This window comes from Nocardioides lijunqiniae, assembly GCF_015024225.1.
Taxonomy (GTDB): domain Bacteria; phylum Actinomycetota; class Actinomycetes; order Propionibacteriales; family Nocardioidaceae; genus Nocardioides; species Nocardioides lijunqiniae.
Genome location: NZ_JACJGM010000003.1, coordinates 1 through 112,150 on the forward strand (window position 1 = coordinate 1; position 112,150 = coordinate 112,150).

General features: G+C 71.9%; 106 protein-coding genes and 1 pseudogene (1 of these 107 cut by a window edge). 57 read left to right on the forward strand and 50 right to left on the reverse strand.

Annotated elements, in window-relative coordinates; translation table 11 throughout:
• A pseudogene (locus tag IRQ30_RS02325) lies at positions 1 to 132 on the forward strand (IS481 family transposase); the annotation flags it as partial.
• A gap of 19 nt (positions 133 to 151) precedes the next feature.
• On the opposite strand, the gene IRQ30_RS02330 reads toward IRQ30_RS02325, so the two are convergent.
• Positions 152 to 697 (reverse strand): maleylpyruvate isomerase family mycothiol-dependent enzyme, encoded by a 546-nt coding sequence (locus IRQ30_RS02330; protein WP_193611454.1) that lies wholly within the window; start codon positions 695 to 697, stop codon positions 152 to 154.
• A 38-nt stretch (positions 698 to 735) separates the two neighbouring features.
• On the opposite strand from IRQ30_RS02330, the gene IRQ30_RS02335 reads away from it, so the two are divergent.
• The 4 genes from IRQ30_RS02335 to IRQ30_RS02350 all read left to right on the forward strand — a co-directional run bounded on the left by IRQ30_RS02335 (position 736) and on the right by IRQ30_RS02350 (position 4,613).
• Positions 736 to 1,608 (forward strand): helix-turn-helix domain-containing protein, encoded by an 873-nt coding sequence (locus tag IRQ30_RS02335; protein WP_193611455.1) that lies wholly within the window; start codon positions 736 to 738, stop codon positions 1,606 to 1,608.
• A 96-nt stretch (positions 1,609 to 1,704) separates the two neighbouring features.
• Complete coding sequence (locus IRQ30_RS02340; RefSeq protein WP_193611456.1) at positions 1,705 to 2,655, forward strand: class II glutamine amidotransferase; 951 nt, start codon at positions 1,705 to 1,707, stop codon at positions 2,653 to 2,655.
• A 36-nt stretch (positions 2,656 to 2,691) separates the two neighbouring features.
• Entirely contained in the window at positions 2,692 to 3,132 is a 441-nt protein-coding gene (locus tag IRQ30_RS02345) for an HIT family protein (RefSeq protein ID WP_338089534.1), read from the forward strand.
• Between the two features lie 248 nt (positions 3,133 to 3,380).
• Positions 3,381 to 4,613 (forward strand): DUF222 domain-containing protein, encoded by a 1,233-nt coding sequence (locus IRQ30_RS02350; protein WP_193611457.1) that lies wholly within the window; start codon positions 3,381 to 3,383, stop codon positions 4,611 to 4,613.
• 17 nt (positions 4,614 to 4,630) lie between these two features.
• Here IRQ30_RS02350 and IRQ30_RS02355 read toward each other — a convergent pair whose 3' ends face one another.
• A complete protein-coding gene (locus IRQ30_RS02355) occupies positions 4,631 to 4,921 on the reverse strand; it encodes a hypothetical protein (protein ID WP_193611458.1) in 291 nt (96 codons plus the stop codon).
• A 418-nt stretch (positions 4,922 to 5,339) separates the two neighbouring features.
• Between IRQ30_RS02355 and hsaA the strand changes: the two genes are divergently transcribed.
• From hsaA to IRQ30_RS02375, 4 genes are read left to right on the forward strand one after another with little or no spacing between them, the layout of a single operon-like run.
• Positions 5,340 to 6,506, forward strand: a complete 1,167-nt coding sequence (hsaA, locus tag IRQ30_RS02360; RefSeq protein ID WP_193611459.1) for a 3-hydroxy-9,10-secoandrosta-1,3,5(10)-triene-9,17-dione monooxygenase oxygenase subunit — start codon at positions 5,340 to 5,342, stop codon at positions 6,504 to 6,506.
• Positions 6,507 to 6,509: 3 nt separating this feature from the next.
• Positions 6,510 to 7,397 carry a 4,5:9,10-diseco-3-hydroxy-5,9,17-trioxoandrosta-1(10),2-diene-4-oate hydrolase gene (hsaD, locus tag IRQ30_RS02365; protein WP_193611460.1) on the forward strand — a complete coding sequence of 296 codons (888 nt, stop codon included), beginning with the start codon at positions 6,510 to 6,512 and terminating at the stop codon, positions 7,395 to 7,397.
• Complete coding sequence (gene hsaC / locus IRQ30_RS02370; protein ID WP_227466881.1) at positions 7,394 to 8,296, forward strand: iron-dependent extradiol dioxygenase HsaC; 903 nt, start codon at positions 7,394 to 7,396, stop codon at positions 8,294 to 8,296. The genes hsaD and hsaC overlap by 4 nt, the downstream gene beginning before the upstream one ends.
• 28 nt (positions 8,297 to 8,324) lie before the next feature.
• A complete protein-coding gene (locus IRQ30_RS02375) occupies positions 8,325 to 8,957 on the forward strand; it encodes a flavin reductase family protein (RefSeq protein ID WP_227466882.1) in 633 nt (210 codons plus the stop codon).
• A gap of 245 nt (positions 8,958 to 9,202) precedes the next feature.
• Here the strand turns inward: IRQ30_RS02375 and IRQ30_RS02380 are convergent, their stop codons facing one another.
• The 11 genes from IRQ30_RS02380 to IRQ30_RS02430 form a co-directional block, all read right to left on the reverse strand.
• Positions 9,203 to 10,258, reverse strand: coding sequence for a WD40 domain-containing protein (locus IRQ30_RS02380; RefSeq protein WP_193611461.1), 1,056 nt, complete (start codon positions 10,256 to 10,258; stop codon positions 9,203 to 9,205).
• Positions 10,251 to 10,763 (reverse strand): DUF4919 domain-containing protein, encoded by a 513-nt coding sequence (locus tag IRQ30_RS02385; protein WP_193611462.1) that lies wholly within the window; start codon positions 10,761 to 10,763, stop codon positions 10,251 to 10,253. The genes IRQ30_RS02380 and IRQ30_RS02385 overlap by 8 nt, the downstream gene beginning before the upstream one ends.
• Positions 10,760 to 11,809 carry a hypothetical protein gene (locus IRQ30_RS02390; protein ID WP_193611463.1) on the reverse strand — a complete coding sequence of 350 codons (1,050 nt, stop codon included), beginning with the start codon at positions 11,807 to 11,809 and terminating at the stop codon, positions 10,760 to 10,762. The genes IRQ30_RS02385 and IRQ30_RS02390 overlap by 4 nt, the downstream gene beginning before the upstream one ends.
• On the reverse strand, positions 11,809 to 12,120 hold the full coding sequence (locus IRQ30_RS02395; RefSeq protein ID WP_193611464.1) for a hypothetical protein: 312 nt from the start codon (positions 12,118 to 12,120) through the stop codon (positions 11,809 to 11,811). Before IRQ30_RS02395 ends, IRQ30_RS02390 begins: the two co-directional genes overlap by 1 nt.
• Positions 12,121 to 12,217: 97 nt before the next feature.
• The gene (locus tag IRQ30_RS02400) at positions 12,218 to 12,568 is read right to left on the reverse strand and encodes a hypothetical protein (protein WP_193611465.1); all 351 of its coding nucleotides are present in this window, start codon (positions 12,566 to 12,568) and stop codon (positions 12,218 to 12,220) included.
• 69 nt (positions 12,569 to 12,637) lie between these two features.
• Complete coding sequence (locus tag IRQ30_RS02405) at positions 12,638 to 13,522, reverse strand: hypothetical protein (protein WP_193611466.1); 885 nt, start codon at positions 13,520 to 13,522, stop codon at positions 12,638 to 12,640.
• 73 nt (positions 13,523 to 13,595) lie between these two features.
• The gene (locus tag IRQ30_RS02410; RefSeq protein ID WP_193611467.1) at positions 13,596 to 14,333 is read right to left on the reverse strand and encodes a class I SAM-dependent DNA methyltransferase; all 738 of its coding nucleotides are present in this window, start codon (positions 14,331 to 14,333) and stop codon (positions 13,596 to 13,598) included.
• 52 nt (positions 14,334 to 14,385) lie between these two features.
• Positions 14,386 to 15,453, reverse strand: coding sequence for a nitronate monooxygenase (locus IRQ30_RS02415; protein WP_193611468.1), 1,068 nt, complete (start codon positions 15,451 to 15,453; stop codon positions 14,386 to 14,388).
• The gene (locus tag IRQ30_RS02420) at positions 15,450 to 16,232 is read right to left on the reverse strand and encodes a CoA-transferase subunit beta (protein ID WP_193611469.1); all 783 of its coding nucleotides are present in this window, start codon (positions 16,230 to 16,232) and stop codon (positions 15,450 to 15,452) included. Before IRQ30_RS02420 ends, IRQ30_RS02415 begins: the two co-directional genes overlap by 4 nt.
• Complete coding sequence (locus IRQ30_RS02425; protein WP_338089535.1) at positions 16,229 to 17,110, reverse strand: CoA transferase subunit A; 882 nt, start codon at positions 17,108 to 17,110, stop codon at positions 16,229 to 16,231. The genes IRQ30_RS02420 and IRQ30_RS02425 overlap by 4 nt, the downstream gene beginning before the upstream one ends.
• Positions 17,107 to 17,904 (reverse strand): enoyl-CoA hydratase family protein, encoded by a 798-nt coding sequence (locus tag IRQ30_RS02430; RefSeq protein ID WP_193611470.1) that lies wholly within the window; start codon positions 17,902 to 17,904, stop codon positions 17,107 to 17,109. The genes IRQ30_RS02425 and IRQ30_RS02430 overlap by 4 nt, the downstream gene beginning before the upstream one ends.
• Before the next feature lie 64 nt (positions 17,905 to 17,968).
• Here IRQ30_RS02430 and IRQ30_RS02435 point away from each other — a divergent pair, with 64 nt between their 5' ends.
• The 3 genes from IRQ30_RS02435 (at position 17,969) to IRQ30_RS02445 (ending at position 20,873) form a co-directional block, all read left to right on the forward strand.
• Positions 17,969 to 18,730 (forward strand): SDR family oxidoreductase, encoded by a 762-nt coding sequence (locus IRQ30_RS02435; RefSeq protein ID WP_193611471.1) that lies wholly within the window; start codon positions 17,969 to 17,971, stop codon positions 18,728 to 18,730.
• Between the two features lie 10 nt (positions 18,731 to 18,740).
• The gene (locus tag IRQ30_RS02440; RefSeq protein ID WP_193611472.1) at positions 18,741 to 19,631 is read left to right on the forward strand and encodes an SDR family oxidoreductase; all 891 of its coding nucleotides are present in this window, start codon (positions 18,741 to 18,743) and stop codon (positions 19,629 to 19,631) included.
• A 72-nt stretch (positions 19,632 to 19,703) separates the two neighbouring features.
• On the forward strand, positions 19,704 to 20,873 hold the full coding sequence (locus IRQ30_RS02445) for a phospholipase D-like domain-containing protein (protein ID WP_193611473.1): 1,170 nt from the start codon (positions 19,704 to 19,706) through the stop codon (positions 20,871 to 20,873).
• 104 nt (positions 20,874 to 20,977) lie between these two features.
• On the opposite strand, the gene IRQ30_RS02450 is transcribed toward IRQ30_RS02445, so the two are convergent.
• Complete coding sequence (locus tag IRQ30_RS02450) at positions 20,978 to 21,919, reverse strand: type IV toxin-antitoxin system AbiEi family antitoxin domain-containing protein (RefSeq protein ID WP_193611474.1); 942 nt, start codon at positions 21,917 to 21,919, stop codon at positions 20,978 to 20,980.
• A 217-nt stretch (positions 21,920 to 22,136) separates the two neighbouring features.
• Positions 22,137 to 23,300 (reverse strand): steroid 3-ketoacyl-CoA thiolase, encoded by a 1,164-nt coding sequence (locus IRQ30_RS02455; protein ID WP_193611475.1) that lies wholly within the window; start codon positions 23,298 to 23,300, stop codon positions 22,137 to 22,139.
• Positions 23,301 to 23,474: 174 nt separating this feature from the next.
• Between IRQ30_RS02455 and IRQ30_RS24040 the strand changes: the two genes are divergently transcribed.
• Positions 23,475 to 24,716 carry a cytochrome P450 gene (locus IRQ30_RS24040; protein ID WP_193611476.1) on the forward strand — a complete coding sequence of 414 codons (1,242 nt, stop codon included), beginning with the start codon at positions 23,475 to 23,477 and terminating at the stop codon, positions 24,714 to 24,716.
• Between the two features lie 73 nt (positions 24,717 to 24,789).
• Positions 24,790 to 26,613, forward strand: coding sequence for a DNA helicase RecQ (gene recQ / locus IRQ30_RS02465; protein WP_193611477.1), 1,824 nt, complete (start codon positions 24,790 to 24,792; stop codon positions 26,611 to 26,613).
• On the opposite strand, the gene map is transcribed toward recQ, so the two are convergent.
• Positions 26,597 to 27,364: a type I methionyl aminopeptidase gene (gene map, locus IRQ30_RS02470; RefSeq protein ID WP_193611478.1), complete on the reverse strand. Its 768-nt coding sequence runs from the start codon at positions 27,362 to 27,364 to the stop codon at positions 26,597 to 26,599. The two genes, recQ and map, sit on opposite strands and share 17 nt — an antisense overlap.
• 92 nt (positions 27,365 to 27,456) lie before the next feature.
• On the opposite strand from map, the gene IRQ30_RS02475 reads away from it, so the two are divergent.
• From IRQ30_RS02475 to IRQ30_RS02485, 3 genes are read left to right on the forward strand one after another with little or no spacing between them, the layout of a single operon-like run.
• Positions 27,457 to 28,077, forward strand: a complete 621-nt coding sequence (locus IRQ30_RS02475) for a ClpP family protease (protein WP_193611479.1) — start codon at positions 27,457 to 27,459, stop codon at positions 28,075 to 28,077.
• A complete protein-coding gene (locus tag IRQ30_RS02480; RefSeq protein ID WP_193611480.1) occupies positions 28,074 to 28,682 on the forward strand; it encodes a ClpP family protease in 609 nt (202 codons plus the stop codon). The genes IRQ30_RS02475 and IRQ30_RS02480 overlap by 4 nt, the downstream gene beginning before the upstream one ends.
• The gene (locus tag IRQ30_RS02485; RefSeq protein WP_193611481.1) at positions 28,679 to 29,452 is read left to right on the forward strand and encodes a maleylpyruvate isomerase family mycothiol-dependent enzyme; all 774 of its coding nucleotides are present in this window, start codon (positions 28,679 to 28,681) and stop codon (positions 29,450 to 29,452) included. The genes IRQ30_RS02480 and IRQ30_RS02485 overlap by 4 nt, the downstream gene beginning before the upstream one ends.
• Here IRQ30_RS02485 and IRQ30_RS02490 read toward each other — a convergent pair.
• The 4 genes from IRQ30_RS02490 to IRQ30_RS02505 are packed head-to-tail and all read right to left on the reverse strand — an operon-like array spanning position 29,449 to position 33,114.
• The gene (locus tag IRQ30_RS02490; protein WP_193611482.1) at positions 29,449 to 29,772 is read right to left on the reverse strand and encodes a helix-turn-helix domain-containing protein; all 324 of its coding nucleotides are present in this window, start codon (positions 29,770 to 29,772) and stop codon (positions 29,449 to 29,451) included. The two genes, IRQ30_RS02485 and IRQ30_RS02490, sit on opposite strands and share 4 nt — an antisense overlap.
• Before the next feature lie 60 nt (positions 29,773 to 29,832).
• Positions 29,833 to 30,996 (reverse strand): thiolase domain-containing protein, encoded by a 1,164-nt coding sequence (locus IRQ30_RS02495; RefSeq protein ID WP_193611483.1) that lies wholly within the window; start codon positions 30,994 to 30,996, stop codon positions 29,833 to 29,835.
• Complete coding sequence (locus IRQ30_RS02500; protein ID WP_193611484.1) at positions 30,996 to 32,063, reverse strand: thiolase domain-containing protein; 1,068 nt, start codon at positions 32,061 to 32,063, stop codon at positions 30,996 to 30,998. The genes IRQ30_RS02495 and IRQ30_RS02500 overlap by 1 nt, the downstream gene beginning before the upstream one ends.
• Positions 32,064 to 32,073: 10 nt before the next feature.
• Positions 32,074 to 33,114, reverse strand: coding sequence for a Zn-ribbon domain-containing OB-fold protein (locus tag IRQ30_RS02505; protein WP_193611485.1), 1,041 nt, complete (start codon positions 33,112 to 33,114; stop codon positions 32,074 to 32,076).
• A gap of 58 nt (positions 33,115 to 33,172) precedes the next feature.
• Between IRQ30_RS02505 and IRQ30_RS02510 the strand changes: the two genes are divergently transcribed.
• From IRQ30_RS02510 to IRQ30_RS02545, 8 genes are all read left to right on the forward strand, one after another.
• On the forward strand, positions 33,173 to 34,216 hold the full coding sequence (locus IRQ30_RS02510) for an LLM class F420-dependent oxidoreductase (protein WP_193611486.1): 1,044 nt from the start codon (positions 33,173 to 33,175) through the stop codon (positions 34,214 to 34,216).
• A 4-nt stretch (positions 34,217 to 34,220) separates the two neighbouring features.
• Entirely contained in the window at positions 34,221 to 34,613 is a 393-nt protein-coding gene (locus IRQ30_RS02515; RefSeq protein ID WP_193608993.1) for a DUF2237 family protein, read from the forward strand.
• A gap of 84 nt (positions 34,614 to 34,697) precedes the next feature.
• Positions 34,698 to 35,726: an Atu2307/SP_0267 family LLM class monooxygenase gene (locus tag IRQ30_RS02520; RefSeq protein WP_193608992.1), complete on the forward strand. Its 1,029-nt coding sequence runs from the start codon at positions 34,698 to 34,700 to the stop codon at positions 35,724 to 35,726.
• Between the two features lie 27 nt (positions 35,727 to 35,753).
• The gene (locus IRQ30_RS02525) at positions 35,754 to 36,779 is read left to right on the forward strand and encodes a hypothetical protein (protein ID WP_193611487.1); all 1,026 of its coding nucleotides are present in this window, start codon (positions 35,754 to 35,756) and stop codon (positions 36,777 to 36,779) included.
• Positions 36,780 to 36,861: 82 nt separating this feature from the next.
• Positions 36,862 to 37,239: a hypothetical protein gene (locus tag IRQ30_RS02530; RefSeq protein WP_193611488.1), complete on the forward strand. Its 378-nt coding sequence runs from the start codon at positions 36,862 to 36,864 to the stop codon at positions 37,237 to 37,239.
• A 35-nt stretch (positions 37,240 to 37,274) separates the two neighbouring features.
• Complete coding sequence (locus IRQ30_RS02535; RefSeq protein WP_193611489.1) at positions 37,275 to 38,150, forward strand: alpha/beta fold hydrolase; 876 nt, start codon at positions 37,275 to 37,277, stop codon at positions 38,148 to 38,150.
• 50 nt (positions 38,151 to 38,200) lie between these two features.
• The gene (locus tag IRQ30_RS02540) at positions 38,201 to 39,583 is read left to right on the forward strand and encodes an NAD(P)-binding protein (protein ID WP_193611490.1); all 1,383 of its coding nucleotides are present in this window, start codon (positions 38,201 to 38,203) and stop codon (positions 39,581 to 39,583) included.
• A 35-nt stretch (positions 39,584 to 39,618) separates the two neighbouring features.
• Positions 39,619 to 40,419 carry a hypothetical protein gene (locus tag IRQ30_RS02545; RefSeq protein ID WP_193611491.1) on the forward strand — a complete coding sequence of 267 codons (801 nt, stop codon included), beginning with the start codon at positions 39,619 to 39,621 and terminating at the stop codon, positions 40,417 to 40,419.
• On the opposite strand, the gene IRQ30_RS02550 is transcribed toward IRQ30_RS02545, so the two are convergent.
• Positions 40,416 to 41,468 (reverse strand): LLM class flavin-dependent oxidoreductase, encoded by a 1,053-nt coding sequence (locus IRQ30_RS02550; RefSeq protein ID WP_193611492.1) that lies wholly within the window; start codon positions 41,466 to 41,468, stop codon positions 40,416 to 40,418. The genes IRQ30_RS02545 and IRQ30_RS02550 overlap by 4 nt on opposite strands.
• Before the next feature lie 47 nt (positions 41,469 to 41,515).
• Positions 41,516 to 41,842, reverse strand: coding sequence for a YciI family protein (locus tag IRQ30_RS02555; protein WP_193611493.1), 327 nt, complete (start codon positions 41,840 to 41,842; stop codon positions 41,516 to 41,518).
• A 147-nt stretch (positions 41,843 to 41,989) separates the two neighbouring features.
• On the opposite strand from IRQ30_RS02555, the gene IRQ30_RS02560 reads away from it, so the two are divergent.
• From IRQ30_RS02560 to IRQ30_RS02575, 4 genes are all read left to right on the forward strand, one after another.
• The gene (locus IRQ30_RS02560; RefSeq protein ID WP_193611494.1) at positions 41,990 to 43,390 is read left to right on the forward strand and encodes a serine hydrolase domain-containing protein; all 1,401 of its coding nucleotides are present in this window, start codon (positions 41,990 to 41,992) and stop codon (positions 43,388 to 43,390) included.
• 55 nt (positions 43,391 to 43,445) lie between these two features.
• Positions 43,446 to 44,672, forward strand: a complete 1,227-nt coding sequence (locus IRQ30_RS02565) for an MFS transporter (RefSeq protein ID WP_193611495.1) — start codon at positions 43,446 to 43,448, stop codon at positions 44,670 to 44,672.
• Between the two features lie 71 nt (positions 44,673 to 44,743).
• Entirely contained in the window at positions 44,744 to 46,348 is a 1,605-nt protein-coding gene (gene fadD8 / locus IRQ30_RS02570) for a fatty-acid--CoA ligase FadD8 (protein ID WP_338089536.1), read from the forward strand.
• Positions 46,341 to 47,564 carry a hypothetical protein gene (locus IRQ30_RS02575; RefSeq protein WP_193611496.1) on the forward strand — a complete coding sequence of 408 codons (1,224 nt, stop codon included), beginning with the start codon at positions 46,341 to 46,343 and terminating at the stop codon, positions 47,562 to 47,564. Before fadD8 ends, IRQ30_RS02575 begins: the two co-directional genes overlap by 8 nt.
• Positions 47,565 to 47,568: 4 nt before the next feature.
• Here the strand turns inward: IRQ30_RS02575 and IRQ30_RS02580 are convergent, their stop codons facing one another.
• Both IRQ30_RS02580 and IRQ30_RS24045 read right to left on the reverse strand, forming a co-directional pair.
• Positions 47,569 to 48,126 carry a LemA family protein gene (locus IRQ30_RS02580; protein ID WP_193611497.1) on the reverse strand — a complete coding sequence of 186 codons (558 nt, stop codon included), beginning with the start codon at positions 48,124 to 48,126 and terminating at the stop codon, positions 47,569 to 47,571.
• Entirely contained in the window at positions 48,126 to 48,821 is a 696-nt protein-coding gene (locus IRQ30_RS24045; protein ID WP_193611498.1) for a DUF3137 domain-containing protein, read from the reverse strand. Before IRQ30_RS24045 ends, IRQ30_RS02580 begins: the two co-directional genes overlap by 1 nt.
• 158 nt (positions 48,822 to 48,979) lie before the next feature.
• Here IRQ30_RS24045 and IRQ30_RS02590 point away from each other — a divergent pair, with 158 nt between their 5' ends.
• The 5 genes from IRQ30_RS02590 to IRQ30_RS02610 are packed head-to-tail and all read left to right on the forward strand — an operon-like array spanning position 48,980 to position 55,376.
• Entirely contained in the window at positions 48,980 to 50,266 is a 1,287-nt protein-coding gene (locus IRQ30_RS02590) for an ABC transporter substrate-binding protein (protein ID WP_193611499.1), read from the forward strand.
• 52 nt (positions 50,267 to 50,318) lie between these two features.
• Positions 50,319 to 51,167, forward strand: coding sequence for a carbohydrate ABC transporter permease (locus tag IRQ30_RS02595; RefSeq protein WP_338089537.1), 849 nt, complete (start codon positions 50,319 to 50,321; stop codon positions 51,165 to 51,167).
• An 11-nt stretch (positions 51,168 to 51,178) separates the two neighbouring features.
• On the forward strand, positions 51,179 to 52,036 hold the full coding sequence (locus IRQ30_RS02600; RefSeq protein ID WP_193611500.1) for a carbohydrate ABC transporter permease: 858 nt from the start codon (positions 51,179 to 51,181) through the stop codon (positions 52,034 to 52,036).
• 29 nt (positions 52,037 to 52,065) lie between these two features.
• Positions 52,066 to 53,091 (forward strand): LacI family DNA-binding transcriptional regulator, encoded by a 1,026-nt coding sequence (locus IRQ30_RS02605; protein WP_193611501.1) that lies wholly within the window; start codon positions 52,066 to 52,068, stop codon positions 53,089 to 53,091.
• On the forward strand, positions 53,088 to 55,376 hold the full coding sequence (locus IRQ30_RS02610) for a beta-glucosidase family protein (RefSeq protein ID WP_193611502.1): 2,289 nt from the start codon (positions 53,088 to 53,090) through the stop codon (positions 55,374 to 55,376). Before IRQ30_RS02605 ends, IRQ30_RS02610 begins: the two co-directional genes overlap by 4 nt.
• Here IRQ30_RS02610 and IRQ30_RS02615 read toward each other — a convergent pair.
• Positions 55,363 to 56,184, reverse strand: a complete 822-nt coding sequence (locus tag IRQ30_RS02615; RefSeq protein ID WP_193611503.1) for a crotonase/enoyl-CoA hydratase family protein — start codon at positions 56,182 to 56,184, stop codon at positions 55,363 to 55,365. The genes IRQ30_RS02610 and IRQ30_RS02615 overlap by 14 nt on opposite strands.
• Before the next feature lie 46 nt (positions 56,185 to 56,230).
• On the opposite strand from IRQ30_RS02615, the gene IRQ30_RS02620 reads away from it, so the two are divergent.
• A complete protein-coding gene (locus tag IRQ30_RS02620; protein ID WP_193611504.1) occupies positions 56,231 to 57,874 on the forward strand; it encodes an AMP-binding protein in 1,644 nt (547 codons plus the stop codon).
• The gene (locus IRQ30_RS02625; protein ID WP_193608972.1) at positions 57,874 to 58,983 is read left to right on the forward strand and encodes an NAD(P)H-dependent flavin oxidoreductase; all 1,110 of its coding nucleotides are present in this window, start codon (positions 57,874 to 57,876) and stop codon (positions 58,981 to 58,983) included. Before IRQ30_RS02620 ends, IRQ30_RS02625 begins: the two co-directional genes overlap by 1 nt.
• On the opposite strand, the gene IRQ30_RS02630 is transcribed toward IRQ30_RS02625, so the two are convergent.
• Positions 58,984 to 60,057: a glycoside hydrolase family 6 protein gene (locus tag IRQ30_RS02630; RefSeq protein ID WP_193611505.1), complete on the reverse strand. Its 1,074-nt coding sequence runs from the start codon at positions 60,055 to 60,057 to the stop codon at positions 58,984 to 58,986.
• An 86-nt stretch (positions 60,058 to 60,143) separates the two neighbouring features.
• On the opposite strand from IRQ30_RS02630, the gene IRQ30_RS02635 reads away from it, so the two are divergent.
• A complete protein-coding gene (locus IRQ30_RS02635) occupies positions 60,144 to 60,458 on the forward strand; it encodes a Dabb family protein (protein WP_193611506.1) in 315 nt (104 codons plus the stop codon).
• Positions 60,459 to 60,558: 100 nt separating this feature from the next.
• Here IRQ30_RS02635 and IRQ30_RS23685 read toward each other — a convergent pair whose 3' ends face one another.
• From IRQ30_RS23685 to IRQ30_RS02670, 7 genes are all read right to left on the reverse strand, one after another.
• Complete coding sequence (locus IRQ30_RS23685; RefSeq protein WP_193611507.1) at positions 60,559 to 61,839, reverse strand: HNH endonuclease signature motif containing protein; 1,281 nt, start codon at positions 61,837 to 61,839, stop codon at positions 60,559 to 60,561.
• Between the two features lie 206 nt (positions 61,840 to 62,045).
• Positions 62,046 to 63,611, reverse strand: a complete 1,566-nt coding sequence (locus IRQ30_RS02645) for a long-chain-fatty-acid--CoA ligase (protein WP_193611508.1) — start codon at positions 63,609 to 63,611, stop codon at positions 62,046 to 62,048.
• Positions 63,612 to 64,715: an acyl-CoA dehydrogenase family protein gene (locus IRQ30_RS02650; RefSeq protein ID WP_193611509.1), complete on the reverse strand. Its 1,104-nt coding sequence runs from the start codon at positions 64,713 to 64,715 to the stop codon at positions 63,612 to 63,614.
• Positions 64,716 to 64,783: 68 nt separating this feature from the next.
• Complete coding sequence (locus IRQ30_RS02655) at positions 64,784 to 65,971, reverse strand: acyl-CoA dehydrogenase family protein (protein ID WP_193611510.1); 1,188 nt, start codon at positions 65,969 to 65,971, stop codon at positions 64,784 to 64,786.
• A gap of 10 nt (positions 65,972 to 65,981) precedes the next feature.
• Complete coding sequence (locus tag IRQ30_RS02660; protein WP_193611511.1) at positions 65,982 to 66,914, reverse strand: alpha/beta fold hydrolase; 933 nt, start codon at positions 66,912 to 66,914, stop codon at positions 65,982 to 65,984.
• Complete coding sequence (locus tag IRQ30_RS02665; RefSeq protein ID WP_193608963.1) at positions 66,911 to 67,525, reverse strand: TetR/AcrR family transcriptional regulator; 615 nt, start codon at positions 67,523 to 67,525, stop codon at positions 66,911 to 66,913. The genes IRQ30_RS02660 and IRQ30_RS02665 overlap by 4 nt, the downstream gene beginning before the upstream one ends.
• A complete protein-coding gene (locus IRQ30_RS02670) occupies positions 67,522 to 68,883 on the reverse strand; it encodes a flavin-containing monooxygenase (RefSeq protein WP_193611512.1) in 1,362 nt (453 codons plus the stop codon). The genes IRQ30_RS02665 and IRQ30_RS02670 overlap by 4 nt, the downstream gene beginning before the upstream one ends.
• 90 nt (positions 68,884 to 68,973) lie before the next feature.
• On the opposite strand from IRQ30_RS02670, the gene IRQ30_RS02675 reads away from it, so the two are divergent.
• From IRQ30_RS02675 to IRQ30_RS02695, 5 genes are read left to right on the forward strand one after another with little or no spacing between them, the layout of a single operon-like run.
• Positions 68,974 to 69,720 (forward strand): SDR family NAD(P)-dependent oxidoreductase, encoded by a 747-nt coding sequence (locus IRQ30_RS02675; RefSeq protein WP_193611513.1) that lies wholly within the window; start codon positions 68,974 to 68,976, stop codon positions 69,718 to 69,720.
• Positions 69,717 to 70,580, forward strand: coding sequence for an SDR family NAD(P)-dependent oxidoreductase (locus tag IRQ30_RS02680; RefSeq protein WP_193611514.1), 864 nt, complete (start codon positions 69,717 to 69,719; stop codon positions 70,578 to 70,580). The genes IRQ30_RS02675 and IRQ30_RS02680 overlap by 4 nt, the downstream gene beginning before the upstream one ends.
• 54 nt (positions 70,581 to 70,634) lie before the next feature.
• A complete protein-coding gene (locus tag IRQ30_RS02685) occupies positions 70,635 to 71,816 on the forward strand; it encodes a 3-ketosteroid-9-alpha-monooxygenase, oxygenase component (protein WP_193611515.1) in 1,182 nt (393 codons plus the stop codon).
• Positions 71,816 to 72,112 carry a hypothetical protein gene (locus IRQ30_RS02690; protein ID WP_193611516.1) on the forward strand — a complete coding sequence of 99 codons (297 nt, stop codon included), beginning with the start codon at positions 71,816 to 71,818 and terminating at the stop codon, positions 72,110 to 72,112. The genes IRQ30_RS02685 and IRQ30_RS02690 overlap by 1 nt, the downstream gene beginning before the upstream one ends.
• 7 nt (positions 72,113 to 72,119) lie before the next feature.
• Complete coding sequence (locus IRQ30_RS02695) at positions 72,120 to 73,223, forward strand: 2Fe-2S iron-sulfur cluster-binding protein (protein WP_193611517.1); 1,104 nt, start codon at positions 72,120 to 72,122, stop codon at positions 73,221 to 73,223.
• Positions 73,224 to 73,467: 244 nt separating this feature from the next.
• Here the strand turns inward: IRQ30_RS02695 and IRQ30_RS02700 are convergent, their stop codons facing one another.
• Positions 73,468 to 74,151 (reverse strand): MBL fold metallo-hydrolase, encoded by a 684-nt coding sequence (locus IRQ30_RS02700; protein ID WP_193611518.1) that lies wholly within the window; start codon positions 74,149 to 74,151, stop codon positions 73,468 to 73,470.
• On the reverse strand, positions 74,145 to 74,852 hold the full coding sequence (locus IRQ30_RS02705) for a maleylpyruvate isomerase family mycothiol-dependent enzyme (protein ID WP_193611519.1): 708 nt from the start codon (positions 74,850 to 74,852) through the stop codon (positions 74,145 to 74,147). The genes IRQ30_RS02700 and IRQ30_RS02705 overlap by 7 nt, the downstream gene beginning before the upstream one ends.
• 158 nt (positions 74,853 to 75,010) lie before the next feature.
• On the opposite strand from IRQ30_RS02705, the gene uvrA reads away from it, so the two are divergent.
• A complete protein-coding gene (gene uvrA, locus IRQ30_RS02710) occupies positions 75,011 to 78,001 on the forward strand; it encodes an excinuclease ABC subunit UvrA (RefSeq protein WP_193611520.1) in 2,991 nt (996 codons plus the stop codon).
• Here the strand turns inward: uvrA and IRQ30_RS02715 are convergent.
• The 3 genes from IRQ30_RS02715 to IRQ30_RS02725 are packed head-to-tail and all read right to left on the reverse strand — an operon-like array spanning position 77,998 to position 81,103.
• Positions 77,998 to 79,212 carry a hypothetical protein gene (locus IRQ30_RS02715; protein WP_193611521.1) on the reverse strand — a complete coding sequence of 405 codons (1,215 nt, stop codon included), beginning with the start codon at positions 79,210 to 79,212 and terminating at the stop codon, positions 77,998 to 78,000. The two genes, uvrA and IRQ30_RS02715, sit on opposite strands and share 4 nt — an antisense overlap.
• Entirely contained in the window at positions 79,209 to 79,859 is a 651-nt protein-coding gene (locus tag IRQ30_RS02720) for a hypothetical protein (RefSeq protein ID WP_193611522.1), read from the reverse strand. Before IRQ30_RS02720 ends, IRQ30_RS02715 begins: the two co-directional genes overlap by 4 nt.
• Positions 79,856 to 81,103 carry a hypothetical protein gene (locus tag IRQ30_RS02725; protein WP_193611523.1) on the reverse strand — a complete coding sequence of 416 codons (1,248 nt, stop codon included), beginning with the start codon at positions 81,101 to 81,103 and terminating at the stop codon, positions 79,856 to 79,858. The genes IRQ30_RS02720 and IRQ30_RS02725 overlap by 4 nt, the downstream gene beginning before the upstream one ends.
• 116 nt (positions 81,104 to 81,219) lie before the next feature.
• Between IRQ30_RS02725 and IRQ30_RS02730 the strand changes: the two genes are divergently transcribed.
• The gene (locus tag IRQ30_RS02730) at positions 81,220 to 81,699 is read left to right on the forward strand and encodes a Rieske (2Fe-2S) protein (RefSeq protein WP_193611524.1); all 480 of its coding nucleotides are present in this window, start codon (positions 81,220 to 81,222) and stop codon (positions 81,697 to 81,699) included.
• Between the two features lie 23 nt (positions 81,700 to 81,722).
• The gene (locus IRQ30_RS02735; protein WP_193611525.1) at positions 81,723 to 82,163 is read left to right on the forward strand and encodes a Rieske (2Fe-2S) protein; all 441 of its coding nucleotides are present in this window, start codon (positions 81,723 to 81,725) and stop codon (positions 82,161 to 82,163) included.
• A gap of 23 nt (positions 82,164 to 82,186) precedes the next feature.
• On the opposite strand, the gene IRQ30_RS02740 is transcribed toward IRQ30_RS02735, so the two are convergent.
• Positions 82,187 to 83,473 (reverse strand): tetratricopeptide repeat protein, encoded by a 1,287-nt coding sequence (locus IRQ30_RS02740; protein ID WP_193611526.1) that lies wholly within the window; start codon positions 83,471 to 83,473, stop codon positions 82,187 to 82,189.
• 98 nt (positions 83,474 to 83,571) lie between these two features.
• Between IRQ30_RS02740 and uvrC the strand changes: the two genes are divergently transcribed.
• The 9 genes from uvrC to IRQ30_RS02785 all read left to right on the forward strand — a co-directional run bounded on the left by uvrC (position 83,572) and on the right by IRQ30_RS02785 (position 92,291).
• Positions 83,572 to 85,569 (forward strand): excinuclease ABC subunit UvrC, encoded by a 1,998-nt coding sequence (gene uvrC, locus IRQ30_RS02745; protein ID WP_193607041.1) that lies wholly within the window; start codon positions 83,572 to 83,574, stop codon positions 85,567 to 85,569.
• Positions 85,569 to 86,456, forward strand: coding sequence for an RNase adapter RapZ (gene rapZ, locus IRQ30_RS02750; RefSeq protein WP_193611527.1), 888 nt, complete (start codon positions 85,569 to 85,571; stop codon positions 86,454 to 86,456). The genes uvrC and rapZ overlap by 1 nt, the downstream gene beginning before the upstream one ends.
• Positions 86,457 to 86,472: 16 nt before the next feature.
• A complete protein-coding gene (locus IRQ30_RS02755) occupies positions 86,473 to 87,426 on the forward strand; it encodes a gluconeogenesis factor YvcK family protein (RefSeq protein WP_193611642.1) in 954 nt (317 codons plus the stop codon).
• A gap of 71 nt (positions 87,427 to 87,497) precedes the next feature.
• Complete coding sequence (gene whiA / locus IRQ30_RS02760) at positions 87,498 to 88,484, forward strand: DNA-binding protein WhiA (protein ID WP_134739104.1); 987 nt, start codon at positions 87,498 to 87,500, stop codon at positions 88,482 to 88,484.
• Positions 88,485 to 88,629: 145 nt separating this feature from the next.
• A complete protein-coding gene (gene gap, locus IRQ30_RS02765; RefSeq protein ID WP_193607039.1) occupies positions 88,630 to 89,625 on the forward strand; it encodes a type I glyceraldehyde-3-phosphate dehydrogenase in 996 nt (331 codons plus the stop codon).
• A gap of 1 nt (position 89,626) precedes the next feature.
• On the forward strand, positions 89,627 to 90,826 hold the full coding sequence (locus tag IRQ30_RS02770; protein WP_193611528.1) for a phosphoglycerate kinase: 1,200 nt from the start codon (positions 89,627 to 89,629) through the stop codon (positions 90,824 to 90,826).
• A gap of 3 nt (positions 90,827 to 90,829) precedes the next feature.
• Complete coding sequence (gene tpiA, locus IRQ30_RS02775; protein WP_227466884.1) at positions 90,830 to 91,648, forward strand: triose-phosphate isomerase; 819 nt, start codon at positions 90,830 to 90,832, stop codon at positions 91,646 to 91,648.
• A 31-nt stretch (positions 91,649 to 91,679) separates the two neighbouring features.
• Entirely contained in the window at positions 91,680 to 91,916 is a 237-nt protein-coding gene (secG, locus tag IRQ30_RS02780; protein WP_193607037.1) for a preprotein translocase subunit SecG, read from the forward strand.
• 15 nt (positions 91,917 to 91,931) lie between these two features.
• Positions 91,932 to 92,291, forward strand: coding sequence for an RNA polymerase-binding protein RbpA (locus IRQ30_RS02785; protein WP_193607036.1), 360 nt, complete (start codon positions 91,932 to 91,934; stop codon positions 92,289 to 92,291).
• Positions 92,292 to 92,758: 467 nt separating this feature from the next.
• On the opposite strand, the gene pgl is transcribed toward IRQ30_RS02785, so the two are convergent.
• From pgl to tkt, 6 genes are read right to left on the reverse strand one after another with little or no spacing between them, the layout of a single operon-like run.
• Entirely contained in the window at positions 92,759 to 93,481 is a 723-nt protein-coding gene (gene pgl / locus IRQ30_RS02790) for a 6-phosphogluconolactonase (RefSeq protein WP_193611529.1), read from the reverse strand.
• Positions 93,478 to 94,386, reverse strand: coding sequence for a glucose-6-phosphate dehydrogenase assembly protein OpcA (locus IRQ30_RS02795; protein WP_193607034.1), 909 nt, complete (start codon positions 94,384 to 94,386; stop codon positions 93,478 to 93,480). Before IRQ30_RS02795 ends, pgl begins: the two co-directional genes overlap by 4 nt.
• Before the next feature lie 2 nt (positions 94,387 to 94,388).
• Positions 94,389 to 95,912, reverse strand: a complete 1,524-nt coding sequence (gene zwf, locus IRQ30_RS02800) for a glucose-6-phosphate dehydrogenase (RefSeq protein WP_193607033.1) — start codon at positions 95,910 to 95,912, stop codon at positions 94,389 to 94,391.
• Positions 95,909 to 97,555: a glucose-6-phosphate isomerase gene (locus IRQ30_RS02805; RefSeq protein ID WP_193611530.1), complete on the reverse strand. Its 1,647-nt coding sequence runs from the start codon at positions 97,553 to 97,555 to the stop codon at positions 95,909 to 95,911. Before IRQ30_RS02805 ends, zwf begins: the two co-directional genes overlap by 4 nt.
• The gene (gene tal / locus IRQ30_RS02810; RefSeq protein WP_193611531.1) at positions 97,552 to 98,658 is read right to left on the reverse strand and encodes a transaldolase; all 1,107 of its coding nucleotides are present in this window, start codon (positions 98,656 to 98,658) and stop codon (positions 97,552 to 97,554) included. The genes IRQ30_RS02805 and tal overlap by 4 nt, the downstream gene beginning before the upstream one ends.
• Positions 98,659 to 98,699: 41 nt before the next feature.
• Positions 98,700 to 100,742 (reverse strand): transketolase, encoded by a 2,043-nt coding sequence (tkt, locus tag IRQ30_RS02815; protein ID WP_420827593.1) that lies wholly within the window; start codon positions 100,740 to 100,742, stop codon positions 98,700 to 98,702.
• A gap of 181 nt (positions 100,743 to 100,923) precedes the next feature.
• Here tkt and IRQ30_RS02820 point away from each other — a divergent pair, with 181 nt between their 5' ends.
• Both IRQ30_RS02820 and IRQ30_RS02825 read left to right on the forward strand, forming a co-directional pair.
• Positions 100,924 to 101,880, forward strand: coding sequence for a heme o synthase (locus IRQ30_RS02820; protein ID WP_193607029.1), 957 nt, complete (start codon positions 100,924 to 100,926; stop codon positions 101,878 to 101,880).
• 49 nt (positions 101,881 to 101,929) lie between these two features.
• Complete coding sequence (locus IRQ30_RS02825; protein WP_193611533.1) at positions 101,930 to 103,438, forward strand: amino acid permease; 1,509 nt, start codon at positions 101,930 to 101,932, stop codon at positions 103,436 to 103,438.
• On the opposite strand, the gene IRQ30_RS02830 is transcribed toward IRQ30_RS02825, so the two are convergent.
• Positions 103,431 to 104,075, reverse strand: a complete 645-nt coding sequence (locus tag IRQ30_RS02830; RefSeq protein ID WP_193611534.1) for a GNAT family N-acetyltransferase — start codon at positions 104,073 to 104,075, stop codon at positions 103,431 to 103,433. The two genes, IRQ30_RS02825 and IRQ30_RS02830, sit on opposite strands and share 8 nt — an antisense overlap.
• Positions 104,076 to 104,503: 428 nt before the next feature.
• Here IRQ30_RS02830 and IRQ30_RS02835 point away from each other — a divergent pair, with 428 nt between their 5' ends.
• On the forward strand, positions 104,504 to 105,802 hold the full coding sequence (locus IRQ30_RS02835; protein WP_193611535.1) for an HNH endonuclease: 1,299 nt from the start codon (positions 104,504 to 104,506) through the stop codon (positions 105,800 to 105,802).
• A gap of 526 nt (positions 105,803 to 106,328) precedes the next feature.
• On the opposite strand, the gene IRQ30_RS02840 is transcribed toward IRQ30_RS02835, so the two are convergent.
• The 4 genes from IRQ30_RS02840 to IRQ30_RS02855 all read right to left on the reverse strand — a co-directional run.
• Positions 106,329 to 106,868 (reverse strand): YaeQ family protein, encoded by a 540-nt coding sequence (locus tag IRQ30_RS02840; protein WP_193611536.1) that lies wholly within the window; start codon positions 106,866 to 106,868, stop codon positions 106,329 to 106,331.
• 128 nt (positions 106,869 to 106,996) lie between these two features.
• Positions 106,997 to 107,590: a GNAT family N-acetyltransferase gene (locus IRQ30_RS02845; RefSeq protein ID WP_193611537.1), complete on the reverse strand. Its 594-nt coding sequence runs from the start codon at positions 107,588 to 107,590 to the stop codon at positions 106,997 to 106,999.
• A gap of 69 nt (positions 107,591 to 107,659) precedes the next feature.
• Entirely contained in the window at positions 107,660 to 110,455 is a 2,796-nt protein-coding gene (locus IRQ30_RS24050; RefSeq protein ID WP_193611538.1) for an InlB B-repeat-containing protein, read from the reverse strand.
• A gap of 39 nt (positions 110,456 to 110,494) precedes the next feature.
• Positions 110,495 to 112,150 carry the 3' portion of a choice-of-anchor D domain-containing protein gene (locus IRQ30_RS02855; RefSeq protein ID WP_193611539.1) on the reverse strand. 474 nt of this gene lie beyond the right edge of the window, so the window shows 1,656 of its 2,130 coding nt (coding positions 475–2,130); its start codon lies off the right edge, out of view; its stop codon occupies positions 110,495 to 110,497.

Genomic DNA, 112,150 nt, shown 5'->3' on the forward strand with positions numbered 1-112,150 from the left:
CGCTCAGACGCTGAACGCGCAGCCAGCTACCCGGACTGGCTCCACACCTACAATCACCACCGCGGCCACACCGCACTCGGCGGCAAGTCACCAGCCGACGTCGTGACCAACCTGCGTGGACAGAACATCTAGGGGCGCGTGGAGCCGAGGCTCAGGCGAGCCGCCCGAGACGGGCCAGCACCCGGGCGGTGCGGTCGTCGCGGGCGGCGGCGACCGGCGTACGGCACATCCCGTCCAGGTGCAGGGCCTCTCCGAGGGCGTCGGCACCCCGCTCGACGAGATCCAGCTCGCGGTCGGTGAGTCCCGCGTCGAGCCCGGCAGCCTGAGCCAGGTCCCAGCGGTGGACGTACATGTCCCACACGTAGAACCGCTCGATGGTGGCCCCGATCGTCGTGGGCCCGAAGAACCACTCGATGGGCCGGTCGACCTGGTCGGGGTCGCGCAGCGCGTCGAGGACCCGCTGCGAGTGCCGGTTCCAGGCGCCGACGGGATCGGCCGTCCAGTCGGGCGCCTCGCCCAGGTCCACGCCGTTCCCGGTCAGCGTCTCGCGCTGCGTCTCGACAAGGTGCCTCACGACGTCGCGCGCGCTCCATCCCTCGCACGGTGAGGACGCGTCCCAGGCGTGCGGCGGCAGCGTCTCGACGACGGCGGTCAGGGGGCGGAGGGCGGTCTCGTACTGCGTGGCGGTGTCGGTCATGCGTGGGACCCTAGGAGCATGGCCGGCGGTGCGACTTGATGAAATCCGACACCGACGCGCAGCCGGGAGACGTCGTCAGCACGGTCCGCCGGAGCCCCGACGAGCTGGTGTGCCTGGTAGGGCCCGGCGACGCCCACCAGCGGACGTACCGGTACCTCCCGAGCGCCGAGCTCGCGGCACTCGTGCGCCGGTGCTGGATCCCGGTCTGGTCCGTGCCGCCGGGCGCGGAGGCACCGCAGCGGACTCTGCAGGACCCGGTGTCCCTGCTGGTGATCAGCGGCGACTACGCGCGCCTGCACGGGGTGGCCCCCGAGCTGTCCACGACGACGCTCACGGGCGAGGGCTGGGCCGTCGGTCTGGTGCTGGCGCCGGCAACGGGCTACCCGCTCGCCGGCCCCGCCGAAGGCTTCAACGACCGCTACGTCGAGCTCGAGGAGGTCCTCGGCGACGACGGACGGATCCTCGCCGACCGCGTCCGAAGCGTGATAGCGACCGATCCGCATCGCCCTGAGGCACACCGCGACGCCCTGAAGGCCTGCGAGGACACCCTGCGCCGGCTCCTGCCCCTGGACGCCGAGGGGCAGCTCGTCAACGCCCTGGTCGCCGCGGTCGAGAGCGACGTGGAGCTCCTCCAGGTGACCCAGATCTGCTCCCGGTTCGACATCGGCGAGCGGGCGCTGCAGCAGCTCCTGCGTCGGCGCCTGGGCCTCACGCCGAAGTGCCTCATCCAGCGCAGACGGCTCCAGGAGGCGGCCGAGCGGCTGCTGCACGAGAGCGCCACCCAGGCCGACCTCGCGGCCGCCGTCGGCTACGCCGACGAGCCGCACATGATCCGCGACTTCCTGCACGTGACCGGGACGACCCCCAGCCGGTTCACGGCGGCTCAGCGAGACGCCTGGTCCGGCACGTAGCGAGGCCTCGCCCGGAGCGACCGGACGCTGGCCCGTAGGGTGGCGGCGCTCGTGGATGCCGACCGCGGCACGTCCTCTCGTCAGTGAAGGAAACCTATGTGCCGAGTGCTCGCCTACATCGGGCCCGAGACCCCGCTCGAGAGCCTGCTGCTCACGCCGTCGAACAGCCTGGTCAACCAGGCCCTCGACCCTGAGCACTACCCGGACCTGCAGCTGGCGGGCTGGGGATTCGGCGCCTGGGGCGAGCACCTGCTCAAGCCGGAGGATCCGCTCATCTATCGCCGGCCCATGCCGGCCTTCTACGACGACAACGCGCAGCACATCGTCCCCAGCCTGCAGGCGAGCACGGTGCTCGCCCACGTGCGCGCGGCCGTCTACAACTCGAAGACCGTGATGGTCGACGAGAACTGCCACCCCTTCTCCTTCGAGGAGACCCCGTGGATCCTGGCCCAGAACGGCGACCTGCCGAACTGGATGCTCCTGCAGCGGGAGCTGCTGCAGCACTGCGAGGACCGGTACCTCAAGCAGATGCGGGGCTCGACGGACACGGAGTTCCTCTACGTGCTCCTGCTCTCCCTGCTCGACGGCGACAGCGACGAGGACGTCCGACGCGCGATCGAGACGATGGTGCGCCTCGTCGCCCAGGCGATGAAGACCCTCGATCTCCCTGCCCTGGCCAAGATGAAGATGGCCCTGGTGTCGCCGAACCGGATCATCGGGGTCAACGTCGGCCTCGGGCACCAGGGCGAGACCGACCCGGCGGGGGACTGGAAGGAGCTGCGGAAGTCCGAGCCGGGCACGAAGGACTTCGCCCTCTCGATGCTCCTGGAGCCGATGTACATGCTGATGGGCCGCCACGTCCCCAGCGACGACACCTCCTACGACTTCGAGGCGTGCGACGAGAGCGAGGCAACGGCTGCCGTGTTCGCCTCCGAGGCCCTCACCGACGACGCCGAAGGCTGGTCGCACGTCGAGTTCGGGGAGATCGTGTTCCTCGAGAAGACGGGTGACCACGTCTCCCGGACCGTCAGCAGGCTCTCGGTCTAGGCGCGCCGTGACGCGGGCGGTGCGTAGCCTGCGGACGTGACCAGCCCGGGATGCCCCATCTGCGCAGGTCATCGCGGAGAGGGAGATCTCGTCGCTCCTGTGGTGTGGCGGGACGACCTGGTCTGGGTGAAGCATCTGGTGAACAGGCCGATGCCCGTCGCGTTGGGCCATCTCCTGGTCGAGACCGACCGGCACGCGCCGTTCGTCGACTCCCTCACGGACGAGGAGTCAGCGGCGGTGGGACGAGCGGTGAGGGACGCGGCGCGGGCCTTGCGCGCGGAGCTCGATGTCGATGCGGTGCACGCCATGGTGATCAACACACGGCTCGAGCACTTCCACGAGCACGTGATCGTGAGGCACACGGGAACCCCGACGGAGATCCCGTGGCATCGCGTCGATGACTGGTCGGATGCTCCCCGGGGTGGACCCGCCGAGGTCGCCGACTTGTGCGCCCGTCTGGCCCGCCACTTCCCCTAGGTCGCCACCGCTGCCGCGCCGACCTGCGGCGACGGGGGAGCTGCCGGCGGGGACGGTCGAGGCTCGGACGAGCGGCCCACAGAACCCATCGAGCATGGTTGACACTGCGTCGAACATGTGTTCTAATAGGTTGAGATGCAGTAGTCCTCCGGTCCGCCCGGAGCTCGTCATGCGACGCGCTGGCATCGACGTTCGTGCAAGTCCCGGTGGGTCGGTTCCCGGGCGACCGTCGACCTCCAGGTGTCCGCATGTCCGAGTCGTTCGCTCCGCAGCATCCGGTGCTGTTCGCGGTGTCGACGATGGAGGACGCCCTGGCGGGGGCGGCCGACGTCGACCCGATCTACATGTCGACGGACGACAAGGCCGCGGCCCTCCTTCGTCTCAGCGCCGTGGGCGACCGGACGGAGGAGCTGCGGCTGCGCGTGATGGCGTCGGCCGGCGACGTCGCCGAGCGGGACGGCGCGCGCGACGTCGCCGCCTGGCTGGCGCACCACGCTCGGCATGACCGTGCGCAGAGCCGCCGCCGGCTGCGGCTGGCGGGAGGCCTGGACAAGCACCCGGTCGTGGCGCGAGCGCTGCGGCAGGGTGCGGTCAACGTGGCTCAGGCCGAGGCCATCGTGCGCGCCGTGGACGAGCTTCCCGCCGAGGTGGGCGAGGAGGTCCGCTCCAGGGCGGACGAGCAGCTCGTGGTCGAGGCCCGGACGTTCGGCCCGCACGACCTGCGAAACCTCGGCCGCCGGGTCCTGGAGGTGGTGGCGCCGGAGGCGAGCGACGACCTCGAGGCCCGCCTGCTCGAGCAGGCGGAGGCCCGCGCGCGCAGGCGCACGTTCCTCAGGACGCGACGCAACGGCGACGGCACGACCGACCTCCATTTCCGGGTCTCCGACGCCATCTCCGACCGCCTGCTCACCTACCTCCATGCCTTCGCGGCCCCACGGCGCGAGCGCGAGAGTGCGCCGGACGACCGCCGGCCTCACGACCAGCGGATGGGTGAGGCGTTCGGCGCGTTCCTCGAGTCGGTCGACCCCGACCGGACGCCGCTGCACGGCGGCGACGCGACCACCGTGATGGTCCACATCGACCTCGAGACACTTCAGCGCGAGCACGGGGTGGCCTTCATCGGCGAGGAGCCGATCTCGGCGGGCGAGGCCCGCCGGCTCGCGTGCACCGCCGGCATCGTCCCAGTGGTCCTCGGCGGCGAGAGCCAGGTGCTGGACCTCGGACGGGCCCGCCGGCTCTACTCACCCGCGCAGCGCAAGGCGCTCGCCGTACGGCAACGGACCTGTCGCGCCGAGGGTTGCGACATCCCCGCTCCCTGGTGCGAGGCGCACCATGGCGGCGACCCCTGGTCCCGGGGCGGGAAGACCGACCTGGCCGACGCGGACCTGCTCTGCTCGTTCCACCACCACGTCGCCCACGACCACCGATACCGCGTCGACCGACTGCCGGACGGAGGAGTCCGCTTCCACCGGCGGACGTAGGCCTGTCCTGAGGTCGGTCATTTCCAGCTGAAGCAGTAGGCGTTGACGACCGCGCTGACGGCGGCCTGGGACAACTCAGGGTGACGTTCGTGCAGGAACCGCCGGGCCGCGGCCGCGACCTCGGTGATGTCGCCGCGCCGCCACGGGGCCGGCTCCGCCGCGTTGAGGTCAGCGACCACGCGCCGGGCGTCCGGCACCAGACTCAGGGCGTCCTCCCCGAGCTGAGCCCGCACGCGCTCGGTCGAGAGCGACTCGTGCGTGCGACCGACGCATGCGATCAGCACGGCGCTCAGCGCCTCGTCGACCATACGGGGACCCTATCGCCGCGGCGGACCGATGAGTCCCGTCGTGCCGGGTGGTCGCCACGACTGACGCGCGCCCACCGGGCCCGAGGGGGTACCGGTCACCCATGACCACCGACCCGACGCCCGAGCACGACCAGGACTCGGAGCCGCCCACGCCGGACGGCGAAGAGCCCAACACCGACCAGCCCGGTCCGCACCCGGACCCGCCGCCGGGGGAGTAGGCGCCGGTCGCGCCGGCCGGGCGACCTCCACAGCGACGCCGGCTACGACTGGCCGGGGTACGTCGAGCGGGTCGAGCGGGCCGCCCGCCAGGCCGGCGAGAGCCGCGCCGACAGTGCATAAGTTGCGACCGCCCACGGATGTCGACCAAAACAAGAACGTGTTCTAGTATTGACCTGTCCCACCACGACAGGAGTTCTCGATGTCCCAGGCTGTGCTCGACGGCGTCCGCGACCTGCTCCCCACCTTCCGGGAGCGTGCCGACGAGACCGAGCGACTCCGCGTCGTCCCGGACTCCTCGGTCAAGGAGCTGGAGGAGACCGGCTTCTTCCGGCTGCTGCAACCCCAGCGCTTCGACGGCTTCGAGTCCGACCCGGTCGACTTCTACACCGCGGTCCGCGACATCGCGAGCGCCTGCGGCTCCACGGGCTGGGTCTCCAGCGTGGTGGGGGTGCACCCTTGGCAGGTCGCGCTGTTCTCCGACGAGGCGCAGCAGGCCGTGTGGGGCGAGGACACCAGCACCCGCCTGAGCTCGTCGTACGCCCCCACCGGCAAGGCCACCGTCACCGACGGCGGCTACACGCTCTCGGGCAAGTGGAGCTTCTCCTCCGGGTGCGACCACTGCTCGTGGGTGCTCCTCGGCGGCCTCGTGTTCAACGAAGAGGGCAGCGTCATCGACTTCAAGACGTTCATGGTGCCCCGTGAGAAGTACACGATCATCGACGTCTGGCACATGGTCGGCCTCAGCGGCACCGGCTCCAACGACATCCTCGTCGAGGACCAGTTCATCCCCGAGGCGTTCACGCTGAGCATGGGCGAGACCGGGCAGTGCAAGGGCCCCGGCCAGGAGGTCAACACCTCCGACCTCTACAAGCTCCCCTTCCACTCGATCTTCACGGGCACCATCACCACCCCGATCATCGGCATGGCGATGGGCGCCTACGCCGAGCACGTCGAGATGCAGCAGGCCCGCAGCCGCGCGGCGTACCTCGGCGAGAAGGCGTCCAAGGACCCCTTCGCCATGGTGCGCATCGCGCGGGCCTCCTCCGAGATCGACGCCGCCTGGGCGCTGCTGACCAACAACATCCGCGAGGAGATGGCCTACGTCCAGCGCGGCGAGCGGATCCCGCTCGGCCTGCGCCTGAAGGTGCGCCGCGACCAGGTCATCGGCAGCGAGCGCGCGATCGAGGCCATCGACGCGCTGTTCGAGGCCTCGGGCGGCCGCGCGCTGGCGCAGGGCACCTACCTCCAGCGCGCCTGGCGCGACGCGCACGCCGGCCGCGTGCACGCCGCCAACGACCCCGAGCGGGCGCTGCAGATGTTCGGCGCGCACGAGTTCGGCCACAAGGTCGACCCCGGGATGTACTGAGGCATGAGCGACTTCTCCCAGGAGGCGACCCGTCGGTCCGCGAAGGCTCGTGAGATCACGCTGAACTACTACGAGGCCGGGCAGCCCACCGACGTCGGTGGCGGACTGCCGCTCGTGATGCTCCACGGTGGCGGCCCCGGCGCCAGCGCCTGGTCCAACTTCGGTCGCGCGCTGCCGGGCTTCGCGACGTCGTTCCGCACCCTGCTGGTCGACCAACCCGGCTTCGGCGGCTCCGACAAGCCTCCGGTGGTCGGCAACTTCTACCGCCACGCCGCCGACCACGTCGTCGCGCTGCTCGACGAGCTCGGGATCGACCGGGTCCACCTGCTCGGCAACAGCCTCGGCGGCGGTACGGCGATGCGGCTGGCGCTGACCTACCCCGACCGGGTCGGCCGGCTGGTGCTGATGGGCCCCGGCGGGCTGTCGCTCAACCTCTTCCACGCCGACCCCACCGAGGGCGTCCAGCGGCTCATGGACTTCGGCGCGAACCCCACCCGCGAGGCGCTGCGCGCCTTCATCTCCACCATGGTCGTCGACCAGTCGCTGGTGACCGACGAGCTGGTCGAGGAGCGCTTCGCCGACGCCACGGCGCCGGGCGCGCAGGAGGCCATGCGCTCGATGGGCATGTCGTTCTGGAACCCCGAGACCGCCGAGGACGGCATGCTCTGGCGCGAGGCGCACCGACTGCGCAAGCACACGCTGCTCACCTGGGGTCGCGAGGACCGCGTCAACCCGCTCGACGGCGCCATGGTCGCGCTCAAGCTGATCCCGAAGGCCTCCCTGCATGTCTTCCCGAACTGCGGGCACTGGGCGCAGATCGAGGCGGCCGACGAGTTCCGCGAGGTCGCTACGTCCTTCTACGCGCGCCACACCGAGAGGCCACGCCCATGACCATCGAGATCCGGTCGATGGGCTACGTCCGCGTCGCCAGCACCGACCTCGACCAGTGGACGACGTTCGCCGGCAAGGTCCTCGGCCTCGCCGCCGGCCGCGGCCCCAACCCCGACCACCAGTACTGGCGCATCGACCAGGTCTCGGCGCGCCTCGTGGTCTTCCCCTCCGACGTCGACGAGCTCGCCGCCACCGGCTGGGAGGTCGCCGACCACCGCGCCCTGCAGGAGGCCCGCGAGCACCTGCAGAAGGCCGGCGTGGCCTTCGAGGAGGGCACCCGCGAGGAGCTCGACGAGCGCCGCGTGCAGGAGCTGGTGCGGTTCTGCGACCCGTGGGACAACGTATTCGAGCTCTTCCACGGCATCACCTACGAGTCGCGCCCGGTCGTGACGCCGTACGCCGCCCGCTTCGTCACCGGCGACCAGGGGATGGGTCACATCGTGCTGCCCGTGCTCGACGACGTCGAGGCGCTGCGCTTCTACACCGACGTCCTCGGCTTCCGGCTCCGTGACTCGATGAGCATGCCCGGCGAGTTCGTCGGCAAGGAGCCGGGCTCCAAGGTCTGGCTGCGGTTCCTGGGCGTCAACCCCCGCCACCACTCGCTCGCGTTCCTGCCGATGCCCAACTCCGCCAAGTGCGTCCACATCATGCTCGAGGTCGACGAGCTCGACGACGTGGGTCGTGCGCTGGAGCGGGTGCGCAAGCACAAGGCGCCGCTGTCGGCAACGCTCGGGCGCCACATGAACGACGAGATGGTGTCCTTCTACGTGCGCTCGCCGGGCGGCTTCGACATCGAGTTCGGGACCGACGGCCTGCAGGTCGACGACGCCCGGTGGGTCGCCCGCGAGTCGACCGCGGTGTCCTACTGGGGCCACGACTTCGGTGGCGGCGGTTCGTGATGCCACGGGCAGTGGAACCATGGGGTCCATGAGCTCGCGTCCCGAGATCCCCGAGGGGATGAGCCCTGATGCCCGGGAGTCCTGGCCTAGCCCGGAGCTGATCAGCTCGTGGCTGGGCGACGTCGACTTCGACGTCGAGTGGCGCCCCGGCGAGGTGTCGGGGGTGCACGCCGAGGACGACGAGGCCGTCGCCCGCGCGCGCACGTTCCGCGACGTGCTGGGCAGCTTCGCCTCCGGGGTCACCGTCGTGACCGCGGTGAGCGGTGGCGAGCCGGTGGGCATGACCTGCCAGTCGTTCTCCAGCGTCTCGCTGGACCCGCCGCTGGTGCTCTTCATCCCGGCCAAGACCTCGCGCGCCTGGCCGTTGATGCAGCGAGCGGGGCGCTTCTGCGTCAACTTCCTGGCCCACGACCAGGCCGAGCTGTCCAACACGATGGCCAGCCGCGGCACCGACAAGTTCGCCGGCGTCGGCTGGGAGCCCACGGCGCAGACGGGGTCGCCGCTGCTGCACGGCGCGCTCGGGTACGTCGACTGCGCGATCCACGCCGTCCACGAGGCCGGCGACCACTACGTCGTCATCGGCCGGGTCCTGGACCTGGCGCTGCGGGGGCCCGAGCAGCCGTTGCTGTTCTACCGCGGCAAGTACGCCACGACCGACTGAGCGGCCGCCGTACGCACGCGGGTGATGCAGATGGTGGTGCTGATGGTGCTGGTACCGGTGCTGCTACTGGTGTCGTCCGGGTGCGTCAGAGCTATGTGCGGCGCGGGTTCGCGGTCATGCCGACGTTGACGTCGGAGGTGTCGTAGGAGGGCTTGGGGGCGGTGGTCCTCGAGGTCATGACAGGAGTCTGGCGTGCCCGCCTCAGCGCTTCCTCAAGACGACCTCAAGGCTCTCGCAGCGCTCCCTCAGGTCTCGGGCAGCTCCAGCTCCCGGCGCAGCTCTCCCGTGCGGACGTCCCAGGCGAGGACCCCGTCGCGGCCAGCGACGGAGTAGAGCGTCGCGCCGTCGGGCGCGAACACCACCGCCTCCGGGGCGTCGGTGTGGCCCAGGAGCTCGCGTACGGCGCGCCTCTCGCCGCCCAGCGCCGGCGGGCTCCACAGCCTCACCGTGGCGTCCTCGGTGTCGGTGAGGGCGAGGGTGCGGGAGTCGGGGGAGAAGGCGGCCTGCTCGAGGTGGTTGCCCGCCAGCTGCTCCACGAGGGTGAAGTCCGGGGTCCGCCACAGCGCGGGCGCCCCGTCGGGCCCGGACGCGGCCAGCCAGCGGCCGTCGGGGCTCCAGACCAGGCCGGAGGAGTCCGCCGACCGGGGGAGTGCGGCGACCTCGTCGCCCGTCGCGACGTCGAGGACCCGGGTGGGCGCGCCGCCCGCGGTCGCCAGGCGGGAGCCGTCGGGGCTGAACGCCAGCGCGAAGACGTCGCCGTCGGTCTCGACGGAGGAGACCTCGGCGCCGTCCTCGACCGACCACACCGCGACGCGACCCTCGAGGTCGGCGCCGGCCACCAGCGAGCCGTCGGGGCTGAAGGCGACGTCGGTGACCGGGGACCCGTCGGTGACCTCTTGGTCGCGGAGGCCGGGCAGCTCCTGCACGACCTCGCGGGAGGCGGTGTCGAGCAGCAGGACCGACGCGTCGTCTCCGACGCCGGCGATCAGGGACCAGTCGGGGCTGATCGCGACATGGCTGCCGTCGCCCACCTCGGCGAGCGTGCCGTCGGCGGTGTCCCACCGGCAGATGCCCCGCCAGCAGTCGGCGAGCACCTGGCTGCCGTCCTGGCTCACCGACAGGTCGTCCGGCAGGACCGGGGATCCCGGCACGGACCCGGCGACCGGGCTCTCCGACCCGGTCCCCGTGCCACCGCGCTCGTCGTCGGCCTCGTCGGCGCAACCCGCGAGGGCCGCCGCGACGACCAGGCCCAGCAGCGACGCGGTGGCCCGCCGCGGTGCCCTCGCGCGAGCCTCAGTCACGGGGGAACAGGCCGGTCACGTCGAACACGAGCTCGCTGCCGTCCTCGCACTCGTGGCGGTCCAGGTGACGACTGCCGACCCGGTCGACCGACTGGCGCCGCGAGCGCTTGCCGAGCGCGCTCAGGACGTCGTACTCGTCGCTCACCCGCAGCACCGACCACGGTCGGGCGGCCGTGCCGTCACCGGTGGACAGGATGCTGCTGAGCGCCGCGCGGGCGAGCGACTCCTCGCGCCGCGCCGCGTCGGTGCGGCCGGCGCCGGTCAGCGCCTCGGCGAGCACCGTGTGCGCGGAGGGGCTGAGCATGGCCCCGGGCATGAGGGCGCTCAGGGCGGTGACCGCCTCGCCGTAGGCCCCGCGCTCGAGGAGGGGACGGGCCAGCGCGTCGGCGGCGAGGTCGGGGGTGAAGCCGGGCGCCGAGCGCACGGCGCTGCGCAGCGCGGCGAGGGTCGCGGGCGTGGGCTCCGCGAGATAGGTGGCGACCAGGTCGCCGTACGTCGTCGTCATCGTGACTCCTCCAGCAGCCGCTCGAGCTCGGCGGTGGTGAGGCCGTCGAGGTACTCGCGACCGCCGTCGCGAGCATCCTCCTCCACGGGCTGCTCGAAGTAGTCCTCGAAGGTGACGCCGGGCTCGCCGGTGCTCTGGTAGTCGTTGAAGTTCTCCTCCCACTCGCGGGCCTGCTCCTCGGTGATCCCGTCCTCCTCGTGCTCGGCGAAGGGGTCGGTCTCCCACGGCCAGTGGAACGCGCCCTCGTCCTCGGCCGCCTCGTGCTGGCGGGCGTGGCGCATCTCGTGGGCGACCGTGTGCAGGAGCCGGGGGTCGTCCAGCAGGCCCTCGTTCAGGGAGACCGTGCCCGAGCCCTCGTTCCAGCTGCCGTTGGACTCCCAGCTCTCGGGCTGCCACTCGATCGTCGGCATGTCGATGCCGTACTCCTCGGCCATCTCCTGGATCTGCTGCTCGATGATCGCGCGACGCTCCGCGTCGGTCAGCCCGGCCCAGTGCTCGGCCACCTCGGGACTGGCGGTGCCGTACTCGTCGATGTCCTGCACCGTCCCGGACGGGATCGCGTTCGCGATCGTCATGTCGGCGGCCGCGGCCTTCCCGAGGATCGTCGTGATGTCGTCGGCGATCGCCTGCGCCTGCGCCGTCCGCGACCTGCGGTACTCGTCGGCCTCGTAGCGGTTGTCGAACGTCGGCGGCGTCCGCGAGTCGGTGACCGTCCCGTCGCTGCCGATCGTGAGCTCCTGGGCGGCCGCCTGGCCCTGGACGTCCTGGACCAGGCTCTCGATCACCGTGACCTGGGACTCCGCGTCGTACATCGCCCGCTGGAGCCGGGTCTTGCCCTCGATGTGGGTGGTCATCGAGGCCACCAGCCCGTCGCGACGGGCCTCGGCCACCAGCCGGGCGATGCCGGTCCAGGAGTCGGGCACGCCCTGGGCCTCGACGACGTCCCGGCTCCTCTCGAGAGCCTGGACGTCGGTCTTGAGGCCGTCGCCGGCCGCACCCAGGGGAGCGGCCTGCCACTGGACGACCTCGCTGTAGGTGATGGGCATCAGCCCTCACCCAGCCCGCGGAACAGCCCGCCGAAGCGCCAGCCCGTGTCGTCGTCGGCGCCCTGCGCCTCCCTGCTCGCGGACTCGATCTGGTCACCGAAGTCGCGCACGGAGTCGGCCCAGGCCTCCACGTCCTCGTCCCAGCTGATGCCGAGGTCGGCGAGGTAGCGGGCGGAGTCGGCACCCGGGATCGCCGCGCCGGCGGTGTCCAGGTGCTCCGACGACCCGTGGCCCTGCGCGCCGTCCGCCGCGTCGCCGACGTCGCCGGACGCGCTGGCCATGTCGGCGGGGTTGACCTGGAATACCGTCATGGCTCCTGCCGGGAGGTCGGGGGTGGGTGCTCCTCAGGCTCCCCGACGGGGCCCGGCGTGAAACCTCCGCGGCTCGCTCGTGGGCGGAGTCGGTGGCTCAGCGCAGGACGAGGTAGGCGGACACGATCCCGGGGACGACGCCCAGCAGCAGCCAGGGCGAGGCGATGGCGCGCTTGTGGATCGCGAGCCCGGCGGCCACCGCGATGACGCCGAACGCGCCGGCCAGCACGCTCAGCCCGACGCCGGCGGACAGGGCGTCCTCGTCGACGTGCTGCGCCGCGATGGCGAGTCCGGCCGAGAGGTGCAGGATCGTGGTCACGATCAGGATCGACAGCACCCACTTCTGGACGCGCTCGAGGCGCTGGACGTCCTCCTGGCGCACCGCGGGGCGCGGTCGGGAGGGGTCCATCAGGTGCCGGGCTCGGCGGACGGGCGGCTCCTCGGTCATGCCCCGAAACTACTCGCCGCGCCGTGCCTACGGGCCGCCGGGCGTCGGATGGCCACCGTCTGCTGCGGCTCAGATCACGCCGTGCAGGCGCCAGTCGGCACGCCCGCGCACCTCGCCCTTCGCTCGTGCCACGGCGCGACCCGAGGTCAGGCGCGACACGACGGTCCAGGTCGCCGTGCCGGCGACCGGGTCGAGCGCGACGACGGCGCCGCGGTCGTCACCGGTGCAGAAGCCGCTGGCGAGCTCGGTGACGCCGGCGTACCCGCGTCGTTTCAGGGTCTTCGCGCGCATCGTGCGCGGCTTGGCGTGGGGGACCGTCAGCAGCCTGAGCGCGCCTCGGGCCGTGACGGCGTAGAGGAGGTCGGCGCGCGGCGCCGCGCGGAGGGCTGCGGTCGTGAGGGCGGTCAGGCCCTGCAGGCCACCGGCCACCCGGAGGCGCCGCGCGTAGGCCAGCGAGCCGTCGCGCCGCTGGGTGAGCGTCCACCGGTGCAGGACGCCGGCGTCGTCGACGGTGTAGGCGTAGTAGCCGTAGGCGTCGGTGAACAGGGCGGGGGAGAGGCGCTGGGGCGCGAGCCGCCGTGCGGTGACCCTCAGCACCGGGCGCCGCCGGGGCTCGGTGAACCGGATCATCCGCGTCCCGTCGGTGGTGGTCGCCGACACCCGGGCCATCCCGTCGCGGACGTCGACGTAGCCCAGGGCGGTGATCGTGAACGGCAGCGGTGCCGTGGTCCGGCGAGTGCCGATCATGCGGCCGTTGCGGACGACGTGCTGGGTGAGGTGACCCGCGGTGTCCTGCCCCAGGACGCCGCTCTTGCAGACCTGGCCGGCCCTGGCCGAGGCGGCGCCGCCGCGCAGCGACTGCTCCGCGGAGGCCGGGGTTGCCGCGGCGAGGGTGCCGGCGAGGGCGGACGTCAGGGCGAGCGAGAGCAGGGTCGAGCGGGCGCGAGAGCGCATGGGGAGGCTCCTCGGAGGGGGAAGACGACGACCGTAGCCGCGGGGCGGAGCCCTCTCCGGGCCGACACGCGGCCTACTGCGGGGTGCGCCAGACGGAGACGTGACTCTCGCTGTCGGCGGTGAACGCGCTGCCGTCCCAGTCGGCGACCCGCTGCTCGAGCTCCATCCCGGCGAACCGCGCCATCAGGTCGAGCTCGGAGGGCCAGACGTAGCGGTAGTGGTGGGCGCCGTAGGCGTCGGCGCCGGCCTCGGCCGGCCGGTAGTGGTGCGACACCCCCTGCTGGGTCACGAGGTCGAAGGTGTCGAACCCCAGGTGCTCATCGCCGACGTCGAACGGCACCGCCACCGCCCCCGGCGGCAGCCGCCGCAGCGGCGGCACCCCGACCTCGACCACGAAGCGGCCGCCGGGTCTCAGGTGGGCGGCGGCGTTGCGGAAGCAGGCGACCTGCTCGTCCTGGGTGCGCAGGTTGCCGATCGTGTTGAACACCAGGTAGACGAGCGAGAACTCGCCGGGCACCCTCGTGGTCGCCATGTCACCGACGGCCACCGGGACGGCGCTCGCGTCGACCTTGCGGCGCAGCTCGCCGACCATCGGCGCGGACAGCTCGATGCCGCTGACGGGCACCCCGCGGGCGGCCAGTGGGACCGCCACGCGGCCGGTGCCGATGGCCAGCTCGAGCGCGGGGCCGTCACCCGCGAGGCGCGCCAGGAACGCCACCGCCGGGTCCAGCACCGCCGGCTCGAACATCGAGGCCACGCCGGCGTCGTACCGCTCCGCGGTCCGCTCGTCCCAGAGGTCGCTGCTCACCATGGTCAGGAGCCTGCCCGGGCGAGCCGCCCTCTGTCGACCGGTTTCGTCGCCGTCAGAGGACGTACGACGAGCCGCGGCGCAGCTCCTCGACGGCGCGCAGCACGATCCGGTCGACGAGCTCCTCGCAGGTCGGCAGGTCGTCGATGACGCCGACGACCTGCCCCGAGGCGAGCACCCCGGCGCCGGTGTCGCCCTCGACCAGGCCGGCCTTGAGCATCACGGGGGTGTTGGCCGCCAGGGTCATCTGGGCGAGCGTGCGGCCCTGCGCCCTCTTCATGGCCCGACCGTCCTTGGCGAGCTCGAGCCACGACAGGCCGCTGGTGCGCTTGAACTCCAGCGTCCGCCGCACGGTGGGGCCGAGCCGCTTGACCGCGCCGGTCTCCTCGAGCTCCTGGACCAGGTCCGTGCGCAGCATCCGGTGCGGCATGCCGTCGACCTTGGCGGTGACGACGGTGCCGGTGAGGTCGTGGCGCAGGTAGAGGTCCTTGACCGCCTGGGGCACGGCGCTGTCCTGGGTGAGCAGGAAGCGCGTGCCCATGCCCACGCCGGCGGCGCCGTAGGACAGGGCGGCCGCGAGCCCGCGCCCGTCGAAGAACCCGCCGGCCGCGACGACCGGGATGTCCACGGCGTCGAGCACGGTGGGCAGCAGCAGGGTGGTCGGGACCGGTCCCGTGTGGCCGCCGCCCTCGCCACCCTGGACCATCACCGCGTCGGCGCCCCACGCCGCCACCTTCTCGGCGTGCCGGGCAGCGCCCACCGACGGCATCACGACGACGCCGTGGTCCTTGAGCTTGGCGATCAGGTCCGGCTTGGGGGCGAGCGCGAACGACGCGACCCGGACCCCGTGCTGGATCAGCAGGTCGCAGCGCTCGCCCGCGTCGCCGGCGTCGGCGCGCAGGTTGACCCCGAACGGTTGGTCGGTGCGTCCCTTGACCTCCAGGATCGCGTGCTCGAGCTCCTCGTAGGTCATGGTGGCGCTGGCCAGGATGCCCAGCCCGCCGGCGTTCGCCGTACCGCTCACGAGACGGGGGCCCGACACCCAGCCCATGCCCGTCTGGACGACCGGGTGGCGCACGCCGGTCAGCTCGGTGAACGGCGTCCGCAGCAGCTGCTCGATCACGGGACGGGCACCTCGCGGTGGCGCAGCGCCCTGGGGTCGAGCACCTCGCGGATCAGCACGAGCTCCTCGGTCGTGGGCAGCCGCGTCTCGGGCACGTCGTCGCCGGCCGCGAGCTCGAAGCCGGTGGCCTCGCGGACCTCGTCGACCGTGACGCCCGGGTGCACGCTCAGCAGGCGCAGGGTGTCGCCGTCGCCGCGCACGTCGAACACCGCGAGGTTGCTGACGATGCGGTGGATGTCGTGGAAGCGGGAGGCTGCGGGGCCGGCCTGTCGCGCGAGTGCGGGCCCCACCCCGGAGACCACGTCGACCCGCTCGACGAAGACGCGCGGCGAGTGCTTGGGGACCCAGTAGGACGTGCGGTTGTTGACGGTGTTGCCCGGCGCGCCGCGCGAGCCGAGCAGCTGCCGCTTCGGCCGGGCGAAGTCGCCGATCGCCGAGATGTTCTGGTTGCCGTGGCGGTCGACCTGGGTCGCGCCCATCATCACGTGCCGCTTGCCGTAGGCCACCACGTCGAAGACCTTGCGGAAGGGGATCCAGCCCTCGACGACGTCGGCCTGGGCGAAGAGCGGGGGAGTCCCGGCCAGGAAGAGCGACTCGCCGTCGGAGATGACCAGGTCGGGGTTGGACGTGAGCCGCGCGAGCCGGACGCCCAGCATCGGCAGCATGCCCATCGGGCTCGCGAAGATCTCACCGTCGTCCTTGAAGGCGTCGGCGATGGCGGCGGCGCAGACGTCCGCGCGGGTGGCTGCGTCGGTGCCAGTATCGGGGGCGGTGCTCATGCCTGCTCCTCGGTGAAGGCGCGGACGGCCGCCTGGTAGGCGGCCTCGTCGCCGGACAGGAAGCGCTCCTCGAAGGCGGCCCAGTCGTCGTCGGACCCACCGGCCGCGGCGGCGTACGCCTTCTGGAAGCGCTCGTCGCGCTCGTAGTCGGGGGTGCAGGTCGTGAAGTGGGCGCCGTGCGGCGTCTCCACGACGCCGCTGACCATCATCCGGCTGAGCAGCAGGCGCTGGACGGGCGTGTCGACGGTGAGACCGGCGGTGTCCACGACCTGCTCCACGCTGACGTAGGCGCGGTCGGCGGCCATGCAGAAGAGGTCGTCGAAGTAGGGGTCCGGGCCGAGGTAGGTGGCGTTGCCGTGCCGGTCGGCCCGGTTGAGGTGGACCAGCGCGGCGTCGAGGGGCAAGGCCGGTACGGCGACCAGCTCCTCCGCGTCGTCGTAGGGGCTCGTGACGGTGCGGATGCCGGGGTTGTTGACCAGGACGTCGGAGCCGAGTCCCGCGCGCATCGGCAGGAACGGCAGCCGCTGCGCCGCGGCGCGCAACCCGGTCTGGAACATGCCCTCGTCGAGCTCGACGACCTCGGGGATGCTGCCGCTCTGCCGCGCGCGCTGGAAGTTGGGCTCGAGCGGCACGGAGTCGAGTGACACGAACGCGTAGACCAGCTTGCGCACCTTGCCCGCGCGCAGCAGCAGGCCGACGTCGGCGCCGCCCCAGCTGACGATCGTCAGGTCCCGGAGGTCGGAGCGCAGGATCGCGCGGACCAGCGCCATCGGCTTGCGCCGCGGGCCCCAGCCCCCGATGCCGATGGTCATGCCGTCCCTCAGCTCGGCGACGACCTCGTCGATCGTCATGCGCTTGTCGCGGGGTGCCTTGCTCACGTGACCTTCTCCGTTCCGGCGCTCTGCTTGTCCACGCTCTGCTTGTCTACGCTCTGCCTGTCTACAAACGTGTCGCGGAGCTCGTCGCTGACGCCCGCGAGGTTGAGCTCCATGGTGAAGCCCTGCTCGAAGCGGTAGCTCTTGTTGACGTCGATCGGGTCGATCCCGTTGAGCGCCTCCTTGGCGGCGCGGATGACCCGGGTGTCCTTGGCGGCGATCTCGCCGGCCACCGCGAGCGCGGCGTCGTCCAGGCGCTCGCGCGGGACCACCTCCAGGACGCTGCCGTGCTGCACCAGGTCGGCGGCGCTGATCGTGCGCGCGGTGAAGTAGAGGGTGCGCATCAGGTGCTGGGGGACGAGGCGGGCCATGTGGGTGGCGGCGCCCAGCGCCCCCTGGTCGACCTCCGGGACGCCGAAGTAGGCGTCGTCGCTGGCGACGACGCAGTCGGCGTTGCCCACCAGGCCCACGCCGCCCCCGAGGCAGAACCCGTGGACGGCGGCGACGACCGGCACGGCGCACTCGTAGACGGCCTTGAACGCCGCGAAGCAGCCCTTGTTGGCGCCGAGGAGCGCCTCGAACCCGGAGGTGCGCTGCATCTCCTTGATGTCGACGCCGGCGTTGAAGCCGCGTCCCTCGGCGCGCAGCACCACGACGTGGGTGTCGAGGTCGGCGCTCGCCTCGTCCATCGCGGCGGCGACGTCGAACCAGCCTTGGACCGTGAGCGCGTTGACGGGCGGGTGGCTCATCGTGACGACGCGGACGCCGTCGTCGCGGAGCTCGGAGGTGATCGCCATGGCGCTTCTCTCGTGGGGAGCGGGCCTGAATACAAACCTAACGTTTGCTTGGTACCCTAGCAGCATGGCGCTGGCGTTGGACCTCTCCGGACGGGTCGTGCTCGTCACCGGAGGGACCCAGGGGATCGGCCTCGGGATCACCCGGCGGTTCCTCGAGGCCGGGGCGATCGTGGCCACCTGCTCGCGCTCCGACGTGCCTGCGACCGCGGGCACGACGCACCACGTCTGCGACGTGCGCGACCCCGCTGCGGTCACCGCGATGGTGGGCGAGGTCGTCGCCGCCCACGGGCGGCTCGACGTCCTGGTCAACAACGCCGGCGGGGCGCCGTACGCGCTGGCGGCGCAGGCCTCGCCGCGCTTCCACGACAAGGTCGTGGGCCTGAACCTGCTGGCGCCGCTGGTCTGCGCGCAGGCCGCCAACGCGGTGATGCAGGAGCAGCCCGCAGGCGGCGTGATCGTCAACATCTCGTCCGTCTCGGCCGTGCGCCCCTCGCCCGGCACGGCCGCCTACGGCGCCGCCAAGGCCGGCCTCGACTCGCTCACCACGTCGCTGGCGATCGAGTGGGCGCCGCGGGTGCGGGTCAACGCCATCGACGTCGGCCTGTGCCGCACCGACCACACCGACGACCACTACGGCGGCGACGCCGGGGTCGCCGCGATCGAGGCGACCATCCCGCTCGGCCGCATGGGGCGACCCGACGAGGTCGGCAACGTCGCGGTCTTCCTCGCCAGCGACCTGGCGTCGTACGTGTCGGGCGCCCGGGTCGAGTGCCACGGCGGGGGCGAGCCGCCCGTCTTCCTGTCCGCAGTCCACCACCAGTCCTGAAGGAGCACCCGTGAGCCGACTTCTCGAGGGCCGCGTCGCGATCGTGACGGGGGCGGGGCGCGGCATCGGCCGTGCGCACGCCCTCGAGCTGGCCTCGCACGGCGCCGCCGTCGTCGTCAACGACTACGGCGTCTCCCTGGCCGGCCAGCGGGGCCCGGGGGAGGGCGGGTCGCCGGCCGACCAGGTGGTCGCCGAGATCGAGGCGGCCGGCGGCCGGGCGGTCGCCAACGGCGCCGACGTGGCCGACTTCGCGGACGCCGAGGCCATGGTGCGCCAGGCCGTCGACACCTTCGGCGGGCTGGACGTGCTGGTCAACAACGCCGGGTTCGTGCGCGACCGGATGCTCGTCAACACCTCCGAGGAGGAGTGGGACGCGGTCGTCCGCGTGCACCTCAAGGGACACTTCGCGCCGCTGCGCCACGCGGGCGCCTACTGGCGCGCCGAGGCCAAGGAGGGCCGGCAGCGGGCCGCCCGGGTCGTCAACACCTCTTCGGGCGCGGGGCTCCAGGGCTCGGTCGGCCAGGCGACGTACTCCGCGGCCAAGGCGGGCATCGCCGGCCTCACGCTCGTGGCCGCCCAGGAGATGGGCCGCTACGGCGTGACGGTCAACGCGATCGCGCCCGTGGCCCGCACCCGGATGACCGAGGGCGCCTTCGACACCTCCGCGATGGCGCTGCCGGAGGACAACTCCCCGGTCGTCGCCTGGCTGGCCTCGGTCGAGTCCTCCGACGTCACCGGCCGCGTCATCGAGATCGACGGTGGCCGGATCACCGTCGAGAACGGCTGGTCGCACGGACCCACCCGCGACCTCGGCCGGCGCTGGGACGCCGTCGAGGTCGGCCCGGCGCTGCGCGACCTGCTCTCCGAGGCCCCGGCGCCGGAGCCGGTCTACGGCGCCTGACTGCGCCTCGTCGGCCCGCCGGATGCGGGCCCGCGGGGTTTGACCGGGTCCCCCTCGGGGCACACCGGCAGCATGTCCCGACACCTCGCGCGCCGTGCCGCCGCCGTCACCGCCCTGTCCGTCGCGCTGGGGCTGAGCTCCGCGGCGACCTCGCCCGCGCCGGCCGCCCCCGGCGCGTCGACCGTCACCGCCTCGGCCGCGGCGGCGTACTCGCCCACGGCGCGATCGCTCTTCGGGCGCCCCGGCGCCAACGGGATCCGCTCGGCGGTGCTGACCAACATCGCCAACGCCCCTCGTGGGTCGGTGATCCTCGGCAACACCTGGACGTTCACCGACGTGTCGATCGCGCAGGCGCTCGCCTCCGCCCACGCGCGCGGCGTGCGGGTGCGGGTGCTGGTCGCGGCCAAGACCTGGGACAGCGAGGCGGTGGAGTACCTCCGCGAGCGCCTCGGCAGCGGGTCCTACGTGAAGAAGAGCCTCGGTGCGGCCCGCAAGGCGACGGCCTCCACCTCGGCGGGTGCGATGCACCAGAAGTCGTGGCTGTTCAGCCGGACCGGCTCCCAGAGGTTCGTGTCGATCGTGACCTCGGCCAACGCGACCGACAGCGCCAACGAGACGCAGTTCAACGACGGCTACCAGTTCGTCGACTACCCCGAGGTCTACTCGGCGATCCAGTCGAAGTTCTACGAGCAGGTCAAGCGCGACAAGCACGCCTCGCCGTTCGACCACGTCCGGATCGGCAAGATCACCGCACTCACGTTCAGCCCGTGGGACAAGCCGACGATGCGCGATCCCGTCGTCCGCCGGATCCGCCAGATCCCCGCCGCCGGCGCCGAGATCCGCGTCGCCAACGCCGCGTTCTACGGACGTCGCGGCGAGGCGATCGCCCAGGCCCTCGCGGCCAAGAAGGCCAAGGGCGCCAAGGTGTGGGTGCTGCACGGCCGGCCGTTCGGCGCGGGCGTCAAGCGCATCCTGCGGGCCGCGCGCATCCCGATGGAGAACGCCTACTGGACCCAGGGCACCTCGACCACCGACGACGACCACTACCTGCACAGCAAGATGATGACCGCCAAGTACCGCGCCAACGGCAAGCCGCAGTGGCGCGTCTGGACCGGCTCCGAGAACTGGAGCGCCGACGCCACCGCCGCCGACGAGCTCGTCGCCCAGGTCGGCGCCGGCAAGGCCTACAGCGCGCACGTCGCCTACTTCACCTCCGTCTGGAAGCTGAAGAGCAGCAGCTGACGCCTGCGTGAGATTCGCCGGTCGACCGGCGAAACTGGACCTTGACCGCTGAAACTCACGGGGTCAGGGTCCAGTTTCGTCGGTCAAGGTGCGGCGTGCTGGTGTCAGCGCGCACCCCGGGCGAGCGCCTGGCGGAGTCTGTGGGCCGTCTCCTCAGGCCGCTCGAGGTCCTGCCAGGTGATCCTGATCATCCGGAAGCCGGTCAGCTCGCGGAGCAGGTCCTCGCGCTCCTTCTCGCGCAGCACGGCGTCGGCCACGGACTCTCCGGGCCGCCGGTGCTGCGCGTACTTCGCTCGGCCGTCGAACTCCAGGAGCAGGCCGTACTCCGGCCACGCCATGTCCACCCGGCCGGCCACCCGTCCGTTCGGGTAGAACACCTCCCACTGCAGCTCGGGGGTGGGGAGCCCGAGGTCCCGGATCAGCAGGCGGAGCAGGGTCTCGCCCACGGACTCGGAGCGTCCGTCGCTCAGGTGCAGGGTCCGGTAGAGGCCCAAGGTGTCGGGCCACTCCTTCATCGCGTGAAACGTGGTCACCAGCTCCGACCAGGTGGTGAGCCCCTCGTGCAGGTACCAGTCGAGCACACACACCCCGGCCTCCCGGCCGGCGAGGCAGGCCGTGTCCAGCGCCGTGCGGGCGGCGGTCGTCATCCAGTGCCCGTCGCGTCGGGTTACGTCACCGACGAGGCACACCCCTCGGTGGTGCACCACCTTGGCCTGGTTGCGCTCGCTGATCCCGTGCAGGCTCGTGAGGTGGACCCGGCTCAGGTCCAAGCCCCACGCGGGCCCGCCCTGCATCACGCACGCCGTCACGTGGGACGCCGCCACTGGACGGTCGTCGTACTGACGCAGCACCGCCGACGCCAGCATGAGATGACGCTCGACCTTGGCAGCGTCCGTCCAACGCTGGTGCAGCGCGTAGGCGCCCTGGCGCACGCGGACGAGCTCCTTCGCCCTGACCATGCGGGCGAGCCAGTTGTCGTTCAGCCCCAGCGCGATGACGTCCCTGCGCAGGACGACGCCGCGGGGGTCCGCGAGATTTTCGAGCATGGTGGGGAGCCTGCCCGTTTCACGCGCTGCCCGCCGGTGTCGGGCGAGTGCCTGTGGACAGCGGGCCGCAGCCTCGCCTAGTGGGGCCGCTGAGCACCGGAGCGCCGTCGACGAACGGTCGATCCTGACCGCCGAAACTGGCGCGCACCGCTCAAGTTTCGGCGGTCAAGGTGGAGTTTCGCCGGTCGACCGGCGAATCTCCACCGGGCGCAAGCCCTCAGACGCGCTCGATCACGGTGCCGGTGGCCATGGCTCCGCCGGCGCACATGGAGATGAGGGCGGTGGTCTGGTCGCGGCGCTCGAGCTCGTGGAGGGCGGTGGTGATGAGGCGGGTGCCGGTCGAGCCGACGGGGTGACCGATCGCGATCGCGCCGCCGTTGACGTTGACGCGGTCGAGGTCGACCTGGTGCTGGCCGGCCCAGGAGAGGACGACGGAGGCGAAGGCCTCGTTGACCTCGAACAGGTCCACGTCCGAGATGGCCATGCCGGTGCGGTCGAGCACCCGCTGGGTGGCGTCGATCGGGCCGTCGAGGTGGAAGTAGGGGTCCGAGCCGACGAGGCAGTGCGTCACGATCCGCGCCCGCGGGGTGAGGCCGAGCGACCGTGCCCGCTCCTCGTCCATGATCAGGACCGCCGAGGCGCCGTCGGAGATCTGGGACGACGTGCCGGCGGTGTGCAGCCCGTCGGGGAGTACGGCGCGCAGCTGGGCGAGGCCCTCGAGCGTCGTGTCGCGCAGCCCCTGGTCGGTGTCGACCAGGCGGGTCTCACCGGTGGCGGCGCCCTCGGCGTCGAGCACGGGAGCCTCGAACGGCGCGATCTCCCGCTTGAACCGGCCCTCGTCGGTGGCCGCGCGGGCCTTCTGCTGCGAGGCCAGGCCGAACGCCTCCAGGTCCTCGCGCGTGAGACCGCGGTGGCGGGCGATCCGGTCCGCCGCCTCGAACTGGTTGGGCAGGTCGATGGTCCAGTCGTCGGGCCGCGGGTCGCCCATGCCGGCCGGGACGTTGGCGCCCAGCGGGATCCGCGACATCGACTCCACGCCGCACGCGATCCCGACGTCGATGGTGCCCGCGGCGATCATGTCGTGCACCAGGTGCGCCGACTGCTGCCCCGAGCCGCACTGCGCGTCGATGGCCGTGGCGCCGGTGCGCTGGGCCAGGCCGGCGTGCAGCCAGGCGCGCCGGACCATGTCGTTGGACTGCTCGCCGGCCTGCGTCACGCAGCCGCCCACCACCTGGTCGACGAGCTCGGAGTCGATGCCGGCACGACGCAGGACCTCGGCCTGGGCGAAGCCGAGTAGCACCGCGGGGTGGACACCGGCCAGCCAGCCCCTCCGCTTGCCGAGGGGGGTGCGGACGGCGTCGACGATCACAGGGATGCCCATGGGACAAAACTAGAACACGTTCTTGTTGCCCGACAAGGGTCGGTCCCGGCGGATCGGACCTGGACGCGGGCACAGACGCGAGCACGGACACGGCACGAAAGGCTTTCCGGATATACCGAGAGTATGTAGTCTCGCCGGGGTAGAACGTGTTCCAGATCTGAGAGGCGACCAACCGTGACCGCAACCGACGTGATCCCCGAGGGCTTCGACTTCACCGATCCCGACGTCAACCTCCGGGGCGTCCCGCACGACGAGTTCCGCCTCGCGCGCCAGAGCTCGCCGGTGAGGTGGGTCGAGCAGGACGCCGAGATGACCAGCGGGTTCGCCGAGGAGGCCGGCTCCGGCTACTTCGCCGTCACCCGGCACGAGGACGTCACCGCGATCTCCAAGGACAGCAAGAACTGGTCGACCGCCGAGAACGGCGCGATCATCCGCTTCCCCGGCGCGATGCTGCGCGAGCAGATCGAGCTGCAGCGCGTGATCCTGATCAACCAGGACCCGCCCGAGCACACCGCCACCCGCGCGATCATCTCCCGCGGCTTCACGCCGCGCTCGATCAACGAGCTCGAGGAGACGATGATCGCCCGCGGGGAGGGCATCGTGAAGGCCGCCGTCGAGCGCGGCACCGGCAACTTCGTCGAGGAGATCGCCGCCGAGCTGCCGCTCCAGGCCATCGCCGACCTGATCGGCGTCCCGCAGGAGGACCGGCACAAGCTCTTCGACTGGTCCAACCAGATGCTCGCGGGGGAGGACCCGGACTTCGCCGGCAACCAGGACGTCGCCGCCGCGGAGATCCTCGGCTACGCGATGATGCTCGCGGCCGACCGCAAGGAGAACCCCCGCGACGACCTGATCACCAAGCTGATCAACGCCCACAAGGGCGAGCGCGGCCTGAACGACGACGAGTTCGGCTACTTCGTCATCCTGCTGGCCGTCGCCGGCAACGAGACCACGCGCAACGCCATCTCGCACGGCATGAACGCCTTCCTCGACAACCCCGAGCAGTGGGAGACCTGGAAGCGTGACCGCCCGGCCACGATGGTCGACGAGGTCGTGCGCTGGGCGACGCCGGTCAACGTCTTCCAGCGCACCGCGCTCGACGACGTCGAGGTCAACGGCGTGACGATCCGCAAGGGTCAGCGCGCGGCGCTCTTCTACGCCTCCGCCAACTTCGACGAGACGGTCTTCGAGGACCCGTTCCGCTTCGACATCACCCGCGAGAACAACGTGCAGGTCGCCTTCGGCGGCCACGGCGCGCACTACTGCCTGGGCGCCAACCTCGCGCGCCAGGAGATCCGGGTAATCTTCAACGCGCTGGCCGACCACGCCCCCGACATCGCCAAGCTGGCCGACCCGGTGCGACTGCGTCACTCCTGGGTCAACGGCCTCAAGGAGCTGCAGGTCAGGTACGCCTAGACACACAGGGGCACACCTGCGCCCACCTGGGCCCGGGACCGCCCCTGACGGTGGTCCACGGCACGATGGGGGCATGACCACCGCGACCACACCGAGCCAGGTGCTGAGCACGGTCTTCGGCTACGAGTCCTTCCGGGGCGAGCAGGCCGAGATCATCGACACCCTCGTCGGCGGGGGTGACGCCCTCGTCCTGATGCCGACCGGCGGCGGCAAGTCCCTGTGCTACCAGATCCCGGCGCTCGTCCGCGAGGGCACCGGCGTCGTCATCTCCCCGCTGATCGCGCTCATGGCCGACCAGGTCGACGCGCTGGACGCGCTCGGCGTGCGCGCGGCGTTCCTGAACTCCACCCAGACGCTGCCCGAGCGGCGCGCGGTGGAGGCGGCGTACGTCGCCGGCGAGCTCGACCTGCTCTACCTCGCCCCCGAGCGGCTCTCGGTCCCCGACACCCTGTCGCTGCTCGACCGCGGCACGGTCTCGCTGTTCGCGATCGACGAGGCCCACTGCGTCTCCTCGTGGGGCCACGACTTCCGCCCCGACTACCTCATGCTCGACGTGCTCGGGAGGCACTGGCCGAGCGTCCCGCGCGTCGCGCTCACGGCCACCGCCACCGACGCGACCCGCCGCGAGATGGTCGCCCGGCTCGGCCTCACCGAGGCGCGGCAGTTCGTGTCCAGCTTCGACCGACCCAACATCGAGTACCGCATCGTCGGCAAGGACAACCCGCGCGCCCAGCTGCTCCACCTGCTCCGCACCGAGCACGCCGGCGACTCCGGGATCGTCTACTGCCTCTCGCGCAAGTCCGTCGAGCAGGCGGCGACCTACCTCACGGCCAACGGCATCCCGGCCCTGCCCTACCACGCCGGCCTCGACGCGCGGGTGCGCGCCGAGCACCAGCGCCGCTTCCTGCGCGAGCCGGGCCTGGTCATCACCGCGACCATCGCGTTCGGCATGGGGATCGACAAGCCCGACGTGCGCTTCGTGGCCCACCTCGACCTCCCCAAGTCGGTCGAGGGCTACTACCAGGAGACCGGCCGCGCGGGCCGCGACGGGCAGCCCGCGACCGCCTGGCTGGCCTACGGGCTCGCCGACGTCGTCCAGCAGCGCAAGATGATCGACACCTCCGAGGGCGACGCGGCCCACCGCCGGCGCCTGGGCCAGCACCTCGACGCGATGCTCGCGCTGTGCGAGACCGCGGAGTGCCGCCGCGTGCAGCTGCTCGCCTACTTCGGCCAGGACGGCGATCCGTGCGGCAACTGTGACACGTGCCTCACCCCGCCCGAGACCTTCGACGGGACCGTGCCCGCGCAGAAGCTGCTCTCCGCCGTCGTGCGTCTCGCCCAGCGCCGCCAGCGCTACGGCGCGGGGCACGTCATCGACATCCTGCTCGGCAAGGACACGCCCCGCGTCTCGTCGCTGGAGCACCACACGCTGACGGTCTTCGGCATCGGGACCGAGCTCGACGAGGCCGGCTGGCGCGGCGTGGTGCGTCAGCTCCTCGCCCAGCGCCTGCTCGCGGTCGGCACCGACGGCTACGGCACGCTCGAGCTCACCGAGGAGTCCGACGCCGTGCTGCGCGGGCAGCGGACGGTCGCCCTCCGCACCGAGACCCGGGCCCCCGCCCGGGAGCGGCGGGCCAAGCGCTCGAAGGCCGCCGACACCGTGCCGCTCGACGCCCCCGGCGAGGAGCTGTTCGAGCGGCTGCGCGCGTGGCGGGCCTCGACGGCCAAGGAGGCGGGCCTGCCGGCGTACGTCGTCTTCCACGACGCCACGCTGCGCAGCGTCGCGGCCGCCACTCCCGGATCGCTCGACGAGCTCGCCACGATCTCGGGGATCGGCGCGGGCAAGCTGGACAAGTGGGGCGAGCAGCTCCTCGAGGTGGTCAGCCCCGGGCGGTGAGGACCAATGGGCCGTCGTCGGTGACGGCGATCGTGTGCTCCATGTGGGCGCCGCGCGAGCCGTCGGAGCTCTTGATCGTCCAGCCGTCCTTGTCGATGTAGATCTCGTCGGTCGTGTGCAGGAACCACGGCTCGATCGCGATGACCAACCCGGGCCGCAGCTTGAGGCCGCGGCCGGCGCGGCCGTCGTTGGCGATGTGCGGGTCGCCGTGCATGGTGCGTCCGACGCCGTGACCGCCGAACTGCAGGTTGACGCCCAGCCCCGCCGAGCGGGCGACGTCCCCGATGGCCGCGGAGATGTCGCCGACGCGGTTGCCCACGGTCGCCGCGGCGATGCCGGTGGCGAGCGCGCGGTCCGTGGTGGCGATCAGGTCCAGGTCCTCCTGTCGCGGGGTCCCGACGACCACCGACAGCGCCGAGTCGGCCACCCAGCCGTCGACGCTCGCGGCGAAGTCGACCGAGAGCAGGTCACCCTCCTGCAGGACGTAGTCGAAGGGGAGGCCGTGCAGGACGGCCTCGTTGACCGAGGTGCAGAGCACCTTGCCGAACGGCATGGCGCCGAACGACGGGTGGTAGTCGATGTAGCAGGACTCGGCGCCCTCGGCGCGGATCATGTCGTGCGCCATCGCGTCGAGCTCGAGCAGGTTGACCCCCACGTCCGCCTTCTCGGCCAGCGCGCTGATCACCGAGGCCACGAAGCGCCCGGCGGGTCGCATCTGCTCGATCTGGGTCGGGGTACGGAGCTCGATCACCCTTGCAGCCTACGGAGTCCTGCCGCTCCGGGCAGAACCGCCCTGAGCAGAATCCCTGGGCCCGCGGCCGTGCGCGGCGCAGGCTGGGACGCATGACCTCCTCCCTCATCGGCCCCATGACCGGCTCCTACGACGACCAGCTGACCGGCCGGCTGCTCCAGCAGCGGATCATCGTGCTCGGCCAGGAGGTGGACGACGCGATCGCCCACCGGCTGTGCGCCGAGCTGCTGCTGCTCTCCGCCGAGGACCCGCACCGCGACATCAGCCTCCACATCAACTCCCCGGGCGGCTCGGTGTCGGCCGGCCTCGCGATCTACGACACGATGTGCCTCATCCCCAACGACGTCAGCACCCTGGCGATGGGCCTCGCCGCGAGCATGGGCCAGTTCCTGCTGTCGGCCGGGACCCCGGGCAAGCGCTACGCGCTGCCCCACTCGCGGGTGCTGATGCACCAGGGCTCCGCCGGCATCGGCGGCACCGCCATCGACATCGAGATCCAGGCCGACAACCTCGAGCACACCAAGAACGTGATGATGGGCCTGATCGCCGAGCACACCGGCCAGCCCGTGGAGAAGGTCGAGCGCGACGCGCTGCGCGACCGGTGGTTCACCGCCGAGCAGGCGCGCGAGTACGGCTTCGTCGACCGGCTCCTGACCGACCTGGAGCCCGTGATGCCGGCCCGGGGCACGGCGAGCTTCGGGATCGCGCGATGAGCAGCTACACGATCCCCAGCGTCGTCGAGCGGACCCCGCGCGGCGAGCGGGCCGTCGACATCTACAGCCGTCTGCTCGGCGACCGCATCGTCTACGTCGGCACCGAGATCGACGACGGCGTCGCCAACGTCGTGATCGCCCAGCTGCTGCACCTGGAGTCGGACCGGCCCGACACCCAGATCGACCTCTACCTCAACTCCCCGGGCGGCTCGGTCACGGCCACGCTCGCGATCTACGACACCATGCAGTTCATCCGCTCGCAGGTGGCCACCACCTGCGTCGGACAGGCCGCGTCGTCGGCCGCCCTGCTGCTCGCGGGGGGTGCCGCCGGCCGGCGTACGGTCCTCCCGCGCTCGCGGGTCGTGCTGCACCAGCCGTCCGGCGGGGGACAGGGCACGCTGCCGGACCTCGCCCTGCAGGCCAAGGAGATCGTGCGGCTCCGCTCGGAGATGGAGCAGGTGCTGGCCCGGCACACCGGCCAGAGCGTCGAGCGCCTGCGCGAGGACACCGAGCGCGACCTGGTCCTGACGGCCGAGGCCGCGGTCGCCTACGGCCTCGCCGACGCGGTCCTCGGCAGCCGCAAGCCCACTAGTCTCGAGGCATGACCGACCACGTCCCCCGCATCGTCACGTCCCTGCGCCACCAGCACGACCAGCTGGCCGCCGCCGTGCCCCAGCTCGGCGAGGACCAGCTGACGGGGCCGAGCGGCGCCTCGGAGTGGAGCGTCGCCGACGTGCTCTCGCACCTCGGCAGCGGCGCGGAGATCACCCGCGCCACGATCCTGGCCTCGGTCGACGACAGCGCCGAGGCCCCCGACAACCAGGCGATCTGGGACCGCTGGAATGCCGCCTCGCCGCGCGACCAGGCCGCCGACTTCCTCGACCACGACGCCCGGCTGGTGGAGCTGCTCGAGGGCTTCTCCGACGCCGAGCGCGAGACGATGCGCATCGACATGGGCTTCCTTCCCGAGCCGGTCCCGCTGGAGGTCGCGGCCGGCATGCGGCTCAACGAGGTCAGCGCCCACCAGTGGGACGTCGCCGCCGGGCTCGACCCCGCCGCGGGCATGGACCCCGAGGCCGCCGAGCTGCTGCTCGACCTCTACGCCGGCCCGCTCGCGTTCCTGCTCGGCTTCTCGAGCCAGCCGGACCAGCTGTCGGAGCGGGTCGAGCTCGGCGTCGACGAGCGGGCGGTGGTCATCGACGACGCGGTGGCGGTCCGGCCGGCCGGCTCGCCGACCGCGACGTTCACCGGGGACCCCGAGGCGGCCGTGCGGCTGCTGTCGGGGCGGCTGCGTCCGCCGTACACCCCGGAGGGGCTCGAGGTCAGCGGCAACGTCACGCTCGACCAGCTGCGGGCGGTCTTCCCCGGCTACTAGGCCGCGAGGCAGACCGGGCCGGTGGGTCGGGCGGCGATCTGGCGGGTCACCCGCGCGGTGAGGTCGACCAGCCGCAGGCCGAGCGCCCCGGCGACGGCGGAGAGGACCTCCGAGCTCGGCTCCTTGCGCCCGCGCTCGACCTCGGAGAGGTACTGCGTCGAGACGCCGGCCTCGCCCGCGACGTCGGCCAGGGTGCGGCCGTCGGCCGCGCGCTGCCCGCGCAGCTCGCGGCCGACCGCCTCGCGCCACAGCGGCTCGGCCGGTTGGGGCTCGAGGGCACGCGCCGGGGACGACGGACGGAACGCGATCAGCTCACCCATGACCCGAGGGTAGGACCGACCGGCCCCTCCCGTCCGCGCTGTTCGCGGCGGGCGAACGGCTCAGCTGGTCGGCTTCTCGGACCCGACGACCCACATCGCGAAGAACTGCGAGCCGCCGCCGTAGGCGTGACCCAAGGCGCGGCGCGCGCCGTCGACCTGGTGCTCGCCGGCCGCTCCGCGCACCTGCAGCGCGGCCTCGCCGAAGCGCAGCATCCCCGAGGCGCCGATCGGGTTGGACGACAGCACGCCGCCGGAGCAGTTGACCGGCAGCCGTCCCGTCATCGCGGTCTCGCCCGACTCGGTGAGCTGCCAGCCCTCTCCCTCGCCGGCGAAGCCGAGGCTCTCCAGCCACATCGGCTCGAACCACGAGAACGGCACGTAGATCTCCGCCGCGTCGATCTCCTCGAACGGGTCGGTGATCCCCGCCTGCTTCCACAGGTACGCCGCGGCGTCGCGGGAGGCCTGCGGGTTCACCTGGTCGCGCTCGGCGGCCGAGGTCGACTCCGAGCGCATGACGGTGCCGTGGATCCAGGCCGGGTTGGGGGAGGCCTTGGCGGTGTCCTCGTCGACGATCACCAGCGCGCAGGCGCCGTCGGAGGACGGGCAGGTCTCGTCGTAGCGGATCGGGTCCCACAGCATCGTCGAGGCCAGCACGGACTCGACGGTCGTGCCCTCGTTGTGCAGGTGCGCGTAGGGGTTCTTGAGCGCGTTGTTGCGGTCCTTGGCGGCGACGATGGCGCCGACGTGCGTGGGCGCGCCGGAGCGGCGGATGTAGGAGCGCACGTGCGGCGCGAAGTAGCCGCCGGCGCCGGCGTGCACCGGCATGTTGAACGGCAGGGGCACCGACAGCGCCCACATCGCGTTGGACTCCGACTGCTTCTCGTAGGCCACGGTCAGCACGCGCTTGTGGACCCCCGACTGCACGAGCGACGCGGCGACGATCGCGGTCGAGCCGCCCACCGAGCCGGCGGTGTGCACGCGCAGCAGCGGCTTGCCCGCCGCGCCGAGCGACTCCGCGAGGAAGAGCTCGGGCATCATCACGCCCTCGAAGAGGTCCGGCGCCTTGCCGACGACGATCGCGTCGATGTCGTGGAGCGTCAGGTTCGCGTCGAGCAGCGCCCGGTCGATGGCCTCGCGGCAGAGGCCGGCCATCGAGACGTCCTGGCGCTTGGCGCGGTGGTGGGTCTGGCCGATGCCGACCACGGCCGCAGGCTGCTTGCCCATCAGAGGCCGTCCTTTCCGGTGCTGGAGTCCAGGACACACAGGAGGTTCTGCTGGAGCGCGGCCCCGGAGGTCGCGTGACCGACCCCCTTGGAGATCTCGCCCGACCAGATGCGCCGGGCGGTCTCACCGATGCGGATGCCGCCGCCCGAGAACATCGGGTTGCTGGTCAGCGCGCCACCGGAGGGGTTGATGCGCACGTCGTCGGCCAGGCCGAGCTCGCGTCGCAGGATCAGCTCCTGGTGGCTGAACGGCGCGTGCAGCTCGGCCACCTCGACGCCGGCGAGGTCGACCGCGGCGGCGGCGTTGGCCGCGCTGGGGGAGCGCGTCAGGTCGCGGTTGGCGATGCTGGAGGCGTCGACGAAGTGCGACAGCCCGCCGATCCACGCTGGCCGGTCACGCACCGCGCGGGCCCTGTCGCCGGCCGCGAGCACCAGTGCCGCCACCCCGTCGGTGACCGGCGCGCAGTCGTGCTTGCGCAGCGGGTCGGCGTACATCGGACGGGCGAGGAGCTCCTCGACCGACGAGCCGCCCTTGCGGATGGAGTGCTCGTTCTGCTCGGCGTCGGTGAGGGAGCGCTGGGCCACCTCGGCCATCGCGCGCTCGTCCCAGGCCCCGGCGTCGATGCCGGCACGGGCCTGGAGACCTGCGAGCGACACGGTGTCGGGCCACAGCGGAGTCATCGTGTACGGGTCGAGCTGCAGCGCGAGGGTGCGGCGCAGCACGCCGGCCGAGCTCTTCCCGAACGCGTAGACCAGTGCCGTGTCGACCTCGCCGGTCTGGATCTTGATCCAGGCCTCGTACATCGCCCAGGCCAGGTCCATCTCGACGTGCGACTCGTTGACGGGCGGCGTCACGCCGATCGCGTCGACGGCCTGCACGAACGAGAAGGAGCGGCCCGCGAGGTAGTCGGAGGAGCCGGAGCACCAGAAGCCCACGTCGCGGCGGGTCCAGCCGGTCTGCTCGTAGCACTCGGCCAGGATCGGGACCAGCATCTCCACACAGGTCGGTGACCCGTCGAAGTCCGGCAGCTGCTGCTGGGCGAACCCGACGACGGCAACGTCTCTCATCTTCTCGTCCTCAGAGGTGGCGCTTGTAGGTGTCGTAGTCCGCGTCCGGGTCGCCGGTCGGCGCGAAGTGGTCGATGTTCTCCAGGGAGTAGGCCCACTCCTCGCGCGGCTTCCACACGGCCTTGACGCGCATCCCCATCCGCACCTCGTCGGCGGGCACGCCGAGGATCAGGTGGAGCAGGGCGATGTCGGCGCCGTCGAGCAGCACGTACGCCGACACGTACGGCGGCTCGATCTTCTGGCCCAGGAACGGCACGTTGACGATGCAGAACGTCGTGATCGTGCCGAGCCCGCTGAGCTCGATCTCGCCCTCGGTGGGCGTCCCGTCGGTCGGGCAGGCGCTGCGGGGCGGCACGTAGACCTTCTGGCACGAGGGGCAGCGCTGGCCGAGGATCCGCCCCTCGTCGAGGCCGCGGTAGAACGTCGACTCCTCCGGCGAGGCGGCGTAGACGTAGTCGAGCGACACCGGCGTCACCACCCCGGTGACCGGTTCCGGACCGTCCCCACCGTCTGCGTCCGACTCACCGGGTCTCGACAGCTCCGTCGCGGCTTCGTCCCTCAGCCGCGGTCGCGCTCGACCTTCGCCCGCGACGCCGTCCGCTGCTTCGTCGCGGTCGGCTGCTGGCTCGAGGCACAGGAGGTCGTTGATGTGGCCCACGCGCTCCTCGGCCCAGCGCACCCGCACCCGCATGCCGGTGCTGATCTGGTCGGGGGAGGCGACGTCGACCGCGTGGAAGAGCGGCTTCGTCGCGCCGTCGAGGGTGACGAGCGCGAACGCGAAGGGCCGGTCGAAGGGCTGGCCGGCGACCGGCTCGGGCACCCAGGTCCACGACGTGACCGTCCCGGTGTCCGCGACCTCCACGAAGTCGGTGGTCTGCTCGTGGGTCACCGGGTCGTACTCCAGGGGCGGCACCACCACCTCGCCGTCGGAGGTGCGCCCGGCGACGACGACCCCGTCGCGCAGGCCGGTGAGGAAGCGACCGAGCACCGGCCCGGTCGACCTCGTGTAGTCGAAGGCGACGGTGACGGGCGCTGACAGAGTGCGTGTCATGGTGCGAAAGTGAAACACGTTCTAGATTTGGGAGCAAGCGTTCTGCGAGGGTGTGTCCATGAAACTTGGTCTGCAGCTGGGCTACTGGGGCGCGCAGCCCCCGACGGGCACCGCCGAGCTGGTCGCGGCCGCGGAGGGCGCCGGGTTCGACGCGATCTTCACCGCGGAGGCCTGGGGCTCGGACGCCTTCACGCCGCTGGCCTGGTGGGGTCGCGAGACCTCGCGCGTGCGGCTCGGGACCTCGATCGTGCAGATGTCCGGCAGGTCGCCGACGTCGATCGCGATGCACGCGCTGACGCTCGACCACCTCAGCGGCGGCCGGGTCGTGCTGGGGATGGGCGTGAGCGGTCCCCAGGTCGTGGAGGGCTGGTACGGCCAGCCGTTCTCCAAGCCGCTGGCGCGCACCCGTGAGGTCGTCGACATCATCCGCCAGGTCCTGGCCCGCGAGGAGAAGGTGACCAACGACGGCCCGCACTACCCGCTGCCGTTCACCGGCCCCGGCTCGGTCGGGCTGGGCAAGCCGCTCAAGCCGATCGTGCACCCGCTGCGCGCCGACATCCCCATCTGGCTGGGGGCCGAGGGGCCCAAGAACGTCGCCCAGACGGCCGAGATCGCCGACGGCTGGATCCCGATCTTCTACACCCCGCGCTCGGCCGGCATGTACCAGCCGTGGCTCGACGAGGGCTTCGCGCGGCCCGGCGCCCGACGTACCCGCGCGGACTTCGAGATCGCCGCCACCTGCCACGTCCAGGTCGTCTCCGGCGCCGAGGAGAAGGCGGCCGTCATCGACGCGATGAAGCCGGTCGTCGCCCTCTACATGGGCGGCATGGGCGCCAAGGACCAGAACTTCCACAAGCAGGTCTTCGAGCGGATGGGCCACGAGGAGCTGGCCGACGAGGTGCAGCGGCTCTACCTCGAGGGGGAGAAGGACCGCGCGGTCGCGCTGATCCCCGACGAGCTGGTCGACGACATGCACATCATCGGCACCGCGCCGGAGGTCAAGGAGCGCGCGGCGCAGTGGGAGGAGACCGGCGTGACCACGCTGCTCCTCAGCTGCCGCGACGCCGACGAGGTCCGCACCATCGCGGAGGTACTAGCCTGATCCCGTGGCCGATCGCAACGTCCTCGGCGAGGAGCTCCAGGAGTGCGGCACCGACCCGCTCACGGGCTTCTACCGCGACGGGTTCTGCAGCACCGGCCCCGAGGACCTCGGGAGCCACACCATCTGCGCCGTCGTGACCGCGGACTTCCTCGAGCACCAGCGCAGCATCGGCAACGACCTCTCCACCCCCATGCCGGTCTACGGCTTCCCCGGCCTGACGCCGGGGGACCGGTGGTGCGTCACCGCCGCCAACTGGGCGCGCGCCTACGACGCCGGCCACGCCTCGCACGTCGTGCTGGCCGCCACCCACGAGGCGGTCCTGGCGATCGTGCCGCTCGACGTCCTCCAGCGCCACGCCGTGGACGTCCCCGGGGACCTCAGCGGACTCGACGGCTGAGCGCCCAGGAATTCTCGCCCACCCCTGGTGGTTGAAGCGTCAACAAGGTCCGGCACCGGTCCGGCCACGAGCGGAAGGCCTTCCATGCACATCGGCGTCGACAGCTTCGTCTCCACGGTCACCGACCCGCGCACCGGCCAGGTGATCGGGGCGGCCGAGCGCATGGAGCACCTCCTGGAGGAGATCGCGCTCGCGGACCGCTCCGGCCTCTACTCCTTCGGGATCGGCGAGCACCACCGCAGCGAGTACTACGACTCCGCCCCGCCGGTGATCCTCGCCGCCGCCGCCGCGCGCACCGAGCGGATCCGCCTCGGCAGCGCGGTCGCCGTCCTGAGCGCGACCGACCCGGTACGGCTGTTCCAGCAGTTCGCGACGCTCGACCTGATCTCGAAGGGACGTATCGACCTGGTCGTCGGCCGCGGGTCGTTCACCGAGGCCTTCCCGCTCTTCGGCCTGGACCTGGCCGACTACGACTCGCTCTTCACCGAGAAGCTCGAGCTGCTCCTGCAGATCCGCGACCAGGAGGAGGTCACCTGGTCCGGGAAGCACCGCCCGCCGCTGGTGCGCCAGCGCGTCTACCCGCGTCCGGTCCAGGACCCGCTCCCGATCTGGGTCGGCGTCGGTGGCACGCCGGAGTCGTTCGCCCGCGCCGGCTTCCTCGGGCTGCCGCTCATGGTCGCGATCATCGGCGGTGAGCCGCGCCAGTTCGCGCCGCTCGTCGACCTCTACCGCCGCGCCGGCGCCCAGGCGGGCCACGCCCCCGAGAAGCTGCAGGTCGGGCTGCACGTCTTCGGCTTCGTCGCCGAGAGCACCAAGGCCGCGAGCGACACGATCTACCCGGGCTGGGAGGAGATGTTCCGCAAGGTCTCGCGCGAGCGCGGCTTCGCCCCGCCCACCCGGGCCCAGTTCAACGCGACCTCGGGCCCCGACGGCGCCTTCTTCATGGGTGACCCGGACACCGTGGCGACCAAGATCCGCCGGGTGGCCGACCAGCTGGGCGGGGTCGACCGGCTCTCGCTGCAGATGACGAACCCGCGGCTCGCGCACGAGGACCTGCTGCGCGGCATCGAGCTCCTCGGCACCGAGGTCGCCCCGCTGGTCGCGGACATCTAGCCCGCGGCGGTCCCGTACCGTCGTGCCGTGTCCACCAGTGCCGTGCCCGGCCCCCTCGCGCAGCAGCTCCTCGACGCCCAGGTCGCGTTCCACCTGCGCCGCCTGAGCGGCGAGCGGCTCGCGGCGACGGTCACCGAGCTGGCGGAGGGCGCCCTCGAGGCCTCCGGCCACCACCCGATCGGCGACCTCGTCGACCCGGGGGCCGTGCGCGAGATCGTGGCGCGCGCGCTGGCCACGGTGCCGGGCAGCGCCGCGGTGGGCGGGTTCGTCGAGCTGGCGAGCGAGGTCCTCGCCGAGGGGCCTGCCGAGCCGTACCCGCTGGGCGACGTCGTCGACCGCGACCAGGTCGCCGCCGTCCTCGACGAGCTGCTGGCGCTCAGCCCCGCCCTGGAGCGCGCGCTGGAGCGGCTCACGGCCAGCCCGCTGGTCGGCACCATGGCATCGCGCTTCATGGGCCGCATCGTGGGCGAGGTGCTGCAGGCCAACAAGGCCGTCGCCGACAAGGTGCCCGGCCTCGGCTCGCTGATGTCCTTCGGCACCACCGCCGCCTCCCGGATGATGGGCGCGGCCGACAAGCAGTTCGAGGGCCTCCTCGGCGACACCGTGGGCAAGGGCGGCACCTTCGCCGTACGCCGCCTGAACCGGATCGTCATCGAGACCCTGCGCGACCCGACGACCCGCGAGGCGGTGCTGCAGGTCTGGGACCTCGCCGCCGCGCAGCAGGTCTCCGGCATGGGCGACGAGGCCCGCGAGGAGCTGTCCGGCGTTGTCGGCGCCGTGCACGAGCTCGTCGCCAGCACGCTCGCCCACGAACACGTCGCGCGGCTGGGAGACGCGGTCGTGGACGCCTTCTTCGAGCGCTTCGGCGGCTACACGCCCACCGAGCTGCTCGACGAGCTCGACCTGCGCCGCGAGGACCTGGTCGCCGACGTGGTCCGGATCGCGCCCGGGGTCGTCGACGCGCTCCGCGAGAGCGGCGACCTCGAGCGCCTGCTGCGCGAGCAGCTCGAGCCGTTCTACGCCTCGTCGGAGGTCCGGGACCTGCTGTCGTGATCACGACGATCCCGGGCGATCTGCACCGAACCTCCACACGTCCTCCCCGCAACCCGACCGGGAGCCCGCCTAGCGTGGGGTCATGAGCACGGTCCAGCAGCCCTCCGTCACCTCCCGCCGCCCCCTCGGCCTCGCCCTCGCCGCCCTGACCGCGCTGTTCCTGGTGCTCGGGGTCGGCGCCCTGGGCATCCTGGGCCCGGGCGGCCGGCCCGACCGGGTGTACGTCGTGGTGCTGGCCGTCCTCCTGGTCGGCGCCGCGGTGTCGCGGCTGCGACCGTCCGGACTGGCGCAGGCCCTGGCCGCCACCGCGGCCGCCCAGGTGCTCGTCACGGCGGTCGCCCTGCTGGGTGGCCTGCCTCCCGAGGGGTCGTCGACCCTGGACATCGTCGGCGTCAACCTCATGTACACCGCTCTGTGGGCCGTGTCCGCCTGGCTGGTGCACCCCGTCCGGCGCCGGTAGCGATGAATCGAACGCCCGGCCGGGGTCCACAGGACATGACCACCACGACCCACGTGCTCGAGACCCCCGAGGTCGACCTCGCCTACGACGTCCGCGGCCCGCTTCCGCCCGCCGACGGACGCCGTGCGCTGCTCCTCGTCGGCCAGCCCATGGACGCGAGCGGCTTCGCCAGCCTGGCCCCGCTCCTGCCCGAGCGGACCGTCGTCACCTACGACCCCCGCGGTCTGGGCCGCAGCACGCGCAAGGACGGGCGCTCCGACCACGACCCCGAGACCCTGGCGGAGGACCTCCACGCGCTCATCACGGCCCTCGGCGGCGGACCCGTGGACCTGTTCGGGAGCAGCGGCGGGGCGATCATCGGCCTCGCACTGGTGACGGCCCACCCGGACGACGTGGCGACCCTGGTCGCGCACGAGCCGCCGCTCCTCGGCGTGCTCCCCGACGCAGCCGCCGTCGAGCGGGCACGCGCGGAGGTGCGCGACGCCTACGAGGCGCGAGGCTTCGGCGCCGGGATGGCCGCCTTCATCACGATGACCGACTGGCAGGGGGAGTACACCGACGACTACTTCACCCATCCCGCCCCCGACCCCGCGACCTTCGGCCTCCCCACGGATGACGACGGCACCCGCGGCGACCCGCTGCTCTCGGACGCCTCGTGGGCCGTCAGCAGCTATCGTCCCGACGCCGCGGCGCTGGCCGCCGCACCGACCAGCGTCGTCGTCGCCGTGGGCGAGGAGTCCGCGGGGCTGTTCACCGGCCGCACGTCGGTCGCCACCGCCGCGCTGCTCGGCCAGGAGGCCACCGTCTTCCCCAGTCACCACGGCGGCTTCCTCGGAGGCGAGCACGGCTACGCCGGGCAGCCCGAGGCCTTCGCGGCCCGGCTCCGGGCCGTGCTCGACGGCGACGGCTGACGCGGCGGGCGGTCGCGCGCGGCGCCGGCCGCGCGTGGTTGGGTGGACCCATGACGCGCCGCATCGACGCCGACTACCTCGTGGTCGGGGCCGGGGCCAGCGGGATGGCCTTCGCCGACGCCCTGGTCGACCACGCCGACGTCCGCGTCGCGCTCGTCGACCGCCGCCCGCAGGTGGGCGGTCACTGGCGCGGCGCCTACCCGTTCGTGCGGCTGCACCAGGCGTCGTCGTTCTACGGCGTGGCGTCCACGCTCCTGGGAGGTGGCCGGATACAGCGCGACGGTCCCGAGGCCGGCCTGCACGAGCGGGCCGACCAGCCGACGATCTGCGCCTACTACGACGAGGTGCTCGAGCGGCTCACCGCCACCGGGCGCGTGGAGCTCTTCGCCGGACACGACCACCTCGCCGACGGCGGTGTCGTCTCGCTCGAGACGGGGGAGCGCTACGAGGTGCCCGAGCACTGCCGCGTCGTCGACGCCCGCTACCTCGCTCCCGAGATCCCCGCCGAGACCCCGCCGCGCTTCGGGGTGGGCGAGGGCGCCCGGGTCGTGCCGGTCAACGACCTCGTGGGCCTGGAGGAGCCGCCGAGCCGCTACGTCGTCGTCGGCTCCGGCAAGACCGCCACCGACGCCTGCGTCTGGCTGCTGGGCCGCGGCGTCGATCCCGACGCCATCTGCTGGGTCCGGCCGCGGGAGCCCTGGATGCTGAACCGCGCGAAGGTGCAGCCCGACCCGGCGGTCTACCTCGGCATGGTCGCCGACATGATGCGCGCCGCGGCCGGTGCCCGGTCGCTGCCGGAGCTCTTCCTCGAGCTCGAGGCGTCCGGCACGATGCTCCGCATCGACCGCGCGGTGACGCCCACCATGGCCAAGGCGCCGACGCTCGGCACGTGGGAGCTCGACCTGCTGCGCACGGTCGAGGACGTCGTGCGTCGCGGGCACCTCGTCTCGGTGTCGCGGGGGCGCCTGGACTTCGAGGACGGCTCGGTCGCCGTCGCGGACGACGCCGTCGTCGTCAACTGCGCGGCCGACGGGCTCCGGCACCGCCCCCGGGTGCCGATCTGGGGGCCGGAGGCGATCACGCTCCAGCCGATCCGCGCCGGCTTCCCCTGCTTCGGCGCGGCGCTGGCCGGCTACGTCGAGGCCACCCGCGACGACGACGCCGACAAGAACCGGCTCTGCCCACCCTCGTCGTTCGGCAACTCGCTGGCCGACTGGGCCCGGATGAACGTGCACGGCACGCGGGCCTCCGCCGCCTTCGGAGCCGAGCCGGACATCAAGGCCTGGGCCGACCGGGTCCCGCTGAACCCGGCCCGGATCCCGCCCGGGCACCCGGGGTCGCCGAGCCTCGACGACGCGCTGGAGCGGCTGCAGCGCCACGCCGGCCCGGGGGTGGCGCGCCTGGCCGCGCTCGGCGGCCTGCCTCCGGGCTGAGCCGGCACCTTCCGGGTGCCCCGTAGGATCCGAGGATGGACCTGGTCGTGCTGCTGCTCGTCGTCGCCGTGATCGGCGCGGTCGTGCTCGTCTCGAGTCGCCGCAGCAAGCAGCAGGAGCTCGAGCGGCAGGATCGCGAGCTCGCGCCGGTCAAGAAGCTCGCCGACGAGGACGTCACCGCGCTGGGCGAGGACCTCCAGCACCTCGACCTGGAGATGACCGGTCACGAGCTCGACGAGGGTGCCCGGGCCGACTACCAGCGGGCCCTCGACGCCTACGAGGCGGCCAAGACCGCCGGCGACGCCCTGTCCCGCCCCGAGGACGTCCGGCACGTCACCGAGATCATCGAGGACGGGCGCTACGCCATCGCCTGCGTGCGCGCTCGGGTGAACGCCGAGCCGCTGCCCACGCGTCGAGCCCCCTGCTTCTTCGACCCGCGCCACGGTCCCTCGGTCACCGACGTGGCCTACGTGCCGCCGGACGGCGTGGAGCGCGACGTCCCGGCCTGCGCACTCGACGCCGAGCGGGTCCGCGCCGGCGCCGACCCCGACGTGCGCAAGGTGATGGTCGGCGCCCAGCGCGTGCCGTACTACCAGGGCGGTCGGGCCTACGAGCCCTACGCCATGGGCTACTTCGGCGCCTTCGGCCCCATGACCTGGATGTTCATGGGCGGGATGATGTTCGGCGGCTTCGGCGACGGCTTCGGCGGTGACGGCGGGGGCGACGGCGGGGGCGACTCCGGTGGTGACGGTGGGGGAGACGGCGGCGGCTACGACGCCGGCGGCGGCGACGGCGGCGGGTTCGACGGTGGCGGCTTCGACATGGGCGGCTTCTAGCCGCTCGCGGGGCGCCAGCCCAGCGCCGGACCGAGGCGGGTCGCGATGTCGGTGAGGATCTGCGCGTAGTCGTCGTGCTCGAAGGAGAACGGCAGCGCGAAGGCGACCTCGTCGACCTCGCGGAAGGCGGCGTGGGCGTGGAGGCGCTCCGCGACCTGCTCCGACGTCCCGACCAGGTCGGGCGCGAAGAGCAGCCGACCCGGGCCCTGCGGCGTGGCGGTGCGTGGCAGCCGGGAGGCGGCGTACGCCTCGTAGCGCGCCCGCTGCTCGCGCGAGGCGGTGTCGGTCGGGACGACGACCAGGCCCTGGGAGACCCGCGCCGCGGCGCCGTCGGGATGGTGCTCACGGAAGCGGCGCACGTGGGAGCGCTGGATCTCGGCGAAGTCCCAGGCCCCGTCCTCACCCTCGCCCCCGGCGGGCGGCTCCTCGGCCTTCACGACGCTGCTCACGAGCAGGTTCATCCGGTGCTCCCCAGCCCACTGGGCCGAGCGGAGGCTGGCGCCGCCGTACCAGAGCCGGTCGGCGAGCCCCGCCGCGTGTGGCTGGACCCGGTCGGAGAACTCCTCGATGCCCACGGTGCCGCGGAACGGGCTGACCGGCTCGCCCCGGACCATGGCGAGCAGCCGCTCGACCCGGCCGTAGGTGAAGTCCTCGAGGTCGGCGGAGTCGGGGTAGAGGGCCTCGCGCACCTCGTCGTAGCGCATCGGCGGCCCCACGCTCAGGCCCGGGTTGAGCCGTCCGCCCGACAGCAGGTCGACGGTGGCGAGATCCTCGGCCAGGCGCAGCGGGTTCTCCCACCCGAGGGGGATGACCGCCGTGCCGAGCTCGATGCGGCGGGTGCGCTGCGAGGCGGCCGCCAGCACGGCGACGGGGGAGGAGATGCCGTACTGCAGGTGGCGGTGGCGCACCCAGGCGCTGTCGAAGCCCAGCTGCTCGCCCAGCTCGATGACCCGCAGGGTGGACTCGTGACCGGGCGCCGGGTCGGCGCCGTCGAACAGCCCGATGGTCAGGAAGCCCAGGCGGCGCAGGGGGGTCGACGGATCGGGCACGGTGGTCCTCTCGGGCGGGTGGTGCCACCGAGCCTAGCCAGCCGCGCTCAGCCGAGGAGCGGTCGCAGCTCCACCCTGCGGTGACAGCTGCGCGATCCCTGCGCCGCCAGCCTCATGGCCACGTCGAGGTCGGGCGCCTCGAGGATCCAGAGGCCCGCGCAGTACTCCTTGGACTCCACGAACGGCCCGTCCGTGACGATCCCGCGGCCGTCGCGGTCGTCGATCACGGTGGCGCTGCTGGGCGCCGCCAGGCCACCGGCGAAGACCCAGTGGCCCTCCTCCCGCAGCCGGTCGTTGAACGCTCGGACCGCCGTCATCTCCTCGGAGGTGGCGGAGCCGGACTCGTCGTCGATCACGGACACCAGGTACTGCATCGCTCATCGTCTCCTCGTGCTGGGGGCGCCCCTGCGGGCACCCGCTCACCCCTGCCACGAACGCCGGTGCGTGGATACGACATCCGGCCCGCGGGGCTGTCCGATCGGACGAACCCGTGGTGCCCGCGCCTTCCTACGCTGACGGCCATGACGACCTACGAGCACGCCGTCGAGTGGCTGGACGCGAACTTCGCCAGGCTGGTGACCGAGCACGGGGTGCCCGGGGCGTCGGTCGGCGTCCTGGTGGGCGACCGGGTCGCCACCGCCGCGGCCGGCGTCACCAGCCTCGAGACCGGTGTCGAGGTCGACACCCGCACGGTCTTCCAGATCGGGTCGATCACCAAGATCTGGACGACCACGCTGGTCATGCAGCTCGTCGACGACGGCCTGCTGGACCTCGACGTGCCGGTCGTCCACTACCTGCCCGAGCTCGTCATCGGCGACGCGGCGGCGGCCGAGGTCATCACCACGCGCCACCTGCTGACGCACACCGCCGGCTTCGAGGGTGACGTCTTCACCGACACCGGCCGCGGCTCCGACGCCGTCGAGAGGTACGTCGCCACGCTCGGCGACCTGCCGCAGCTCTTCGCTCCCGGCGCGACGTTCTCCTACAACAACACCGGCTTCGTGGTGCTGGGCAGGCTGGTGGAGGTGCTGCGCGGCCAGCCGTTCGACGAGGCGCTGGTCGAGCGGATCGCCACCCCGCTCGCGCTGGAGCGGGTCTCGCCCAGCCCCTACGAGGCGATCCGCCACCGGGCGGCGCTGGGCCACGTCGCCAGCCACGTCGCCGGCGACGGCGGCACGATGACCCCGGCCCCCACCTGGGCGCTGGCGCGGTCCAACGCGCCCGCGGGGGCGATGCTCGCGATGACCCCCACCGACCTGCTCGGCTTCGTCCGGATGCACCTGTCCGGAGGCGCGGGCCGGGACGGCATCCGCGTCCTGAGCGCCGCCTCGGTCGCTGCCATGCAGACCCGCGAGGTCGACCTGCCCCTGCTCTCCGGCATGGCCGAGTCCTGGGGGCTCGGCTGGCACCTCGACGGCTCCGGTGAGGACGCCGTCGTCGCCCACGACGGCGGCACGATCGGCCAGGCGGCGTTCCTGCGGGCGGTCCCGGCCCAGGGCGTCGCCGTCACGGTGCTCACCAACGGCGGCGACTTCTTCGGGCTCTTCGAGGACGTCGTCGCGCGGCTGGTGCGCGACCTCACCGGCGTCGTGCTGCCCACCCGCCCCGTCCCGCCGGCCGACCCCGAGCAGGTCGACGTGACCCGCTTCCTGGGGCGCTACTCCGACACGATCTACGACGTCACGGTGACCCAGGACGACGAGGGCCGCCTCTGGCTGGACCGGGTCCCGAAGGACATCATCGCCGAGATCGGCGAGCAGCCGGTGCGCTTCCCGCTCGTGCACCTCGAGGACGACTCGTTCATCTCCGAGGAGCCCTTCCACAGCATCCACCCGGTCTTCACGTTCCTCGCCCACCCCGACGACCCGACCGCACCGGCGGCCTACGTGCACTACGGGCGGGTCGTGGCTCGCGCGGACTGAGCGAAGCTGAGCGAAAAGGGTGTCCCTGGGCTGAGCACCCCGCTTTACTGTCCTGGTGAGCAGCCGACTGTCGCCGCTCGCCGCCCCCGCGTTCCGGTACTTCTTCGTCGGTCAGGTCGTCAACCGGGCGGGGTCGTCGATGGCGGGCGTGGCGCTCGCCTTCGCCGTCCTCGACATCGACGACTCCGCCGCGTCCCTGGGGGCGGTGCTGGCCGCGTCGAGCGTGCCGACGGTGGTGTTCATGCTGCTCGGCGGCGCGATCGCGGACCGGCTGCCCCGGGCGGTCGTGCTGCGCGGGTGCAACCTGATCCAGGGCGTGCTCCAGGCGGCGACGGCCGGTCTCGTGCTCAGCGGGCACGCCGAGATCTGGCACCTGGTCCTGCTGCAGCTGGCCGCCGGCACGGTCTTCGCGGTCAGCTACCCCGCGTTCCTCGGCATGGTGCCGATCCTGCTGCCGGTCGAGGAGCGGAAGGCGGCGTTCCTGCTCATCGGTCAGGCGCAGAGCGCCGTCAGCATCCTGGGCCCCTCGCTCTCCGGGGTCCTGGTGGCCACGGTGGGACCGGGGTGGGCGCTGGCGGCCGACGCGGCGACGTACCTCGTCGCGGCGGGGCTGCTCGCGCTGGTGAGACTTCCCCCGGGAGACAGGAGCAACGCGAGCTCGACCGTCATCGGCGACTTCCTCGCGGGCTGGGCGTTCGCCCGCCAGCTCGGCTGGGTGATCCCGGCGGCCTCGGCGGCGCTCGTCTTCAACGCGCTCGTCAGCGGGGCGATCGGGGTGCTCGGCCCGACGATCGCCGCCGACACGATCGGGAGCCAGGGCTGGGGCGTGGCTCAGTCGGGTCAGGCGGTCGGGGTCTTCGTGGCGGCGTTCTTCCTGGCCAAGGTGACGCTGCGGGTGCCGCTGCGCGCGATCATGATCGCCTTCGCGGTCTGGTGCGTGCCGATGCTCGTGCTCGGCACCCACGTGAGCGTCTGGCTCCTCACCGGCGCCTTCGTCGTCGCGGGGGCGGCCCTCAGCCTGCTCGACCTGGCCTGGAACCTGACGGTGCAGGAGAAGGTGCCCGAGGAGATGCTCTCGCGGATCATGGCGATCGACGGCTTCTTCTCCTTCGTCGCCACCCCCATCGGCCAGCTCGTCGTCGGGCCGCTCGCCCTGGCGTTCGGCGCCGGCCGGGTCGAGCTGGGCTGCTTCGCGCTCGCCGTCGCGGTGGCCGCGTTCGCCGCCACCCGACGTCGGATCACCGACGTCCGGCTCGCCCCGCCCGTCACCGCGAGCGGGTGAGCGCTGTCGGCGACCTGGATCCGGCCTTGCCCACCGTTGCCCCAACTTAGAACACGTTCTAGTCTGCTCCGGTGAGCGACGACATGCGGACCGGCACCCACAACGGCAACCTGATGGTGGCGGCCCTGAAGCGGCATCGCGACAAGGACGTGATGTACCTCGGCGACACCACGCTGAAGGGCGGCGAGGTCGCCGAGCAGATGTCGCGCTACGTCCAGGCGTTCGAGGCGCTGGGCGCCGGCACCGGCACGGCTGCGGCTCTGCTGGCGCTGAACCGGCCGGAGGTCCTGTTCATCCTCGGCGCGGGCCAGACCCAGGGCTACCGGCGCACGTCGCTTCACCCGCTGGGGTCGGCCGACGACCACGCCTACGTGATCAACGACGCGGGCATCACCGCGCTGATCATCGACCCCTACTTCACCGAGCGGGCGCTGGCGCTGCTGGACAAGTGCCCCGGACTGACCACGGTGCTCACGATCGGGCCGGTGCCCGACGAGCTGAAGGACGTCGGCGAGGACCTCGTGGCCACGGCGGCGACCTTCGACGCGCAGCCGCTGACGGCGGCGGTGCTGCCGCCGGACCACGTCGTCTCGATCACCTACACCGGCGGCACGACGGGCAAGCCGAAGGGCGTCATCGGGACGTCGGGGGCGATGGCCACCATGGCGCAGATCCAGCTCGCCGAGTGGGAGTGGCCGGAGGACCCCCGCTTCCTGATGTGCACCCCGCTCTCCCACGCGGGCGCCGCGTTCTTCGTGCCGACGGTGATCAAGGGCGGCTCCCTCTACGTCCTGCCGCGCTTCGACCCGGCCGAGGTCCTGCGCACGATCGAGGAGCAGCGCATCACCGCCACGATGCTGGTCCCCTCGATGCTCTACGCGCTGATGGACCACCCCGACTCGCACACCCGCGACCTGTCGTCGCTCGAGACCGTCTACTACGGCGCCTCGGCCATCAACCCGGTGCGGCTCCAGGAGGCCTTGAGGCGGTTCGGCCCGATCTTCGCCCAGTACTACGGGCAGTCCGAGGCACCGATGGTCATCACCTACCTCGCCAAGGCCGACCACGTCGTCCCGACCTCCTCTCCCGACGAGGTGCCGGCCCGACTGTCGTCGTGCGGCCGCCCGTCGGCGTTCATCCGCACCGCGCTCCTCGGCGAGGACGGCCGGCCGGTCCCGGTCGGCGAGCCCGGCGAGATCTGCGTGGCCGGCTCGCTGCTGTCGGCCGGCTACTGGAACCTCCCGGAGGAGACCGCCGAGACCTTCCGCGACGGCTGGATGCACACCGGGGACGTGGCGCGCGAGGACGAGGACGGCTTCTGGTACATCGTCGACCGCACCAAGGACATGATTGTCACGGGCGGCTTCAACGTCTTCCCCCGCGAGGTCGAGGACGTCGTCGCGGAGCACCCGGCCATCGCCCAGGTCGGCGTCATCGGAACGCCCGACGAGAAGTGGGGTGAGGCCGTCACGGCCATCGTCGTGCTGCGCCCCGGTGCCGAGCTGACCCCCGAGGTCGAGGCCGAGATCAAGCAGATGGTCAAGGACCGCAAGGGCGCGGTGATGTCGCCCAAGCAGGTCATCGCCACCGAGGCCCTGCCGCTCACCGGGCTGGGCAAGCCCGACAAGAAGGCGCTGCGGTCGCAGTACTGGACCGGCGAGCGCTCCGTTGGCTAGCCGCTACGCCTCGCTGAGCCGTGAGGACCTGGCGACGCTGGTCCCGGAGCTGCTGCTCATCGGCCAGCTGATCGACCGCTCCGGCATGGCGTGGTGCATCTCGGCGTGGGGGCGCGAGGAGATGGCCCAGGTCGCGATCGAGGAGTGGTCGGGCGCCTCACCCATCTACACCCGGCGCATGCAGGACGCGCTCGGCTACCGCGGCACCGACGTCGTCACGATCTTCAAGGGGCTGCAGCTCGACATCGGCGCCCCGCCGCAGTTCATGGACTTCCGCTACACCGTGCACGACCCGTGGCACGGCGAGTTCCACCTCGACCACTGCGGCGCCCTCATGGACGTCGAGCCGATGGGGGAGTCCTACGTCGTCTCCATGTGCCACGACATCGAGGACCCGACCTTCGACGCCACGGCGGTGGCCACCAACGCCAAGGCGCAGGTCCGCCCCGTGCACCGGCCCCCGCGCTCGTCGGCACAGCAGCACCCGCACTGCCGCTGGACGGTGACGATCGGCGAGTCGTTCCCTCCGGTGCAGCCGCTGCCGGCCTACCACCACGTGGCGGCGACGCGCGCCGCCACCGTCGAGCTCGACCCGATCGACCCGTCCGAGGAGGGCATGGGCGACTACTCCGGCGCCCTGCTCGCCGACCTCGACTTCGGCGCGTTCTCCCACTCCGCGCTGGTGCGGATCGCCGACGAGGTCTGCCTGCAGATGCAGCTGCTCAACCTCTCCTTCGAGCACGCCGTGCGGACGCGGTCGACCGGCGAGCAGCAGGCGCGTGAGATCTGCACCCAGCAGCTCGTCGGGATCGCCGGGATCGCCGCCGAGCGCCTGCACCGAGCCCTCGGTCTCCCCGACGGCGTCGCGGGTGCCGTGCGGCTCCTGGAGCTGCACCCGCTGCTCAACCCCGCGGCCTACCACCGGGCGGAGGTGGGGGAGTCGCGCGTGACCGTCGGCCCCTCGCCGGCGTCGAGCGACGGCGGCTGGGCCGCGCTCGTGGGCCCGGGGCGTCCCGAGCCGCTGCAGGCCCTCGTCCGCGCCGTCGACCCGCACCTCGACGTGGAGATCTCCGGGACCGAGGAGACCTGGACCGCCCACGTCGTACGGCGTGAGGTCGCCGCCCCCGAGGCCGGCGAGGTCGCGGTGACCCGGTTCAGCACCGGCGCGGCGTTCGAGTTCGAGCCGCGGCGCTCCCTGCCGATCACGCCGGTCTGAGCGGTCAGAAGCGGGGGACTGCCCGCGCGGCCGGGTCGAGCAGCTCGAAGAAGTCGCGCGCCTCGAAGCCGAACACGCCGGCCACGACGTTGGAGGGGAACGTCCGCACCCGGGTGTTGTAGGCGCGGACGTTGCCGTTGTAGAACCGCCGGGCGGCCGCGATCCGGTCCTCGGTGTTGGTCAGCTCGTGCTGCAGCTCGAGGAAGCCCTGGTTGGCCCTGAGGTCGGGGTAGGCCTCGGCCCGCACCAGCACCGACGCCAGGGCGCCGCCCAGGCTGTCCTCGTAGCCCTGTCTCCGCGCCGGCTGGTCGCGCGCGTGGGAGGTCGCGACCTCACGGGCGGTGACGAGCTGCTGGAGCACCGCCTGCTCGTGGGCGGCGTACCCGCGGACGGTCTCGACCAGGCGGGGGATCAGGTCGTGGCGGCGGGTCAGCTCGACGTCGATGCCGCCCCACGACTCGTCGACCAGGGTGCGCTGGCGCACGAACCGGTTGTACATCACGACCAGGCTCAGCAGGAGCACCAGGACCAGGACCATCGCGACGACGATGATCGTCGCCATCACTGGGCCCGCAGCGTGCGCCACACGTGCTCGGGGATGCGGTCCAGGATCGCGTCCATCACCGCCAGCGTCGCGTCGACCTCGTGGGGCGCGTGGTGGCCGGAGCGGACCACGAGCATCGAGTCGCCCTCGAGGCGCCAGCCGAGCGCCGGCCACTGCAGGAGCATCTGCATCATCTGCGGGTGCAGCACGTCGGAGGCGAAGCGCCGGTCGTGGGCGGTGACCGTGAACGCGCGGTTGAAGTCCTCCGACTCCAGCTCGATGTCGCGGTTGGTGAGCCGGCCGAAGAAGCGACCCACGGCACCCTCGGGCGAGACCGCGAGCGGGGGGACGACCAGCCCGAGGTTCATCGCCACGACGGAGTAGCGGTGCGTGGTGGTGGTGCGGTTGTCGCCGGAGCCGCTGCTGGTCGTGTACGAGTAGTCGAAGGCCACCATCGGCCGCTCGCCGTGCGCGCCGTAGAGGCAGTTGGTCGCGCTCCGGCTGCTGCCCGTGCCGAACGGCGACCCCGTGAAGCGTCCGACCAGGCTCGGGTCGGCCGGGCGGTAGACCCAGCCGCGCGCGGCCGCGAACGCCGCGAGGCCCTCACGCCGCTTCTTGGCCTGCTGGTACCCGACGACGACCAGCACGACGATCAGGGCGAGGAACGCGAGGAAGAGCAGCAGGAAGCCGCCACCGAGGAGGGTCCGGGACACCGCAGCAGGGTAGAGGAGCCCGCGAGCGGTCTCCGGCACCCGTGGTGGGCCGCCGATGGAAAACGTTATCGACAACGATTGACAAGGCCCGGGAGCGGTGGCACCTTTCCGTGTGACGAACGTCTCAACACGCGTTGGGGCGGGACGGAGGAACCCCCATGAGGTCGAAGACCCGACGCGCGGCCCTCGCCGCGCTCAGCGCCGGAACGCTGCTCCTCGCAGCGGCCTGCGGCGGCGACGACTCGTCCGAGGCGGACGACAACACCATCACCTGGTGGCACAACTCGAACAACGAGCCCGGCAAGGGCTACTACGAGCAGGTGGCCAAGGACTTTGAGGCCGAGAACCCCGGCGTCGACGTCCAGGTCAGCGCCATGGCCCACGAGGACATGGTCGACAAGCTGGCCGCCGCGTTCCAGAGCGGCGACCTGCCCGACGTCTACATGGAGCGCGGCGGCGGCGAGCTCGCCGACCACGTCGAGGCCGGCCTCGTGCGCGACCTCTCCGACGACGCCGCCGAGGAGATCGAGAAGATCGGCGGCTCGGTCGCCGGCTGGCAGGTCGACGACGCGACGTACGCCCTGCCGTTCTCCCTCGGCGTGGTGGGCTTCTGGTACAACACCGACCTCTTCGAGCAGGCGGGCATCAGCGAGCCGCCGACGACGATGGAGGAGCTCTACGACGTCATCGAGAAGCTGAAGGCCGCGGACCTCACGCCGCTCTCGGTGGGTGCCGGGGACAAGTGGCCGGCCGCGCACTACTGGTACCAGGCCGCGCTGCGCTCGTGCCCCCAGGAGGTCCTCACCGACGCCGTGGGCAGCCTGGACTTCTCCGACGACTGCTTCTCGCGGGCCGGCGAGGTCGTCGAGGAGCTGCTCGAGACCGAGCCGTTCAACGCCGGCTTCCTCAGCACGCCCGCCCAGGAGGGCGCCACCTCCGCCTCGGGACTGCTGGCCACGGGCAAGGTCGCGATGGAGATGCAGGGCCACTGGGAGCCGGGGGTCATGCAGGGCCTGACCGACGACGGCAAGGGGCTCGGCGAGAAGACCGGCTGGTTCCCGTTCCCCGAGGTCGACGGCGGCGAGGGCGACCCCACCGCGCAGCTCGGCGGCGGTGACGCGTGGGCGGTGCCGGAGGGCTCCCCGGACGTCGCGGTCGACCTGGTGACGTACCTGCTCTCCGACGAGGTGCAGACCGGGTTCGCCGAGAACGACATGGGCCTGCCGACCAACCCCGCCGCCACCGGCGCGGTGTCCGACCCGGCCCTCGCGCAGCTGCTCGAGGTGCGCGACGCGGCGCCGTACGTCCAGCTCTACTTCGACACCGCCTTCGGCGAGTCGGTCGGTGGCGCGATGAACGACGAGATCGCGCTCATGTTCGCCGGCAAGGCGTCGGCGGACGACGTGGTCACGGCCACGCAGCAGGCCGCCGACGAGGAGAAGTGAGCTGAGCACGACGCGCGGGGGCTGGCGTCAGCGGCTGGAGATCCTCCTGTTCGTGACGCCGGCCCTCGCCCTCCTGGGCGTATTCGTGGTGTGGCCGATCGCCTCGGCGGTCCGGATGTCCTTCTACCGCTGGAAGGGCTTCGGCCCGATGGACGACTTCATCGGGCTGCGCAACTACGAGCGGGTCCTGGGCGACGACGTCTTCCGGGACGCGGTGGCGCACAACGTCGTGATCGTGGTGGCCTCGATCGTGGTGCAGCTGCCGCTGGGGCTGGCGATCGCGATGCTGCTCAACCGCAGGATCCGGCTGCGGGGGCTGCTGCGCACGATCGTCTTCGTGCCGTACGTGATGGCCGAGGTCATCGCGGGCGTGATCTGGTTCCAGCTGCTGCAGCCTCGCTACGGCGTGGTCGACGGCCTCATCTCGGCCGTCGGGCTCACCCCGCCGGAGCAGGGGTTCCTCGGGACCCCTGAGCTGGCGCTGCCCACGTTGTTCGTGGTGCTGACCTGGAAGTACCTCGGCCTGGCCGTGCTGCTCTTCCTCGCCGGGCTCCAGGGCGTGCCCGACGAGCTCTACGAGGCCGCCCAGCTCGACGGGGCAGGCTGGTGGCAGACGCAGCTGCGGGTGGCGCTGCCGCTGCTCGGTCCGACCATCCGGACCTGGCTGTTCCTGTCGATGATCGGCTCGCTCCAGCAGTTCGACATGGTGTGGGTGCTGACCGGCGGCGGGCCCGCCAACGCCACGACCACGATGGCGACGTACCTGATCAACCAGGGCACCCAGCGCCACAACTACGGCATCGCGGGCGCGGCGTCGGTGGTGCTCTTCCTGGTCAGCTTCGTGATGGCGCTGGCCTACCAGCTCCTCATCCTCCGACGGGACACGGTGACCCAGGAATGAACGACACGGCGATGACGACGAACGAGAAGGCGCCTCGCCGCACGCGGCCCTTCGGGGCCGGCGGCCCGCTCACCTACGGCATCGCGCTGGTGGTGGTCGCCCTGACCGTGGGGCCGGTGCTCTACGGCGCGATGGGCGGCTTCCGCAGCAACGAGCAGCTCGCCCGCGACCCGGCCGGCCTGCCGGACCCGTGGCTCCTCAGCAACTACGAGGAGGGCGTCCTCGGCAACCCCGACTTCTGGCGCTACGCCCTCAACTCCACCGCGATCGCGGTCATCACCACCGTGGTGGCCGTGGCGTGCGGGGTGATGGCGGCCTACCCGCTGGCGCGCTACCAGTTCAGGCTGCGCGAGCCGCTCTTCATGGTGTTCGTGCTCGGCCTGCTGTTCCCCGCGGCCGTGGCGATCATCCCGCTGTTCATCCTGGTCACGCGCGACCTGCAGATCGGCAACACCTGGTGGGGAGTGGCCCTGCCGCAGGCGGCGTTCTGGCTGCCGATCACGGTCGTCATCCTGCGGCCGTTCCTGATGGCCATCCCGCGCGAGCTGGAGGAGGCGGCGCTGATGGACGGCGCGTCGAGGGTCGGGATCTTCTGGTGGCTGATGCTGCCGCTGTCGATGCCCGGGCTCGTGACGGTGGCCGTGCTGGCGTTCGTCGGCTCGTGGAACGCCTACCTGCTGCCTCTCCTGCTCCTGCAGGAGGACATGCGTACGCTGCCCCTCGGCGTCGCCGACTACTCGACCGAGCACTCGGCCGACACGGCGGGCGTCCTGGCCTTCACCACGATCGCGATGATCCCGGCCCTGGTGCTGTTCCTCACGATGCAGCAGCGCATCGTCGGCGGCCTCCGGGGCGCGGTGAAGGGATGAGCCGCCGTGCCGGAGAGGACGAGATGACCATGGACCACCACCCGACGGGCAGTCGCGTCACGATGCAGCAGGTCGCCGCCGAGGCCGGCGTCTCGGTCTCGACGGTCTCGAAGGTGATCAACGGGCGCTACGGCGTCTCGAGCGACACCTTCGACCACGTCACCGAGGTCGTCAGCAGGCTCGGCTACGAGGCCAGCCTCGTGGCGCGGAGCCTGCGCAACAGCCGCACCAACGTGCTGGGGGTGCTGGTCGCCGACTTCGAGCCGTTCAGCACCGAGGTGCTCAAGGGCGCCGCCGACGCGATCCGCGGCACCGGCTTCGAGCTCGTGGCCTACTCGGCAGGCGGGCGTGTCGACGAGCACGTCGGCTGGGAGCGGCGCTACCTCTCCCGCGTCATGGGCACGCTGGTCGACGGCGCGGTCCTGGTGACGCCGACGGTCACCGACGTCCAGTACGACGGGCCGATCGTCGCCGTCGACCCGCACACCGGACGGTCCGCCCTGCCCACCGTCACCGCCGACAACCTCCAGGGCGCGCGCCTGGGCGTCGACCACCTCCTCGAGCTCGGCCACCGCCGCATCGGCATGGTCACCGGCCGCCCCGACCTGGTCTCGGCCCGGCTGCGCGAGCGCGGCTTCCGCGAGGCGCACGCCGCCGCCGGCGTCGCGGTCGACGAGTCGCTGATCCGGCTGGGCGCCTTCGAGCCGGACCAGGCCGGGGACGCCGCCCGCGAGCTGCTGGCCCTGCCGGACCCGCCCACCGCGATCTTCGCCGCCAACGACCTCTCGGCGATGGCGGCGCTGGAGGTGGCCGAGGAGGTCGGGATCCTGGTCCCCGAGCAGCTGTCGGTCGTCGGCTTCGACAACATCCCCGACTCCGCGCTCGCGTCGCCACCGCTCACGACCGTGCAGCAGCCGATCCGGCAGATGGGCCACGACGCCATCGCGATGCTGGTGCGGATGATCGCCGGCGAGGAGCTCGCCGAGACCCACGTGACCCTCGAGACCACGCTGGTGAGGCGTCGGTCCACCGCCGCCCCGGGAGGCACCTCATGACCGATCTGTGGCAGGACCCCCGCGAGACCCCGGAGGCGCGCGTCGCCGACCTGGTGCCGCGGATGACCCTGCGGGAGAAGGTGGGCCAGCTCTCCGGCATCTGGTGGCTGGACCCCGAGGCCGGCGGCATGGCGCCGATGCTGCGCGAGACGCTCGGTCCTCAGCCCGACTGGGACGAGCTGGTGCAGGACGGCCTGGGTCAGCTGACCCGCACCTTCGGCACCGCGCCCGTCGCCCCCCGCGAGGGCATGGACCTGTTGGCCAGGCGCCAGCGCGACGTGGTCGCCGCCAACCGCTTCGGCATCCCGGCCCAGGCGCACGAGGAGTGCCTCACCGGCCTCGCGGTCTGGGGGGCCACCGTCTACCCCTCGCCGCTGTGCTGGGCGGCGACGTTCGACCCCGACCTGGTGCAGCGCATGGGTGCGCGCATCGCGGACTCGATGCGGGCCCTCGGCGTCCACCAGGGCCTCGCGCCGGTCCTCGACGTGGTGCGCGACGCGCGCTGGGGGCGCGTCGAGGAGACCCTCGGCGAGGACCCGTTCCTGGTGGGGCTGATGGGGAGCGCCTACGTGCGCGGGCTGGAGGAGGGCGGGGTGGTCGCCACGCTCAAGCACTTCCTCGGCTACTCCGCCTCGCGCGCCGCGCGCAACCTCGCGCCGGTCTCGGCCGGCCCGCGCGAGCTGGCCGACGTGTTCCTGCCGCCGTTCGAGATGGCGCTGCGCGCCGGCGCCCGCTCGGTGATGAACTCCTACACCGACATCGACGGCGTGCCCGCGGCCGCCGACCCGGAGCTGTTCACCGCGCTGCTGCGCGACCAGCTCGGCTTCGAGGGCACGGTGGCGGCCGACTACTTCTCGGTGGCGTTCCTGGAGAGCCTGCACCGGGTCGCGGCCGACCTCGGCGAGGCGGCCCGCCTCGCGCTGGAGGCCGGCATCGACGTCGAGCTGCCCTCGCCGAAGGCCTACGACGCCCCGCTGCTGGCCGCCGTCACCGCGGGTCTGGTCGACGAGAAGACCGTCGACCGGGCGGTGTCGCGGGTGCTGCGGCAGAAGTGCGAGCTCGGGCTCCTCGACCCCGGCTGGGCGCCGGTCGAGCCGGCCGACGTCGACCTCGACGACGCGGAGTCACGAGCGCTGGCCCTCGAGGTGGCCCAGCGCTCGATCGTCCTGCTCGCCAACGACGGCGCGCTGCCCCTGCGCGAGGGCGTCAAGGTCGCGCTCGTGGGACCCCGCGCGGACACGCCGCAGGCGATGCAGGGGTGCTACGCGTTCCCCATGCACGTGCTGGTGCACCACCCCGAGGTCGACGACGGGCTCACGATCCGCACGGTGCGGGAGGCGCTCGCCGAGACCTACGGCCTCTCCTACGCCCCGGGCTGCCCGGTCCTCGGCGGCGACGACGCCGATCTCGCGGCGGCGGCAGCCACCGCGGCCGCGGCCGACGTGTGCGTCGTCGTGCTGGGCGACCAGGCCGGCCTGTTCGGCCGAGGCACCTCCGGCGAGGGCTGCGACGTACCGGACCTGCGGCTGCCGGGACGCCAGGAGGAGCTCCTCGAGGCGCTGATCGAGACCGGGACTCCGGTCGTCGCGGTGCTCCTCGTCGGACGCCCCTACGACGTCAGCAGGCTCGCGCCGCGGCTGGCGGCACTGGTGTGCGGCTTCTTCCCGGGCGAGGAGGGCGCGCAGGCCGTCGCCGACGTGCTGTCCGGCCGGGTCAACCCGTCGGGGCGGCTGCCGGTGAGCTTCCCGGACTCCGGCTCCACGCAGCCGTGGACCTACCTGTCCCCGACGCTGGGGCGGCTGACCGACGTGAGCAGCGTCGACCCGACACCGCTCTTCCCCTTCGGTCACGGGCTCTCCTACGCCTCGGCCACCTGGGGCGCGGTGACGGCGACGTCCGGCTCGCGGTGGGACACCGACGGCACCTGCGAGGTCGAGGTCGAGCTGGCCAACGACGCCGACCGGGCGGTCTCGGAGGTCGTGCAGGTCTACCTCCACGACGTCTCGTCCTCGGTCGTGCGGCCGGTGCAGCAGCTGGTGGGCGCCGCGCGCGTCGACCTCGAGCCGGGTGCCGCCACCACGGTGCGCTTCACGCTGCACGCCGACCTGACGTCGTTCACCGCGCGCGACCTGGTGCGCATCGTCGAGCCCGGCCCCGTCGAGCTGTGGGTGGGGGCGTCGAGCGCCGACGTGCGCGGCGTCGTCGCCCTCGACCTCGCGGGCTCCTCACGCCAGGTCGGTCACGACCGGGTGCTGGAGCCGGAGGTCACTCTCACGTCCCGGTGAACTCCGGGGCCCGCTTCTCGGCGAACGCCCGCGGGCCCTCCTTGGCGTCGTGGGACTTGAAGACAGCGGCGCCGACGCGGGCGTCGTCGGCCCAGCAGTCGTCCTCGTGCTTGCCCTCGGAGTCGCGCATGGTCTTGAGGATCGCCTGCACGGCGATGGGGCCGTTGGCGGCGATCAGGTCGGCGATCTCGTGGGCCTTCGCGAGCGCCTCGCCGTCGGGGACCACGTGGCCGATGAGCCCGACCTCCTTGGCCTCCGGCGCCTTCATCGTGCGGCCGGTGAGGAGCAGCTCGGCGGCGACGGTGTAGGGCAGCTGCCGGATCAGCCGGACCGCCGAGCCGCCCATCGGGTACAGGCTCCACCGCGCCTCGGCGACGCCGAACTTCGCCGACTCGCCGGCCACGCGGATGTCGGTGCCCTGGAGGATCTCGGTGCCGCCGGCGACGGCCGGGCCCTCGACCGCGGCGATCAGCGGCTTGGTGAGGCGGAAGCCCTTGAGCAGCGACTTGATGACCGACGGGTCGAACTCGCCGGACTCGAAGCTGTCCGACGGCGGCCGGGAGTTCATCGCCTTGAGGTCGGCGCCCGCGCAGAAGTAGCCACCCGCTCCGGTGAGGATGCAGACCCGGATCGAGTCGTCGGAGTTCACCCGGTCCCAGGCGTCGCTCATGATCTGGAGCATCTCGCCGGACAGCGCGTTGCGGGCCTCGGGACGGTTCATCGTCACCACGAGCTTGTGGCCCACCTGCTCCACGAGGCAGTGCGGCTGGGGCTCGGCGGGGGAGTCGGGAGCGTCGGCGCTGGTCATGTCCAGGAGGCTAGCGAAAAACGAGAACGTGTTCTAGTCTCGCGGCGTGGCCCTCAACATCGCTGATCTCTTCGAACACGCCGTCGACGCCGCCCCCGAGAACCCCGCCCTGAAGGTCGGGGACCGGGTGGCGACCTACGCCGAGCTGGAGCGCGAGGCCAACCGGCTCGCCCACTACCTGCAGTCGCGGGGCGTCGGGCCCGGCGACCACGTGGCCGTCTACGCGAAGAACAGCGTGGAGCACGTCGTGGCGGTCCTCGCCGTGACGAAGGTGCGTGCGGTCAACATCAACGTCAACTACCGCTACGTCGAGGGCGAGCTCAACTACCTCTTCGACAACGCCGACGTGGTGGCGCTGATCCACGAGCGCACCTACGCGCCCCTGGTCGCCGCCTGCGCCCCGAAGCACGAGAAGCTCACCACGTTCGTGGCGATCCCCGACGTGCTCGACCCCGACAACGACTCCGACCTCTCCTCCTTCGGCGGCGTCACCCTGGCCGAGGCGCTGGAGGGGCAGAGCGACGAGCGCGACTTCGAGGAGCGCAGCCCCGACGACCTGCACATCATCTACACCGGCGGCACGACCGGCTTCCCGAAGGGCGTCATGTGGCGCCACGAGGACTTCTGGCGAGTCCTGGGCGGCGGCATCGACTTCTACAGCGGCGAGCCGCTCGACGAGCTCGACCAGTCCAAGCAGGCCACCGAGCCGCGCATGGTCACGTTCCCCCTCAGCCCGCTCATGCACGGCGGTGCCCAGGCGGGGCTGCTCATGCACCTCTTCGCCGGCCACCTGACCGTGCTCGAGCCGAAGTTCGACGCGCAGCGCACCTGGGAGATCATCGCGCGCGACGGCGTGCAGCTGATCTTCATGACGGGCGACGCGATGGCGCGTCCGCTGATCGAGGAGTACGAGCGCAAGGCCGCGACCGGCACGCCGTACGACGCGTCCAGCCTGTTCGTCATCTCCAGCAGCGCCGCGATCTTCAGCCCGCAGGTCAAGGAGCGCTGGATGACGGCGTTCCCCAACGGCGTCTTCACCGACTCCGTCGGCGCGTCGGAGACCGGCTTCCAGGGCATGGGCATGCAGGACAAGAACTCCATCAGCCACGACGGCCCGGTGGTCGGTCTCGGCCCGGCCAGCGTGGTGATCGGGGACGACAACCACGTGCTCGATCTCGCCACCAACGTCGGCAGGATCGGCCGGCTCGGCCGCGGCGGCTCCGTGCCCGTGGGCTACTACAAGGACCCCGAGAAGTCGGCCAAGACGTTCCTGCAGATCGACGGCGAGCGCTACTCCGTGCCGGGCGACTTCGCCCGCATCGAGACCGACGGCCGGGTCACCCTGCTGGGCCGCGGGTCCAACTGCGTCAACACCGGCGGCGAGAAGGTCTACCCGGAGGAGGTGGAGATGGCGATCAAGGGCCACCCCGCCGTCTACGACTGCCTCGTGGTCGGGATCCCCGACGAGAAGTTCGGCCAGGCCGTCGCCGCTGTCGTCCAGCCGCGCGAGGGCGAGACCGTCGAGCTGGACGAGCTGCGCGACTTCCTGCGCGCCTCGATCTCGGGCTACAAGCTGCCGCGTGCACTGACGCTGGTGCCGGAGATCCCGCGCAACGCGACGGGCAAGGCGCAGTACCCCAAGGCCAAGGAGATGGCGCTGGCCACGCAGTCCGCGGGAGCGGGTGCCTGATGCGCACCCCGCTGTGCGAGGAGTTCGGGATCGACTACCCGATCTTCGCCTTCACCCCCTCCGAGCACGTCGCGGCCGCCGTCTCGCGCGCCGGTGGCCTCGGGGTGCTGGGCTGCGTGCGGTTCAACGACACCGAGGAGCTCGAGCGGGTCCTGACCTGGCTCGACGACAACACCGACGGCAAGCCCTACGGCGTCGACATCGTGATGCCGATGAAGATCCCCACCGAGGGCACCTCCCTCGACCTCGGCGCGATGATCCCCGAGGAGCACCGGCAGTTCGTCGACGAGACGCTGCTCAAGCTCGGCGTCCCGCCGCTGCCCGAGGGCGAGGGCCGTGAGGGCGTGCTGGGCTGGCTGCACTCGGTGGCCCGCTCGCACCTGGACGTCGCGCTGAAGCACCGCCCGGTGCTGATCGCCAACGCGCTGGGGTCCCCGCCCGTCGACGTGATCGAGAAGTGCCACGAGCACGGCATCAAGGTCGCCGCGCTGGCCGGCGCGGCCAAGCACGCGCTCAGCCACGTCGCCAACGGCGTCGACATCATCGTGGCCCAGGGCTACGAGGCCGGCGGCCACACCGGCGAGGTCGCCAGCATGGTGCTCACCCCGGACGTCGTCGACGCGGTCGGGCCCGACGTGCCCGTGCTGGGCGCCGGCGGCATCGGTTCGGGCCGTCAGGTGGCGGCGTCGCTGGCGCTCGGCGCGCAAGGCGTGTGGATGGGCTCCATCTGGCTCGGCACGCAGGAGTACCAGCTCATGGGTGCCGCCAACAGCGATGCCTGGGAGACCGCCTTCACCCGCGCCACGAGCAGCGACACCGTGCGCACCCGCGTCTACACCGGCAAGCCGGCCCGTCTGCTCAAGACGAAGTGGACCGAGGCCTGGGCCGAGGAGGGCGCCCCGCAGCCGCTGCCGATGCCGCTGCAGAACCTGCTGGTCGCGCAGGCCCACAACCGGATCTCGGCCGCCAACGACCCCGACGTGATCTCGATGCCGATCGGTCAGATCGTCGGCCGCATGAACGAGGTGCGACCCGTGGCCGACGTCGTCGCCGACCTGGTCAGCGAGTTCGAGGAGACGGTCCGCAAGCTCGACAAGATCAGTGACTGATCAGTAGGGCGTCGTCCGGGCGATGGCCAGGGCCCGCGCGAGCTTGAACGGCGTCGCCTGGAAGTGCAGCCACGGCCGGCCCGACCAGATGAACGCGTCGAGCGTGGTGCCCGCGAGGGCGCGGACGTCGGCGGGCAGGCCCGTGGAGGGACTGGCGACCGCCGTCGTCGGCGGGATGCCCAGCGTGACGCAGCGCTGCTGGGTGCGGGTGCGGCACGGAGCGGCGTCGTCGAAGTCGCGGCCCGCGGGGTGCGCCTCCCACCATCCGTGCGTGAACGGCCGTCCGCTCTGCGAGGTGTCGACGACCGCGCGCTTGCCCGGCAGGCCGCGGGCCGCCAGCCGGGCGGCGACCTGCGCGCCGTACCGGATGTTGGCCTCGGGGGAGTCGTAGTGCGTGACGTTGAGGGCGAAGCCGCGCGTGTGCTCGACGCCGAGGCTGACGAGCAGCTTGGCGGCGTCGTCGGGGCCGAGCCAGTCGGACGCGCCGGCGTCGAGGTAGACGTGGGTGTTGGGCAGGGCGCTGAAGACCTTGGCGCTCCAGGTGATGAGCCTGCTGGGGATCCTCGAGCCGCGGGGGGCGCAGCGTGCGAACGGGCCGTCGGGCTGGAGCACGAGCATCGTGTGCGTGTCGTCCAGCTCGCGGGCGAAGCGCCGGATCCACCGCCGGTAGCTCGTCCGCTCGGCCTTGGTCGGCAGCCGCTTGCACGCGTTGTGCTCCCACGGCCGCATCCGGAAGACGCTCATCGAGACCATGACCTCGGGGTCGCCGCCGGTGGCGTTCTCGACGTACGTGCGGACCTTGGTGGCGATCTCGTCGTCGGGGATCCACCCGCCGAACCACGTGGCCTTGGGCCGCAGCGCGATCTTGGCGAGCAGCGCCTTGCGCTTGCCCGTGGCCCGCTCGTAGGGCTTCCACGCCAGCTCCTGGGTGCCCTGGTAGACGCCCCACGTGCGACCCGCGAGCGGGTTGCGCGGGTCGGGGTCGTCGGGTGCGGCCGCTCCGGAGTGTGCCGGGGGAGCCACGGTGAGGGAGGCCGCCAGGGCCACGAGGAGGACGATCATGCGCCGAGTCACGGGCTCAGGCTACGGCCGCCGGTCGGGGCGGCGCTGCGGAACGGACGACCTGATCGTCGGCGTCCGCGCCCCTGTACGTTCGCGTCATGACCATCCTGAGCGGCCCCCGCGTCCGGCACTCCGTCGTCTTCACCCTCCGCCACGAGGAGGGCAGCCCCGAGGCCGAGGCCTTCCTGGCCGCCCTCGCGGCCCTCGGTGACATCGACGGCGTCGAGGAGCTCGAGGTCGTGCGCGAGGTCAGCCCCAAGAACGACTACCGGCTCGGCGTCGCGATGGAGTTCGCCGACCGCGCGGCCTACGAGGCCTACAACGGCCACCCCGACCACGTCGCCTTCGTCCGCGACCGCTGGGACGCCGACGTCGCCGACTTCATGGAGATCGACTTCGAGGCGCTTGGCTAGGACGCCCCCGCCCGTGGGAGGCCCCGGACCGCCGGGGCAAGGAGCTCGTCTTCCTCGCCCGCGCACGCCGATGACCCCGCCGGGGCGGGGTGTGGGGCGGTCAGGGTCGTCGTTCGGGCTCGAGCGGGGTGGTGCCGGTGTGGTCGCGGCGGTAGGCGTGGCCGAAGGGTGAGTGCCACAGGTAGGTGCCGCGGTCCAGGACGTCGTAGGTCCATCTGCCGTGGGTCTTGAGGCGGTGGTGCCTACGGCACAGCGGTGCGGTGTTGCACGAGCAGGTCGGCCCGCCCTCGGCGTGGGGGATGTCGTGGTCGATGTCGCACCTGGCCGCGGGTCTGGTGCACCACGGGAACACACAGGTGTGATCGACGAGATCGCCCTGCTCGCGCAGCCGGTCGGGGATCTCGTAGGCCGCGACGTGGACATGGTCGGCCAGGTCCCGCACCGGCTTCACGATGACGCGGGTGCCCGGGTTGCCGCACCAGGTCCGGACCGTCTCCGCCAGGATCGGTGTCCGGGTGTTTCCGAGGCGCCCCACCCCGTCGAGGTCCTCATGGACGTGCATAACGATCTCGGTCCCCACGGTGGTTGAGGTGCGAGCGCAGCGAGCCTCGAAACCACCCTCCGCAACTTCGCCGGCGTCCTCGAAGGGCAGCGAGTCATACCCACGAGCGAGGTCCCCAGCCGCGATGGAGCGCCGTACGTCGAGGGACTCCTCGGAGCCGGCGGCCTTGATCTCAGCGGCGCGCCGGGAGAGTGCGGTGTCGAAGTCGAGGGCGTCGACGTAGTCCAGGGTCCCGGTGACCTCGACGGTCCCGTTGATCGACACCTCGCCCTTGTGGACCTCGAGCCGCCGCCCATCGGCTGCGAGCCGGCGGGCCTTCTCGGCGGCCTCGGGGTCGAACCGGGCCTGGGCGGCGGTGATCTGTCGTTCGATCTCGGCGTAGGACACCGAGTGCGCACAGAAACCCACCGCCTGATCGACGTAGGCCGCGGCCTCGGAGGACAACGCCATGGTGTGCTCGGCGATCCAGCGCGCCTTGTAGAACGGCAGCTCCATCGCCTCGACGCGTCCCCAGATGCGAGGCAGGCGGTGGCGGGTCTCGAGCGTCGCACCGACGTAGCGCTTGGCAGCGTCGGTCGACATGCCCAACGCAGCGCCGAGCTCCATGACCGCGAACTCGGACACCCAGGGTGCGCCGTCCCCGGCGAGCGGGATCCCGCGGTCACCGAAGGACGCCTCGCCCTCGTCGGTCGTGGTGTGCAGGAGGCACCACTTCAGGACGCCGTGGAGGGTGTCGAGCTCGGCTTTGGCTTGGTCTGCCCTGCCCGCGCGGACCTGGGCCAGCACGGCGCTGGCCTCGGGTCCGGTGGGGTTGCTCATGGGTCTACTCAAGCACTGGCCACCGACAGTCGACGGCCTGAACCGACCGCCAGGAAGCCTTATCCACAAGGGCTTTGAGTATGTCCTTGATCTTTTCGGTGGGGTGGTTTCGAGGCTCGCTGCGCTCGCACCTCAACCACCGGAGCCGACCCCCATCGGGCGCTCCTCGCTGGCGCTCGTCGCTGCTCGACCACCGGCGAGGTGGGTCAGCGGTAGGTGGTGCCTCGGGGGTCGCGGGTCCAGGTGGCGCCGGCGGGGCCGGCGGCGGAGAGCTGGCGCTTGAGGACCTTGTTGGTGGCGGTGCGGGGGAGGTCGTCGACGATCTTCACGAAGCGGGGCCAGGCCTTGGGGGAGAGGTCGGGCTGGTCGGCGAGGAAGGTCTCCAGCTCGGCGGGCTCGAGCGGGGACAGGGTGATCAGCGCGGCCATGACCTGGTCGCCGACGGACTCGTCGGGCACGGCGTAGACGGCGGCCTCGGAGATCGCGGGGTGGCGCAGCAGGATCCGCTCGATGGGGGCTGCGGCGAGGTTCTCGCCGTCCACCCGGAGCCAGTCCGCCGTCCGGCCGGCGAAGTAGACGAAGCCCTCGGCGTCGCGGTAGGCGAGGTCGCCGGACCAGTACATGCCCGAGCGCATCCGCTCCGACTCGGCGTCGGGGTCCTTGTAGTAGCCGGCGAACGCGCCCGCTCCCTGGGTGTTGACCAGCTCGCCGGTGGCCGCGTCGGCGTTGAGCAGCTCGCCGTGCGCGCCGAACTCGGCGTCCGGCGTCTCCTCCATGCTGACGGGGTCGAGCACCTGGACTCCGTCCAGCGGACGCCCGAGGCTGCCGGGCGGCATCTCCGGCACGCGCTGCACGACCACGGCGTTCTCGGTCGAGGAGTAGGAGTCGACGACGACGCAGCCGAAGCGCTCGCCGAACGCCGCGATGTCGCGCTCGTTGGCCTCGTTGCCGAAGACGATGCGCAGCGGGTTGTCCGCGTCGTCGGGCTGCTCGGGGGTGGCCATGATGTAGGTGAGCGGCTTGCCGACGTAGTTGGCGTACGTCGCGCCGTAGCGGCGCACGTCCGCCAGGAAGCCCGACGCGCTGAAGCGCGGTGCCAGCGCGATCGTGGTGCCCGAGGCGACGGCCGGCCCCCAGCCGGCCATGATCGCGTTGGAGTGGAACATCGGCATCGACAGGTAGGCCACGTGCTCGGGGCCGAGGCCGAAGCGGTCGGCGAGGAACAGCCCGGGGAACGCCACCTTCACCTGGGTGATGTTGACGGCCTTGGGGTTGCCGGACGTGCCGGAGGTGAAGATCAGCATCATCAGGTCGTCCATGACGACCTCGACGTCGGGCACGCCCGCGCCGGCGTGCTCCGCCAGCAGCGCCGTCCACTCCTCGGAGTCGGTGCGCAGCACCGGCACACCCACGTCGACGCCGTCCAGCAGCGAGGCGTACGTCGCGTCCGTGACCACCAGCTGGCAGTCGGAGCGAGCGATGTCGGCCAGCAGCGACTCACCGCGGCGCGTCGTGTTGAGGCCGACGACCACCTGGCCGCCGAGGGCGGCGCCGCCCAGCAGCAGGCTGAACTCCGGGGTGTTGTCGAGCAGCACCCCCACGTGGGGCGGCTGGCCGTCGGTCAGCAGCGAGGCCATGACCGCGGAGCGCACGCACGACTCGTCGAGCACCTCGTCCCAGGTCCACGAGTCGTCCCCCGCCAGGAGTCCGGTGTGGGTCTCGCCCCGCCGCGCGAGGAGCTGGTTGCGGACGGTGATCTGCTCGTCGGACATCTAGACGGGCTCGCTGGCGAGGGCGCGACCGATGGTGAGCGCCTGCTCGGTGGCACCGCCGAAGAGGAACTCGAAGCGCTTGGCGCTCGTGAAGTAGCGGTGCGCCTCGCCGTCGAGGTCGATCCCGACGCCGCCGTGGACGTGCACGGTGGTGTGCGCGAGCCGGTGGCCCGCGTCGGCGGCCCAGAGCTTGGCGGTCGCGACCTCAGTCGCGGCCGGCAGACCCTCCGCGAGCCGCCATACCGCCACCCACAGGGTCAGTCGCTGGGCGAGCACGTCGATGTAGCCGTCGGCGAGGCGCTGGGAGACGGCCTGGAACGTGCCGATCGGGCGGCCGAACTGCTCGCGCGTCTTCGCGTACGACGCCGTCAGCCTCAGTGCGCCCTCCGTGACGCCCAGCTGCTCGGCGGCCGAGCACACGGTGAGCAGCTGGCCGAGGCGCGTCGCCGCCTCCCCGTCCGGCGTACCGACCAGGGAGGCGGTGGCGCCGGTCAGGTCCAGGCGCGCGACGGCGTCGCCGTCGCTGGTGTGCTGCTCGACCAGCTCGACACCGTGGGCGCCGGGCTCCACCAGGAAGACACCGACCCCGTCGGGCGTGGAGGCGGTGACCAGGATCGCCGAGGCGGCCAGGCCGGCGCGCACGATCGCCTTGGACCCGGACAGCGCCCAGCCCTCGCCCTCGGGGGCGGCCGTGACCGTCGGACGTGCCGGCAGGTGGGCGCGCTCCTCGGCGACGGCGGCCGTGAGCACGCCCTCGCCCGACGCGGCACCCGGCAGCCAGGCGGCCTGCTGCTCCTCGGTGCCGAGCTCGGCCAGCAGCAGCGCCGCGGCGCCCTGCACGGCGAGCGGCACGGGCGCGACCGTGCGGCCCACCTCGACGAGCACGCGGCACAGCTCGATGAGGCCCAGCCCGGCTCCGCCGTGCTGCTCGGGCACGGCCAGCGACAGGAGGCCGGCCGAGGCCAGCTCGCCCCACAGGGTGCGGTCGAAGCGGTCGCCGGCGCGCTCGACCTCCTGGAGCCGGTCGGTGCCGGTGCGGTCGCCGAGGATCCGCGCGGCCAGCGCGGCCGCCTCGTCCTGCTCGGGGGTGAAGGTGAAGTCCATCGGTGTGCCTTTCGGGTCACGGGGTTTCGAGACGGTCGCTGCGCGACCTCCTCAACCTCCGGGAGGAGCTAGCGCTTGGCGGCGGGCAGGCCGAGTCCGACGTAGCCGATGATGTCGCGCTGGATCTCGTTGGTGCCGCCGCCGAAGGTCATGACGAGGGCGGAGCGGAAGTAGCGCTCGAGGCGCCCGGCGAGCACGGCGCCCTCGGAGGCGCCGGTGATGCCGGCGTTGGGTCCGACGACCTCCATCAGCGAGCGGTAGACCTCCGTGGCGAGCTCGGAGCCGTAGATCTTGGTGGCCGACGCCTCGGCCGGTGACAGGTCGACCTTCGCGTCGGCGTCGGCGGCGAGCTTCCAGTTGATCAGGCTCAGCGCCTCGATGCGGGCGTGGGCCCGGCCCAGCGCGATCTGGACCCACTCGGAGTCGATCACCCGCTGGCCGTCGGGGTTCTTGGTCTGCTGGGCCCACTCGCGCACCATCTTCAGCGAGTGCACCAGCGGCGCGGCCGACGTGAGCGCGACGCGCTCGGCGTTGAGCTGGTTGGTCATCAGCGACCAGCCGCCGTTGAGCTCCCCGACCAGGTTGGCGGCCGGCACGCGCACGTCCTCGTAGTACGTCGCGCTGGTGCCGACGCCCGCCACGGTGTGCACCGGCGTGTAGGAGACGCCGGGGGCGTCTGCCGGCACCAGGATCATCGACAGGCCCTTGTGGCGCGGGAGGTCGGCGTCGGTGCGGCAGGCCAGCCAGATCCAGTCGGCGTACTGGATCAGCGAGGTCCACATCTTCTGGCCGTCGATCACCCACTCGTCGCCCTCGCGCACTGCCTTGGTCGTCAGCGACGCGAGGTCGGTGCCGGAGCCGGGCTCGGAGTAGCCGATCGAGAAGTGCAGGTCGCCGGCCAGGATGCGGGGGAGGAAGTACTCCTTCTGCTCGTCCGTGCCGTAGCGCATGATCGTCGGCCCGACCGTGTTGAGGGTGAGGTAGGGGATGGGCACCCCCGCGACGGCCGCCGCGTCGGTGAAGATCAGCTGCTCGACCATCGAGCGCGCCTGGCCGCCGTACTCCTGCGGCCAGCCGATGCCGAGCCAGCCGTCCGCCCCGACCTGGCGGATGACCTCCTTGTAGACCGTCGAGTCCCCGAACTCCCCGGTCGCCGAGGCGAGCCCGGCGCGGCGCTCGGGGGTGACGAGCTCGGCGAAGTACTCCCGGAGCTCCTCGCGCAGGCGGATCTGGTCGGCGTTCAGGGCGACGTGCATGCCGGCAAGACTAGAACGTGTTCTTTTTTTGGTCCACACCCGTCGTGGCGGCCGCGAGGTGACGCGTCAGGAACGCCACCTGGTGCTCGACGGCCGGCTCGAACCAGTCCTTGCCGGGCCAGACGTCGAAGTGGTCGCACGGGTAGTGGCGCACCTCCGCGCGGCCCTTGAACGCCGCCTTGGCGGCCGCCCGCGGCGGTGCGCTGCGGTCGAAGTCGGCGATCTGCACCAGCATCGGGCAGCGCACCCGCGAGGCGAGCCGGCCCGGCCGGTGCCCGCCGAGCTCGAGGCCGACCGCGGCGTCGATCTCGTTGACCCACGTCGGCCCGGCCAGGGCGAGGTAGTCCTCGTAGAGCCCCGGCAGGGTGAGCGCCGCGGTCTCGCCGGGTCGGCCCACCACCGGCATCATCACCGGCTGCCGACCCGCGCGGCTGCGGACGCCCGCCACCGTGGAGCGCAGGAGCGACGAGGGCGAGTGCGAGGCGAGCGCGTGGCGGCCCGCGGCCACGCCGTCCACGAGCGGGGTGAGGGCGACGACGGCCGCGACGTCGTCGCGGTCGGCGCCCGCGGCGATCACGTGGCCGCCGGCCAGCGAGACGCCCCACAGCACGAGCCGCTGCGGGTCGACGCCCGGCAGGGCCGCGGCCGCCGCCATGGCGGCGCGGTAGTCGGCGAGCTGACCCTCCATCGACACCTGCTGGCGCGGGCTGCCGTCGCTGGCGCCGAACCCGCGGTAGTCAAAGGCCAGGACGTCGAGGCCGGCCTGCGAGAGCCGCGTGGCGAACGGCTCGAGCCCGGAGTCCTTGGTGCCGCCGAGCCCGTGCGCCATGACGACCACGGGCCGGCCGGCCGTCGTGGACAGCGCCTCGCCCTCGCCGGGGAAGTGCCAGGCGTCGCAGTCGGTGCCCGCGGAGCTGAAGCGGAGTGTGGTGCGGACGCTCACTGGTCGGTCCTCCCGTAGATGGTGCGCAGCCAGATCTCGATGACCGCCTCCTCGATGACGGCGCGGTCGCCGCCGTGGGCGAGGCGCTCGAGCATCCGGTCGTTCAGCTCCAGCAGCACGCTGGCGACGGCGGCGGCGTCGACGCCGTCCGGTGCGCGGCCCGCAGCGCGCTCCGCCGCGATCATGGCCGCGACCGGCTCCACGAACGACAGCCGGTCGCTGTCCCAGAGCTCGCGCACCGCCGAGCTCGTCGCGCGCGCGTCGAGCATCGCCCGGAACAGGTGCCGGTTGGCCTCCCACGCGTCGAACAGGCCGCGGATGGTGGCGGTGATCCGGCTGTGGGGCGAGCCGTCGGAGCCGAGGTGGTTGCTGGTCGCGATCGCCTCGTACATCTCCTCCATGAGCGCGGCGACCGCGGCCTGCTTGTTCTCGAAGTAGAAGTAGAACGCCGAGCGCGTCACGCCCGCCCGCCGGGAGATCTCCGCGATGTTGATCGACTCCAGGCTCGGGTCGTCGACGTCCACCCGCTCGCGCAGGATCTCGTCGAGGGAGCCGAGCAGGGCGGCGCGACGCTGGTCGCCGCGGTGGACGGCGCGGGGTGCGGGGGTCATGGGCGCAAGCCTGTCAGCACCGGTGCGCCCTGCTGCTCCGCGCGCCGTACGCCGGCGGGCAGCTCCTTGGCGCGCAGGTCGTGCTCGTAGACGAAGTAGTCGAGCTGCTGGGTGTGCCGGGGCCGGTCGAGCACGTGACCGGTGTACTTCTCCTGGTCCGCGTCGATCACCTGCTCCATCTCCGCGGCAGGTGGCAGGGCGTAGCGCCCCACGGCGTACGCCGCGAGCAGCCGGGCCTGCGCCTCGACGAACGGGAAGAGCGTGGGCGTCGCCTGGGCGAACCCCATGAAGACCAGGTCCTCGATGCCGGGCTTGAACATCCGCTTGAACAGCCGGATCTGGTTGTCCGGAGCGCTGATGAAGCCCGGATCGAAGAACGGGAACGTGATGTTGTAGCCGGTGGCGTAGACGATGATGTCGAACTCGCTGTCCGTGCCGTCCTCGAAGTGCACGGTGCGGCCGTCGAGCCGCGCGACGTTGCCCTTCGGCGTGATGTCGCCCGATCCCAGCCGCAGCGGCAGCTCCACCGACTGCGTCGGGTGCGCCTCGAAGAACTTGTGGTTGGGCTTGGGCAGGCCGTAGAGCTCGGGGTTGGACCCGGTCATGAACTGCATCTTCTGGATCATCCAGCGCTGCCACTTCAGTGGCAGGTGCGGCGAGGTGACGTAGTACTTGTCGGCCGGCAGACCGTAGGTGTACTTCGGCACGATCCAGGCGCTGGAGCGCGTGGACAGCGTGACCTCGTTCTGCAGCGCCTTGCTGGAGAGCTCGACGGCGATGTCGGCGGCGCTGTTGCCGATGCCGACGACCAGGATCCGCTTGCCCTTGAAGTCCAGGGGGTCGGTGGGGTCGATGTAGTGGTGGGAGTGGATCGTCTCGCCGGTGAACTCGCCGGGGAAGTCGGCCATGCGCGGGTCCCAGTGGTGGCCGTTGGCGACCACGAGCAGGTCGAAGCGGCGTACGTCGCCGGCCTGGTCGGTCAGCTCCCAGCCGCCGTCGTCGAGGCGCGCGGCGTGCTGCACGCCGTTCTCGAACTCGATGCGCTGCCGCAGGCCGAACGCGTCGGCGTAGGCGTCGAGGTAGGCCTTGATCTGGGTGTGGTGCGGGAAGTCGGGGTAGTCCTCCGGCATCGGGAAGTCCTTGAAGGACAGCCGGTGCTTGGAGGTGTCGATGTGCAGCGAGCGGTAGGCGCTGCTGTGGCCGTTGGGGTTGCCGAACGCCCAGTTGCCGCCCACCCGGTCGGAGGCCTCGAAGCAGGTGTAGTCGACGCCGTAGTCGCCGAGCATCTTGCCGGAGGTGAGGCCGCTGATGCCGGCGCCGATCACCGCGGCCCGGAGGGGGGTGCTGGGTCGGGACATGTCGGGCCTTCCGTCGGGGCTCTTGCCACGAGACGTGACGACCGGCACGCTAGGGCCAGATTTGACACGCGTCAACAGAGTGGGGCAGCCATGGACCAGCAGAGCGTCGGACAGCGGATCGCCGTCGTCGTGGGGGGCGCGTCCGGCATCGGCGCCGCCATCGCGACGGCCCTGGAGGGCGACGGCTGCCGGGTGGTGGTGGCCGACCTGGCCGTCGACGCCGCAGTCGGACGGAGCGTCGACGTCACCGACGAGGCCTCGGTCGAGGCGCTCTTCGCCGCCGTCGTCGCCGAGCACGGACGGGTCGACGTCGTCGTCAACAGCGCCGGCGTCAGCACGCTCGGGCTGGTGACCGAGCTCGACGCCGCCGAGTTCCGGCGCGTCGTCGACGTCAACCTCACCGGCGCCTTCCTCGTGCTCAAGCACGGCGGCCGGGCCGTGGTCGACGGGGGAGTGCTGATCTCGCTCACCTCGCTCAACGCCCGCCAGCCCGGCACCGGCATGGGCGCCTACTGCGCGGCCAAGGCCGGGCTGGCGATGCTGACCGAGGTCGCCGCGCTTGAGCTGGCGCCGCGACGCGTGCGGGTCAACGCGATCTCGCCGGGGCTCGTGCTCACCCCGCTCACCGCACCTGCCATGGACATCGCGGGCATCGAGGACGACTACCTCGCCAACACCCCGCTCGGCCGCGCCGGCCTGCCCGAGGAGATAGCCGCGGCCGCGGTCTACGTCGCCGGGGCGGCCTGGCTCACCGGCGAGGTGCTCGACCTCAACGGCGGCGCCCACCTCGCGCGCTACCCCGACATCCACGGCCACGTGATGAGGGCGTTCGCATGAGCCGGCACGCGATCGTCACCGGCGGGGGCTCCGGCATCGGCGCCGCTCTCTGTCGGGCGCTCGTCGCCTCAGGCGACCACGTCGTCGTCGCCGACCTCGACGAGGTCGCGGCCCAGAGGACCGTGGACAGCGTGCGCGGCAGCGGGACGGCGAGGGCGCTGCGGCTGGACGTGACCGACGCGGCGGCCGTGCAGGCCGCGGTGGACGACGTGGTGGCGCGCGAGGGCCGGCTGGACCTGATGTTCAACAACGCGGGCATCTCCCTCGGCGGGGAGACCGAGGAGCTCACGCTCGCGCACTGGAACGCGATCATCGACGTCAACATCCGTGGCGTGGTCCACGGCGTGGCGGCGGCGTACCCGGTCATGGTCCGCCAGGGCGCCGCCGTAGGTCGTGGTGGGCACATCGTCAACACCGCCTCCATGGGCGGGCTGATGGCGGCCGGGCTGCTGACCAGCTACGTGATGACCAAGCACGCCGTGGTCGGCCTGTCGTTGGCGCTGCGCTCCGAGGCGGCGGCCAAGGGCGTGGGCGTGACGGTGGTCTGCCCGTCGGCGGTCGACACCCCGATCCTGGACAAGGGGGCGGTGGGCCGCTTCCACGGCCGCGACTACTTCCTCAAGGGCCAGGGCGTCAGGCGGCCGCACGACCCCGACGTGCTGGCCCAGGAGGTGCTCCGCGCCGTGGCGGAGGACCGCGGGCTGCTGGTCACGCCCCGCACGGCACGCGCCACGTGGCTGTTCGGCCGGCTGGCCCCGGTGACGACCCAGCGGATGTCGGCGAGGTTCGTCGCCAAGCAGCGGGCGATGCAGGCGGCGCGCGCGGGGGCGGCGCTTTCATCCCCGCGGCAAAAACTATAACCTGTTCTTGTTTTGCGCGTCCGCACGCACGACCCGGTCGGAGAGAGGCACACGATGAGCGACACGAGGATCCTCGACAAGGGCACGCCGCCCGAGCGCTTCGCGCGCGGCTGGCACTGCCTCGGGCTCGCCGACAGCTTCGGCGACGGCAAGCCGCACCGGATCGAGGCGTTCGGAGGTCAGCTCGTCGTCTGGCAGGACACCCAGGGCGGGCTCAACGTCCTCGACGGCTACTGCCGCCACATGGGCGGCGACCTCACCCAGGGCACGGTCAAGGGCGACGAGATTGCGTGCCCGTTCCACGACTGGCGCTGGGGCGGCGACGGCAAGTGCAAGGCCATCCCGTACGCCCGCCGGGTGCCGTTGCGCGCCCGCACCCAGAAGTACCCCACGGCCATCCGCAACGGCCAGCTGCTGATCTGGCACGACGTCGAGGGCTCCGCGGCCGACCACGACCTGCTGCCGCCCGAGCTGCCCGGTGTCGGCACCGACGAGTACACCGACTGGACCTGGGAGGTCGTGCCGATCACCGACTCCCACTGCCGCGAGCTCATCGACAACGTCGTCGACATGGCGCACTTCTACTACGTGCACTTCTCGTTCCCGACCAGCTTCCGCAACGTCTTCGAGGGCCACCAGGCGACCCAGTTCATGGAGTCCAAGGGCCGCCCCGACATGACCGGCGGCTACGGCGACGCCGAGCTGTTCCTCAAGTCCGAGGCCACCTACTACGGGCCGTCGTACATGATCAACTGGCTCGACGTCGACTACAAGGGCTTCGAGACCGAGGTCATCCTGATCAACTGCCACATCCCGACCGGGCCCGACTCGTTCACGCTCCAGTACGGCATCACGGTCAAGAAGCCCGAGGGCATCGACGACAAGACCGCCGCCTACATCAGCAAGAAGTACGCCGAGATGTTCGGCGGTGGCTTCCTGCAGGACGTGCACATCTGGAAGAACAAGGTGCCCGTGCAGAACCCCCTCCTCTGCGAGGAGGACGGCCCCGTCTACCAGCTGCGCCGGTGGTACGAGCAGTTCTACGTCGACCGGGCCGACGTGCAGCCGGAGATGGTCGACCGCTTCGAGTTCGAGGTCGACACCACCAAGGCCAACGAGTACTGGCAGGAGGAGGTCGCCCAGAACCTCGCGCGGAAGGCGGCCGACGAGAAGGCCGCGGACGAGGCCCCCACGTCGACCGAGAGCGACACGCCGTCGGTCATGACGGGCACCTGATGGCGTCCTTCGTCCCGACCAGCGCCGACACCCTCGAGGACCAGCGCCTCTACACCAGCGCCCGCCTCACCGACGTCGCGTGCCTGGACTGCCTGGCGCGGGTCGGCGTGAAGAAGAACAGCGACCACCACACCTCGATCCAGTGGAGCCGCGAGGCGCGCGAGGCGTGCCCCGAGCTGTCGCGCCGCGACGGGCGCGGGCGCGACCACCACCAGGGGTGCCCCCGGCTGAGCGCCAGCATCGAGTCCGCCGTACGTGAGGGGAAGGTCGACATCGGCGCCGAGGACGGATACTGACCCACCCATGGACACCGCATCCTTCGAGCTCACGGTCGCGGAGGTCGTCGAGGAGACGGCCGACGCGCACTCGGTCACCTTCGAGGTCCCCGACGAGCACGCCGACCACTTCTCCTACCAGCCCGGTCAGTTCCTGACCGTCGCCGTCCCCAGCGACCGGACCGGCGTCGCCGCGCGCTGCTACTCGCTGTCCAGCAGCCCGCTGTCGTACGAGGAGACCGGACGGCTGACGATCACCGTCAAGCGCACCGTCGACGGCTACGCCTCCCACTGGATCTGCGACCGGCTCCGCCGGGGCGACACCCTGCGGGTGCTGCCGCCCAGCGGCATCTTCACCCCCGCCTCGCTCGACGCCGACCTGCTGCTGTTCGCCGGCGGGTCGGGCATCACCCCGATCCTGTCGATCACGCGCACGGCGCTGGCGCAGGGCTCCGGGCGCATCGTGCTGTTCTACGCCAACCGCGACGAGTCGTCGGTGATCTTCGCCGCCGAGCTCAGCGCCCTCGCGGCCGAGCACCCGGAGCGGCTCCAGGTCGTCCACTGGCTCGAGTCGGTCCAGGGGCTTCCGACGCCCGAGCAGATGAAGGCGTTCGCCGCCGCCCACTCGTCGGCCGACGCGTTCGTCTGCGGGCCGGCGCCGTTCATGAAGATGACCGTGGGCGCGCTCAAGGAGCTCGGCTTCCCGCGCGACCGTCGTCACCAGGAGAAGTTCGTCTCCCTCGGCGGCAACCCCTTCGGCGACCTCCACGACGTCGAGGTGGCCGAGAGCGAGATCTCCGCGGCCGAGACCGACGAGCAGGACGCCGCCGACGACGCGGCTGTCGGCGCGCGCGGTCCCGCCCGGCTCGAGGTCGAGCTCGACGGCGAGCAGCACGCCTTCGACGACTGGGAGGCCGGCACCAAGATGCTCGACCACCTGGAGGCGAAGGGCATCAAGGCGCCGTACTCGTGCCGCGAGGGGGAGTGCTCGGCCTGCGCGGTCCGGCTCCTCGAGGGCGAGGTCAAGCTTCTCCACAACGACGTCCTCGACGACGAGGACCTCGACGAGGGCATCCGGCTGGCCTGCCAGGCCCTCCCGGTCACGGACACCGTCAAGGTCACCTACAGCTGAGATCCACGGGCGGGTAACAAAGTGAGCCGGTCTAGCCCACAAAGGCAAATAGACGGTAACAGGTGACACGGAGCGCCGGGACCGGTTAGATCGTTCCCAGAACGCCTCGGTGCTCGGTGCATGGGGACCCGCCGCGGGCGTTCCTGCGGTAGCGCGACCTGTCCCGGCCCATCCCCCCATGTCTCCGGGACAGGTCGCCGCCTCGTCCCGCCTCTCGGGGCGGGATGACGTGCGGCGCGCGGACCTACCAGCCCCGTGCCCGCCACTCCGGGATCGACGCCCGCTCGGCGCCGAGCGTGGAGTCGTCGCCGTGGCCGGGGTAGAACCACGTGTCGTCGGGCAGGGCGGCGAAGATCTTGGTCTCGACCTCGTCGACGAGCTGGGCGAACGCCGCGTCGTCGCCGAAGGTGTTGCCGACGCCGCCGGGGAACAGCGAGTCGCCGGTGAACAGGTGCGGGTGACCCTCGGGGTCGCGGTAGACGAGCGCGATCGAGCCGGGGGTGTGGCCGGCGACCGCGATGACCTCCAGCGTGCAGGCGCCGACCGCGACCGTGTCGCCGTCGCCGACCGTGCGGGTGACCGGGACCCCGGTCTGGTCGGTGATGGCCGCGGCGTCCGGCGCTCCGGCCACGACCTCCGCGCCCGTCGCGCGGACGACGGCGTCCAAGGCGCGGTGGTGGTCCCAGTGCTGGTGGGTGGTGACGACGGTGGCCAAGCCGGCGTCGCCGATGACCGGCAGCAGCGTCTCGGGCTCGGACGCGGCGTCGACGAGCACCTGGTCGCCGGTCTCCCGGCAGGTGAGGAGGTAGCAGTTGTTGGACATCGCCTCGTCCACCGCGACCTTGGTGATGCGCAGGTGCGCGAGCTCGCGCACGTCGGCGCCGCCGCCGACCGTCACCTCGCCGGTGTAGCCCTCGTCGCTCACCATGCCTCGATCCTCGGCAGCGCGCCGCCGTCCGTCGTGAGTCCCGCTCCGTCGTCGCGACCGGTCAGCCACCACGCGAGGTCCGCGACGCTGCCGCGGACGACGGGGGAGGAGGCGGTCACCTCACCACACTGCCACGTGCCGTCCACGTCGTGCGGCGCCGCCGTGAAGGGCTGGTCGCCGGCGTCCCGCTTCATCATCGAGCGCACCACCCGCTGCGAGAACGACGTGGGCCAGTCGGCGCGGGTGTAGCCGGCGGCGAGGTCGGCATGGTGGATCTCGACCTCGCGCAGCCGCATGCCCGGCACGGCGTGCGCGACGAAGGTCCGTCCGCTGCCCGGGGTGCGCTCGACGACGGTGTCCCATCCCGGCTCGGGCACGGCGGCGACCGCGTCCGCGAGCTCGGTCGTCGACGCCAGGAGCCGGTCGCGGAGCTCGCCGGGCTCGGCCGCGGCGAGCTCCTCGATGTCGGCGTCGCGCTGCTCCTGGGACGGGTACATCGGGGCCGGCCGGCCGCTCACGATGCCGGCCAGCACGCCCGCGAGCGCCTCGGCGTTGAGGGCGAGGTGGGCCACCACGTGGCCGCGGGTCCAGCCGGGCAGGAGAGACGCGGCGGCGTACTCCTCGTCGGTGAGGGCGTCCACGGTGCGCACCAGGCGCGAGGTCGCGTCCTGCAGCTCATCGGTCAGGTCGGCGTCGGTCATGGGGCTCATCCTCGCGCATGGGTAACGGTGGGCGTGGGAGTCGGAGATTCCGGGCTGTCGGTGGCGCGTGAGACTCTGAGATGTCGGTCGCGTCGGCTTGATTAGCGCTCGCGGGTGACGAACACTTGTTCGAACCAGACCTAGCCCGAAGGACGGCAGTGGCGGATCAGCTCATCATCCGGGGAGCCCGGGAGCACAACCTCAAGGACGTCTCGCTCGACCTTCCCCGTGACTCGCTCATCGTGTTCACGGGCCTGTCGGGCTCGGGCAAGTCCTCGCTCGCGTTCGACACGATCTTCGCGGAGGGCCAGCGCCGCTACGTCGAGTCGCTCTCGGCCTACGCGCGCCAGTTCCTCGGGCAGATGGACAAGCCCGACGTCGACTTCATCGAGGGCCTCTCGCCCGCGGTCTCGATCGACCAGAAGTCCACCTCGAAGAACCCCCGCTCCACCGTCGGCACGATCACGGAGGTCTACGACTACCTCCGCCTGCTCTACGCCCGCGCCGGCCGCCCCCACTGCCCGACGTGCGGCGCGCCCATCGAGCGGCAGACGCCGCAGCAGATCGTCGACAAGGTGCTCTCGCTCGAGGAGGGCCGCCGGTTCCAGGTCCTGGCCCCGGTGATCCGCGGCCGCAAGGGCGAGTACCTCGAGCTGTTCCGCCAGCTCCAGACCCAGGGCTTCAGCCGCGCCAAGGTCGACGGCGAGACCCACACCCTCGACGCGCTGCTGACCGACGGTCCCAAGCTCGACAAGCAGAAGAAGCACACGATCGAGGTCGTGGTCGACCGGCTGGCGGTCAAGGAGACCTCCAAGCGCCGCCTCACCGACTCCGTGGAGACCGCGCTCAACCTCGCCGGCGGCCTGGTCCTGCTCGACTTCGTCGACCTGGACGCCAAGGACCCCGACCGCGAGATGCGGTTCAGCGAGAAGATGTCGTGCCCCAACGACCACCCGATCGACACCGACGAGCTCGAGCCGCGCTCGTTCTCCTTCAACTCGCCGTTCGGCGCCTGCCCCGCGTGCAGCGGCCTCGGCACCCGCATGGAGGTCGACCCCGAGCTGGTCGTGCCCGACCCGTCGGCCACCCTCGGCGAGGGCGCCATCCAGCCGTGGAGCCAGGCCCACGTCGCCGACTACTTCCTCAAGCTGCTCGGCGCGCTGGGCGACGAGCTCGGCTTCGACCTCAACACGCCCTGGGAGCGGCTCTCGACCAAGTCCCAGAAGTCCATCCTCGACGGCCACTCCACCAAGGTCCACGTCGTCACCCGCAACCGCTACGGCCGCCAGCGCGCCTACTACGCGGCGTTCGAGGGCGTGCGCCCCTACATCGAGCGGCGCCACCGCGAGGCGGAGTCCGACACGAGCCGCGAGCGGTTCGAGGGCTTCATGCGCGAGGTGCCCTGCCCCACGTGCAAGGGCAGCCGGCTCAAGCCGGTCTCGATGGCGGTCCTGCTCGGCGGGCGCAACATCGCCGAGGTCTGCGCGCTGCCGATCAACGAGACCGCCGACTTCCTGCGCGACCTCGACCTGAGTGCGCGCGAGCGCCAGATCGGGGAGCGGGTGCTCAAGGAGATCCAGGAGCGCCTCAACTTCCTGCTCGACGTCGGGCTCGACTACCTCTCCCTCGACCGGCCCTCGGGGTCGCTGTCGGGCGGCGAGGCGCAGCGCATCCGCCTGGCCACCCAGATCGGCGCGGGCCTGGTCGGCGTCCTCTACGTCCTCGACGAGCCCTCCATCGGGCTCCACCAGCGCGACAACAAGCGGCTGATCGAGACGCTGGTCCGGCTCAAGGACCTCGGCAACACGCTGATCGTCGTCGAGCACGACGAGGACACCATCCGGGTCGCCGACTGGGTCGTCGACATCGGGCCCGGCGCCGGCGAGCACGGCGGGCAGGTCGTCCACAGCGGCTCGGTCCAGGGCCTGCTCGACCACCCGGACTCGATGACCGGCCAGTACCTCTCCGGTCGCCGGGAGATCCCGGTCCCCGAGGTGCGCCGACCGCGCACCAAGGGCCGCGAGCTCAAGGTGCACGGCGCGCGAGAGCACAACCTGCGCAACGTCGACGTCGCCTTCCCGCTCGGCATGTTCGTTGCCGTCACGGGCGTCTCGGGCTCGGGCAAGTCGACGCTGGTCAACGACATCCTCTACACCTCGCTGGCCAAGCAGATCTACCGCTCCCGCACCGTCCCGGGCCGGCACCAGAAGATCACCGGCCTCGAGCACGTCGACAAGGTGATCCACGTCGACCAGTCGCCGATCGGCCGCACCCCGCGGTCCAACCCGGCGACGTACACCGGTGTCTTCGACCACATCCGCAAGCTCTTCGCCTCGACCCCCGAGGCCAAGATGCGCGGCTACCTCCAGGGTCGCTTCTCGTTCAACGTCAAGGGCGGGCGCTGCGAGGCGTGCTCCGGCGACGGCACGATCAAGATCGAGATGAACTTCCTGCCCGACGTCTACGTCCCGTGCGAGGTGTGCCACGGCGCCCGCTACAACCGCGAGACGCTCGAGGTCCACTACAAGGGCAAGACCATCGCCGAGGTCCTGGACATGCCGATCGAGGAGGCGGTCGAGTTCTTCGCGGCCGTCCCGCCGATCGCGCGGCACATGAAGACCCTGGTCGAGGTGGGCCTGGGCTACGTCCGCCTCGGGCAGCCGGCGACGACCCTGTCGGGCGGTGAGGCGCAGCGCGTCAAGCTCTCCTCCGAGCTGCAGAAGCGCTCCACCGGCCGCACCGTCTACGTCCTCGACGAGCCCACCACGGGCCTGCACTTCGAGGACATCCGCAAGCTGCTGCTGGTGCTCGGCCGGCTGGTCGACCAGGGCAACTCCGTGCTGGTCATCGAGCACAACCTCGACGTCATCAAGACCGCCGACTGGCTGGTCGACATGGGTCCCGAGGGCGGCTCGCGGGGCGGCATGGTCGTGGCCGAGGGCACGCCGGAGCAGGTGGCGGCCAACCCCGACTCCTACACCGGCCAGTTCCTCGCGCCGATGCTCGACGGCCGGCACGCCCAGCAGCCGAAGCGGATGCTGGCGGCCAGCGCGGCCCCGGAGGCACGTGGTGCCCGCAAGGCCGTGACCGCCAAGGCGCCGGCGAAGAAGGCCACCACGCGCAAGAGGGCCGCCGCCAAGAAGTCCTAGCGGCGGCGGTGCAGCCGCTCGACCAGGTCGTGCGACAGCGCGCCGTAGCCGGTGGAGGCCCAGGGCTCGTCGTCGGTCTCGAAGTAGTGCACGGGCTTGCCGTCGCGCACCACGTCGAGGATGTCGGGGCGTCGCTTCTTGCGCAGCTCGGTGCGGCAGTCCCGGCACAGCGGTACGGCGATCCGGTCGCCGCCGCGCTCGATCGAGCCCTCCGCCGTGGCCTCGCCGTGCAGGGGGTCGAGGAAGCAGGGCGTGGTCGGCTCGAACGGCCGGCCCGCCAGGGCCGCGGTGAGCGCCTCGTCGCCGCGCTCGGCGAGGACGATCGCCCCGACGACGTCCAGCACGTCGACCTCGGCGCCGTCGCCCTCGCCGAGCACCCGGCGGGCGGCGTCGTAGTGGTCCAGCGCCGCCTGCCAGGAGCGTGGCGCGCGCGCCGCGTCCATGTCGGCGGCGTCGATGCGCTCGCCCAGCGCCAGCACCTCGCGATGGGCGCGCCGGGTGAGCTGCTCGTCGTGGGCGTCGCGCACCCGGTCCAGCACGGAGGCCGGGAGGGTGAACTCGCGCCGTCCGGCGCCACCGACGGTCCGCGACCGACCCGAACGGCGCCGGCCGGCGGCGACGGCCCAGACCAGGACGACGGCCAGCACCACGCCACCCACGGTGTAGGCCGCCACCGGGGCGCCGTCGTCGCCGAAGCCACCCGGGTCGGCGCCGGTTCTCGGGCTCTCGCGCCGCTCCTGGACGAGCTCGAGGTACTGCTCGGTCACGGTGCCGTCGGCGACGGCCTCGGCCACGGTCGCCAGCTGCTCGCCCAGGTCGCCGGGGGCGGTCTCCTCGCCGAGGGTCGACAGCTCGTAGCTGTCCGCGCTGGTGCCGCCCAGGCTGTCGCCCCAGGTCCGCGCCTCGAGCCGGAACTCCTGCGCCTCGGCGTAGACGGCGCCGTTGGCGACGTAGATCCCGGGCGCGTCGGACCGGTCGTGGAGCCGGCTGAGCAGGTCACCGGCGTCGCCGTTGAACGCGTCGCCGTAGTCGAGGGGGTAGGCCACGACGAAGATCGGCTCGGGGGAGCGCGCCACGGCCGCCTCGATGCGGGCGACGTCGGCGGCGTCGACGTACCTCGCCATGGCGGGTGCGACGTAGACGCCGGTCGCGTCCAGCGACGCCTGCACGGTCGTCAGCAGCTGGTCGATACGGTCGTCGGCGTTGCTCACGAGGGGTCCTTCTGCCAGGGTCCGGGGACGAGGAACGGGCGACGGCGGGCGAGCCGGACGAGGCCGACCACGAGCATGAGCAGGCCGTAGGCGGCGGCCCCGCCCATCGACCCGGCGAGCCCGCCGGCGATCACCTCACCGGTCGGCTCCTCGTCGCGGGGCTCGACCGTCTGGCCGCGGAGCTGCTCGACGAGCTCGGTGATGCGCGCCTCGGGCTCGCCCTCGAAGGCCATGATGGCCGGGACGTACCCGTCCAGGGTGCCGACGTCGCCGCGGCCCGGCCCCTCCCAGACGACCATGACGGCGCGGGGGTCGATCGCGGCACCGAGCTGGTCGACGACGTCGTAGGGCGAGCCGTAGCCGGCCTGGTTGGTCTCCGCCCAGACCACGACGTAGACGGCCGGGTCGGCGTCGGCGAGCAGGGCCTCGAGCCGGCGCTCGCCGGCCTCGTCGAGCATCCCCCGGCCGTCCTCGGGCACGTGGACGCGGTCCACGCGCAGCTCCTCGATCGCCGCCTTCACCCGGTCGCCCGGCGGCTCGACGGCGGCGATCGGGTCGGTCTCCGCCCGCAGCGCCGGCACGAGCCCGGCGGCCGTGCCCAGGAGCACGGACACCACCAGCCCGACGACGAGGCGCCAGTCCCTCATGACCGGTCCTCGGTGACCCGGCGCCACAGGTCGGGGTCGAGCGACCCGAAGCCCGTGCGCGCCCAGACCGTGTCGCCCTCGTAGTAGGGCCGCGGGGCCCGGGATACCAGGCCGCGGCGGCGGGCGAGCAGCGGCTCGTACCCGCGTGCCGTGCCGCCGGCCTTGCTGCACCGCCGGCACACCGGCACGGTCACCTCGTCGTCACCGCCGACGGGCGCGCTGGTCTCGATGTAGCCGCGTCCGTGCAGCGGGTTGAGGAAGCACGGTCGGTAGGGCCGGTCGGGGTCCTGGAGGAGCTCCCGCCCGGCGCGCGCCAGCACCAGCGCCCCGACGACGTCGAGGACGTCGTCGGAGTCGACGACCTGCTCGGCCGCCACGCGGCAGCCCAGGGCGTCGTCCACCCCGGGGCCGGACGGCTTGCGGGTGAGCTCGGCGGCGAGCGTGTCCAGCGCGCTGCTGGCCTGACCGCGCACGTCCTCGACGTCGGGCATCGCGTCCGACGCCAGGGCCCGGGCCGCCGCGTCCACCTCGCGCCGCGTCCGGCCGGTGGGCCGCGAGTCGCGCCCGGTGGCCCGTCCGTGCGCGCCGGGCGCCGGAGCCGGCACCACCGCGCGCAGCGCCCAGGTGCGGGTGAGCCGCCACAGGGTGAGCGCGACGAGCACCCCCACGCAGAGGGAGAGCCCCGCGACCTCTGAGTGCAGGTAGGCATCCTGGCGCGACTCGTAGCGGGGGCTGGTCCAGGTGGCGTCCTCGGTGTAGGTCTCCACCAGGGAGTCGGAGATGGTGCCGTCGTCGGAGGACGCCACGGTGGCGATCATGGCCGCCCGGCCGGCGTCGCTGGCTCGCGGGGCGTCGTAGTCGTAGTCGCCGTAGGTCTTCTGCAGGCCCTCGTAGATCGCGCTCTCGACGCCGACGTCGTCACCCCCGTAGGAGAACGTCGTGCCGCCGGTGCGCCCGACGGCCACGATGTAGAGAGCGTCCGGCTCGAGGTTCGACTGCAGGCGGACGGCCAGGTCCTCCGCCGGACGGTCGGCGGAGAGCTCGGGCAGCTCGCCGACGAGCGCGACGTAGATGGGGATGTCGGAGGACTCGACGATCTCGGTCAGCGCCGCGTCGATCTCCGCCGTGTGGCCGTTGCCACGGAGCTGCTGGACGTTGACGGGGTCCTGCTCGAGGGCGGCGACGAGGTCGTCGAGGGTGTCGACGTACGCGTCGACCTGCCCGCCGGCTTCCGTCACCCCCACGGGGCAAGGCTATCGAGGTCGGTTTCTCGGCCGGCTCGCGGCTGGTTCTCATGATGCTCTCAGGCGGCTGAGTAGTGTGTCTTTCAACTACTGGACCGCTCTCGGAGGGTACTCACATGGCGACATCAGGACTCAGCAGGCGCAAGGCACTGACGGGCGCCGCCGGTGTGGGGCTGGCCCTGCCGGTGCTCGCCGCGTGCGGCAGCGACGACGACGGCGGCTCCACCGCCACGGAGGACCCGACCCCCTCGTCCCCGTCGTCGTCGGGCTCCTCGAGTCCCTCCGGACCGGCGTCCTCGTCGGCTCCGGCGGCGGCCGGCTTCGCCGCGGCCGCGGACATCCCGGTCGGCGGCGGGGCGGTCTTCCCCGAGGAGGGCGTGGTGGTCACCCAGCCGACCGCCGGCGACTTCAAGGGCTTCGACATCCAGTGCACCCACTCGGGCTGCCCGGTCAGCGAGGTCACCAAGAGCATCGTCTGCCCCTGCCACGGCAGCGAGTTCTCGCTCACCGACGGAGCCGCCGAGAAGGGTCCCGCCACCGAGCCTCTCGGCCCGGTCGAGATCACCGTGACGGACGGCCAGATCAGCCGCGCCTGACCCCCCACGCCCAGGAGGCACGCATGTCCGCACCACGACAGACGCAGTACCGGCCCACCCGTCGCATCGTCTTCCACGGCCTCGGGGCCCTCGGGGTCGCTGCCGCCCTCGCGGGCTGCGGGGGCGGCTCGAGCGATGACGAGGGTGGCGGGGGCGGCGGTGCCGAGGCCGAGGCCGGCACCGAGCTCGCCACCACCTCCGAGGTGCCCGTCGGCGGCGGACTGATCCTCGGCGACCAGCAGATCGTCATCACCCAGCCCACGGAGGGCGACTTCGTCGCCTTCACCGCCGTCTGCACCCACCAGGGCAGCACCGTCACCTCCGTCGAGGACGGCGTCATCGCGTGCGCGGTCCACGGCAGCTCGTTCTCCGCCGCGACCGGCGAGGTCGAGGGCGGGCCGGCGGGCTCGGCGCTGGCCAAGGTGCAGATCGCCGTCGAGGGCGACAAGATCCTGGCGGCGTAGGACCTCCTGCTCCGGCCGGTCGCTCAGACGGCCGGCTGGAGGCAGGTGTCGCGCCAGCGCTCGTCGCGCCGCGACGTACGTCGGTCCAGCCGCCGGTCGAGCAGGTCGCGGGCCTCGTCCAGCCGGTCGGCCCGGATCAGCGCGGCGATCCTGACCTCCTCGACGATCTCGCGCTGTGCGTCCGAGCCGCCCAGGCGAGGGATCGCGGGGGAGAGGGCCGCCAGCGACGCAGCGGCCCCGGCGTACCGGCCGGCGTGCATCTCGCGCAGTGCGGCCACGAGTGGAGCGACCACCTCGCGGTGGGTCGGGTGGGCGTGGCCCGCAGCGAAGCGGCCCAGACGCTGCAGGCCGGCGCCGTCGCCGAGCGCGAGCAGGGTCACCGCGCTGTGCATGGCCAGGAAGGGCGTGGCGGGCCGCTCGAGCACGTCACGTCCGACGACCTGGGCGACCCGCTGCAGGTCGGGCACGTCCTCGGCGTCGGGCGTCATGGACCACCGGATCAGCAGCGAGCCGCTGTCGACCAGCGCGCGGCAGCCGAGGCCTTGCTCGGGTCGCAGCTGCGCGTCGTAGCGGCGGCGCACCGCCGCCAGGTCGCCGAGCGAGAGCTCGTGGAGCGCGGCGTGCCAGGAGAAGTGGCTGATGCTGTCGATGCTCGCCCCGTCACCGGTCACCCAGCCGTCCATCCACGCCAGACCGGCTCGGTGGTCTCCGGTCTCGTAGTGCGCGTGCGCCCGGGCGTGGGCGGAGTGCCCGGCGCTGGGCTCGACCGCCAGCGACCGGCACGAGAGGTCCATGGCCTCGTCGAAGCGGCCCTGCTCCTGGCGGATGAAGGCGAGCAGCCCGGCGTACCACCAGTCGTCGCCGTAGGCGGGTGCTGCCCTCTCGACGATGTCCCAGGCCTGCTGCGGGACCTCGGTGACGCCGGCGAAGGCGATGGTCGGCACCGCCGCCGACAGCAGGAGCGCGTCGACCGGGTAGGTCTCGAGGTGGCGCACGACGGGGGTGGAGTCGCCGCGCAGGTGCGACAGGATCGCGTGGACGTGGCTGCGCTCGCGCTCGGTGGCTCGCGCGGCGTGCCGCTCGGCGTCGCGCATCCGGCCCGCGACGTCCACCGGGGCGCACAGGTCGTGACCGAGCAGGGCGAGGGCGGCGTGGCCCAGGGCGAAGGTGGGGTCGTGCGTCACCGAGGCCGCGATCGCCTCGACCGCCCCCGCGCGCAGCCGGAGCAGGTCGCCGACGCCGCGGTTGTAGGACTCGGCGGCGACGTCCGACGTGGTGAGCCGGAGTCCGTAGCGGTCGCGACAGTGCATGAAAGAACAGTAATCGACGCGACAATAACCACAAAGCCGACACTCGGGCCGGCCGAGGGCGTCCTTCGCCTGTCCGTGGCGGACCGTAGGCTTGAGGAGTGCCACCGCCCCGCTCGTCCCGACCCACCCGCGGGCCGCTGTCCTACCGTCCCGAGCCGGGCTCGATCCCGACGCAGCCGGGCGTCTACCGCTTCCGCGACCCGAAGGGCCGCGTCGTCTACGTCGGCAAGGCGAAGAACCTCCGCGCCCGGCTGTCGTCGTACTTCCAGGACATCGGCAACCTCCACCAGCGCACGGCGACGATGGTCACGACCGCCGCCAGCGTGGAGTGGACGGTAGTCAACACCGAGGTCGAGGCGCTCCAGCTGGAGTACTCCTGGATCAAGGAGTTCGACCCGCGGTTCAACGTCAAGTACCGCGACGACAAGTCCTACCCCTGGCTCGCGGTCACCGTGGGCGAGGAGTTCCCCCGGGTGATGGTGGGGCGCGGCGCCAAGCGCAAGGGCACCCGCTACTTCGGCCCCTACAGCCACGCGTGGGCGATCCGCGAGACCGTCGACGTCCTGCTGCGGGTCTTCCCGATGCGTTCCTGCAGCAACGGCGTCTTCAAGCGCTCGGCCCAGATCGGGCGGCCCTGCCTGCTCGGCTACATCGGCAAGTGCGCGGCGCCGTGCGTCGGCCAGGTCTCGCCCGAGGAGCACCGGGAGATCGTCGACGACTTCTGCGACTTCATGGGCGGGCAGACCCGTCCGTTCGTGCGCCGCATCGAGAAGGAGATGTACGCCGCCTCCGACGCGCAGGACTACGAGCGTGCCGCGCGGCTGCGCGACGACCTGGGCGCGCTCGAGAAGGCGCTCGAGAAGCAGGCGGTCGTCCTGGGCGACGGCGCCGACGCCGACGTGATCGCGCTGGCCGAGGACCCGCTCGAGGTGGCCGTCCAGATCTTCTACGTCCGCGGCGGCCGGATCCGCGGCCAGCGCGGCTGGGTGGCCGACCGCGTCGACGAGGGCGGCACGCCCGAGCTCGTCGAGGACTTCCTGCTCCAGCTCTACGCCGGCGAGGCCGAGGCCGACGCCATCCCGCGCGAGATCCTGGTGCCGGCGCTGCCGCCGGACGTCGAGACCTGGGAGGACCTCCTCAGCGACCGGCGGGGGAGCCGGGTGCAGGTCCGCGTCCCGCAGCGCGGCGACAAGAAGACGCTGCAGGAGACCGTGGCCCGCAACGCCGGACAGGCGCTGGTCCTGCACAAGACCCGTCGCGCCAGCGACCTCACCACCCGCAACCGCGCGCTGGAGGAGATCCAGCTGGCGCTCGACCTCGACGAGGTCCCGCTGCGCATCGAGTGCTACGACGTCTCCAACCTGCAGGGCACCGAGGTGGTCGCCTCCATGGTCGTCTTCGAGGACGGCCTGGCCCGCAAGGGCGAGTACCGCCGCTTCGTCATCAAGGGCGTCGACGGGCAGAACGACGTCGCCTCGATGCACGAGGTGATCACCCGCCGCTTCCGGCGCCTGCTCGACGAGCAGGCCCGCAGCAAGGAGGTCGCGACCGACAGCGGCCCGATGCTCGTGGACCCCGAGACCGGCCGGCCGCGCAAGTTCGCCTACGCCCCGGGCCTGGTGGTGGTCGACGGCGGCCCGCCGCAGGTCGCGGCGGCCCAGCAGGCGCTCGACGAGCTCGGCATCGTCGACATCCCGGTCGTCGGCCTGGCCAAGCGGCTCGAGGAGGTGTGGGTCCCTGGCCAGGAGGACCCGGTCATCCTGGCGCGCTCCTCCGAGGGTCTCTACCTCCTCCAGCGGGTCCGCGACGAGGCCCACCGCTTCGCGATCAACCACCACCGGTCGCGGCGCTCCAAGACCATGGTGGAGAGCCTGCTCGACGACGTCCCGGGGCTGGGCGAGGTGCGCCGCAAGACCCTGCTCAAGCACTTCGGCTCGCTCAAGAAGCTCCGCCTCGCCTCGGTGGAGGAGATCGCGATGGTGCCCGGCATCGGCGAGCGCACCGCGACCGCGATCAAGGACGCCGTCGCCCAGACCGCGCCCACCGGCCAGACTGTGTCCGTCAACACCGCCACCGGCGAGATCGAGGAGTCCTGATGACCCCCACGCGCGACACCGACGCCACCGAGCGGGGCGAGCTCGTGGTCGTCACCGGCATGACCGGCGCCGGGCGCAGCACGGCGGCCAAGGAGCTCGAGGACCTCGGCTACTACGTCGTCGACAACCTGCCCCCCAGCCTCCTGCCGGACGTCGTCAAGCTCGTCGACGAGGGCTTCTCCTCGGCCCAGCGCATCGCGGTCGTCGTCGACGTCCGGTCCGGGTCGTTCTTCCACACGCTGCACGCCAACCTCGCGCAGGGCGCGACCGGTCGACGCACCACCCTGGTCTTCCTCGACGCCGCAGACGACGTCCTCGTACGCCGCCAGGAGGCCGCCCGCCGCCCGCACCCGCTGCAGGGCACCGGACGGCTGCTGGACGGCCTGCAGCGCGAGCGCCAGGTCCTCGGCGACCTGCGCAGCGACGCCGACCTGGTCATCGACACCACCGCGCTCAACGTCCACCAGCTCACCGACGCGATCGGCGAGGCCTTCGGCTCGCCGGAGACGATGCGGCTCAGCGTCAACGTGATCAGCTTCGGCTTCAAGTACGGCATCCCCGTCGACGCCGACTTCGTCGCGGACATGCGCTTCCTGCCCAACCCGTTCTGGGTGCCCGAGCTGCGCGCCAGCACCGGCAAGGACGGGCCGGTGTCCGACTACGTCCGCGCCCAGCCCGGCGCCGAGGAGTTCCTCGACGCCTACGTGCCGGTGCTGACCGGCGTCGCCGAGGGCTACCTCCGCGAGGGCAAGCGGTTCATGCGCGTGGCGCTGGGGTGCACCGGCGGCAAGCACCGCAGCGTCGCCATGAGCGAGGAGATCGGCCGGCGCCTGGTCGCGCACGGTCTCGAGGTCAGGGTCACCCACCGCGACCTCGGACGGGAGTGAGGGCCCGGTGAACGACATGCGCGCCCAGTCGGTCGTCGCGTTCGGGGGTGGTCACGGGCTCTTCGCCTCGCTCACGGCGCTCCGGCTGCTCGTCGACGACCTCACCGTGGACGACCTCACCGCCATCGTCACGGTCGCCGACGACGGCGGATCCTCCGGGCGGCTGCGCGGCGAGTTCGGCGTCCTGCCGCCCGGCGACCTGCGGATGGCCCTGGCCGCGCTGTGCGGTCAGGACACCTGGGACGTCACCTGGTCGCGCGTCCTGCAGCACCGCTTCGAGGGTGCGGGCGACATGCGTGGCCACGTCGTCGGCAACCTGCTCATCGTCAGCCTCTGGGAGCTGCTCGGCGACCACGTCGACGCGCTCGACTGGGTGGGCCGGCTGCTGGGGGCCAAGGGACGGGTCCTGCCGATGGCGCTGACGCCGATGGTGATCACCGCCGAGGTGGAGGGACTCGAGCCCGCCTCGCTGGTCACCGTCCGCGGCCAGGTCGAGGTCGCCTCGACGTCCGGGCGCATCGCCTCGATCGCGCTGGAGCCGGCCGACCCGACCGTCTGCCCCGAGTCCGTGGCCGCCGTACGAGCCGCCGACTGGCTGGTGCTCGGGCCCGGGTCGTGGTTCACCTCCGTCATCCCGCACCTCATGGTCCGCGAGCTGTGCGAGGCGATCGTCACCACCGAGGCACGCCTGATCGTCGTGCTCAACCTCGAGGAGCAGGCGGGGGAGACCGACGGTCTCGGTCCGGCCGGTCACCTCGCGGTGCTGCTGGAGCACGCCCCCGGGCTGCGCCCGCACGTCGTCCTCGCCGACCCCCGCTCGCTGGGTGACGGTGCCGACGAGCTCGCGACGGCCGTGGCGGCGCAGGGCGCGCGGCTGGTGCTCGACGACGTGATGGTCGAGGACGGCTCGGCCCGCCACGACCCCGCCAAGCTGGCCGCCGCCTACGCGCGGATCATGGCCGACGACTGACCGGGCCGTCGCCGCCGAGGGCCGGGAGGCCTGCCCCCGAGGGTGATTGACTCGCGTGCGAGGATCGGCGCATGGCAATGACAGCCCAGGTGAAGGCGGAGCTGTCCAGCACCCAGATCACGAAGACCTGCTGCCGCAAGGCGGAAGTGGCCTCGATGCTGAGGTTCGCGGGCGGCCTCCACATCGTCAGCGGAAAGATCGTGGTCGAGGCCGAGCTGGACACCGGCGCCGCGGCGCGACGCCTGCGCAAGGACATCGCGGAGGTCTACGGCCACGGCTCCGACGTCGTGATGGTGCAGGGTGCCGGCATCCGCAAGGGCAGCCGCTACATCGTGCGCGTGACCAAGGACGGTGAGGCGCTCGCGCGCCAGACCGGGCTGCTCGACCAGCGTGGGCGCCCGGTGCGCGGCCTGCCTCCTGCCGTCGTGTCCGGCGGCGGCTGCGACGCGGTGGCCGCCTGGCGCGGTGCCTTCCTCGCCCACGGCTCGCTCACCGAGCCGGGTCGCTCCTCCTCGCTGGAGGTCACGTGCCCCGGCCCCGAGGCCGGTCTCGCCCTGGTGGGCGTGGCCCGTCGCCTCGGCATCCAGGCCAAGGCGCGGGAGGTGCGCGGGGTCGACCGGGTCGTCATCCGCGACGGCGACGCCATCGGGCAGCTGCTCACCCGCCTCGGCGCCCACGAGTCGCTCATGGCCTGGGAGGAGCGCCGGATGCGGCGCGAGGTCCGCGCCACCGCCAACCGGCTGGCCAACTTCGACGACGCCAACCTGCGCCGGTCGGCGCGCGCCGCCGTCGCCGCTGGTGCTCGCGTCGAGCGCGCGCTGGAGATCCTCGGGGACGAGATCCCCGACCACCTGCAGCTCGCCGGCTCGCTGCGGCTCGAGCACAAGCAGGCCTCGCTCGAGGAGCTCGGGCAGCTGCACGAGCCCGTGCTGACCAAGGACGCGATCGCCGGCCGGATCCGCCGCCTGCTGGCGATGGCCGACAAGCGCGCCGAGGAGCTCGGCATCCCCGACACGGAGTCCTCGCTGACCCCGGAGATGCTGGCCGACGAGGGCTGAGGTCCCGCGACTCCGGGACCTTCGAGAGTTACCCGTTGGTACCGCGGGACGACAGTCTGGTCGTGCGCCCGCAACCGATAGGGTCGAACCGACGGCTCCCCAAGCTCGGAGTCGTTCCACCCGCTCACCGCTAGGAGCAATCGCAGTGACCGTACGCGTAGGCATCAACGGATTCGGCCGCATCGGCCGCAACTTCTTCCGGGCCGTCGTGGCCTCCGGAGCCGACATCGAGATCGTGGCCGTCAACGACCTGACGGACAACAAGACGCTCGCCACCCTGGTGAAGTACGACTCCATCCTGGGGCGGCTCGACGGCGACGTGACCCACACCGACACCGACATCTCCGCCGCGGGCCACACGTTCAAGGTCTTCGAGGAGCGCGACCCCGCCAACCTGCCCTGGGGCGACCTGAACGTCGACGTGGTCATCGAGTCCACCGGCTTCTTCACCGACGCCACGCAGGCCAAGGCCCACATCGACGGCGGCGCCAAGAAGGTCATCATCTCCGCGCCCGCGAAGAACGAGGACGTCACGATCGTGATGGGCGTCAACGAGGGCGACTACGACCCCGCGAGCCACACGATCATCTCCAACGCCTCGTGCACGACCAACTGCCTCGGCCCGATGGCCAAGGCGCTCAACGACGAGTTCGGCATCGTCAAGGGCCTGATGACCACGGTCCACGCCTACACCGGCGACCAGAACCTGCTCGACGGCCCGCATAAGGACCTGCGCCGCGCCCGCGCCGCGGCGACCAACATCGTCCCCACCTCGACCGGTGCCGCCAAGGCCATCGGCCTGGTCCTGCCCGAGCTCAAGGGCAAGCTCGACGGCTACGCCCTGCGCGTGCCGGTCCCGACCGGCTCCGCCACCGACCTCACGTTCGAGGCCGGCCGCGAGACCACGGTCGAGGAGGTCAACGCGGTCGTCAAGGCGGCCGCCGACGGCAAGATCCTGCGCTACAGCGAGGACCCGATCGTCTCCAGCGACATCACCACCGACCCGGCGTCGTGCATCTTCGACGCGCCGCTCACCAAGGTGATCGGCAACCAGGTCAAGGTCGTCGGCTGGTACGACAACGAGTGGGGCTACTCCAACCGCCTCGTCGACCTCGTCAGCTACGTCGGCGAGACCCTCTGACGTGAGCGACCTCTCCTCGCTGGGTGACGTCCGCGGCCGGCGCGTGCTGGTCCGCTCGGACCTGAACGTCCCGCTCGATGGCACGCGAATCTCCGACGACGGCCGGATCCGCGCGAGCGTCCCGACCATCCAGAAGCTGGTCGGGGCCGGCGCCCGGGTGGTCGTCACCGCCCACCTGGGACGGCCCCAGGGCGCCCCGGACCCGGCGTACTCGCTGCGTCCGGTCGCCGACCGGCTCGGTGAGCTGCTCGGCGCTCCCGTCGCCTTCGCCACCGACACGGTGGGGGAGTCGGCGCAGCAGACCGTGGCCGCACTCGGCGACGGAGAGGTCGCCCTGCTCGAGAACGTCCGCTTCAACGCGGGCGAGACGAGCAAGGACGAGAGCGAGCGCGGCGCCTTCGCCGACGAGCTCGCGGCGCTCGCGGACGCCTTCGTCTCCGACGGCTTCGGCGTCGTGCACCGCAAGCAGGCGTCGGTCTACGACGTCGCCCAGCGGCTGCCGCACGCGATGGGCGACCTGGTCGCCACCGAGATCGAGGTCCTGCGCCGGCTCACCGTCGACCCCGAGCGGCCCTACGTGGTCGTGCTCGGCGGCTCCAAGGTCTCCGACAAGCTGGGCGTCATCGACAACCTGCTTGGCAAGGCCGACAAGCTGCTCATCGGCGGCGGCATGGTGTTCACCTTCCTCAAGGCCCAGGGCCACGAGGTCGGCAAGAGCCTGCTCGAGGACGACCAGCTCGACGTGTGCCGGTCCTACCTCCAGCGGGCCGAGGAGTCGGGCGTCGAGATCGTGCTGCCGACCGACGTCGTCGTCGACACGGCGTTCCCCTCGGGCGACACCGAGCCGCACCCGAGCGTCGTTCCCGCCTCGGAGATCCCCGCCGACGCCCTCGGGCTCGACATCGGACCCGACTCCGGCGCGGCGTTCGCCGCAGCCCTCCAGGGCGCCCGTACGGTGTTCTGGAACGGGCCGATGGGCGTGTTCGAGGTCGCGGCGTTCGCCGAGGGAACCCGCGCGGTCGCCCAGGCGTTGACCGAGATCGACGGGCTCTCGGTCGTCGGCGGTGGCGACTCCGCTGCGGCCGTCCGCGCGCTCGGCTTCGACGAAGCCGCCTTCGGGCACATCTCCACCGGTGGTGGGGCCAGCCTGGAGTACCTCGAGGGCAAGGAACTGCCCGGCATCACGGTCTTGGAGGACTGACGCATGGCTGTCACGAGCAAGGCCGGCAAGCCGGCGGGTCGCACGCCGCTGATGGCGGGCAACTGGAAGATGAACCTCAACCACCAGGAAGCGGTGGTGCTCGTCCAGAAGCTCGCATGGACGCTCTCGGACAAGCGCCACGACTTCGCGAAGGTCGAGGTCGTCGTGTGCCCGCCGTTCACCGATCTGCGGTCGGTGCAGACCCTGGTCGACGGTGACCGTCTCTCGGTGAAGTACGCCGCCCAGGACGTCTCGACGAAGGACTCCGGTGCCTACACCGGGGAGATCTCCGCGGGGATGCTGGCCAAGCTCGGCTGCTCCTACGTCGTGGTCGGCCACTCCGAGCGCCGTGAGTACCACGCCGAGACCGACGAGGTCGTCAACGCCAAGGCCCACCAGGCCCACCGCGCCGACATGACCCCGATCGTGTGCGTCGGCGAGGGCCTCGAGGTCCGCCAGTCGGGCCAGCACGTGCCCTACACGCTGGCGCAGGTCGACGGCTCGCTCGCCGGCTTCACGGCCGAGCAGGTCGCCGGCCTGGTCGTGGCGTACGAGCCCGTGTGGGCCATCGGCACCGGCGAGGTGGCCACCCCGGACGACGCGCAGGAGGTCTGTGCGGCCATCCGGGCGCGCATCCGCGAGGTCCACGGCGACGAGGCGGCCGACGGCGTGCGGGTGCTCTACGGCGGCTCGGTGAAGGCCAACAACGTCGCCGGGATCATGGCCAAGGAGGACGTCGACGGCGCCCTCGTGGGCGGCGCGAGCCTCCAGGTCGACGAGTTCGGCGGCATCTGCCGCTTCTACGACATGCCGGTCCTCTGACTCCCCACCCTCTGACGTAGGATTCCTCGCTGTGACAACGCTCTTCACTGTTCTGCTCGTCATCACGAGCACCCTGCTGATCGTCCTCGTGCTCCTGCACAAGGGACGGGGCGGCGGGCTCTCCGACATGTTCGGTGGCGGTGTCAGCAGCTCTCTGGGCGGCTCGTCCGTCGCCGAGCGCAACCTCGACCGGTTCACGGTCGGCATCGGTGTCATCTGGTTCGCCTGCGTGATCGCGCTGGGCCTGTTGCTCGCTTACCAAAACTGAGGGAAGGGTAGACACGTGGCTGGTGGAGGTAACGCCATTCGTGGCAGCCGGGTCGGCGCCGGACCCATGGGTGAGGCCGAGCGCGGCGAGGCCGCGCCCCGCCAGCCCGTCACGTACTTCTGCTCCCGCGAGCACACCTCGGTCGTGACCTTCTCGGTCGAGGCCGTCGCGCCCGACTCGTGGGACTGCCCCAAGTGCGGCCTGCCAGCAGGCCGGGACTCCGAGAACGCCCCGCCGGCGACGAAGGTCGAACCCTACAAGACCCACCTCGCCTACGTGAAGGAGCGCCGCTCCGACACCGAGGCCGCCGACATCCTCGACGAGGCGATCCAACTCCTCCGCTCGCGCCGCAAGTCCGGCGACATCATCTTCTAGGGCGGACCCCGGCCCCACCGGTGGTCGAGCAGCGAGGAGCGCCAGCGACGAGCGTCCGTCGAGACCCCTGCACCTGTGGCTGCCTCCTCGGGGCTGATCTGGGGTGCCGCGCGCGTAGCCGGTCGCGTCTCCGCGTCAAGGATCGCCTGCGGCGCCCGCTTCGCGGCGGCCTGCGGCCGTCCTTGACCCGGAGCCTCTCTCGACCGGCTTGGCGGCGCACGGGGCGACACGGGCTTCGCCCGCGCCGCCCGCGCAATGCGCGGCACCCTCCGGCTGGTGAGGCTCGTGGGGCTGGTGTGACTGGTGGTGCGACTTGTGACACTCAGCGTCGGCAGTTGGTCACGACCTCGGCCCAGCCAAGCGTGAAGACGTCGGCGTGAGGCGCGAACTGCCGACATAGGTGACCGATGGGCAGGGCTAGCTCGCGGGCCGACACCAGCCCCGCACACACCAGCCCCGAAGGACGCCTAGAGCTGCGACGCCGCCTCGCGGTCGAGGAACCACACGGTGTCGACCTGGCCCTGCACGCCGCGCGCCGGGGTGTCGTGGATCGAGCCGTCGTCGGCCAGTGCCTTGGCGACCGCCTCCGCCTTGCCCTCGCCGCTGGCGATCAGCCAGGTGGAGCGGGTGCGGTTGAGGGCGGAGTAGGTGAAGCTGATGCGCTCGGGCGGGGGCTTGGGGGAGTCCGTCACCGAGACGGCGATCCGGTCCTCGACCGTGAGCTCGGGGCGACCAGGGAACAGGGAGGCGACGTGGCCATCGGGTCCGATGCCGAGCATCACGACCTCGAACTCGCCGACCCCGTGCGCGTGCACGGTCTCCTCGAACGCCAACGCCGCGGCCTCGACGTCGTCGTAGGCGTCGCTGGCCGGCATCTCGTGCACCTGGGTGGCGCCGACGGCGTCCAGGAAGGCACGGCGGGCCTGGCCGGCGTTGCGGTCGGCGTCGTCGGAGGGCACGAAGCGCTCGTCACCGAACCACACCACGACGCGGGTCCAGTCGACCTCGGAGCCGGGGGAGAGCCGCGCCAGCTCGCGGTGGAGCGCCTCGGCGATGGTGCCGCCGGTGAGGGCGATGTGCGGCTCACGCCCGGCCTCCTGGGCGTCCGCGAGGCGCGAGAGCAGCTCGCCGGCGACCGCGGTGGCCAGGGCGGCGGAGTCGGGGTGGACCTCGACCAGCGGGGCGCTCACGACGCCTGCGCCTTCCGCAGCCGCTTGGTGACGTCGGCGTAGACGTCGTCCTCGTCGAGGCGCCGCAGCTCCTCGGCGAGCAGCTCGGGCAGGCTGCGTCGCTTCAGCGCGATCGGCCGGTCCGGCTTGCCGGGCGACTCGTACGTCGCCAGCTTGCCGTCAGGGCGGCTGATCCGGATCGGTCCCTGGGTGGTCTCGAGGACCACCTCGGTGATGCCCGGACCCGACGAGGTGGTGCGGTCGACGCTCACGCGCAGCCGCGAGCCCAGCCAGGCGGCCAGCAGGTCGGCGCTGGGGCTGATGCGCTCGGCGGCGACAGAGGCGCCGGTGACCTTCACGTGGTGCTGGTCCAGGGCGGCGGCGAGCAGCGCGCGCCACGGCGTGATGCGGGTCCAGGCCAGGTCGGTGTTGCCCTTGACGTAGGACGTGCACTGCACGTGCAGCGCCTTGCCCTTGGCGCGCGGCGCGGCGGCGGCGTCGGTGATGCGCCGCTGCGCGAGCGCACCGAGCGGGTCGGCGGCGGGGTCGTCGGGGGCCTCGGTGGGCCACCAGACCGCCACGGGAGAGTCGGGCAGCAGCAGCGGCAGCACGACCGAGGCCGCGTGCTTGACGACCTCTCCCTTGAGCCGGATCACCGCGGTCTCGCCGGTCCAGCCGGAGCCGGTGCCGACCTGCGCGTTGATCTCCGCGGCTCCGCGGGCGTCGCCCAGGATCACGCCGAGCGCGCGGGCGGGGTGCTCGTGGGAGGCCTCGCGGGCGGCCTTCATGGCCGCCTCGGCGTCGTCCTCCGGCACGACGATGACCAGCGTCATCACCATGCCCATGGCGGGACTGCCGGCCTTGACCCGGCCGCGCACGAACTCCGCGGCGATCTTCGAGGATGTGGTGTTGGTGAGCTCGATCATGGTTACGGCCTCCTCCAGACGCGTCCGTCGCGGGCCAGCATCTTGTCCGCCGACTCCGGTCCCCAGGTGCCGGAGCCGTACTGGTCCGGCTTCCCCTTGCGCTCCCACGCCTGCAGGATCGGGTCGAGGATCTTCCAGGAGAGCTCGACCTCCTCGTGGCGCGGGAACAGCGGCGGGTCGCCGAGCAGGACGTCCAGGATCAGCCGCTCGTAGGCCTCCGGGCTGTCCTCGGTGAACGAGCCGCCGTAGGCGAAGTCCATGTTGACGTCGCGGATCTCCATCGCGGTGCCGGGCACCTTGGAGCCGAAGCGCAGCGTCATGCCCTCGTCGGGCTGGATCCGGATGACCAGCGCGTTCTGCGTGAGCTCCTCGACCGAGGAGGCGCTGAACGGCTGGTGCGGGGCCCGCTTGAAGACGACGGCGACCTCGGTGACGCGACGCCCCAGGCGCTTGCCGGTGCGCAGGTAGAACGGCACCCCGGCCCAGCGCCGGTTGTCGACGTGGAGCGTGATGGCGGCGTAGGTCTCGGTCGTCGACCGGGCGCCGATGCCCTCCTCCTCGAGGAACGACGCGACCTTCTCCCCGCCAGCCCAGCCGGCGGCGTACTGGCCGCGGGCGGTCGTGAGGTCGAGGCGGCGGGGGAGCGTGATGCTCGAGAGCAGCTTCTGCTTCTCGATGCGCAGGCTCTCCGCGTCGAACGACGTCGGCTCCTCCATCGCCACCAGCGACATCAGCTGCAGGAGGTGGTTCTGGATGACGTCGCGCGCGGCGCCGATGCCGTCGTAGTAGCCGGCCCGGCCGCCGATGCCGACGTCCTCGGCCATGGTGATCTGCACGTGGTCGACGTAGTTGTTGTTCCAGAGCGGCTCGAACATCGTGTTGGCGAAGCGCGTCGCCAGGATGTTCTGCACCGTCTCCTTGCCGAGGTAGTGGTCGATGCGGAAGATCGACCCGGACTCGAAGACCTCCGCCAGCGTGGAGTTGAGCTCGATCGCCGACTCCAGGTCGTGCCCGAACGGCTTCTCCACGACCACGCGCCGCCAGGAGTCCTCGCGGGGGTCGGCGAGGCCGTGCTCCTTGAGCTGGCCGACGACGTCGCCGAAGAAGCCCGGCGGGATCGCGAGGTAGAACGCGTGGTTGCCCTCGGTGCCGCGGGTGCGGTCGAGCTCCTCGATGGTCTGGCGCAGCTGCTCGAAGGCCTCGTCGTCGTCGAAGTCGCCCTGGACGAACCGGAAGCCCTCGGAGAGCTGCTTCCAGACCTCCTCGCGGAACTCCGTGCGGGCGTAGGCCTTCACCGAGTCGTGCACGATCTGGGCGAAGTCCTGGTCGGCCCAGTCGCGCCGCGCGAAGCCGACGAGGCTGAAGCCGGGAGGCAGCAGACCGCGGTTGGCGAGGTCGTAGATCGCCGGCATGATCTTCTTGCGCGACAGGTCGCCGGTGACGCCGAACAGCACCATGCCGCACGGCCCCGCGATGCGCGGGAGGCGGCGGTCGCGGACGTCGCGCAGCGGGTTGACGTAGGTCATGCGAGCACTCCCTGGATCGCCTCGAGGTCAGCGGGGGAGCTGACGTGGAGCCGCAGGACCGGGCGGCCCTTGTCGGCGAGCACCTGGCCGTCGCCCACTGCCTGGGCCGTCAGGAACTCGTGGAACGTGAACGGCCGGTCGGGCACCGCGAGGTCGGCCTCGGGCTGGCCGGTCACCTGCAGGTAGACGCCCGTCGCGGGGCCGCCCTTGTGGTACTGGCCCGTGGAGTGCAGGAAGCGCGGGCCCCAGCCGAAGGTGACCGGGCGTCCGGTGCGCTGCGCGAGCGTCCGTCGTACGCCGGAAAGCGCGGCGTCGCGGTGGCGGTCGAGGTAGGCCTGGACGGCGACGTAGCCGGCGCGGCCGTCCACGGAGCCGAGGAGCGCGTCGACCGCCGCGGCGACGGTGCTGGTGCCCTCGGGCAGCCAGCCGGGGGAGGCGTAGACCGTGACCGCGCCGTCGACGAAGACCGGCGTGGGCTGGTTGCCGCCTCCGTCGAGCATCTCGCGGGCGGCCGCCTTGGCGCTCTCGACGTCGGGCTGGTCGAAGGGGTTGATGCCGATCACGCGGCCGGCGACGGCGGTGGCGTACTCCCAGAGCAGCATCTGGCCGCCCAGCGACGCGTCGACGGTCGCGCCCCAGCCGGAGGCGGGACGCACGTCGTCGAACACGAAGTCGGGGCCGATGGTCACCAGCACCTCGTCGGGCGTGCTCGGCACGAAGTCGGGCGCGTCGAGGGACTCCACGACGACCGGCAGGATGCCCTTGCCGTCCTTGCCCGTGGACTCGGCCACCAGCTGCTCGGCCCAGTCGCCGAAGCCGGCGAACGGCGCACCGGCGTTGGCGAGGACCAGCTTGTCGGCGCCGGCGAGGTTGGCCGCACCGAGCAGGGCGCCGAGACGCAGCCCGGGGTTGTCGACGGAGTCGGCCTCGAGGGCGGGGCGCAGGGCCTCCGCCTGGTCGAGCAGGGCCGAGATGTCGGCGCCGGCGAGACCGCTGGGGACCAGCCCGAAGGCGGTCAGGGCGGAGTAGCGGCCGCCCACCTCGGGGTCGGCCAGGAACACGGGGTAGCCGGCCTCACGGGCCGACCCCTCCAGCGGCGAGCCGGGGTCCGTGACCACGACGATGCGCTCGGCGGGGTCGAGCCCGACGTCGCGGAAGGCCTTCTCGAAGGCGCGCCGCTGGCTGTCGGTCTCGACGGTGCCACCGGACTTCGACGACACCACCACGACGGTCTCGTCGATGCGGCTCTCCAGGGCCGTCCGCACGAAGTCGGGGTCGGAGGAGTCCAGCACGTCCAGGTCGACGCCGAAGGCCTCGCAGATGACCTCGGGGGCCAGTGACGACCCACCCATGCCGCACAGGACGACCCGCGTCAGCCCGAGCTGGGTGAGCTTGACCCGCAGCTCGGTGATCTCCTCGACCAGCGGGCGCGAGCGCTCGGACAGGTCGACCCAGCCCAGGCGCTTCGCGGACTCCTCCTCGGCGGCGGGGCCCCACAACGTGGCGTCGCGACCGGCGATGCCGCTCGCGACGCCGTCGGAGACGAGCGCCTGCACCGTCGCGGCGTACGACGCCTCGTCGGCGTAGCCGAAGAACAGCTCGAAACCGTCCCCCGCGACAGTGTTCCAAGCCGTCTCGGTCATGCGCCCGCCTTCTCCATCTGGCCGCGGACCGTCTCGACGAGTTCGGTCCAGGACTTCTTGAACTTGTCGACGCCCTCGTGCTCGATGGTGAGCAGCACGTCCTCGAAGTCGACGCCCACGGCCTCGAGTCCGTCGAGCACCTTCTGGGACTCCTCGACGCGGCCGGTGACCTGGTCGCCGGTCACCTCGCCGTGGTCGGCGAAGGCGTCCATCGTCTTCTCGGGCATGGTGTTGACGGTGCCGTCGACGACCAGCTCGGTGACGTAGAGGGTGTCCGGGTAGTCGGGGTTCTTGACCCCGGTCGAGGCCCACAGCGGTCGCTGCGTGCGGGCGCCGGAGTCGGCCAGCGACTGCCAGCGCTCGCCGGAGTGCACCTCCTGGTAGGCGGCGTAGGCCAGGCGGGCGTTGGCGATCGCGGCCTTGCCCTTGAGGGCCGTGGCCTCGTCGGTGCCGATCTTGTCGAGGCGGCTGTCCACCTCGGTGTCGACCCGAGAGACGAAGAACGAGGCCACCGACTGGATGGTCGCCAGCTCGATGCCCGCGTCACGGGCCTGCTCGAGACCGGTGAGGTAGGCATCCATGACCTCGCGGTAGCGCTCGAGGCTGAAGATCAGCGTGACGTTGACGCTGATGCCGTGTGCGATCGCGTGGGTGATCGCCGGCAGACCCTCCTTGGTGGCGGGGATCTTGATCAGGGCGTTGGACCGGTCGACGGCCTTCCACAGCGCCTCGGCCGAACCGATCGTGCCCTCGGTGTCGTTGGCGAGGTCGGGCTCGACCTCGATCGAGACCCGGCCGTCCGACGGGCTGCCGTCGGCGACGGTCTTGAGGATGTCGCAGGCGTTGCGGACGTCCTCCGTGGTGAGCTCGAAGATCACCTTGTCGACGTCGGCGCCGTCGGCGACCAGCCGCTTGACCTGGTCGTCGTAGCGCTCGCCGTCGGCGATCGCGCCCGCGAAGATCGTCGGGTTGGTGGTCACGCCCACCACCGACCTCTCCTTGACGAGCTCGGCGAGGTTGCCGCTCTCGATGCGCTCGCGCGACAGGTCGTCGAGCCAGATGGACACCCCGGCGTCCGCCAGGGCCTTCAGTCGGTCAGTCATGGGTCTCTCCGCTCGTCGGTGGTGCTGGAGGCCGTCCGGGGTCAGCCCGTGACGGTCCGGATGCTGTCGCGGGCCAGGTCGGCCATGGCCTGGCCGGTGATGCCGTACTCGGTGTAGATGCGCTGGAAGTCGGCCGAGGCGCCGTAGGTGTCGATCGAGAGGATCTGGCCGTGGTCGCCGACCCACTCGCGCCAGCCCTGCTTGACGCCGGCCTCGACCGAGACCCGCGCCTTGACGGTCGGCGGGATCACGGTCTCGCGGTAGGCGGCGTCCTGCTCCTCGAACCACTCGATGCAGGGCATCGACACCACGCGGGCGCGGATGCCGTCGGCGGCGAGGATCTCCCGGGCGGCGACCGCCACCTGGACCTCCGAGCCGGTGCCGATCAGCACGACGTCGGGCTGGCCGCCCTCGAGCTCCGCGGGGCTGTCGAGGAGCACGTAGCCGCCGCGGTGGACGTCCTTCGTGTCGGCGTAGCCCTCCTCGCCGCGCGGGAAGACCGGGAGGTTCTGGCGCGAGAGCACCAGCCCGTGCGGCTTGTCGGCACGCTCCAGGATCGTCTTCCAGACGGCGGAGGTCTCGTTGGCATCGGCCGGTCGGACGACGTTGAGGCCCGGGATGGCGCGCAGAGCCGCGAGGTGCTCGATCGGCTGGTGGGTCGGTCCGTCCTCGCCCAGGCCGATGGAGTCGTGGGTCCAGACGTAGGTGACGGGGAGACCCATCAGCGCCGCCAGGCGCACCGCGCCGCGCATGTAGTCGGAGAACGTCAGGAACGTGCCCCCGAAGACGCGGGTGCCGCCGTGCAGCGTGATGCCGTTCATGATCGAGCCCATGCCGTGCTCGCGGATGCCGAAGTGCAGCACGCGCCCGGCCATCGGGTCGCCGGTCCACTGGTCGGTGGAGCGCGACTTGGGGATGAACGACGGCGCGTCCTCGATGGTCGTGTTGTTCGACTCCGCGAGGTCGGCCGAGCCGCCCCAGAGCTCGGGGATCCGGCCGGCGAGCGCGTTGATCGCGGCGCCGGAGGCTTTGCGGGTCGCCATGCCCTTGGGGTCGGCGGGGAACGTCGGCAGGTCGTCGGCCCAGCCGTCGGGCAGGGTGCGGGTCTGCAGCCGCTCGAAGAGGGCGACGTCCGCGGACTTCTTCGACGTCCAGCGCTGGAAATCCTCGTCCCAGGCGGCCTGCTCGGCGCGGCCGCGCTCGACCAGGGACCGCGTGTGGGCCAGGACCTCGGGCGGGACCTCGAACTTCAGCGCCGGGTCGAACCCGAGGATCTCCTTGGTGGCCGCCACCTCCTCGTCGCCGAGCGCGGAGCCGTGGGACTTGCCGGTTCCCTGGGCGGTCGGGGCGGGCCAGGCGATGACCGTGCGGAGCACGATCAGGCTGGGCTGGTCGGTGACCTCGCCGGCAGCCTGGATCGCCCGGTGCAGCTCCGGGACGTCCTCGACGTACGTGGTGGCGTCCTGGGTCCAGTCGACGGTCTGGACGTGCCAGCCGTAGGCCTCGTAGCGCTTGCCGACGTCCTCGGTGAAGGCCACGTCGGTGTCGCCCTCGATGGAGATCCGGTTGGCGTCGTAGATGACGGTCAGGTTGCCGAGCTGCTGGGTGCCGGCGATCGAGGAGGCCTCGGCGCTGACGCCCTCCTCCAGGTCGCCGTCGGAGCAGATCGCGTAGATGTGGTGGTCGAAGGGGGAGCCGCCCTCAGGGGCCTGGGGGTCCAGCAGGCCCCGCTCGCGGCGGGCGGCCATGGCCATGCCGACCGCGTTGCCGACGCCCTGGCCCAGCGGGCCCGTCGTGGTCTCGACACCGGCGGTGTGGCCGTGCTCGGGGTGACCCGGGGTCTTGCTGCCCCAGGTGCGCAGCGCCATGAGGTCCTCGATCTCGAGGCCCCAGCCGCCGAGGAACAGCTGTGTGTAGAGCGTGATCGAGCTGTGGCCCGCCGACAGCACGAAGCGGTCGCGACCCGGCCACGCCGGATCGGCGGGGTTGTGGCGCATCACCTTCTGGAAGAGCAGGTAGGCCGCGGGGGCCAGGCTCATGGCCGTGCCAGGGTGGCCGTTGCCCACCTTCTGCACCGCGTCCATGGCGAGCACCCGAGCGGTGTCCACCGCCTTGTCGTCGATCTCGGTCCAGTCCAGCTTCGTGCGAGTCGTCACGTCGGTCCTCTCCGTGGGGTTGCGCCGTTCCGAGCCTACTCAGGGGACGAGATAGACTCGCACTCGCACCGGTTGCCCGAAGCAGCCTTCTCCATTCCTGAGGACCTCCGTGACCTACGTCGGCCAGACGCATGCGGCTGCGCAGCAGCCCGAGCGTGAGGGCGAGACCGGGCGACCGTCGTTCAAGGACGTCGTCGCCGCCTACGTCGGGCTGACCAAGCCGCGAGTCATCGAGCTGCTCCTGCTCACGACGGTGCCGGTGATGTTCTTCGCCGACCGGGGCGTGCCCGAGCTCGGTCTGGTGCTCGCCACCGTCGTCGGCGGGACGCTCTCGGCCGGCTCCGCGTCGGCGTTCAACTGCGTCTACGACCGCGACATCGACGAGCAGATGCGTCGTACCCGGCGCCGAGCCCTGCCGCGCCACATCGTCACCCCGCTCTCGGCACTGCTCTTCGCCACCGTGCTCGCCGTGCTGTCGACCGTGGTGCTGGCGCTGTGGGTCAACACCCTCTCGGCCGTCCTCGCGCTCGTGGCCAACGCGTTCTACGTCCTCGTCTACACGATGGTGCTCAAGCGCCGCACGACGCAGAACATCGTCTGGGGCGGCCTCGCCGGCTGCTTCCCGGCGCTCATCGGGTGGACCGCCGTCACCGGCGAGCTGTCGTGGGTGCCGGTCATCCTCTTCGCCGTCGTCTTCTTCTGGACGCCGCCCCACACGTGGGCGCTGGCGCTGCGCTACCGCGAGGACTACGCCAACGTCGACGTGCCGATGCTGCCGGTGGTCGTCCCGGCCCGCGAGGTCGGCCGTCAGATCGTCCTCTACAGCTGGGTGATGGTCGCGACGTCGCTGCTGCTGTGGCCGGTCGCCGGCACCGGCCCGTTCTACCCCGTCGCGGCCGCCGTGCTGGGCGCCGTGTTCCTCGTCGAGGCTCACAAGCTGATGCGCCGCGCACGCGGCACCGAGGACCTCAGCGAGATCCAGCCGATGCGGCTGTTCCACCACTCGAACCTCTACCTCTCGCTGCTCTTCGTCGCCGTCGCGCTGGACCCGCTGCTCAAGATCTGAGGTGAGGGCGCCGGTGGCGCCCGGCCCACGCCGTGACTACCGTGCTGGGGTGGATCTCTTTCGCACGAAGTCCGTCGAGCAGTCGATCGCCGAGACCGACGAGCCGGAGCACCGGCTCAAGAAGGATCTCGGCGTCCTGGACCTGCTGATCTTCGGCGTGGGCGTCATCGTCGGCGCCGGCATCTTCGTGGTGACCGGGACCGTCGCCAAGACCAACTCCGGCCCGGCGATCACCATCTCCTTCGCCATCGCCGGCCTGGCCTGCGCGCTGGCGGCGCTCTGCTACGCGGAGTTCGCCTCGACCCTGCCGGTCGCCGGCAGCGCCTACACGTTCAGCTACGCCTCCTTCGGCGAGCTGCTGGCGTGGATCATCGGCTGGGACCTGGCGCTGGAGTTCACGATCGGTGCCGCCGCGCTCAGCACGAGCTTCTCGGGGTACTTCCAGGAGGTCTTCGCCGGCACGTTCCTCGAGGTGCCGAGCTCCCTCGGCTCCGCCGGGGACGGGGTGGTCGACCTGCCGGCGGTCGTGATCTCGCTGCTGGTGACCGCCATCCTGATCGGCGGCATCAAGCTGTCGAGCAGGATCAACCAGGTGATCGTCGCGATCAAGCTGCTCGTCATCGCCGCGGTCATCGTCTTCGGCGTCGGGCACATCTCCGGCGACAACTACACGCCGTTCATCCCGCCGTCGGAGCCCACGCCCGATGCCCAGGGCGGCTTCCTCGACCACACCCTGATCAGCTCGCTGCTGGGCATCGACCCGGCGGTCTACGGCCTGGCCGGCGTCATCGCCGGAGCCTCGATCGTGTTCTTCGCGTTCATCGGCTTCGACGTCGTGGCCACCACCGCCGAGGAGACCAAGAACCCCCAGCGCGACGTGCCGCGCGGGATCCTCGGGTCGTTGGTCATCGTGACCCTGCTCTACATGGCCGTCAGCCTGGTCCTCACCGGAATGCGGAGCTTTCGCGACATCGAGGAGGGCGACCCGGCCCCGCTCGCGACCGCCTTCGACGCGGTCGGCCTGGACTTCATGGGCCGGCTGATCTCGATCGGCGCCTGCATCGGCCTGATCGTGGTCGTCATGATCCTGATGCTCGGCCAGACGCGGGTCGCCTTCGCGATGGCACGCGACGGCCTGCTGCCGAAGAGCCTGGCGAAGGTGCACCCGCGCTTCGGCACGCCGTACGTGATCACGGTCATCACGGGCGTGGCCGTGGCTCTGATCGGCGGGCTCGTCGACCTCGCCGTGCTGGTCAACCTGGTCAGCATCGGCACGCTGTTCGCGTTCATCCTGGTCAGCGTCGGCGTCGTCATCCTGCGCCGCAGCCGCCCCGACCTGCACCGCGGCTTCCGCACACCGGCGGTCTACGTCGTCGCCACCGCGTCGGTGCTGCTGTGCCTCTACCTGATGCTCAACCTGACCGGCGGCACCTGGGTGCGCTTCCTGGTCTGGATGGCCATCGGCCTCGTCGTCTACGCGGTCTACGGCTACCGGCACTCGCGGCTCGGGCTCGCGGAGTCCGGGCGCGCGGAGCAGCCGGGGGAGTCCGTCACCTGAACATGGCCGCGGCCTCCGCGAGGCCGGTGACCTCCACGGCGACGTACGGCGTGCTCGCAGCCCAGCGGTCGGCGGTGAGACGGAGTCGGTCGGAGACGAGCACCTCGTCGCCGCGCCGGTCACGGGAGATGCCGTCGGACTGATAGCCGAGCCGGCGGGAGACGCCCTGCGACGCGTGGTTGTCCGGGAAGACCTCGGTGGTCGCGTCCGTGGCGCCGAGGTGGTCGAAGGCGAGCGTCAGGAGCGCGGCGCGGGCCTCGGTGCCGTAGCCCAGTCCCTGGTGCGCGAGCCCGAGCCAGGAGGACGTCGAGACCTCACGCGTGACGACGAAGTCCCGTGCTCGCAGGGTGGCGACCCCGAGAGCCGGCCCGGTGTGGAGGAAGACCCCGAGGCCGAGGTGCCACTCCTCCGGAGTCCAGGACGCCAGCTCGTCCCAGTGCCCCTGGAGTACGGAGCGCGCCCGCTCCTCCGGAGTCCCCTCGGTCCAGGGGGTCAGGAACGGACGCTCGTCAGGCCCGTGGACGCCGCGCGCCGCGAGGCGCGCCAGGTCACCGATCTCCGCCTCCGAGGGCAGCCGCAGGACCAGGCGCGGCGTCGTGAGCGTGAGGGCGTACGTAGGCCACAGGTCGGCGAGCATGCTCCGCATCCTTCCTCGCCTCGTGCCCCGAGCGCACGGGAGTTGGATGACGGGGAGGTCTGGTTGATCACGTCGGCGCCGGGCGTGATCACGTGGCCCGGCAGGATCGTGGTGATGCGGATCCCGACGGGCGCGCGCTCGGTGGCCAGCGCCTTGCTGTAAGCGTTGAGCGCGGCGCGACGCCCTCGCGGCCCGCTCGCTCGCCACGGTCGAGTCGCTGGCACCGGGGGCTGGAGGCGCTCGCGAAGGCGGTGGTCGACCCGGCGACCCTGAACCGCATCGCCACCGCGCCGCCGTGGACAACATCGCCCTCGACACGACTCGCGAGACAGGTCGCGCGCCCTCTCTCGGCTAAGGGAGAGCGGGTTCTCCACAGGGCTCGCTTCGGCGCTCGACGGGTGTCGGTGGTCGGGTCTATGGTCGAACACATGTTCGAGTCACTCATGCGGCAGGTCCGAGAAGCGCGGTCCGCGCTCGCCGCCTGCCCGAGCGACATGGACGATGCCGAGCGGGTCGATCTCCTGCGGGAGCTGGAGGACCTCAAGTGCGCGGCGTCGGCCGCGCAGACGGTCACCGCGGTGGAGCTGGAGGCCTCGCAGCGTGCGGCGCAGATCGAGGCCGGTGTCCGTCCGAGCCGGGTGGGGGAGGGCATCGCGGCGCAGATAGGCCTGGCCCGTCGCGAGTCGCCCCACCAGGCCGCGCGGCTGCTGGGCCTGGGCAAGGTCCTGACCCGCGAGATGCCCCACACGCTGCGCCTCATGCAGCAAGGCCGCCTGTCGGAGTGGCGGGCCACGATCCTGGCCCGCGAGACCGCCTGCCTGTCGCTGGAGCACCGCGCCGAGGTCGACGCCCGGCTGTGTGCCAGTGGTGACGCCGCGACGATGAGCGACCAGGGCCTGACCCGCGCCGCGAGGAAGCTCGCGTGCGAGCTCGACCCGGCCGCGGTCGCCGAGCGTGCCCGTCGCGCGGAGACCGAGCGGCACGTCTCGCTGCGGCCCGCGCCGGACACGATGTGCTGGATCCGGGTCCTGCTCCCGGTCAAGCAGGCGGTGTGGGTCTACGCGGTCCTGCTCACGATCGCCAAGACCGCCCGCGCCCAGGGCGACCCCCGCTCCCAGGGGGAGCTCATGGCCGACACCCTGGTCGAGCGCGTCACCGGCGAGTCCACCGAGGCGGCGCCGAAGGTCGAGGTCAAGCTGGTCATGAGCGACACCTCCTTCTTCGGCACCTCCCAGGACGCCGCCCACGTCGAGGGCTACGGCCCGGTGCCGGCACCATGGGCACGGGCATTCGTCAAGGACGCCGCCACCCAAGCCAGGCTCTGGGTCCGGCGGCTCTACGTTCTGCCGAGCACCGGTGAGCTGATCGCGATGGACTCCCGCGCCCGCTGCGCCCCGGCCGGGTTAGCCGACTTCGTGGCCACCCGTGACCTGGGCCTGTGCCGCACCCCGTGGTGCGGCGCCCCGATCCGTGAGTCCGACCACGTCGAGGCCTACGAGCACGGCGGCCCCACGGCCTCCTACAACCTGCAGGGCCTCTGCCGGCGCTGCAACCTCGTCAAGCAGGCCCTCGGGTGGCGCGCGGCCCAGGTCTTCAGCCTCTGGCGCCACACCGTCGAGACGATCACCCCGACCGGTCACCGATATCGCTCCCGCGCACCCGCCCCACCCGGCCACGTCGAGATCTACACCTACGGCGAACGACTCGAGCTCGAACTCACCGCCTAACGTCGCATCAGACGCACCGCGCGTCTGGCGCAGCGAGTGCGGGCTGATGTGTCGCGGGATCGCTGCGGCCCGGGCGATGCGCTGGACCATCCCCGGCATGCCTCGAGCACCCGCAGGACCGGGACGGTGATCGGCATCGTGGCGGGTTTGTTGCCCTTGCCTACTAGGTGAAGGACGCGGACCGCCTTCGGTCAACGAGCGGATGTAGAGCTCGACGTGCGCGCGCTCTACGCCGATCAGCGCGTCGATCCCGCTGGTCTCGCACCAGGCGAACCACCGTCGCAACTGGTAGACGTACAGGTGGTGGGTCGGTCCGGAGCAACGGGCAGGGAACGAGACGGCGGCAAGTTGAGCGGGCGTCATGGAGGCTGGCTGGAACGGCATCAGCTCTCTGAGAGCGTAGTGGCTGGTCAGGGGGTACTCCGCGGCGATGTCGGCATGACCTGCCGTGCTCGCCGTCGACGCGACGAGGTCAGAGGCGCGCTGGAAGTCGCGCACCAGGATCGGCAACGGGACGTCGCTCCCGCTAGCTGATCGGGTGGTCGTGCACTGCCGATGAGAGGTGCACGCCGTTCAGCTCCAGGTAAAGCTGCCGCTCCGTGACGGTGAGCGTGATCGTGTTGCGGCGCTCCATCGTGTCCACCGCTGAATCGATGAACCCGGGATCGAAGTTGTGCAGCACGATCTCGGCGGCGCGGTGGATCCTCGCCCCTGCCCACTGCGCGAGCACCTTGGCCGGGTCGCGGTGCGTGTAGATCGTCGTGCGCTCGGCAGCCTTGCTGCCCGTGTGAAGCCGCGCGGCATCCGGTGCGCCGACCTCGATCCAGGCGAGCAGCTTCCCGCTCAGGTCACGCACCAGCACCGCCGGGGCGTCGGTCGCCGAGATGCCCTCGCTGAATGCGATGCCCTCTTCGTGCTCGAGACAGTAGGCGAGCACGCGCGTCACGAGGTACGCCTCGGTCTCTGACGGATGCCGCGCCGCGCGCAGCGTGAACTCCTCGTAGACGCCGCGATCGGTGTCGGCCAACTCGACTTCAAACGTGTGCATCGTCGCGCCGGCCGCCATGGGGCTCAGCCTAGTCCGGGAACGGGTACCTCTCGCGTCGTCATCACCGTCGCCTGATCGCGGCGGAATGCCCTGGGTAGTCGGCGCCAGACACCAGGACGCCTCGAGCTTGAGGTGGTGCCCTCAGATCAGAAGACATCAGCGAGTCGTCGCCGCACGACGCGGCGCCGGAGCGTGGGGGAGGCATGCACCTCGTAGCCGGCTTCGAGGAAGACCTGCAGCAGCCCCACCGACGCCTCGTCCCAGATCACCTGCTTGCCGGGCGGCGGCTCGATCGGGTAGCCCTCGAGGATGCGGGCGCCGACCTGGGCGCCGTACTCGACGGTGGCGTTGGCGAGCTCGTAGGTTAGTCCCACCTGGCGCCAGCCCTTGCGGACGACGAAGCAGGTGACCGACCAGACGCCTGGCAGCTCCGGGTCCATCCGCATCCAGGGTTGCTTGCGGCTCCACAGGCGCGGGTAGTTCTCCCGGGGCTCGACGGCGACCCAGCCGGCAGCCTCGCCGTCGACGTAGCCGATCAAGCCGGACGTCGGCCCCAGAGTGCCGCACGCTGTCTGCTCGAGCAGCGCGACGTCGCGCTCCTCCTGGGTGGTGTCGCGCCAGATCCATCCCGGCACCTTCATCGCCTGGCAGCGGCACTTGCGGGCGCCGCTGGTGGCGAACACCGCCTCGACGTCCTCGACCGTTGCTTGGTTGGCGGGGAGCCAGGTGAACTCGGGCATGGTGCGACCCTAGGACCACCGCTCCCCGTGCAGAGCGCTCTCTCTCTTTGATCCGCCGAAGTCGTGGGGCTAGCGCTTCCTGACCCGGAAGGTCAGGACCTTGGGCCTGGACACGAGCCCGGTGGTTCCGGTGACGGTGATCGTCGCCCTGTAGGTGCCCGGCACGAGCTTCTTGGTGCGGTAGGCGATCGCGGTCCTGCCCGCCGACTGCGTGCTGCTCAGCGTCGTGACCACCCGGGTGTAGGTGCACTTCTTCTTCGCCTTGTTCTTGGCGGTCTTCGGCTTGCAGACACCCGCGACCATCCGGCCGACAGTGGGCTTGCCGACCAGGACCCGCGTGACCCCACGAGCCGAGGACGTCACCGAGAACGTGACGCGCTTCCCCCTGGCGACGGACTTGGGGGCGACGCCAGCCGCCCTGATGACGGGAGCGGCGGTTGCGGGCGGAGTGGTGGGCGGGACGTCGAAGTGGGCTCTGACGATCTTGTCTGCGTCCATCGTGACGACGCAGGGGTTGGCGCTGCCCGTGCAGCCACCGGTCCAGTACGAGAAGGTCGATCCGGGGTCCGGCGTCGCGGTCAGGGTGACGACCTCACCGTCGTCGTACGTCGATTCGCAGGAGGACCAGCAAGGAAACGCGCCATCGGCCCCCTGGACGCTGCTGCCGCCCAGTATCTGGACCTTCAGACTGCGGGGCCGGCGGAACCTGGGTGTCACGATGGTGCCGCCGTCCTTGACGGTGACCTCGCACTCCGGGTCCGTGCCGCAGTCGACGTCGTCACCCCACCCCAGGAGCTCCGAGTCGCTGTCCGGTGTCGCGGTCAGGACGACGACGGCACCGACGGGCACGTCGGAGTCGGTGCAGGTCGTGCCGCAGTCGATGCCCGGCAGGTCGCTCGTGACCGTCCCGGTCCCGGTGCCGGTCTTGACGACGGAGAGGGGCGCGTGGTTGACCGTCCCGGCGACAAGCTCGCCGGTGACGTCGGCGGCGAGGCAGAACGTCGTGCCGGCGCAGGCCACGCCCTGGTACGTGGTGGGCCGCCGGCCCGACGCCTGTGCGACCGCACCATTCCACCATTCCTCATCCAGCCCGGGGGCCTGGGCGATGAGGTATCCGGAGGAGACCGCCACGCAGACGTCGTCCGCACTGCAGTCGATGTCGAAGATCCGTGAGCGCGCGGTGTCCTGGGGGAAGCCGGCGACCGGCACCTCGTACCAGTCGTTGAGGTCCTCGGAGGGGTTCAGCCGCCACAGGTGGCCGCCCGCGTCACCGACGAGACAGCGGGTGGCGGAGGGGCAAGTCATGGCTCGGGGCGCCCACTCCACGGTGGCGGGCTTGTCGCCTCCGGAGGACCAGCCGTCCGTGGCGGGGTCCGTCGACCGCAGGATGTGACCGCCGTTCGTCACGGCGAAGCACTCGGTCGTCGTGCGGCAGGTCACGACGCTGATCCAGTCGTCCGTGACGATCGGGTCGACGGCCCAGGCTGCGGTGGTCGGCGCCGTGGAGGTGATGATGTCGCCGTCCTGGGTGCCGAGCACGCAGAGAGCGGCCGACGGGCACGACACAGCACCGATGGTCGCGGCGCCCGCGACGTTGCGGACGGTCGCGGTGCGTGCGCCGAAGGGGTCCTCCACGGTGACGACCTCGCCGCCCGTGTAGCCCACGACGCACAGGGAGACGGTCGGGCAGTCGACCTTCTGCGCGGCCCGGCCCGACGGGTTGACCTGGGTCGTCGTCCAGGCGGAGGCGGCCCCGGTGGGGGAGCTGCTCGTGAGCAGGTGGCCGGTGCCGTCGACGGCGACGCACGCCGTGGCCGAGAGGCAGTCGACGTCGGTGAGGCTGTTGAGCTCCTCCCGTACGCCGCCCGTGGTCCAGGTCGCGGTCGAGGCGGCAGCGTCTTCGGTGCTGATCATGCGGCCGTCGGTGGTCCCGACCACGCACGCCGTGCCCCCTCGCACGCAGCCGACGGCGCTCATACCCTCCGGGTGAGTCGTGGTCGGGGTGAAGGACCCTCCGCCGATGCTGCGTCGGGCCGTCGTGCTGGCGGCGTCGATCTCGACGCACAGGCTCGTCGTAGGGCAGTCGAGCTCGCTCGTCGAGTCCGCCGCGCGCCCCACGCAGGTGGTCGGCGTCGAGCACGAGACCGTGACGTGGTGATTCACGGCGTTGGCGATGGACCAGCTGGCGAACGGTGACCCGGGGGAGCTCATCGACTCCATCTCCCCGCCGTGCCCGTCGACGCCCTTGCAGAGCGTGCCGGGCGAGACCGCGCACGAGACGTCGGTGAAAGGCACCTGGTTGAAGTAGTCGCGCACGTCCCAGCTCTGGATCGGGTCCGTGGAGTACCACAGCCCACCGCCGGAAGGTCCCCGTCCCGCGGCGGCGCACAGCGTGGTCGTCGCACACGAGACCGCGGTCAAGGGATGGGGCTGGTCGAGGACGACCCTCCAGGACGACTCGGTCGCGGGCTCGTCCGATCCGTACATCAGGCCGGACTCCGTCGCGGCGAGACAGAACGACGCCGTGGCGCACGCGATGTCGGTGAAGCGCAGCGCGTGGTCGGTGAAACGCTCCGTCCACGGCCCTGCGGTGCCAGGCGCGGTGCGGACGACGCCGTACTGGCTCACCGACGCGCAGAAGCCGGCCGACGGGCACGAGACGCCGGTGACCCGGGCCCTGCTGCTGAACGGCGCCTCGTTCACCACCTGCTGCGACGTGCCCCAGGTGACGGTGTCACCGGTCTCATCGGGAGCCGCAGCCGTGGCCGGCCCGCTCGGCGGGCCGACCAGGATTCCGAGGGTCGCGATGATCACCGCCAGGACCGACAGCAGTGAGACCGACCGCCTCGTTCGACGAGCGAGCACGGGTCCCTCCTCAGGGGCACAGCGCAGCATGGTGACTCGCTAGCCCCCCACGCCGCTCAGGGGCACGTGGCCGGTCAGCGCGCCGGGTGCGGTGATCGCGATGGAGGCGGTGGCACTGCCCGCCTGACTGGGATCGAAGCCCACCTGGAAGAGGCACGTCGCGTTCGGTGCGAGGACCTTCCCGGCGCACTCGTCGGGATCGATGAGGAACTGGCCAGGCACGTTCTCGTCCTCGAGAGCGAAGCTGACGACCCCCGAGGGCGCTTCGCCGGTGTTCCTCAGCACCAGGGTTCGTTCGGAGTACCCGACAGCCACCGGGATCGTCCCGAAGTTGATCGAGGTAGTGGGGGCCACCGAGAACATGGCCGGTGCGCGGACGGTGCCCTCCAGCGAGGCGGTCGTGGTCCCGCCGGGCTGGCCGCTCACGACGAGCGCGGCCGACCTCCCGCCGTGGGAGCCCGTGGGCTCGAACAGAACGGTCACCGAACAGGTGGATCCGGTGGTGAGAGTGGCGCCACCGCACCCATCGCTGACGATCCGGAACTGGGATGCGTCCGGACCTGTCAGCTGGCTGCTCAACGCGCCGGTGGTGGCGGCATCGAGGTTGGTGACCGTGAACGACGTGGCCTGCGTGGTCTCCCCGGCGAAGGCACTGAAGGAGCGGCTGGAGGGGGCGACCGTCATCGGGCGGCCCGAGCCTGTGAGAGCGATGACGACGATGCCGCCAGGGGTGGAGCGCAAGGAGAGCTGCGCCGTCTTGGCGCCGGGTGACGTGGGCCGGAAGGCGACCTCGATGCTGCACGACTGTCGGGGAGCGACCTGGGGTGAGCAGTTCTGCCACCCGAGCTGGAACTGATCGGCGTCGGGGCCGGTGATGGTCACGCTGACGTCCCTCTTGGTGTCGTCGGTCGCGTTGCCGGGACTGATCGTCTGGGTGCCGCTCTGGTCTCCGACGGCGACCGTCCCGAAGTCCACCTGGGAGTTCCAGATCCAGAAGCCCGTCTCGCCGGTCCCCGTGAGCATGAAGCTCAGGTCGCCTCCCGGCGCGGCACTGACCCAGAGCTTCGCGTACAGGGGGCCCTGAGCGCGCGCCTCGAGGTTCACCGAGACCGTGCACGACTCGCCGACATCGAGCGTCACGCCGGCGCAGGTCTGCGACACGATGTTGAAACCCGTGGCCGCGCCGTTCTCGATGGCCGGCTCCGCGATCACCCCGGACTCGTAGGTGCCGTCGTTGGAGATGGTGAAGGTGGTGGTGGGGGTGGCCACCCGCTGGGGGACCGTGCCGAAGTCCTGGCCGCCGACCCCGCTCGTGAGGTGCGCCCCCAGCGGGTCGACGCCCGTGCCCTGAAGACCGGTGGTCGCCGAGACGAGGCCAGGCCCGGCCCCCGCGCGGACGGTCAGACTGCCCGCCTTGGTCCCGGGGCCGGCGGGGCTGAAGCTCACGACCAGGTTGCACGCGGAGCCGACCCGCAGTGGCTTGCCGGCACACCCGTCGGTGACGATCGCGAAACCGCTGTCGCCGGTCAGCGCCGCGCGGGCCAAGGCGGGCAGCGATCCGGTGCCGGTGTTGGTCACGGTGATGGTCTTCTGGGCAGGGGCGGACCCGATCGCCACCGTCTGGAAGTCGTAGCTCGTCGGGGCGAGCGTGAGCTTCCCGCCGGAGGGGGCGGCCGGCCCGGACGCCGTGACCCG

Coding starts and splice junctions, on each gene's coding strand:
- IRQ30_RS02410 (WP_193611467.1), bottom strand. CDS start 14,333: ATGGTGAGCAGCGACCTCTGGGACGAGCGGACCGCGGAGCGGTACGAC.
- IRQ30_RS02680 (WP_193611514.1), top strand. CDS start 69,717: ATGAGCCGGCACGCGATCGTCACCGGCGGGGGCTCCGGCATCGGCGCC.
- IRQ30_RS02795 (WP_193607034.1), bottom strand. CDS start 94,386: ATGATCGAGCTCACCAACACCACATCCTCGAAGATCGCCGCGGAGTTC.
- tal (WP_193611531.1), bottom strand. CDS start 98,658: ATGACTGACCGACTGAAGGCCCTGGCGGACGCCGGGGTGTCCATCTGG.
- recQ (WP_193611477.1), top strand. CDS start 24,790: ATGACCACCGCGACCACACCGAGCCAGGTGCTGAGCACGGTCTTCGGC.
- IRQ30_RS02690 (WP_193611516.1), top strand. CDS start 71,816: ATGGCGTCCTTCGTCCCGACCAGCGCCGACACCCTCGAGGACCAGCGC.
- IRQ30_RS02390 (WP_193611463.1), bottom strand. CDS start 11,809: ATGCCCATCACCTACAGCGAGGTCGTCCAGTGGCAGGCCGCTCCCCTG.
- IRQ30_RS02755 (WP_193611642.1), top strand. CDS start 86,473: ATGCGCGCCCAGTCGGTCGTCGCGTTCGGGGGTGGTCACGGGCTCTTC.
- IRQ30_RS02720 (WP_193611522.1), bottom strand. CDS start 79,859: ATGAGGGACTGGCGCCTCGTCGTCGGGCTGGTGGTGTCCGTGCTCCTG.
- IRQ30_RS02520 (WP_193608992.1), top strand. CDS start 34,698: ATGCACATCGGCGTCGACAGCTTCGTCTCCACGGTCACCGACCCGCGC.
- hsaA (WP_193611459.1), top strand. CDS start 5,340: ATGTCCCAGGCTGTGCTCGACGGCGTCCGCGACCTGCTCCCCACCTTC.
- IRQ30_RS02490 (WP_193611482.1), bottom strand. CDS start 29,772: ATGGGTGAGCTGATCGCGTTCCGTCCGTCGTCCCCGGCGCGTGCCCTC.
- IRQ30_RS02555 (WP_193611493.1), bottom strand. CDS start 41,842: ATGCAGTACCTGGTGTCCGTGATCGACGACGAGTCCGGCTCCGCCACC.
- IRQ30_RS02635 (WP_193611506.1), top strand. CDS start 60,144: ATGACCATCCTGAGCGGCCCCCGCGTCCGGCACTCCGTCGTCTTCACC.
- IRQ30_RS02435 (WP_193611471.1), top strand. CDS start 17,969: ATGGCGCTGGCGTTGGACCTCTCCGGACGGGTCGTGCTCGTCACCGGA.
- IRQ30_RS02600 (WP_193611500.1), top strand. CDS start 51,179: ATGACGACGAACGAGAAGGCGCCTCGCCGCACGCGGCCCTTCGGGGCC.
- IRQ30_RS02610 (WP_193611502.1), top strand. CDS start 53,088: ATGACCGATCTGTGGCAGGACCCCCGCGAGACCCCGGAGGCGCGCGTC.
- IRQ30_RS02655 (WP_193611510.1), bottom strand. CDS start 65,971: ATGCACGTCGCCCTGAACGCCGACCAGATCCGCCTGCGCGAGGAGCTC.
- IRQ30_RS02510 (WP_193611486.1), top strand. CDS start 33,173: ATGAAACTTGGTCTGCAGCTGGGCTACTGGGGCGCGCAGCCCCCGACG.
- IRQ30_RS02735 (WP_193611525.1), top strand. CDS start 81,723: ATGTCCGCACCACGACAGACGCAGTACCGGCCCACCCGTCGCATCGTC.
- IRQ30_RS02335 (WP_193611455.1), top strand. CDS start 736: ATGAAATCCGACACCGACGCGCAGCCGGGAGACGTCGTCAGCACGGTC.
- IRQ30_RS02700 (WP_193611518.1), bottom strand. CDS start 74,151: ATGGTGAGCGACGAGGGCTACACCGGCGAGGTGACGGTCGGCGGCGGC.
- IRQ30_RS02845 (WP_193611537.1), bottom strand. CDS start 107,590: ATGCCCGAGTTCACCTGGCTCCCCGCCAACCAAGCAACGGTCGAGGAC.
- IRQ30_RS02505 (WP_193611485.1), bottom strand. CDS start 33,114: ATGACACGCACTCTGTCAGCGCCCGTCACCGTCGCCTTCGACTACACG.
- IRQ30_RS02835 (WP_193611535.1), top strand. CDS start 104,504: ATGTTCGAGTCACTCATGCGGCAGGTCCGAGAAGCGCGGTCCGCGCTC.
- IRQ30_RS02495 (WP_193611483.1), bottom strand. CDS start 30,996: ATGGGCAAGCAGCCTGCGGCCGTGGTCGGCATCGGCCAGACCCACCAC.
- IRQ30_RS02395 (WP_193611464.1), bottom strand. CDS start 12,120: ATGACGGTATTCCAGGTCAACCCCGCCGACATGGCCAGCGCGTCCGGC.
- IRQ30_RS02675 (WP_193611513.1), top strand. CDS start 68,974: ATGGACCAGCAGAGCGTCGGACAGCGGATCGCCGTCGTCGTGGGGGGC.
- tpiA (WP_227466884.1), top strand. CDS start 90,830: ATGGCTGTCACGAGCAAGGCCGGCAAGCCGGCGGGTCGCACGCCGCTG.
- tkt (WP_420827593.1), bottom strand. CDS start 100,742: ATGGACGCGGTGCAGAAGGTGGGCAACGGCCACCCTGGCACGGCCATG.
- IRQ30_RS02445 (WP_193611473.1), top strand. CDS start 19,704: ATGTCCCGACACCTCGCGCGCCGTGCCGCCGCCGTCACCGCCCTGTCC.
- hsaC (WP_227466881.1), top strand. CDS start 7,394: ATGACCATCGAGATCCGGTCGATGGGCTACGTCCGCGTCGCCAGCACC.
- IRQ30_RS02485 (WP_193611481.1), top strand. CDS start 28,679: ATGACCGACCACGTCCCCCGCATCGTCACGTCCCTGCGCCACCAGCAC.
- IRQ30_RS02830 (WP_193611534.1), bottom strand. CDS start 104,075: ATGCTCGCCGACCTGTGGCCTACGTACGCCCTCACGCTCACGACGCCG.
- IRQ30_RS02560 (WP_193611494.1), top strand. CDS start 41,990: ATGACGACCTACGAGCACGCCGTCGAGTGGCTGGACGCGAACTTCGCC.
- IRQ30_RS02840 (WP_193611536.1), bottom strand. CDS start 106,868: ATGGCGGCCGGCGCGACGATGCACACGTTTGAAGTCGAGTTGGCCGAC.
- IRQ30_RS02500 (WP_193611484.1), bottom strand. CDS start 32,063: ATGAGAGACGTTGCCGTCGTCGGGTTCGCCCAGCAGCAGCTGCCGGAC.
- IRQ30_RS23685 (WP_193611507.1), bottom strand. CDS start 61,839: ATGAGCAACCCCACCGGACCCGAGGCCAGCGCCGTGCTGGCCCAGGTC.
- IRQ30_RS02330 (WP_193611454.1), bottom strand. CDS start 697: ATGACCGACACCGCCACGCAGTACGAGACCGCCCTCCGCCCCCTGACC.
- IRQ30_RS02645 (WP_193611508.1), bottom strand. CDS start 63,611: ATGTCCGACGAGCAGATCACCGTCCGCAACCAGCTCCTCGCGCGGCGG.
- IRQ30_RS02705 (WP_193611519.1), bottom strand. CDS start 74,852: ATGACCGACGCCGACCTGACCGATGAGCTGCAGGACGCGACCTCGCGC.
- IRQ30_RS02355 (WP_193611458.1), bottom strand. CDS start 4,921: ATGGTCGACGAGGCGCTGAGCGCCGTGCTGATCGCATGCGTCGGTCGC.
- IRQ30_RS02695 (WP_193611517.1), top strand. CDS start 72,120: ATGGACACCGCATCCTTCGAGCTCACGGTCGCGGAGGTCGTCGAGGAG.
- IRQ30_RS02535 (WP_193611489.1), top strand. CDS start 37,275: ATGACCACCACGACCCACGTGCTCGAGACCCCCGAGGTCGACCTCGCC.
- IRQ30_RS02385 (WP_193611462.1), bottom strand. CDS start 10,763: ATGACGACGACGTACGGCGACCTGGTCGCCACCTATCTCGCGGAGCCC.
- IRQ30_RS02805 (WP_193611530.1), bottom strand. CDS start 97,555: ATGACCGAGACGGCTTGGAACACTGTCGCGGGGGACGGTTTCGAGCTG.
- IRQ30_RS02350 (WP_193611457.1), top strand. CDS start 3,381: ATGTCCGAGTCGTTCGCTCCGCAGCATCCGGTGCTGTTCGCGGTGTCG.
- whiA (WP_134739104.1), top strand. CDS start 87,498: ATGGCAATGACAGCCCAGGTGAAGGCGGAGCTGTCCAGCACCCAGATC.
- IRQ30_RS02540 (WP_193611490.1), top strand. CDS start 38,201: ATGACGCGCCGCATCGACGCCGACTACCTCGTGGTCGGGGCCGGGGCC.
- IRQ30_RS02650 (WP_193611509.1), bottom strand. CDS start 64,715: ATGGACTTCACCTTCACCCCCGAGCAGGACGAGGCGGCCGCGCTGGCC.
- IRQ30_RS02670 (WP_193611512.1), bottom strand. CDS start 68,883: ATGTCCCGACCCAGCACCCCCCTCCGGGCCGCGGTGATCGGCGCCGGC.
- IRQ30_RS02430 (WP_193611470.1), bottom strand. CDS start 17,904: ATGGCGATCACCTCCGAGCTCCGCGACGACGGCGTCCGCGTCGTCACG.
- IRQ30_RS02480 (WP_193611480.1), top strand. CDS start 28,074: ATGAGCAGCTACACGATCCCCAGCGTCGTCGAGCGGACCCCGCGCGGC.
- IRQ30_RS02665 (WP_193608963.1), bottom strand. CDS start 67,525: ATGACCCCCGCACCCCGCGCCGTCCACCGCGGCGACCAGCGTCGCGCC.
- IRQ30_RS02605 (WP_193611501.1), top strand. CDS start 52,066: ATGGACCACCACCCGACGGGCAGTCGCGTCACGATGCAGCAGGTCGCC.
- IRQ30_RS02400 (WP_193611465.1), bottom strand. CDS start 12,568: ATGACCGAGGAGCCGCCCGTCCGCCGAGCCCGGCACCTGATGGACCCC.
- IRQ30_RS02625 (WP_193608972.1), top strand. CDS start 57,874: ATGCGCACCCCGCTGTGCGAGGAGTTCGGGATCGACTACCCGATCTTC.
- IRQ30_RS02475 (WP_193611479.1), top strand. CDS start 27,457: ATGACCTCCTCCCTCATCGGCCCCATGACCGGCTCCTACGACGACCAG.
- IRQ30_RS02590 (WP_193611499.1), top strand. CDS start 48,980: ATGAGGTCGAAGACCCGACGCGCGGCCCTCGCCGCGCTCAGCGCCGGA.
- IRQ30_RS02685 (WP_193611515.1), top strand. CDS start 70,635: ATGAGCGACACGAGGATCCTCGACAAGGGCACGCCGCCCGAGCGCTTC.
- hsaD (WP_193611460.1), top strand. CDS start 6,510: ATGAGCGACTTCTCCCAGGAGGCGACCCGTCGGTCCGCGAAGGCTCGT.
- IRQ30_RS02405 (WP_193611466.1), bottom strand. CDS start 13,522: ATGCGCTCTCGCGCCCGCTCGACCCTGCTCTCGCTCGCCCTGACGTCC.
- IRQ30_RS02340 (WP_193611456.1), top strand. CDS start 1,705: ATGTGCCGAGTGCTCGCCTACATCGGGCCCGAGACCCCGCTCGAGAGC.
- IRQ30_RS02730 (WP_193611524.1), top strand. CDS start 81,220: ATGGCGACATCAGGACTCAGCAGGCGCAAGGCACTGACGGGCGCCGCC.
- zwf (WP_193607033.1), bottom strand. CDS start 95,912: ATGACCTACGTCAACCCGCTGCGCGACGTCCGCGACCGCCGCCTCCCG.
- IRQ30_RS02450 (WP_193611474.1), bottom strand. CDS start 21,919: ATGCTCGAAAATCTCGCGGACCCCCGCGGCGTCGTCCTGCGCAGGGAC.
- IRQ30_RS02545 (WP_193611491.1), top strand. CDS start 39,619: ATGGACCTGGTCGTGCTGCTGCTCGTCGTCGCCGTGATCGGCGCGGTC.
- IRQ30_RS02455 (WP_193611475.1), bottom strand. CDS start 23,300: ATGGGCATCCCTGTGATCGTCGACGCCGTCCGCACCCCCCTCGGCAAG.
- IRQ30_RS02530 (WP_193611488.1), top strand. CDS start 36,862: ATGAGCACGGTCCAGCAGCCCTCCGTCACCTCCCGCCGCCCCCTCGGC.
- IRQ30_RS02615 (WP_193611503.1), bottom strand. CDS start 56,184: ATGACCAGCGCCGACGCTCCCGACTCCCCCGCCGAGCCCCAGCCGCAC.
- IRQ30_RS02580 (WP_193611497.1), bottom strand. CDS start 48,126: ATGGCGACGATCATCGTCGTCGCGATGGTCCTGGTCCTGGTGCTCCTG.
- IRQ30_RS02420 (WP_193611469.1), bottom strand. CDS start 16,232: ATGAGCACCGCCCCCGATACTGGCACCGACGCAGCCACCCGCGCGGAC.
- IRQ30_RS02740 (WP_193611526.1), bottom strand. CDS start 83,473: ATGCACTGTCGCGACCGCTACGGACTCCGGCTCACCACGTCGGACGTC.
- IRQ30_RS02375 (WP_227466882.1), top strand. CDS start 8,325: ATGAGCTCGCGTCCCGAGATCCCCGAGGGGATGAGCCCTGATGCCCGG.
- rapZ (WP_193611527.1), top strand. CDS start 85,569: ATGACCCCCACGCGCGACACCGACGCCACCGAGCGGGGCGAGCTCGTG.